The 111455-nt window shown below is 64.5% G+C and carries 113 protein-coding genes, 3 tRNA genes and 1 pseudogene (1 of these 117 cut by a window edge); 52 read left to right on the forward strand and 65 right to left on the reverse strand.

The genetic code is table 11. The annotated features are described in order from the left end of the window. Positions 1-119: 119 nt before the first annotated feature. The 5 genes from AO684_RS16360 to AO684_RS16380 form a co-directional block, all read right to left on the reverse strand. Positions 120-647: a methylamine dehydrogenase light chain gene (locus tag AO684_RS16360; protein ID WP_054303806.1), complete on the reverse strand. Its 528-nt coding sequence runs from the start codon at positions 645-647 to the stop codon at positions 120-122. A gap of 29 nt (positions 648-676) precedes the next feature. Continuing rightward, a complete protein-coding gene (locus AO684_RS16365; RefSeq protein WP_054303807.1) occupies positions 677-1267 on the reverse strand; it encodes a redoxin family protein in 591 nt (196 codons plus the stop codon). A 1-nt stretch (position 1268) separates the two neighbouring features. Then, entirely contained in the window at positions 1269-1799 is a 531-nt protein-coding gene (locus tag AO684_RS16370; RefSeq protein ID WP_054303808.1) for a MauE/DoxX family redox-associated membrane protein, read from the reverse strand. A 1-nt stretch (position 1800) separates the two neighbouring features. Beyond that, complete coding sequence (locus AO684_RS16375) at positions 1801-2937, reverse strand: amine dehydrogenase large subunit (RefSeq protein WP_054303809.1); 1137 nt, start codon at positions 2935-2937, stop codon at positions 1801-1803. A 265-nt stretch (positions 2938-3202) separates the two neighbouring features. After that, complete coding sequence (locus AO684_RS16380; RefSeq protein WP_054303810.1) at positions 3203-4117, reverse strand: helix-turn-helix domain-containing protein; 915 nt, start codon at positions 4115-4117, stop codon at positions 3203-3205. Between the two features lie 584 nt (positions 4118-4701). Between AO684_RS16380 and AO684_RS16385 the strand changes: the two genes are divergently transcribed. Next, a complete protein-coding gene (locus AO684_RS16385; RefSeq protein WP_199750772.1) occupies positions 4702-4893 on the forward strand; it encodes a hypothetical protein in 192 nt (63 codons plus the stop codon). A 2-nt stretch (positions 4894-4895) separates the two neighbouring features. On the opposite strand, the gene AO684_RS16390 is transcribed toward AO684_RS16385, so the two are convergent. Further along, positions 4896-7511 carry an ATP-binding protein gene (locus AO684_RS16390; protein WP_054303812.1) on the reverse strand — a complete coding sequence of 872 codons (2616 nt, stop codon included), beginning with the start codon at positions 7509-7511 and terminating at the stop codon, positions 4896-4898. A 43-nt stretch (positions 7512-7554) separates the two neighbouring features. Continuing rightward, the gene (locus AO684_RS16395; RefSeq protein ID WP_235451307.1) at positions 7555-8049 is read right to left on the reverse strand and encodes an oxidoreductase; all 495 of its coding nucleotides are present in this window, start codon (positions 8047-8049) and stop codon (positions 7555-7557) included. A gap of 544 nt (positions 8050-8593) precedes the next feature. Here AO684_RS16395 and AO684_RS16400 point away from each other — a divergent pair. From AO684_RS16400 to AO684_RS16460, 13 genes are all read left to right on the forward strand, one after another. After that, positions 8594-9208, forward strand: a complete 615-nt coding sequence (locus tag AO684_RS16400) for a response regulator (RefSeq protein WP_054303938.1) — start codon at positions 8594-8596, stop codon at positions 9206-9208. 120 nt (positions 9209-9328) lie between these two features. Then, the gene (gene ttcA, locus AO684_RS16405; RefSeq protein WP_054303813.1) at positions 9329-10222 is read left to right on the forward strand and encodes a tRNA 2-thiocytidine(32) synthetase TtcA; all 894 of its coding nucleotides are present in this window, start codon (positions 9329-9331) and stop codon (positions 10220-10222) included. A gap of 69 nt (positions 10223-10291) precedes the next feature. After that, positions 10292-11842, forward strand: a complete 1551-nt coding sequence (locus AO684_RS16410) for a bifunctional diguanylate cyclase/phosphodiesterase (protein WP_082401059.1) — start codon at positions 10292-10294, stop codon at positions 11840-11842. A 127-nt stretch (positions 11843-11969) separates the two neighbouring features. After that, complete coding sequence (gene yidC, locus AO684_RS16415; RefSeq protein ID WP_054303814.1) at positions 11970-13769, forward strand: membrane protein insertase YidC; 1800 nt, start codon at positions 11970-11972, stop codon at positions 13767-13769. Beyond that, positions 13766-14512: an MOSC domain-containing protein gene (locus tag AO684_RS16420; RefSeq protein WP_054303815.1), complete on the forward strand. Its 747-nt coding sequence runs from the start codon at positions 13766-13768 to the stop codon at positions 14510-14512. Before yidC ends, AO684_RS16420 begins: the two co-directional genes overlap by 4 nt. Beyond that, on the forward strand, positions 14509-15162 hold the full coding sequence (gene yihA, locus AO684_RS16425; RefSeq protein WP_054303816.1) for a ribosome biogenesis GTP-binding protein YihA/YsxC: 654 nt from the start codon (positions 14509-14511) through the stop codon (positions 15160-15162). The genes AO684_RS16420 and yihA overlap by 4 nt, the downstream gene beginning before the upstream one ends. Further along, entirely contained in the window at positions 15159-15533 is a 375-nt protein-coding gene (gene crcB / locus AO684_RS16430) for a fluoride efflux transporter CrcB (RefSeq protein ID WP_054303817.1), read from the forward strand. Before yihA ends, crcB begins: the two co-directional genes overlap by 4 nt. Beyond that, the gene (locus tag AO684_RS16435; RefSeq protein WP_054303818.1) at positions 15530-16576 is read left to right on the forward strand and encodes an RluA family pseudouridine synthase; all 1047 of its coding nucleotides are present in this window, start codon (positions 15530-15532) and stop codon (positions 16574-16576) included. The genes crcB and AO684_RS16435 overlap by 4 nt, the downstream gene beginning before the upstream one ends. Beyond that, entirely contained in the window at positions 16576-17283 is a 708-nt protein-coding gene (locus AO684_RS16440; RefSeq protein WP_054303819.1) for an ATP12 family chaperone protein, read from the forward strand. The genes AO684_RS16435 and AO684_RS16440 overlap by 1 nt, the downstream gene beginning before the upstream one ends. 222 nt (positions 17284-17505) lie before the next feature. Next, entirely contained in the window at positions 17506-18522 is a 1017-nt protein-coding gene (locus AO684_RS16445; protein ID WP_054303820.1) for an amino acid ABC transporter substrate-binding protein, read from the forward strand. A 117-nt stretch (positions 18523-18639) separates the two neighbouring features. Then, on the forward strand, positions 18640-19956 hold the full coding sequence (locus AO684_RS16450) for an amino acid ABC transporter permease (RefSeq protein WP_054303821.1): 1317 nt from the start codon (positions 18640-18642) through the stop codon (positions 19954-19956). A 1-nt stretch (position 19957) separates the two neighbouring features. Continuing rightward, positions 19958-21265 carry an amino acid ABC transporter permease gene (locus AO684_RS16455; protein WP_054303822.1) on the forward strand — a complete coding sequence of 436 codons (1308 nt, stop codon included), beginning with the start codon at positions 19958-19960 and terminating at the stop codon, positions 21263-21265. A gap of 11 nt (positions 21266-21276) precedes the next feature. Beyond that, on the forward strand, positions 21277-22056 hold the full coding sequence (locus AO684_RS16460; protein ID WP_054303823.1) for an amino acid ABC transporter ATP-binding protein: 780 nt from the start codon (positions 21277-21279) through the stop codon (positions 22054-22056). Positions 22057-22110: 54 nt separating this feature from the next. On the opposite strand, the gene AO684_RS16465 is transcribed toward AO684_RS16460, so the two are convergent. From AO684_RS16465 to argB, 3 genes are all read right to left on the reverse strand, one after another. After that, positions 22111-22617, reverse strand: a complete 507-nt coding sequence (locus AO684_RS16465; protein ID WP_054303824.1) for a histidine phosphatase family protein — start codon at positions 22615-22617, stop codon at positions 22111-22113. Then, on the reverse strand, positions 22614-23267 hold the full coding sequence (locus AO684_RS16470) for a hypothetical protein (RefSeq protein ID WP_054303825.1): 654 nt from the start codon (positions 23265-23267) through the stop codon (positions 22614-22616). The genes AO684_RS16465 and AO684_RS16470 overlap by 4 nt, the downstream gene beginning before the upstream one ends. Before the next feature lie 67 nt (positions 23268-23334). Continuing rightward, positions 23335-24234 (reverse strand): acetylglutamate kinase, encoded by a 900-nt coding sequence (gene argB, locus AO684_RS16475; RefSeq protein ID WP_054303826.1) that lies wholly within the window; start codon positions 24232-24234, stop codon positions 23335-23337. 106 nt (positions 24235-24340) lie between these two features. Here argB and AO684_RS16480 point away from each other — a divergent pair, with 106 nt between their 5' ends. Both AO684_RS16480 and AO684_RS16485 read left to right on the forward strand, forming a co-directional pair. Beyond that, positions 24341-25072 (forward strand): SDR family NAD(P)-dependent oxidoreductase, encoded by a 732-nt coding sequence (locus AO684_RS16480; RefSeq protein WP_054303827.1) that lies wholly within the window; start codon positions 24341-24343, stop codon positions 25070-25072. Positions 25073-25128: 56 nt separating this feature from the next. Next, positions 25129-25202 (forward strand) — tRNA-Cys (locus AO684_RS16485). A 507-nt stretch (positions 25203-25709) separates the two neighbouring features. On the opposite strand, the gene AO684_RS16490 is transcribed toward AO684_RS16485, so the two are convergent. The 6 genes from AO684_RS16490 to AO684_RS16515 form a co-directional block, all read right to left on the reverse strand. After that, positions 25710-26780, reverse strand: coding sequence for a tyrosine-type recombinase/integrase (locus AO684_RS16490; RefSeq protein WP_235451308.1), 1071 nt, complete (start codon positions 26778-26780; stop codon positions 25710-25712). After that, complete coding sequence (locus tag AO684_RS21870) at positions 26767-27015, reverse strand: hypothetical protein (RefSeq protein WP_054303828.1); 249 nt, start codon at positions 27013-27015, stop codon at positions 26767-26769. The genes AO684_RS16490 and AO684_RS21870 overlap by 14 nt, the downstream gene beginning before the upstream one ends. A 219-nt stretch (positions 27016-27234) precedes the next feature. Then, complete coding sequence (locus tag AO684_RS16500; protein WP_054303829.1) at positions 27235-27477, reverse strand: helix-turn-helix transcriptional regulator; 243 nt, start codon at positions 27475-27477, stop codon at positions 27235-27237. Between the two features lie 171 nt (positions 27478-27648). Beyond that, positions 27649-28035 (reverse strand): hypothetical protein, encoded by a 387-nt coding sequence (locus AO684_RS16505; RefSeq protein ID WP_054303830.1) that lies wholly within the window; start codon positions 28033-28035, stop codon positions 27649-27651. Then, entirely contained in the window at positions 28032-28277 is a 246-nt protein-coding gene (locus AO684_RS16510) for a hypothetical protein (protein ID WP_152968453.1), read from the reverse strand. Before AO684_RS16510 ends, AO684_RS16505 begins: the two co-directional genes overlap by 4 nt. Then, positions 28274-28468: a hypothetical protein gene (locus AO684_RS16515; protein ID WP_054303832.1), complete on the reverse strand. Its 195-nt coding sequence runs from the start codon at positions 28466-28468 to the stop codon at positions 28274-28276. Before AO684_RS16515 ends, AO684_RS16510 begins: the two co-directional genes overlap by 4 nt. Positions 28469-28547: 79 nt before the next feature. Here AO684_RS16515 and AO684_RS16520 point away from each other — a divergent pair, with 79 nt between their 5' ends. Both AO684_RS16520 and AO684_RS16525 read left to right on the forward strand, forming a co-directional pair. Continuing rightward, a complete protein-coding gene (locus AO684_RS16520) occupies positions 28548-28802 on the forward strand; it encodes a helix-turn-helix domain-containing protein (RefSeq protein ID WP_152968454.1) in 255 nt (84 codons plus the stop codon). Next, a complete protein-coding gene (locus AO684_RS16525) occupies positions 28799-29593 on the forward strand; it encodes a DUF3800 domain-containing protein (protein WP_054303834.1) in 795 nt (264 codons plus the stop codon). Before AO684_RS16520 ends, AO684_RS16525 begins: the two co-directional genes overlap by 4 nt. Positions 29594-29769: 176 nt before the next feature. Here the strand turns inward: AO684_RS16525 and AO684_RS16530 are convergent, their stop codons facing one another. From AO684_RS16530 to AO684_RS16540, 4 genes and pseudogenes are all read right to left on the reverse strand, one after another. Next, on the reverse strand, positions 29770-30756 hold the full coding sequence (locus AO684_RS16530; protein WP_369814611.1) for a terminase gpA endonuclease subunit: 987 nt from the start codon (positions 30754-30756) through the stop codon (positions 29770-29772). Beyond that, positions 30751-31260, reverse strand: a pseudogene (locus AO684_RS22625) (phage terminase large subunit family protein); the annotation flags it as partial. The pseudogene AO684_RS22625 and the gene AO684_RS16530, both read right to left, overlap by 6 nt. A gap of 1109 nt (positions 31261-32369) precedes the next feature. Continuing rightward, positions 32370-33197 carry a L,D-transpeptidase gene (locus tag AO684_RS16535; RefSeq protein ID WP_082401064.1) on the reverse strand — a complete coding sequence of 276 codons (828 nt, stop codon included), beginning with the start codon at positions 33195-33197 and terminating at the stop codon, positions 32370-32372. 154 nt (positions 33198-33351) lie between these two features. Continuing rightward, the gene (locus tag AO684_RS16540; RefSeq protein WP_054303836.1) at positions 33352-35508 is read right to left on the reverse strand and encodes an esterase-like activity of phytase family protein; all 2157 of its coding nucleotides are present in this window, start codon (positions 35506-35508) and stop codon (positions 33352-33354) included. Positions 35509-35664: 156 nt separating this feature from the next. Here AO684_RS16540 and AO684_RS16545 point away from each other — a divergent pair, with 156 nt between their 5' ends. Continuing rightward, on the forward strand, positions 35665-36018 hold the full coding sequence (locus AO684_RS16545) for a hypothetical protein (protein ID WP_054303837.1): 354 nt from the start codon (positions 35665-35667) through the stop codon (positions 36016-36018). 57 nt (positions 36019-36075) lie between these two features. Next, complete coding sequence (locus AO684_RS16550; protein WP_054303838.1) at positions 36076-36771, forward strand: L,D-transpeptidase; 696 nt, start codon at positions 36076-36078, stop codon at positions 36769-36771. A gap of 70 nt (positions 36772-36841) precedes the next feature. On the opposite strand, the gene AO684_RS16555 is transcribed toward AO684_RS16550, so the two are convergent. Then, entirely contained in the window at positions 36842-38047 is a 1206-nt protein-coding gene (locus AO684_RS16555; protein WP_054303839.1) for an aminopeptidase P family protein, read from the reverse strand. A gap of 248 nt (positions 38048-38295) precedes the next feature. Between AO684_RS16555 and AO684_RS16560 the strand changes: the two genes are divergently transcribed. After that, on the forward strand, positions 38296-39285 hold the full coding sequence (locus tag AO684_RS16560) for a P1 family peptidase (protein WP_054303840.1): 990 nt from the start codon (positions 38296-38298) through the stop codon (positions 39283-39285). Positions 39286-39352: 67 nt separating this feature from the next. Here AO684_RS16560 and AO684_RS16565 read toward each other — a convergent pair whose 3' ends face one another. The 3 genes from AO684_RS16565 to pgsA are packed head-to-tail and all read right to left on the reverse strand — an operon-like array spanning position 39353 to position 40711. Beyond that, complete coding sequence (locus AO684_RS16565) at positions 39353-39793, reverse strand: molybdenum cofactor biosynthesis protein MoaE (RefSeq protein ID WP_054303841.1); 441 nt, start codon at positions 39791-39793, stop codon at positions 39353-39355. Between the two features lies 1 nt (position 39794). Continuing rightward, complete coding sequence (gene moaD / locus AO684_RS16570; RefSeq protein ID WP_054303941.1) at positions 39795-40040, reverse strand: molybdopterin converting factor subunit 1; 246 nt, start codon at positions 40038-40040, stop codon at positions 39795-39797. An 8-nt stretch (positions 40041-40048) separates the two neighbouring features. Next, positions 40049-40711 (reverse strand): CDP-diacylglycerol--glycerol-3-phosphate 3-phosphatidyltransferase, encoded by a 663-nt coding sequence (gene pgsA, locus AO684_RS16575; RefSeq protein WP_054303842.1) that lies wholly within the window; start codon positions 40709-40711, stop codon positions 40049-40051. Between the two features lie 107 nt (positions 40712-40818). On the opposite strand from pgsA, the gene AO684_RS16580 reads away from it, so the two are divergent. Next, on the forward strand, positions 40819-42054 hold the full coding sequence (locus AO684_RS16580; protein ID WP_054303843.1) for an Hsp70 family protein: 1236 nt from the start codon (positions 40819-40821) through the stop codon (positions 42052-42054). Positions 42055-42158: 104 nt separating this feature from the next. Here the strand turns inward: AO684_RS16580 and AO684_RS16585 are convergent, their stop codons facing one another. From AO684_RS16585 to AO684_RS16610, 6 genes are all read right to left on the reverse strand, one after another. Continuing rightward, complete coding sequence (locus tag AO684_RS16585) at positions 42159-42380, reverse strand: formate dehydrogenase subunit delta (RefSeq protein WP_054303844.1); 222 nt, start codon at positions 42378-42380, stop codon at positions 42159-42161. Beyond that, positions 42370-43182, reverse strand: a complete 813-nt coding sequence (gene fdhD / locus AO684_RS16590) for a formate dehydrogenase accessory sulfurtransferase FdhD (protein ID WP_369814608.1) — start codon at positions 43180-43182, stop codon at positions 42370-42372. The genes AO684_RS16585 and fdhD overlap by 11 nt, the downstream gene beginning before the upstream one ends. Next, positions 43179-46058 carry a formate dehydrogenase subunit alpha gene (fdhF, locus tag AO684_RS16595; RefSeq protein WP_054303846.1) on the reverse strand — a complete coding sequence of 960 codons (2880 nt, stop codon included), beginning with the start codon at positions 46056-46058 and terminating at the stop codon, positions 43179-43181. Before fdhF ends, fdhD begins: the two co-directional genes overlap by 4 nt. Continuing rightward, entirely contained in the window at positions 46055-47584 is a 1530-nt protein-coding gene (locus AO684_RS16600; RefSeq protein WP_054303847.1) for an NADH-quinone oxidoreductase subunit NuoF, read from the reverse strand. The genes fdhF and AO684_RS16600 overlap by 4 nt, the downstream gene beginning before the upstream one ends. Next, entirely contained in the window at positions 47584-48054 is a 471-nt protein-coding gene (locus AO684_RS16605; RefSeq protein ID WP_054303848.1) for a formate dehydrogenase subunit gamma, read from the reverse strand. Before AO684_RS16605 ends, AO684_RS16600 begins: the two co-directional genes overlap by 1 nt. A gap of 82 nt (positions 48055-48136) precedes the next feature. Beyond that, a complete protein-coding gene (locus tag AO684_RS16610) occupies positions 48137-49033 on the reverse strand; it encodes a LysR family transcriptional regulator (protein ID WP_054303849.1) in 897 nt (298 codons plus the stop codon). A gap of 130 nt (positions 49034-49163) precedes the next feature. Here AO684_RS16610 and AO684_RS16615 point away from each other — a divergent pair, with 130 nt between their 5' ends. The 4 genes from AO684_RS16615 to uvrC all read left to right on the forward strand — a co-directional run bounded on the left by AO684_RS16615 (position 49164) and on the right by uvrC (position 54037). Then, positions 49164-49964: a S49 family peptidase gene (locus tag AO684_RS16615; protein ID WP_054303942.1), complete on the forward strand. Its 801-nt coding sequence runs from the start codon at positions 49164-49166 to the stop codon at positions 49962-49964. A 184-nt stretch (positions 49965-50148) separates the two neighbouring features. After that, the gene (locus AO684_RS16620; protein WP_054303850.1) at positions 50149-51078 is read left to right on the forward strand and encodes a calcium/sodium antiporter; all 930 of its coding nucleotides are present in this window, start codon (positions 50149-50151) and stop codon (positions 51076-51078) included. Further along, complete coding sequence (locus AO684_RS16625) at positions 51078-51854, forward strand: SDR family oxidoreductase (protein ID WP_054303851.1); 777 nt, start codon at positions 51078-51080, stop codon at positions 51852-51854. The genes AO684_RS16620 and AO684_RS16625 overlap by 1 nt, the downstream gene beginning before the upstream one ends. 299 nt (positions 51855-52153) lie before the next feature. Further along, on the forward strand, positions 52154-54037 hold the full coding sequence (uvrC, locus tag AO684_RS16630) for an excinuclease ABC subunit UvrC (protein WP_054303852.1): 1884 nt from the start codon (positions 52154-52156) through the stop codon (positions 54035-54037). A gap of 9 nt (positions 54038-54046) precedes the next feature. Here uvrC and AO684_RS16635 read toward each other — a convergent pair whose 3' ends face one another. Together AO684_RS16635 and mnmD are read right to left on the reverse strand one after the other, a co-directional pair. Beyond that, a complete protein-coding gene (locus tag AO684_RS16635; RefSeq protein ID WP_054303853.1) occupies positions 54047-54940 on the reverse strand; it encodes a DMT family transporter in 894 nt (297 codons plus the stop codon). Positions 54941-54976: 36 nt separating this feature from the next. Next, complete coding sequence (gene mnmD, locus AO684_RS16640) at positions 54977-55657, reverse strand: tRNA (5-methylaminomethyl-2-thiouridine)(34)-methyltransferase MnmD (protein WP_054303854.1); 681 nt, start codon at positions 55655-55657, stop codon at positions 54977-54979. A gap of 51 nt (positions 55658-55708) precedes the next feature. Between mnmD and AO684_RS16645 the strand changes: the two genes are divergently transcribed. Further along, positions 55709-56749: an FAD-binding oxidoreductase gene (locus AO684_RS16645; RefSeq protein WP_054303855.1), complete on the forward strand. Its 1041-nt coding sequence runs from the start codon at positions 55709-55711 to the stop codon at positions 56747-56749. 81 nt (positions 56750-56830) lie between these two features. Here AO684_RS16645 and AO684_RS16650 read toward each other — a convergent pair whose 3' ends face one another. After that, entirely contained in the window at positions 56831-57436 is a 606-nt protein-coding gene (locus tag AO684_RS16650; protein ID WP_054303856.1) for a phospholipid-binding protein MlaC, read from the reverse strand. A gap of 1 nt (position 57437) precedes the next feature. Further along, a complete protein-coding gene (locus tag AO684_RS16655) occupies positions 57438-58202 on the reverse strand; it encodes a VacJ family lipoprotein (protein ID WP_054303943.1) in 765 nt (254 codons plus the stop codon). A gap of 172 nt (positions 58203-58374) precedes the next feature. On the opposite strand from AO684_RS16655, the gene AO684_RS16660 reads away from it, so the two are divergent. The 7 genes from AO684_RS16660 to AO684_RS16690 all read left to right on the forward strand — a co-directional run bounded on the left by AO684_RS16660 (position 58375) and on the right by AO684_RS16690 (position 65069). Further along, positions 58375-60123 (forward strand): type I secretion system permease/ATPase, encoded by a 1749-nt coding sequence (locus tag AO684_RS16660; protein WP_054303857.1) that lies wholly within the window; start codon positions 58375-58377, stop codon positions 60121-60123. Beyond that, positions 60120-61538, forward strand: coding sequence for an HlyD family type I secretion periplasmic adaptor subunit (locus AO684_RS16665; RefSeq protein WP_082401066.1), 1419 nt, complete (start codon positions 60120-60122; stop codon positions 61536-61538). Before AO684_RS16660 ends, AO684_RS16665 begins: the two co-directional genes overlap by 4 nt. A 91-nt stretch (positions 61539-61629) precedes the next feature. After that, positions 61630-62088, forward strand: a complete 459-nt coding sequence (locus AO684_RS16670; RefSeq protein ID WP_054303858.1) for a RidA family protein — start codon at positions 61630-61632, stop codon at positions 62086-62088. Then, complete coding sequence (locus tag AO684_RS16675; protein ID WP_054303859.1) at positions 62085-62855, forward strand: glycerophosphodiester phosphodiesterase family protein; 771 nt, start codon at positions 62085-62087, stop codon at positions 62853-62855. Before AO684_RS16670 ends, AO684_RS16675 begins: the two co-directional genes overlap by 4 nt. 52 nt (positions 62856-62907) lie before the next feature. Further along, positions 62908-64077, forward strand: a complete 1170-nt coding sequence (locus AO684_RS16680) for a GNAT family N-acetyltransferase (protein ID WP_054303860.1) — start codon at positions 62908-62910, stop codon at positions 64075-64077. Positions 64078-64092: 15 nt separating this feature from the next. After that, the gene (locus AO684_RS16685; RefSeq protein WP_054303861.1) at positions 64093-64704 is read left to right on the forward strand and encodes a glutathione S-transferase family protein; all 612 of its coding nucleotides are present in this window, start codon (positions 64093-64095) and stop codon (positions 64702-64704) included. Then, complete coding sequence (locus AO684_RS16690; RefSeq protein WP_082401068.1) at positions 64701-65069, forward strand: 4a-hydroxytetrahydrobiopterin dehydratase; 369 nt, start codon at positions 64701-64703, stop codon at positions 65067-65069. The genes AO684_RS16685 and AO684_RS16690 overlap by 4 nt, the downstream gene beginning before the upstream one ends. Before the next feature lie 34 nt (positions 65070-65103). Here AO684_RS16690 and AO684_RS16695 read toward each other — a convergent pair whose 3' ends face one another. Continuing rightward, positions 65104-65592, reverse strand: coding sequence for a peroxiredoxin (locus AO684_RS16695; protein WP_054303862.1), 489 nt, complete (start codon positions 65590-65592; stop codon positions 65104-65106). 90 nt (positions 65593-65682) lie between these two features. Between AO684_RS16695 and AO684_RS16700 the strand changes: the two genes are divergently transcribed. The 3 genes from AO684_RS16700 to AO684_RS16710 are packed head-to-tail and all read left to right on the forward strand — an operon-like array spanning position 65683 to position 68101. Further along, on the forward strand, positions 65683-66888 hold the full coding sequence (locus AO684_RS16700) for an NAD(P)/FAD-dependent oxidoreductase (RefSeq protein ID WP_054303863.1): 1206 nt from the start codon (positions 65683-65685) through the stop codon (positions 66886-66888). Next, a complete protein-coding gene (gene rsmD, locus AO684_RS16705; RefSeq protein ID WP_054303864.1) occupies positions 66885-67454 on the forward strand; it encodes a 16S rRNA (guanine(966)-N(2))-methyltransferase RsmD in 570 nt (189 codons plus the stop codon). Before AO684_RS16700 ends, rsmD begins: the two co-directional genes overlap by 4 nt. Then, the gene (locus tag AO684_RS16710; RefSeq protein ID WP_152968456.1) at positions 67454-68101 is read left to right on the forward strand and encodes an HAD family phosphatase; all 648 of its coding nucleotides are present in this window, start codon (positions 67454-67456) and stop codon (positions 68099-68101) included. The genes rsmD and AO684_RS16710 overlap by 1 nt, the downstream gene beginning before the upstream one ends. Here the strand turns inward: AO684_RS16710 and ruvB are convergent. The 5 genes from ruvB to ruvC form a co-directional block, all read right to left on the reverse strand. Next, complete coding sequence (gene ruvB, locus AO684_RS16715) at positions 68098-69132, reverse strand: Holliday junction branch migration DNA helicase RuvB (protein WP_054303866.1); 1035 nt, start codon at positions 69130-69132, stop codon at positions 68098-68100. The genes AO684_RS16710 and ruvB overlap by 4 nt on opposite strands. Positions 69133-69184: 52 nt before the next feature. Continuing rightward, positions 69185-70105 carry a zinc metalloprotease HtpX gene (gene htpX / locus AO684_RS16720; protein WP_054303867.1) on the reverse strand — a complete coding sequence of 307 codons (921 nt, stop codon included), beginning with the start codon at positions 70103-70105 and terminating at the stop codon, positions 69185-69187. Between the two features lie 67 nt (positions 70106-70172). Continuing rightward, positions 70173-70751, reverse strand: coding sequence for a YceI family protein (locus tag AO684_RS16725; protein WP_054303868.1), 579 nt, complete (start codon positions 70749-70751; stop codon positions 70173-70175). A gap of 146 nt (positions 70752-70897) precedes the next feature. Further along, the gene (gene ruvA, locus AO684_RS16730) at positions 70898-71581 is read right to left on the reverse strand and encodes a Holliday junction branch migration protein RuvA (RefSeq protein WP_054303869.1); all 684 of its coding nucleotides are present in this window, start codon (positions 71579-71581) and stop codon (positions 70898-70900) included. Then, complete coding sequence (ruvC, locus tag AO684_RS16735) at positions 71578-72096, reverse strand: crossover junction endodeoxyribonuclease RuvC (RefSeq protein WP_054303870.1); 519 nt, start codon at positions 72094-72096, stop codon at positions 71578-71580. Before ruvC ends, ruvA begins: the two co-directional genes overlap by 4 nt. 322 nt (positions 72097-72418) lie before the next feature. Here ruvC and AO684_RS16740 point away from each other — a divergent pair, with 322 nt between their 5' ends. Further along, positions 72419-72634: a DUF1127 domain-containing protein gene (locus AO684_RS16740; protein ID WP_054303871.1), complete on the forward strand. Its 216-nt coding sequence runs from the start codon at positions 72419-72421 to the stop codon at positions 72632-72634. A 117-nt stretch (positions 72635-72751) separates the two neighbouring features. Here AO684_RS16740 and AO684_RS16745 read toward each other — a convergent pair whose 3' ends face one another. The 5 genes from AO684_RS16745 to AO684_RS16765 all read right to left on the reverse strand — a co-directional run bounded on the left by AO684_RS16745 (position 72752) and on the right by AO684_RS16765 (position 78610). Continuing rightward, the gene (locus AO684_RS16745) at positions 72752-73090 is read right to left on the reverse strand and encodes a hypothetical protein (protein WP_054303872.1); all 339 of its coding nucleotides are present in this window, start codon (positions 73088-73090) and stop codon (positions 72752-72754) included. A gap of 94 nt (positions 73091-73184) precedes the next feature. Continuing rightward, complete coding sequence (locus AO684_RS16750; RefSeq protein WP_054303873.1) at positions 73185-74057, reverse strand: 50S ribosomal protein L11 methyltransferase; 873 nt, start codon at positions 74055-74057, stop codon at positions 73185-73187. A 284-nt stretch (positions 74058-74341) separates the two neighbouring features. Then, positions 74342-75001: a peptide-methionine (S)-S-oxide reductase MsrA gene (msrA, locus tag AO684_RS16755; protein ID WP_161806025.1), complete on the reverse strand. Its 660-nt coding sequence runs from the start codon at positions 74999-75001 to the stop codon at positions 74342-74344. Positions 75002-75077: 76 nt separating this feature from the next. Next, the gene (locus tag AO684_RS16760; RefSeq protein WP_082401070.1) at positions 75078-76319 is read right to left on the reverse strand and encodes an MFS transporter; all 1242 of its coding nucleotides are present in this window, start codon (positions 76317-76319) and stop codon (positions 75078-75080) included. An 89-nt stretch (positions 76320-76408) separates the two neighbouring features. Further along, a complete protein-coding gene (locus tag AO684_RS16765) occupies positions 76409-78610 on the reverse strand; it encodes a primosomal protein N' (RefSeq protein ID WP_054303874.1) in 2202 nt (733 codons plus the stop codon). An 80-nt stretch (positions 78611-78690) separates the two neighbouring features. Between AO684_RS16765 and fsa the strand changes: the two genes are divergently transcribed. From fsa to AO684_RS16780, 3 genes are all read left to right on the forward strand, one after another. Then, on the forward strand, positions 78691-79344 hold the full coding sequence (fsa, locus tag AO684_RS16770) for a fructose-6-phosphate aldolase (RefSeq protein WP_054303875.1): 654 nt from the start codon (positions 78691-78693) through the stop codon (positions 79342-79344). Positions 79345-79496: 152 nt separating this feature from the next. Then, positions 79497-80189 carry a DUF484 family protein gene (locus AO684_RS16775; RefSeq protein WP_054303876.1) on the forward strand — a complete coding sequence of 231 codons (693 nt, stop codon included), beginning with the start codon at positions 79497-79499 and terminating at the stop codon, positions 80187-80189. Further along, positions 80177-81127 carry a tyrosine recombinase XerC gene (locus AO684_RS16780; protein WP_369814612.1) on the forward strand — a complete coding sequence of 317 codons (951 nt, stop codon included), beginning with the start codon at positions 80177-80179 and terminating at the stop codon, positions 81125-81127. The genes AO684_RS16775 and AO684_RS16780 overlap by 13 nt, the downstream gene beginning before the upstream one ends. Before the next feature lies 1 nt (position 81128). Here the strand turns inward: AO684_RS16780 and AO684_RS16785 are convergent, their stop codons facing one another. After that, a complete protein-coding gene (locus AO684_RS16785) occupies positions 81129-81389 on the reverse strand; it encodes an NfeD family protein (protein WP_054303878.1) in 261 nt (86 codons plus the stop codon). A 2-nt stretch (positions 81390-81391) separates the two neighbouring features. Further along, on the reverse strand, positions 81392-82273 hold the full coding sequence (locus tag AO684_RS16790) for an SPFH domain-containing protein (RefSeq protein ID WP_054303879.1): 882 nt from the start codon (positions 82271-82273) through the stop codon (positions 81392-81394). Between the two features lie 144 nt (positions 82274-82417). On the opposite strand from AO684_RS16790, the gene AO684_RS16795 reads away from it, so the two are divergent. Further along, entirely contained in the window at positions 82418-83830 is a 1413-nt protein-coding gene (locus AO684_RS16795; protein WP_369814609.1) for a D-amino acid dehydrogenase, read from the forward strand. Between the two features lie 90 nt (positions 83831-83920). Beyond that, complete coding sequence (locus tag AO684_RS16800; protein ID WP_054303881.1) at positions 83921-85174, forward strand: DNA polymerase IV; 1254 nt, start codon at positions 83921-83923, stop codon at positions 85172-85174. Positions 85175-85191: 17 nt separating this feature from the next. Here the strand turns inward: AO684_RS16800 and AO684_RS16805 are convergent, their stop codons facing one another. Further along, positions 85192-86016: a TIGR00730 family Rossman fold protein gene (locus tag AO684_RS16805; RefSeq protein ID WP_054303882.1), complete on the reverse strand. Its 825-nt coding sequence runs from the start codon at positions 86014-86016 to the stop codon at positions 85192-85194. 118 nt (positions 86017-86134) lie between these two features. Between AO684_RS16805 and dapD the strand changes: the two genes are divergently transcribed. Further along, positions 86135-86959: a 2,3,4,5-tetrahydropyridine-2,6-dicarboxylate N-succinyltransferase gene (gene dapD, locus AO684_RS16810; RefSeq protein WP_054303883.1), complete on the forward strand. Its 825-nt coding sequence runs from the start codon at positions 86135-86137 to the stop codon at positions 86957-86959. 60 nt (positions 86960-87019) lie between these two features. On the opposite strand, the gene mtgA is transcribed toward dapD, so the two are convergent. From mtgA to AO684_RS16855, 9 genes are all read right to left on the reverse strand, one after another. Beyond that, positions 87020-87763 (reverse strand): monofunctional biosynthetic peptidoglycan transglycosylase, encoded by a 744-nt coding sequence (gene mtgA, locus AO684_RS16815; RefSeq protein ID WP_054303884.1) that lies wholly within the window; start codon positions 87761-87763, stop codon positions 87020-87022. A 67-nt stretch (positions 87764-87830) separates the two neighbouring features. Continuing rightward, positions 87831-88340: a DUF1269 domain-containing protein gene (locus AO684_RS16820; protein ID WP_054303885.1), complete on the reverse strand. Its 510-nt coding sequence runs from the start codon at positions 88338-88340 to the stop codon at positions 87831-87833. Positions 88341-88474: 134 nt separating this feature from the next. Further along, a complete protein-coding gene (gltB, locus tag AO684_RS16825) occupies positions 88475-93013 on the reverse strand; it encodes a glutamate synthase large subunit (RefSeq protein ID WP_054303886.1) in 4539 nt (1512 codons plus the stop codon). 3 nt (positions 93014-93016) lie between these two features. Further along, positions 93017-93454: a GFA family protein gene (locus AO684_RS16830; protein WP_054303887.1), complete on the reverse strand. Its 438-nt coding sequence runs from the start codon at positions 93452-93454 to the stop codon at positions 93017-93019. Beyond that, positions 93444-94151: a hypothetical protein gene (locus tag AO684_RS16835; RefSeq protein ID WP_054303888.1), complete on the reverse strand. Its 708-nt coding sequence runs from the start codon at positions 94149-94151 to the stop codon at positions 93444-93446. The genes AO684_RS16830 and AO684_RS16835 overlap by 11 nt, the downstream gene beginning before the upstream one ends. After that, positions 94148-94948, reverse strand: coding sequence for a hypothetical protein (locus AO684_RS16840; protein ID WP_054303889.1), 801 nt, complete (start codon positions 94946-94948; stop codon positions 94148-94150). The genes AO684_RS16835 and AO684_RS16840 overlap by 4 nt, the downstream gene beginning before the upstream one ends. 74 nt (positions 94949-95022) lie before the next feature. Then, complete coding sequence (locus AO684_RS16845; RefSeq protein ID WP_054303890.1) at positions 95023-96459, reverse strand: NAD(P)-dependent oxidoreductase; 1437 nt, start codon at positions 96457-96459, stop codon at positions 95023-95025. A gap of 162 nt (positions 96460-96621) precedes the next feature. Beyond that, entirely contained in the window at positions 96622-97428 is an 807-nt protein-coding gene (locus AO684_RS16850; RefSeq protein WP_054303891.1) for an undecaprenyl-diphosphate phosphatase, read from the reverse strand. Between the two features lie 3 nt (positions 97429-97431). Further along, positions 97432-98418 carry a complex I NDUFA9 subunit family protein gene (locus tag AO684_RS16855; protein ID WP_054303892.1) on the reverse strand — a complete coding sequence of 329 codons (987 nt, stop codon included), beginning with the start codon at positions 98416-98418 and terminating at the stop codon, positions 97432-97434. Positions 98419-98565: 147 nt separating this feature from the next. On the opposite strand from AO684_RS16855, the gene AO684_RS16860 reads away from it, so the two are divergent. The 3 genes from AO684_RS16860 (at position 98566) to AO684_RS16870 (ending at position 99625) form a co-directional block, all read left to right on the forward strand. Beyond that, positions 98566-98650 (forward strand) — tRNA-Leu (locus AO684_RS16860). Between the two features lie 124 nt (positions 98651-98774). Next, positions 98775-98859 (forward strand) — tRNA-Leu (locus AO684_RS16865). Positions 98860-99088: 229 nt separating this feature from the next. Further along, on the forward strand, positions 99089-99625 hold the full coding sequence (locus AO684_RS16870; RefSeq protein ID WP_054303893.1) for a tetratricopeptide repeat protein: 537 nt from the start codon (positions 99089-99091) through the stop codon (positions 99623-99625). Here the strand turns inward: AO684_RS16870 and AO684_RS16875 are convergent. Further along, a complete protein-coding gene (locus tag AO684_RS16875) occupies positions 99622-100218 on the reverse strand; it encodes an ATP-binding cassette domain-containing protein (protein ID WP_353936493.1) in 597 nt (198 codons plus the stop codon). The genes AO684_RS16870 and AO684_RS16875 overlap by 4 nt on opposite strands. A gap of 7 nt (positions 100219-100225) precedes the next feature. Further along, positions 100226-101197 (reverse strand): ABC transporter substrate-binding protein, encoded by a 972-nt coding sequence (locus AO684_RS16880; protein ID WP_054303894.1) that lies wholly within the window; start codon positions 101195-101197, stop codon positions 100226-100228. Between the two features lie 193 nt (positions 101198-101390). Here AO684_RS16880 and AO684_RS16885 point away from each other — a divergent pair, with 193 nt between their 5' ends. The 4 genes from AO684_RS16885 (at position 101391) to AO684_RS16900 (ending at position 105009) form a co-directional block, all read left to right on the forward strand. Next, the gene (locus AO684_RS16885; RefSeq protein WP_054303895.1) at positions 101391-101780 is read left to right on the forward strand and encodes a cytochrome c family protein; all 390 of its coding nucleotides are present in this window, start codon (positions 101391-101393) and stop codon (positions 101778-101780) included. Positions 101781-101979: 199 nt separating this feature from the next. Next, positions 101980-103746 carry a PQQ-dependent methanol/ethanol family dehydrogenase gene (locus AO684_RS16890; protein WP_054303896.1) on the forward strand — a complete coding sequence of 589 codons (1767 nt, stop codon included), beginning with the start codon at positions 101980-101982 and terminating at the stop codon, positions 103744-103746. A 140-nt stretch (positions 103747-103886) separates the two neighbouring features. Next, positions 103887-104390 carry a DUF1772 domain-containing protein gene (locus AO684_RS16895; protein ID WP_054303897.1) on the forward strand — a complete coding sequence of 168 codons (504 nt, stop codon included), beginning with the start codon at positions 103887-103889 and terminating at the stop codon, positions 104388-104390. A 13-nt stretch (positions 104391-104403) separates the two neighbouring features. Beyond that, entirely contained in the window at positions 104404-105009 is a 606-nt protein-coding gene (locus AO684_RS16900; protein ID WP_054303898.1) for a TetR/AcrR family transcriptional regulator, read from the forward strand. 3 nt (positions 105010-105012) lie between these two features. Here AO684_RS16900 and AO684_RS16905 read toward each other — a convergent pair whose 3' ends face one another. The 5 genes from AO684_RS16905 to AO684_RS16925 all read right to left on the reverse strand — a co-directional run bounded on the left by AO684_RS16905 (position 105013) and on the right by AO684_RS16925 (position 110036). Continuing rightward, positions 105013-105795: a serine protease gene (locus tag AO684_RS16905; protein ID WP_369814610.1), complete on the reverse strand. Its 783-nt coding sequence runs from the start codon at positions 105793-105795 to the stop codon at positions 105013-105015. Between the two features lie 56 nt (positions 105796-105851). Then, positions 105852-107159: a glycolate oxidase subunit GlcF gene (gene glcF / locus AO684_RS16910; RefSeq protein ID WP_054303899.1), complete on the reverse strand. Its 1308-nt coding sequence runs from the start codon at positions 107157-107159 to the stop codon at positions 105852-105854. Position 107160: 1 nt separating this feature from the next. Then, positions 107161-107478, reverse strand: coding sequence for a hypothetical protein (locus AO684_RS16915; RefSeq protein ID WP_145693645.1), 318 nt, complete (start codon positions 107476-107478; stop codon positions 107161-107163). Further along, positions 107475-108527, reverse strand: coding sequence for an FAD-binding protein (locus tag AO684_RS16920; RefSeq protein WP_054303949.1), 1053 nt, complete (start codon positions 108525-108527; stop codon positions 107475-107477). Before AO684_RS16920 ends, AO684_RS16915 begins: the two co-directional genes overlap by 4 nt. A gap of 75 nt (positions 108528-108602) precedes the next feature. After that, positions 108603-110036 (reverse strand): FAD-linked oxidase C-terminal domain-containing protein, encoded by a 1434-nt coding sequence (locus AO684_RS16925; RefSeq protein WP_054303901.1) that lies wholly within the window; start codon positions 110034-110036, stop codon positions 108603-108605. Between the two features lie 79 nt (positions 110037-110115). Here AO684_RS16925 and AO684_RS16930 point away from each other — a divergent pair, with 79 nt between their 5' ends. Beyond that, the gene (locus tag AO684_RS16930) at positions 110116-110835 is read left to right on the forward strand and encodes a DUF599 domain-containing protein (RefSeq protein ID WP_054303950.1); all 720 of its coding nucleotides are present in this window, start codon (positions 110116-110118) and stop codon (positions 110833-110835) included. On the opposite strand, the gene AO684_RS16935 is transcribed toward AO684_RS16930, so the two are convergent. Continuing rightward, on the reverse strand, positions 110821-111455 hold the 3' portion of the coding sequence (locus AO684_RS16935; RefSeq protein WP_054303951.1) for an NAD(P)/FAD-dependent oxidoreductase. It continues 613 nt past the right edge of the window; the window shows 635 of its 1248 coding nt (coding positions 614-1248); its start codon lies off the right edge, out of view — the gene reads right to left on this strand; it ends in the stop codon at positions 110821-110823. The two genes, AO684_RS16930 and AO684_RS16935, sit on opposite strands and share 15 nt — an antisense overlap.

The following is a 111455-nucleotide window of genomic DNA, read 5'->3' on the forward strand; positions in this document are numbered from 1 at the left end:
CCCGCCGGTATTATGGCAGGCGGCGCAATGCGCGTCGAACAGGGCCGCCCCCGCATCCTCGGCGGATGCGGGACCGGACAGGAGACCGGCAAGAGCGGCCACAAGGAGAACCGCGCGCATCAATCGGCCAGACCCACGACGACCGACACCGTACAATGATAGCCCTTGTCGGTATTGGCGGTGCACCAGTTGATGTCGTTGTAAAGACCCATGCGATAGCCGGGACGTTCGCCCTTGTTGTTGTTGCAGAAGGTCGCGCTGGGGATGAAGGGTTTGCCGCAGCAGTCATTGTAGCTGATGAGGTAGTCCTTGCCGTCATCGGGATTCGAGCAGGTGCCGACCCAGGACACCGCCGAAACGCTGCTGCCCGGCGGGCAGGAGGTCAGCGAGCCGCCGGAATCCTCGCACAGGAAACCGTCGATGGCGCAATGCCGCCAGTAGCTGCACGGATCCGCCGCGCCGCCTTCGGTCGAGGCGAAGGCCCGGCGGTCGAAAGGCAGCACCGGCACCGAGACGGCGGCGCCCAGCAGCGCCATGCCGGTGCGGGCGAGGAAGGACCGGCGGCCATTGCGGCGCGCGGAAGAACGGATATTCGCCTCAGTCGCACCATCGAGGCGCTTGAGGAATCTGTCAATGAAACGGGTCATGTCGGTTTCCTTCTTGATGTCACGATATGTCAGGAGGTCATCCCGGCCACAGCGGCCTGATAGGAGGGGATGCCGGTTTCAGAAGCGGTGAACAGACTTTCAAGCTGTTCCCGGCTGTTCACGAGACCCTTGGCCGCCACCTTGCCATCCTTGTCGATGAGTACGGCGAAGGGCAGTTTCGAGACCTTGAAGCTCATCCCCAGCTCCGGGGACAGCACATAGGGGAAGGCTTCGAGGTTTTCGGCTTCAATCAGGCGGCGGTGCAGTTGCTCGCGCCCGTCCGAGGCCAGAACCACGTCGAGCCAGCCCTGTTCGTCGGCCTTGATGGATTTCAGCGCGGGCAGCAGGGCCTTGCAGATCGGGCAACTGGTCGACAGGAAAAACACCAGTTGCGAACGCCCCCCTGCCCGGCCGAGCGTCAGCCCAGGCCCGTTCAGGTTGGGCAAGGCCAGCGCCGGAACCTTGTCACCCAGCGCGGGCCCCGCATCCGAGATCATCGCGCCGACGGGCGAGACACGCTCGAACAGAATACCGATCTGGCGGGCCAGGGCGAAGATCACCGCAAGCTGGATCAGCACCACGACCCACAGCAGGATGTTCGAAAAGATCAGGAGGTTCATGCTAAAGGTCTCCCTGCCGGATATAGGGCAGATGCGAGGCAAGGCGCTCGATGATGGTATAGATGGCGACAAGGACCAGCGCGCCGGCAATGGCGACGGCAACATCGAACTTCGGCACCGGGGCCGCAGGCAGCATCGCCACCGACAGCGCCAGCAGGGTCAGCACGGCATTGCGGCCCAGCGTGAAGACCGACACGATTTGCGGCAGACCGCCGCAACCGCAGTCGATCCGGCTGCGGCCCTGCACCAGGGCCACTGCCATGATGGCCGCGTAACCCGAGAACAGACCCGCCGCCAGAAACCCGCCGAAAGGACGCGCAACCGGCAGGATCAGCGCAAGGATCGTTGCCACCTCGACGCCGGTCAGCAGCCGAACCGCCGGGGCAGCCCAGGCTTCGGGCACCAGGCCGTAACCCTGCGCGAACCCCACGGTTTCCAGAAACCGTTCCACCTTGTGCCAGACCGCCCGCGCCAGCACGATGACCAGGAAGCTGGTCACCGTCACCGAAGCAAGAGAGGCAAGCGCCGCCATCTCAGTAATCCGTCGCGATCATCGTCGGGAAGAAGGCAGCCCCTTCCTTGGCGGCGCTTTCCGTCAGGCTGACGGTATCGCCCAGCGTCACATCGTAACGATGCAGCCCGCCCAGATGATCCACGCCGATCAGTTGCGGCACCTCGCCCGTGCTGACTGCGATATTGGTTTCGCCATGCGCAGCGCTGCGGCCCACAACCTCGCCGCTGGTCATATTGATCGCCCAGATCTCTTCCGCCGGGTTCTTGTGCGTGCCGTCGCCCGCATTGGAATGCATCATCACGAACAGGGTTTTCGACGCGGCGTGATAGGCCATCAGCGTATAGCCCGAAGGCGCCCAGCCATCTTTTGCGAAGGCGATGGTGCGGCCCAGCACCGGCTTGTCGCCGCTGTCATCAACCTCCAGCAGCTTGCCGTCGAACGAGATGTAGACCAGCTTGCCGTCGATCCGCAGCGCGACACCGAAGATCGGCGCCGTATCGGCATCGAAGATCTTGTCCGATTTCGCCGGTTCGCTGACCGTGCCATCGGCGCCAATCGTGTATTTCACCAGAGAGCCATCACCGCAGATGGTGGTGAAGGCCAGCCCTTCAGTGGAGGGATAGGCGGTCCAGCAGCCGGGGGTCGGCACCTCGACCAGATCCTTCCCCGCCGCCAGATCGACCACGTTGATCGAGGTCGCGGGCGTGGCATTCTGGACCAGCATGTATTTGCCATCCGCCGAAAGGTTCAGTGCGCCCTTCTGGCTAAGCGTCTGAGCCATCTTGTCGGACACCGTGAACTCGCGCCGCAGGTTCAGGGTTTGCGGGTCGTATTCCTCGATCACCGCCTCGATGGGGCCGCGGGTATAGCGCTTCATGTAGACCGAGCCGGTATAGATCGACTTGCCATCCCCACTCATCAGCATCTGGCTGAAGGTGCCCGCGCCGATATTGCCTTCCAGCGACAGGTCATCGGCGTTCAGCACGAAGACCGAACTGGACCCCGAGATGCCCATATCCATCAGATAGATATGATTTCCCTCGGAAATCCGCGCCTCGACGGCAAGGGTTTCGGGCTGGATGTCTTTTTCCTGTGCAAGAACCTGACCGCCGGTGGCGGCCAGAACCGAAAGTGAAAGCAGAAGATGGTGTTTCATTTGGCGACCTGCTGAAGTGACTAGGGGTTTCATGCGGCGGCGCGGTCCCGCCCGAATCCGGGGGGTGGGGCGGAGGAAGGGCTTTGCCGAAGCCATCCCGCCACGCGCGGCGGGTTCGGTCCGGTCAGACTCTGCACGTCCATTCTGTTCATCCTCGACCGCCTCCCCTCGGTTCTGGATGAAAACCAGATCACGGCAGCGCGGGCCGGGTCTTGGCCGGGTGCGCCAGAATTGCGGCCCCACGCGCCAAAAAAAACATTTCAGATCAATGTTCGATCAGGGTTTGAAGATGGTCTTCATAGTAGCCGCCCGGCGAAAGCTGATAAAGCTGCCGGAAACTGCGGTTGAAGTGCGACAGATCGCTGAACCCCGCGCGATAGGCCAGATCGGAAATCGCGGGCCGCTGTTTCTGCCGCGCCGCACGGCGCAGATGGCTGGCGACCAGCTTCATCCGGGCCTCGCAAAGCACGCGGGTAAAGGTGGTGCCATTGTCGCGGAAATCGCGTTGCAACTGACGGCGCGACATATGCACCAGCCCGGCGAGCCGCTCGATGGTGAAGTCGCTGTCCGGGACATGCCGCTCGATCGTGTCGCAGATGTAGCGGAACCGCCCGTGCCGGTCGCGGAACGACGCCGCGTCGCCCGGGCGTTCATCAGGGCGGAACATCATGGCAATGAAATCGAACAGATAATCGGCATGGGAATCGCCATGCCCCTCGCCGTTCATCAGCGCATCAAGACTGGGCCGCAGCGGATGCGCCCGGTCCATGCGCCGCCCGGTGACAGGACTGGCCCCCCGCCCTTCCAGGCAGAGGCTGCGTGGCAGATGCACCGACAGGAACGACGATGCCTTGCCGTCGAAACGCAGTTCGGCCGTGCGCGTCGAATCCATCAGCAGACTGTCGCCCGCCATCAACACCTCTTCCCGGCCATTATGGGCCACGCGCATCTCGCCGGATTTCTGCATCAGCAGGAAAAGATATTCGTGGTCGTCCCGGCGAATGCCCGCGCGCAGACGTTCGATCTGGTCGATCTCGCATTGCATGTCTGCGATATCGACCCCGTGACGGCGGCGCAGACTGAAGATTCCGACCGGCTTGCGGGTGTTCTTCACCGGCTTGCTATAGTAGTGGCCACAATTGTTGAGGATACAACTGTTCCACTCGTCGAAACACATCATGGCCTTTCCTCCCCAAAAAGGCTGCATGGTCATCGTGCCGGGTATAGTGCGCTGGCCCGGGTCGGTGATCAATAGTGGAATGTAACCGCTGTCTGACAAGGCCAAAGCGGCAACGGTCCGATTGGGAACCGTTCACGCCGCGCCTCGGGCGATATCTTGCTGCGCGGTCAGGGCGCAGCACAAAGGCCCTGCGCAAGAGCGTGTCGAACCACAGCCACCTCAGGATGTTTCCGGCAACAAGCCTTCACAATCTCCGTAGTCGACACGAACCACCGGCAGGTTTTGATGCAAATGCGAGGCATACGGCCGGTCAGAGGAGCCGCATCAAAATATCACTATCAAGCCACGCCACACCCGAGTTGCGATCCACTCCGCACACACGGTGGACGCCTGCATTCTGGAGTTAATCGAGTAACTGGCATTCAGATCACAGCACCGCCACCTGCTGCCAGTCAGGTACAAAGCGTCATAGTAGCGCTTATCGGATCATTCATGCGGTAGCGGCGGGTGAAGAACCGCATATCAGATTCAATGTGGGGCGCCGTAAGGAAAGGCAGTCCCGAAAATCTTCAGCGACAAAGATGATGTCGCGCAACCCTGTCACCGGCGTTTCGGTCGTGATCGAACGCCGGATAGAGGATATGATGACCCGCGCCGACCGGGACGAATTCGACCCTTATCTGCTGCCCGGCGATGCCATCGCCTGCTATGACAGCGCGGTGACCAACATTGCCGATGTGGCCCGCGTCGTGGGCACGGTACTGGGAAGCCCTTGACCTCAGGCGCCGGGCGGCATCCGTTCCAGCCAGGCAAGGATCTGCCCGCGCGTCTCTTGCCAAAGCGGCGGGATGTTGCGGGCCGCATCGGCAAGTGGCTGGCTGTCACCCGACTTCCAGGCGGTCTCAATGGCATGAAGCCGGGCATGAAGCGCCACGGCTCCAAATGTGCCCGCCGCCCCCGCGCAGCGGTGCAAGAGCTGCATCCGCGCGGCGGGGTCGCTGGCCTGCGGTTCATCGGCCAGATCCCGCGCCATTGCGTCTATCTGGTCGATGAACCGCCCCGTCAGGGCGCGGAGTGCGGCAGAAACAGGTGCGGTGTCATCCGGCACCAGACGGGAGGCATCGAACAGGGGCCCTGTTGGTCTGGCCACGGCCCCCATCCCTTCCGCCTGCGGCGCGGCGCCGGAAACCTCTGCCAGGGCCGCAAGCAGTTCCTTGCGGTTAATGGGTTTCTTCAGCACATCCGTCATGCCTGCGGCCCGGAAGGCGGCCACTTCTTCCGGCAGGGCATGGGCGGTAATCGCAACGATGGGAGCCGCCGCCGAGGCGCCCGTTCCCGTGCGGATCGCGCGGGTCGCAGCCCGCCCGTCCATGACGGGCATCGAAATATCCATCAGGATCACATCGAACCGGGTTTCTGCGGCGCGTGCCACGCCCTCGCGGCCATCACAGGCCTCGGTCACCGCATGACCTGCGAGCGTGACCATGTCATGCAGGATGATCCGGTTGATTTCGTTGTCCTCGACAATCAGCACGGAAAGGGCGTGGCCGGGAGCCGCCGCATCCGGCGGCACGGCGGCAGTGCCCTCCGGCAGCGGCAAGGCGGCCGCGCTGCGTTCCAGCGGCAGCCGCATCCAGAACACGCTGCCTTCGCCCTGTGTGCTTTCCACCCCCACCTCGCCGCCCATCAGCCCGGCCAGCCGCCGCGAAATGCCCAGCCCAAGCCCGGTGCCCGAGCGCCGCCCGTAAGAGCTGTCGATCATCTCGAAATCGCGGAAAATCCGTTCCAGATCGCCTTCGGCAATCCCGAGGCCGGTGTCGATCACCCGCAACTCGACCTCTGAGACCGGTGCCGCCGGGTCCAGCGCCTCGATCTCGATCCGCACCCCGCCGCGGGGCGTGAATTTGATCGCGTTGTTCACGAAGTTCAGCAAGACCTGCCGGATCTTGTCGGGATCGCCGACCGCCGGTTCGAAGGGCGGGCTTTGCCAGCCCCAGTACAGCGTGATGCCATTGACTCTGGCCAGACCATGCTGATTGGCGATCACATCTTCCACGATGTCGGACAGGCGGAACGGCCTTGATTGCAGGCGCATCATCCCGGCCTCCAGTTGCGAAATGTCCAGAACATCGTTCACCAGCGCGCTGAGCAGCCGGCCCGAAACCTCCATCGAGCCGAGATAGGCTTTCTGCTGCGGGTCAAGCCGGGTATCGGCCAGCAGCGACATGGTGCCCAGCAACCCGTTCAGCGGTGTGCGCATCTCGTGCGACATGACTGCCACGAATTCCGCCTTGGCCTTTTCGCCCGCGACGGCACGGTCATGCGCCTCGATCAGATCGGCCTCGGCCTGCCTGATCTGCGAGATGTCGCGGATGAACAGCACGAAGATCTGCCCCTGATCGCCCTCTGCCACACGCAGCGAGATTTCGGCCGGAAAGACGCGCCCGTCGCGCCCGATGCCATCGACATAAAGCCGCCCCAGCGTTTCCGGCGCGGGATTGCGCAGAGCAGCGGCAAGGCTGCGGTCCCTGTCCTCCTCGGGCTTGACGAGCGTCAGAAGATCCCGCCCGGTGACCTCTTCCACCGTACAGCCAAAGATCGCCTCTGCCGCCGGGCTGAAATCCAGAATGCGCGCCGCGCGGTCACAGACCACGATCCCGTCAAGCGAGGTCTGGATCACCGTGCGCATCCGCGCCGTGGTCAGCATCTGGTCCACGGCGCGGCGCTCGCTCAGCCGGTACATCCGCAGCAGCAGCACCGCCAGCAGCGAGATCGCCACGAACATCCCCCCCGCAATCAGGGCAAGCCTGGCCAGTGTCGTGGTCACGGCGATGCGCGTGGCATCCGAATGTGTGGCGAACTCCGCCAGTCCCATGACCGAAAGCGCGCGTACCACGGGTGCAACCGTCTCGGCCTCGCGGTCCATCTGGTCCAGGGCCGCCACCAGCCCGGCATCGGGCAGATCAGCCAGAGCGCTCATCCGGTCGCGCGCCTGGCGGATCACCTCGAAATTCTGTTTGAACTCGGCATTGCGGCGCAGGGTGGAATAGGTGCCCGTGGCGCGAAACGTGTCGATCCGGCTGTAGAAGATGTCGAACCGCTTGCGCAGATCGGCAAGCTGGGCCGCGGTGGTTTGCCCCAGATGCACCTCGACACGGGCGGTATCCAGCGCGTGGCGGAAGCGCAGGAATTCCGCATCAACCTGCGACAGCGTCCATTGCAGATTGTCCGAAGCGGCAGAGCGCAGCGTGTTCAGCTGCGCGACCACGTTCTGCGTCATGGCGCCCATGATGCCGAACAGGATGGCAAGGATGGCCGAAACCACCAGCAGGCGCAGGCGCCGTAACCGGCGGCGCTTCCGGTCAGCAGCCGGATTCAGCCCGGAGCCTGGCATCGCGTCATCCGTCACCTGTCGTTCTTCCGATCCGCTGCCGATCCTAGGGTCGAACCTCGATCCGTTCCAGTTGCCAGATGCTGCGGGTGTAGATCACCTCGCTGCGGTAGGCCGGGTCGGAATCGTAGGGATAGACAATCCACAGCGGCCCCTTGTCACGCAGGGACATGGCGGTGCCGTTGCGGCTGTGGGCAATGATGGGGGCATTCTCCGGCCAATCCTCCACCGGGATCTCGACCGAATAGTCATTGGCGGCATAGGCCTCCAGCAGCGCGCCGGTCATGCCGGCAGCCCGCAGCACCGCGCCCAGCGAGACGCCGGTGAATTCCTGCGGGCCTTCTGTCCAGACCGTGCTTGTGGTGAAGGTGATCTGTGGCAAGGCGGCAAGGGCGGCTGCATCGAAGGTGACGCTGGTGCCGGGCTTGCCGTCGACAGTACCCGTCAGGGTCAGCAACGGGGTATCGGCCTGCGCCGCGGTCATGGCGGCAAGGCTGGTCAGCACGGCCAGGACGATTCTGCGGGTAAGACGTGGGGCCAAGGCGGTGATATCCTCTGGAAGGGCTGGCTGCGGAACCGGCGCGCGGATTTTTGAGCCGGAGACTAGCATGTTGGGCATCGGCCGGGCATTCGCATCGGAACTGTCGGACTATCCTTGCGGATAGGGGCTCAATAGGCGCCCCGCCCGGTCCAGAGCGCACGGAAGGTCAGCCCGATCAGCACCAGATCCAGCAAGAGCGAGGTCGAGCGCGCATAGGCGATATCCATTTGCATCACTCGGCGCGCCCGGACACCTGCCGGGGTTCTGCCCCAAGGCGCCGGAACAAGACCTTAGGGCCTGTTTGGCGGGCTGGCCGGGCAAGGCCGCCCTCCAGCGGCGGCGGGGTGGCGACTTGACCTCTCCGTCAGGATGCGCCCCGATATCCTTTCGCAAGGCCTCACACTTGCCATCTTTCAACCTATAATCGTCAAGCGCTGGCGTTGTTTCATCCCAACGCGAATCGCCCCAAAGGAGAGTGAAGCTGTATCTGGCCCAATCGCGCCCGACCGATGCCACGTCCAAGGCAAAAAATGGAGCAAATGGCATGCGTATCCTGATCGCGGACGACCACGACCTCGTGCGCGATACGATCATGCTGTTCCTGCAAGTCGAAGCTGGCGCCGAGGTCGCGGCCGTGGGCAACCTGCCGGAAGCGGTAAAGGCCATCAAATCCGCGCCGCGCTTCGATCTTGTCATTCTGGATGTGGCGATGCCTGGCATGAACGGGCTGGAAAGCCTGCGGCAGGTCATGGCCATGGCGGGCGGGCAGCGGGTCGCGCTGATTTCGGGCACGGCGACTGCCGACATTGCCGAACAGGCACTGGCCATGGGGGCTGCGGGGTATCTGCCCAAGACGCTCAGCGCGAAGTCGCTGGCCAATGCGGTGCGCTTCATGGCGATGGGCGAGCAATATGCCCCGCTGGAGTTTCTGCGCGCCGCGCAGGAAGAAGCACCGCATCCGCTGGTGCAGCGCCTGTCAGGACGCGAGATGGATGTGCTGCGCGGGCTGGTTTCGGGGAAGGCCAACAAGGAAATCGCCCGCGACCTCGGGATCACCGAGCCGACCGTGAAGCTGCATATGAAGACGCTCTATCGCAAGATCGGCGCGCATAACCGCACCCAGGCAGCGCTGATCGCGCGGGATCAGGGTCTGTTCTGACCTATCCACCCGGATAGGCGACGGCTCCGCTCACGTGGTGGGTCATCCCCCGGCAACGCCCGGTTTGCAAGCGCGCGCCGCTTCTGGCATATGCAGGCCGTTCCAGCGCGCGAGGGGCCAATGGCCGACGATCTGCATCTTTCCGACGACGATCTGGCGGAGGACATCCATCCGCTGTTTCATGGCGCCCCCGCGACCACAGAATTCCGCAAGCTCCGCAAGCGGCTGGTGCGCGAGGTGCGGGATGCCATCGACAAATACGGGATGATCGAACGCGGCACGCGCTGGCTGGTCTGTCTTTCCGGCGGAAAGGACAGCTATACCCTGCTTGCTGTCCTGCACGAACTGAAATGGCGCGGCCTCCTGCCGGTCGATCTGCTGGCCTGCAATCTGGATCAGGGTCAGCCGAATTTCCCGGCAACCGTCCTGCCGGACTTCCTGCAACGCATGGGCGTGCCGCATCGCATCGAATACCAGGACACCTATTCGGTGGTGATGGACAAGATCGGGCCGGGCAAGACCATGTGCTCGCTCTGCTCCCGGCTGCGGCGCGGCAATCTTTATCGCATTGCGCGGGAAGAGGGTTGCTCGGCCGTGGTGCTTGGCCATCACCGCGACGACATTCTGGAAACCTTCTTCATGAACCTGTTCCACGGCGGACGGCTGGCAACCATGCCACCCAAGCTGCTGAATGAGGAAGGCGATCTGTTCGTCTGTCGCCCGCTGGCTTTCGTGGCCGAGGCCGATTGCGAGAAATTCGCCCGCGCCATGAATTACCCGATCATTCCCTGCGATCTGTGCGGCAGCCAGGAAGGCTTGCAACGCCAGCAGGTCAAACAGTTGCTTGACGGATGGGAGACCCGAAGCCCCGGCCGGCGGCAGGTGATGTTCCGCGCGCTGATGAATGCGCGACCGTCGCATCTGCTCGACCCTTCCATTTTCGATTTCACCGGGCTGGCTGCGAAACCCGGAACATTTAGCGAAAATCCTCCGCATCTCGGACAGGAATTTTAACGAACCGTCGAGGATGCGCGCCTAGGGTGCATCGGCGGCCGAGGGGTCGCGGATGTGGCGAGGGGCGCGATGTCGGGTCAAATCCGGAAACGGCTGTCAGAAAACATGGGCCGGATGCTGCGGCGCTTGCGGCGGCCTGAAACTCTGCTCCTGCTGCCTGCGGCGACGCTGGCGGCCTACTGGCTGGGTGGAGAGCGGGCCCTGCTGGGACTCGCGCTCGGTGCGCCGCTGGCAGCCGTGGCGCTGGATCTGCTGCGCCCGGCTGAAACCGCCATGCCCCCGATGCCGGATGGCTTGCAGGGTCTGGCGCTCCGGCCTCAACTGGTGACACTGCTCGATACGGCCTTGCGCGCGGCACCGGCCAGCGGTTTGCAGACCGGCTGTCTTGTCGTGCAGTTCGACGATGCCGCCTTGTTGCTGGACCGACATGGACGCGCTGCGCAGACCGAGGTGCTGGCCCGCTGTGCCGAACGCATTTGCAGCGCCCTGCGCAGCGGGGATGTGGTTGCGCGGCTGGAAGGTGGCGGTTTTGCGGTGGCGCTGAGCCCCCAGCGGCGGCTGGATCTGGAAAGCATGATCCAGCTTGCCGCGCGGCTTCAGGCCGCGATTGCGCCGCCCATCAGCCTCAATGCAATGCGCCTCTATGTCAGCTGCTCGGTCGGTTTCTGCCTCGGCGTCGCGGCACCTGCCGCCGAAGGCCGTGCGTTGCTGGATGCGGCGCAGATCGCGGCGGATGAGGCGCTGCGCAACGGCCCAGCCGCCATCCGCGCCTTCGCCCCCGACATGGCGCGCAAACGGGCCGACCGCGATGCCCTGCGCGGCCTGTTGGAAAACGCGCTGGATCAGGGCGAGATCCGCGCCCATTTTCAGCCGCAGGTTTCCACCGATACCGGCGACATCACCGGATTCGAGGCGCTCGCGCGATGGCATCACCCCGAACGCGGCGTGGTGCCCCCTGTCGAGTTTCTGGGGGCGATTGAAGAGGCCGGGCTGGCGGAGCGTCTGGGCGAGGTCATGCTGTTTCAGGCGCTGACGGCCCTGTCGCGTTGGGATCGCGCGGGGCTGAATGTGCCGAAAGTCGGCATCAACCTCTCAGCGGCAGAGTTGCGCAATCCCCGCTTCGTCGAGAAGCTGGAATGGGAAATCGACCGTTTCGGTCTGGAGCCAGGTCGTCTTTGCATCGAGATTCTGGAAACCGTGATCGCCAGCACCGGACATGACGTGATCGTGCGCAACATCGCGGCAATGGCGCAGTTGGGCTGCACCATCGACCTTGACGATTTCGGAACCGGCCATGCCTCGATCACCAATATCCGACGCTTCGCCGTGCACCGGCTGAAAATCGACCGCAGCTTTGTGACACGGATCGACGCCGACCCCGGCCAGCAGAAGATGGTCGCGGCCATTCTGTCTCTGGCGAAACAGCTTGACCTCGACACCCTGGCCGAAGGGGTGGAAACGGCGGGCGAGCATGCGATGCTGGCGCAACTGGGCTGTCGCCATGTGCAGGGCTTCGGCATCGCCCGCCCCATGCCCTTCGATCAGGTGCAGGACTGGATCGCCCGGCATCAGGCAAATCACCGGCCGCTGCCGCGAATCGGCACACGGGCCACGAAATGACGCCGCGAGGCTGTCATTGGCCACCCCGCGCCGGGAAAACCGCTTGACCTTTTCTCCCCCCTTCTGTTGAACCACGCCTGACCCACGCCCGGGTCAGCCTTTTCAAGCGACACGGTGGGGATCGCAGATGGACGATCAGAACAAGAACCTTATTCTGGCGACGGCGCTGAGTTTCCTTGTGATCCTCGTGTGGTTCGTGCTGTTCCCGCCGGAAGAAACGGCGCCGACGGCCGATCCCGTTGCCGCGACCCAGCCTGCGACGGCGCCCGCCGCGACAGCAACGGCGACGCAGGCACAGCCCGAGGTCGCCCCCGTCCCCGAGGCGCCCCGGCTGAAGATCGACACGCCGAAGCTGTCGGGCTCGGTGTCGCTGCTGGGCGGTCGCATTGATGATCTGTCGCTGAAAGCCTACCACGCGACCATCGACCCGAAATCGGATATCGTGCGCCTGCTGACCCCGGTCGGCGAGCCGCATGCCTATTACGCCCTTTACGGCTGGACGCCGGGCGGGACGCTGGATTTCGCGGATGTGCCTGGCGCCACGACGGAATGGCAACAGGTCGGCGGCGATACGCTGGCGCCGGGCAAGCCCGTCACGCTGGAGTGGGCGAATGGCAAGGGCCTGACCTTCACGCGCCAACTGGCCGTTGATGACAATTACATGTTCACCGTTACGGATTCCGTTGCCAACACGGGCACCGAAACGGCGACGCTGCAACCCTATGGCGTGGTAGCGCGCCACGGCAAACCGGCCGATCTGCAAAGTTTCTATGTACTGCACGAGGGCGTTGTCGGCCGGACTGACGGCAAGCTGGCCGAGATCAAGTACAAGGATGTCGCCGATCTGCCGCAGGTCGCCCGCGAAGGCGCACAGGCCGAAGTGACCGAGGGCACCGCCGACGGCTGGCTGGGCTTTACCGACAAATACTGGATGACCGTTCTGGTCCCTGAGCAGGGCAAACCCTACACCGCCGTGGTGAAATACAACGCCCAGTCCGACATCTATCAGACCGAGACGCGGATGCCGGTTGTCACCGTGGCACCGGGGGCCAGCACCGAAGTTTCGTCGCGCCTGTTCGCCGGTGCAAAGGAATGGGAAACCATCCGGAACTACCAGAACAACGACGGAATCGCGGGCTTCATCGATTCGATTGACTGGGGCTGGTTCTTCTTCTTCACCAAGCCGATCTTCTGGCTGCTGCACCACCTGCACGGCTGGATCGGCAACATGGGTCTGGCCATCATCGCACTGACCTTCGTGCTGAAGATCCTCGTGCTGCCGCTCGCCTACAAATCCTATGTCTCAATGGCGCGGATGAAAGAGCTTCAGCCCGAGATGGAGGCGCTGAAGGAACGCGCGGGCGAGGATAAGCAGAAGCTGCAAAAGGAAATGATGCAGCTTTACAAGGAAAAGAAGGTCAATCCGGCAGCAGGCTGCCTGCCGATTTTCCTGCAAATTCCGATCTTCTTCAGCCTTTACAAGGTGATCTTCGTCACGCTCGAACTGCGTCAGGCGCCGTTCTTCGGCTGGCTGAACGACCTGTCGGCGCCCGATCCGTCGTCGCTGTTCAACCTGTTCGGGCTGCTGCCCTGGGCGGCCCCGGCGCATGGCACCTTCCTTGCCATGATCTTCATTGGTGTGCTGCCGATCCTGCTCGGCATCTCGATGTGGCTGCAACAGAAGCTGAACCCGGCACCCGCCGATCCGGCGCAGGCGATGATTTTCGCCTGGATGCCCTGGGTGTTCATGTTCATGCTGGGCAGCTTTGCTTCGGGTCTTGTTCTGTACTGGATCACCAACAACACGATCACTTTCATCCAGCAGTACCTGATCATGCGCAGCCATGGCCACAAGCCGGATATCTTCGGCAACATCAAGGCGGGCTTTTCGAAGAAACAGCCCGAGCCAGCGAAGGGCAAGAAATGAAGGCACGGCTGAACACCATCTGCCGACATCCGATCAAGAGCCACGGACGCGAGAGCCTCGCGTCCGTTCGGCTTTCGGCGGGTGCCGGTCTGCCGTGGGACCGGCACTGGGCCGTGGCGCATGATGCGGCCCGGCTGGTCGAGGGCTGGAATCCTTGCGTGAACTTCGCGCGGGGGTCCAAGGCGCCTGCATTGATGGCGATCAATGCCGCGCTGGACGAATCGACTGCAGCCGTGACGCTGACCCACCCGGAACGTGAACCACTGACCTTCCGACCCGATGATGCAGCCGACCTGCCGCGGTTTCTGGATTGGGTGCGCGAACTGAACCCCGCAGGTCGGGCGATGCCCGAACGCATTGTCAGCGCCGGGCGGATCATGTCGGACACCGATTATCCGTCGGTCTCGATCCTGAATCTGGCCTCCAACACCGATCTGGGCGCGCGGATGGGGATGGACCTGTCGCCGCTGCGCTGGCGCGGCAATCTCTGGGTCGAGGGCTGGCAGCCCTGGGCGGAATGGGATCTGGTCGGGCGCAGGCTGCGGATCGGCGACGCGCTGCTGGAAGTGCGCGAGCGGATCGAGCGGTGCAATGCCACCAAGGCCAACCCGGCGACCGGACGCATTGAAGGTGATACGCTGGGCGCGCTACGCGGTGCCTTCGGGCATCAGGATTTCGGCGTTTACGCCGTCGTTGTCGAAGGGGGCGAGATTGCCCCCGGCATGGAGGTAACCATCCAATGACCGCCCTGCCCTTCCCGCTTGCCGAAGAGCCTGATGATTTCGCGCGCGAACGTGGCCGGCTGATGTTCGCCGGTCCGGTCGATTTCGTGAAAGGCGTGGTTGCCATGCCCGGCCTGCCGCCGGCAGACCGGCTGGAGGTCTGTTTTGCCGGTCGCTCGAACGTCGGGAAATCCAGCCTGATCAATGCGCTGACCGGCCGCAAGAACCTCGCGCGCGCCTCGAACACGCCGGGGCGGACGCAGGAGATCAACTATTTCGCCCTTGGCGAAAGCCGCTATCTGGTTGACCTTCCGGGCTATGGTTTCGCCGAAGCGCCGGTTTCGACGGTGCAGAAGTGGCAGACGCTGTTGAAGGCCTATCTGCAAGGCCGCCAGACCCTGCGCCGCGCCTTCGTGCTGATCGACAGCCGCCATGGCGTCAAATCGGTCGATGACGAGATCATGACGCTTCTCGACAAATCTGCCGTCACCTTCCAGGTCGTGATGACCAAGATGGACAAGCTGTCGCGCCCGGAACGCGAGAAGAACCTCGATCAGGTGCGCGCCGCGCTGGCAAAGCACCCGGCGGCCTACCCCGAGATCGTGATGACCTCCTCGGAAAAGGGTGACGGCATCGCCACCCTGCGCGCCATCGTCGCGGGGCTGGAATGAACGCGCTGGTGCAGGTCGCGCTTGGCGGCGCCATGGGGGCGAGCCTGCGCTATGGCGTCAATCTGGGCATGCAGCGCCTGCTGGGCAGCGGCTTCCCCTGGCATACGCTGACGGCGAATGTGCTGGGTTCGGCGGTGATGGGCGTGCTGATGGTGGCGCTGGCGCATCGCGGGCATCAGCATCTGGCGCCCCTGCTGATGACCGGGCTTCTGGGCGGCTTCACCACCTTTTCTGCCTTTTCCATGGATACGGTCGCGCTGGCCGAGCGCGGCCAGATGACCGCGGCGGCGCTCTATGTCGCGGCCTCGGTCCTGATCGCACTGGCGGCCTTTGTGCTGGCCGTCCACCTGACGCGGAGCATTCTGACATGAGCGGTGTGAAACTGCTGACCGTTTCCGAGGATGAGGGCGAACAGCGGCTCGACCGCTGGTTCAAGCGCCGCTTTCCGCATGTGACTCAGGGCGCGGTCGAAAAGATGTGCCGCACCGGGCAGGTACGGGTGGATGGCAAGCGCGCAAAAGCGGCGGATCGCGTCGCACCGGGTACGGTGATCCGCGTGCCGCCGCTGCCGGAAAATGACGCCCCCTCGCGGCCGCGCCCCGATGGCGTCAGCGCAGCAGATACGCGGATGATCCAGGATGCGGTAATCTTCAGGGACGAGCATATCATCGTGCTGAACAAGCCGCCGGGGCTGCCCTCGCAGGGCGGCTCGGGTCAGGGCGACCGGCATGTCGACGGGCTGACCGAGGCGCTGAAATTCGGCTACAAGGACCGGCCGAAGCTGGTACACCGGCTGGACAAGGATACTTCGGGTGTCCTGGTTCTGGCCCGCACCGACCGGGTGGCTCGCGCCCTGTCCGAGGCGTTTCGCCACCGCAATACCCGCAAGATTTACTGGGCCGTCGTTGCGGGCGTTCCACAGCCCAAGCAGGGCTCGATCAAATATGCGCTGATGAAGGCACCGGGCCGTGGCCGGGGTGGCGAGGGCGAGAAGATGGTCTGCATCCATCCTGCCAAGGTTGGTGATTACCCCGATGCCAAGCGGGCGCAGACCGATTACTTCACGCTCTGGTTCCTTGGCACCCGGCTGAGCTGGATGGCGCTGGAGCCGATCACCGGCCGTACCCACCAGCTGCGCGCCCATATGGCCGAGTTCGGTCATCCGATTCTTGGCGATGGCAAATATGGTGGCTCGGACGCTGAAAATCTGGGCGATGGCTGGGGCGCGGGCACCGGCGGTGATCTGTCGCGCAAGCTGCACCTGCATGCCCGGCGGCTGAGCATCGAGCATCCGATCACCAGGGAACCGATCACCTTCACCGCCCCCCTGCCCGAGCATATGGCCCGCACCTGGAAGCTGCTCGACTGGAAAGAGGGCGACGTGCCGGAAGACCCGTTCGAAAAGCTGCACTGATGAGCGACTGGACCCCCAAACGTTTCTGGAAATCGGCGAGCGCCGAACCTGTGGACGGCGGCTTTGCCGTTCATCTGGATGGCCGCGCCGTGAAGACCCCGGCCAAGGCGGCTCTGGTGCTGCCCACCCGCACACTGGCTGCCGCCATCGCCGCGGAATGGGACGCCCAGCAGGGGCAGGTGCGCCCCGAGACAATGCCCGCCACGCGCGCCGCCAATTCCGCCATTGACAAGGTGCGCCCGCAATTCGCGCAAGTGGCCGATATGCTTGCAGATTATGCAGGAACTGATCTGCTGTGCTACCGTGCCGAAGGGCCGGATGCGCTGATCGCTCGGCAGGCTGCGGGCTGGGACCCATTGCTGGATTGGGCGAAGCAACGCCATGGCGCACCCCTGATCGCCACCTCAGGCGTCATGCATATCGCGCAAGACCCTGCCAGCCTTGCTGCCCTGCGCGCCGCGATTTTCGCGCAGAACGAATTCCAGCTGGCGGCCCTGCACGACCTGATTGCCATTACCGGCTCTGCCGTTCTGGGCCTTGCCGTGACCGACGGGCATCTGAGCCCGGCGGAAGCCTTCGATCTCAGCCGAATCGATGAACACTGGCAGATCGAACAATGGGGCGAAGATGCCGAGGCCGCTGAGGCCGAGGCCGTCAAACGCCAGGCGGTCGAGGACGCCGCCCGTTTCTACGCATTGTGTGGGTAACAATCTTGCCCAATTTCCGGGCAGATGTGACGCATCTTTCGTGATCCCTGCGCAAACTGCCCGCGCAGGGACAGTTTGCGCTATCAACTCGGTTTCACTTGACGGCCCAAAGCGCTTTACACGAAACTGCCCGTCACTGAGAGGGAAGCCTCCCTCAGTCTTCTGCTCCGTACGGGGCCATAACACCGCCCGCAAAGGGTGGACACTCAGGAAGAGGTACGCATGAAAAAATCGCTATTCCTTGGCACGCTTTCGGCCACCGCGCTGATCGCTGGCATCGCCGGCGCCGCGACGCTGGATGACGTGAAGGCCCGGGGCGAACTGATCTGCGGCGTGAACGTCGGCCTGACCGGCTTCGGCGCGCCCGACGCCAACGGCAATTATCAGGGCTTCGACGTGGCGCTTTGCAAGGCGGTCGCGGCGGCAGTGCTCGGCGACGCTTCCAAGGTGAAATACATCCCCACCACCGGCGAAACCCGTTTCACCGCGCTGGCCTCGGGCGAGGTTGACCTGCTGGTCCGCAACTCGACCTGGACCTTCATGCGTGACGTCGACCTGAAGTTCGATTTCGTCGCCGTGAACTACTATGACGGTCAGGGCTTCATGGTGAAGAAAGACCTGGGCGTGTCCTCGGCGAAGGAACTGGATGGCGCCACGGTCTGTATCCAGACCGGCACCACGACCGAGCTGAACCTGGCCGACTTCTTCAAGGCCAATAACATGACCTACACGCCGGTCACCGTGGCTGACGATTCGGAAGGCCAGCGTCAGTATCTGGCAGGCGCCTGCGACGCCTACACCACCGACGCTTCGGGCCTTGCCGCCTCGCGCGCCTCGATGCCGGATGCCGAAAACCATATCATCCTGCCGGAAATCATCTCGAAAGAGCCGCTGGGTCCGCTGGTTCGCCATGGCGACAACCAGTGGGGCGATGTGGTCCGCTGGACCTATTACGCGCTGGTCGCTGCCGAAGAATACGGCGTGAACAAGGCCAACATCGAGGAAGTCGCCTCGACCACCCAGAACCCGGAAGTGAAGCGCCTGCTGGGCGTCGAGGGTGAACTGGGCGAGAAGCTGGGCCTCGACAAGGAATGGGCCAAGCGCGCCATTGCCGCGGTCGGCAACTATGGCGAGATCTTCGAGGCGAACATCGGTTCGGGCACCCCGATCGGTCTGGCCCGCGGCCTGAACGCGCTGTGGACCCAGGGCGGCCTGCAATACGCCCCGCCGTTCCGCTGATCTGAAAACGATACGGGCGCGGCTTCGGTCGCGCCCGCGTCCAACACGACCGAACTGCCTGCACAGACAAAGCACCGGCCAACCCGGGCAAGGCAGGCTTCAGGGGGTATAAAATATATGGCTTTCGTTCAGGATGCGCCGAAAGATTCCTTTCGGCTGAGCATGCTTATCTACGACACGCGTTACAGGTCGCTGACCATTCAGGTGGTTGTGCTGATCCTGTTCATGCTGTTTCTGTCCTGGCTTCTGAACAACACGATCCAGAACCTCGCCGCGAAGGACCGGACCTTTGATTTCGGGTTCCTGCTGTCCCGTGCGGGGTATGACATCAACCAAAGGCTTGTCGATTACACTAACGACAGTACCCATGCCCGCGCCGCCTTCATCGGCCTGCTGAACACGCTGCTTTCCGCCGTGGTCGGCTGTGTGCTGGCCACCATCATCGGCGTGGTGGTCGGTGTGTTGCGACTGTCGAACAACTGGATCATCTCGCGCCTGATGACCGTCTACGTCGAGATGTTCCGCAACGTGCCGGTTCTGCTGTGGATTCTGCTGGCAGCCACCATCCTGTCGGAAACCACGCCCAGCCCGCGCGATTTCCGCGTGACACCGGAAATGCAGGCGGCGGAGGAGGCGCCGAAGGCCTCCATGCTGTTCGGCATCATCGCCGTCACCAACCGCGGCACCGACATTCCCGAGCCGAAGTTCTGCATCGGCAAGCCGCGTGAGGAATGCGACACCGACCCGAACGAGGGAGGCCTCGGCACCATTGACCTCGGCATCTTCAAGGTTTCGCTGAATCTGCTGGCGTTGCTGCTGGTGTTTGGCGGCTCGATCTTCGCCGCCCGGCGGCTGAAGCAGCAGGCCGATGCCACGCAGGATGCAACGGGCGTCCGCCCGGTGACATGGTGGAAAAACCTGCTGATCCTCGTGCTGCCCTCGGCCATCCTGCTTTGGGCGCTCGGCCTGCACTTCGTGGTGCCCGAGCTCAAGGGCTTCAATTTCACCGGCGGCATCACGGTGTTGCACAGCTTCACCGCCCTGACACTGGCACTGGCGCTTTATACCGCTGCCTTTATCGCAGAAATCGTGCGCGCCGGGATCATGGCCATCTCGCGCGGGCAATCCGAGGCCGCGTCGGCCCTTGGCCTCCGCCCCGCCCGCACCATGCGGCTGGTCATTCTGCCGCAGGCGCTGCGGGTGATCATCCCGCCGTTGATCAGCCAATACCTGAACCTGACCAAGAACACCTCGCTGGCGATTGCCGTCTCCTACATGGATCTGCGCGGCACGCTGGGCGGCATCACGCTGAACCAGACCGGGAAAGAGCTGGAGTGCATGCTGCTGATGATGGGCATTTATCTCACGATCAGCCTCATCATCTCGGCCTGCATGAACATCTTCAACCGGGCCGTCAGGCTGAAGGAGCGCTGAGATGCAGGAACAACTCTTCTTCGTGCGCAACCAGATGCTGCCGCCCGAGGCTCCGCCACCGGGGCAGAAGGGCATCACCCGCTGGATGCGCGAGAACCTTTTCTCGGGACCGATGAACTCGGTCCTCACGGTGCTGGGCATCCTGGCCGTGGTCTGGCTGCTGATGCATATTCTGCCCTGGCTGATGCATTCGGTCTGGAACGCCAATTCACTCAACGAATGCCGCCAGATCATTCAGGAGCGCTGGGGTGAAGGCGCGACCGGGGCCTGCTGGGCCATGGTGCGAGAACGCTGGCCGCAATATCTGTATGGCTTCTACCCGCGTGACCTCTACTGGCGGCCGAATCTTTCGCTGCTGCTGCTGTTCGGAGCGCTGGCGCCGGTGTTGTATTCCAGCCTGCCCCGCAAAATGCTGTGGATCACAGCACTTTACCCGGCAACCGCCTTCTGGCTGCTGTGGGGCGGCTCGATCTGGGCGCCCGTCGTGGCAATGCTGGGTTTCGTGGTGCTGTGGCTGGTGTTCTCGGTGCTGCAACCGCGCCTGGGCGTGCCCGTCTCTGCCGGGATCGGCGTGGTCGTGGCGTCGCTGTGGTGGCTGTTCCTGCAAGCTCCGGCCACCGACCTTCTGCAAGGCATCCTGCCGCTGAGCCTTCGCCCCGTCGGCAGCCGGGACTTCGGCGGCTTCCTCCTCTCCTTCGTGATCGGTGTCACCGCCATTTCGGCCTCGCTGCCCATGGGCATCCTGCTGGCACTGGGGCGGAAATCCGACATGCTGCTGGTGCGTACCCTTTCGGTGGGCTTTATCGAGTTCATCCGGGGCGTGCCGCTGATCACGCTGCTGTTCACCGCCTCGCTGCTGCTGCAATACTTCCTGCCGCCCGGCAGCGATTTCGACATCATCCTGCGTGTCATCATCCTCGTGACCCTGTTCGCTGCGGCCTATATCGCCGAGGTGATCCGGGGCGGCCTCGCGGCGCTGCCGCGCGGCCAGTATGAGGCAGCGGATGCGCTGGGGCTGGATTACTGGCAGGCGCAGCGGCTGATCATCATGCCGCAGGCGCTGAAAATCTCGATCCCAGGCATCGTCTCGTCCTTCATTGGCCTGTTCAAGGATACCACGCTGGTGGCCTTCGTCGGCCTGAACGATCCGCTGAAGGGCATCACCACGATCGTGCGCGCCGACATCAACTGGAAGGGCATCTACTGGGAGCCCTATATCTTTGCCGGCGCCATCTTCTTCCTCATCTGCTTCGGCATGTCGCGCTACTCCATGTGGCTCGAACGCAAGCTGAAGACCGATCACCGTTAAGGAGCCTGACCATGGCTGAACACGCAATCGACCGCTCGAAACTGAAGGTCTCCGACGAGGTCGCCATCCAGATCACCCAGATGAACAAATGGTATGGTCAGTTCCACGTCCTGCGCGATGTGAACATGACGGTTTACAAGGGTGAACGCATCGTGATCTGCGGCCCTTCGGGGTCGGGGAAATCGACGCTGATCCGCTGTATCAACCGGCTTGAGGAACATCAGGCCGGGCAGATCATCGTGGATGGCACCGAATTGACCAACGACCTCAAGAACATCGACAAGGTGCGCTCGGAGGTCGGGATGGTGTTCCAGCACTTCAACCTGTTCCCGCATCTGACGATTCTGGAAAACTGCACGCTCGCCCCGATCTGGGTCCGCAAGGTTCCAAAGAAAGAGGCGGAAGAAACCGCCATGCATTTCCTGCGCAAGGTGAAGATCCCTGAACAGGCCAACAAATATCCCGGCCAGCTTTCCGGCGGTCAGCAACAGCGCGTGGCAATTGCCCGCTCGCTCTGCATGAAGCCCCGGATCATGCTGTTCGACGAACCGACCTCGGCGCTTGATCCCGAGATGATCAAGGAGGTTCTGGATACCATGATCGAGCTGGCGGAAGAGGGCATGACCATGCTCTGCGTCACGCATGAAATGGGCTTTGCCCAGGCTGTCGCCAACCGCGTGGTGTTCATGGATCAGGGCCAGATCGTCGAGCAGAACGAACCGCGCGAGTTCTTCAACAATCCGCAAAGCGAACGGACCAAGCTGTTCCTCAGCCAGATCCTCGGCCACTGAAGTCTGTCGGAATCAGAAAGGGGCGCCCCGTCGTGGCGCCCCTTTTCCTTTGCGTCAGGCCGCGATCTCGCGCGGGATGATGAAATCATCCACGCTGCCCTGCCCCCAGTCCACATCCGCCCAGCTTTCCACCGCAAAATCGCAAACCAGCGTGGCGCCGGTGGGATAGCGCTGGAACTCCGCATTCAGCGGTGCGCGGGCGACGATGCGATGGGCGAACTCGCCAATGCCGGGATTGTGGCCGATCATCATCACCACATCCGCCGTCGCATGGCGCAGCACCGCCAGCATGACATCCGGCCCGGCATGGTACAGCGCCGGTTTCAGATCCAGAATCGGTGTGCCGGGCAGCGCGGGCGCGATCCCGGACCAGGTTTTCCGCGTGCGCAGCGCGTCCGAGCACAGCACCTGCCCCGGCACATAGCCGCGCGAGGCCAGCCATTCGCCGAGATCGGCGGCGGCAGCTTTGCCCCGCTCATTCAGCGGGCGGTCATGGTCGCTCATCAGCGGGTCGTCCCAGCTTGATTTCGCGTGGCGCGTCAGGATCAGGCGCTTGGTCATGTGTGGAACTGCCCCATGTGATAGGCTGATTGTTCCGGCAGTCTTGCATAGCTTTGCGACACCGGGCAAGCGCGCCGCACAAGGCAGCCTCCCGTCAGACAGTCGCGCCCCTCTGGCGTATCCAGAAAGCTGTGACAGGCAGGCACATCATACCCCGCCCCGGTCAGCGCCCCGGCGGGACAGGCGGTCAGACAGGGCTGCGTGCAGCTCTCGCAGAGCGCCCTCCCCGCCTCCGGCATCTCCACAGACTCTTTCAGCGCCAGCGCCCCGCGTGCGGAAAAGAACAACCCCTGCCGCGCATGCACCAGCAGCCGCACCGGGCTTTCCCATGCCGTGCCGCAGCGCAGGGCCCATTGATAGAAGGGATGCCAGGGCGGTCCGCCAAAGGGAAACAGGGCCTTGGCGCCCAGATCGCAAGCCAGCCGCCCGATCACCCGCCGCGACCAGCGATCCACCGGATCGGGCGCACCATCATTCCATTCCGGCCCAGCAGTGAAATGCGCCCAGAACCCCGGCTCCGCTGGCCCGATCAGCAGCAGGGTCCGCGTGCCCGCAGGCAGCCCCTCCCCCGCCGTGACCGCAAACCCGCCCAGAACCTCCAGTCGCTCCGCTGCCAGCCGTGCGGCGATGCCGTCCAGCGTCACGCTCATGGCTTGCTCCTTGCCAAATACTCCCGCCGGAGGCATCCACCGCTTCCGGCAGTGCCGCGTCAGGAAATCAGCGCCGCACGCGCGGCGTCACCCGCGGCACCGTCGAACGGATCTGGCTGCCCGCCCCGTGATCGGTAAACAGTTCCAGCAAACATGCGTTGGGCAGTCGCCCGTCCAGAATTGTCACCGCCCGCACGCCCTGATCCAGCGCCATCAACGCGGTCTCGGTCTTGGGGATCATGCCGCCCGCGATCACCCCGTCGGCGGTCATCTGGCGCACTTCCTCGGGGCTGATCTGCGTCATCACCTCACCCGCCGCATTCTTCACGCCCGAGACGTCGGTCAACAGAAGCAGGCGATCCGCCTGCAACGCCCCCGCAATCGCCCCGGCAGCCGTGTCACCATTGACGTTGAAGGTCTCGTTATCCTCCATTCCGGTCGCCACCGGCGCCACAACCGGGATGATCCCGGCATTATAGAGATCGCGCAGAACCTGCACGTTCATCTCCACCGGCTTGCCGACGAACCCCAGCTCCGGGTCATCGGCGATGCAGACCATCAGGTCGTCGTCCTTGCCGGAAATCCCGACCGCGCGGCCGCCCTGATCGTTGATCGCCTGCACGATCCGCTTGTTCACGAGACCCGAGAGGATCATTTCGACCACCTCAACCGTGGCCTTGTCGGTGACCCGCTTGCCCCGCACGAATTCCGACTTGATCCCCAGCTTGTTCAGCATGTCATTGATCATCGGACCGCCGCCATGCACCACGACCGGATTCACGCCGACCTGCCGCATCAGCACGATGTCACGGGCAAATTCGGCCATGGCATCATCGTCACCCATCGCATTGCCGCCGAATTTCACGACGACCACCGCGCCGGAATAGCGTTGCAGATAGGGCAGAGCCTCGGACAGCGTTTTCGCGGTGGCGATGGAATCTTGCATGGTGCGCAACTGCTTTTTCATGGGGGCCTCGCGGGGTTCAGGCCGTTGGTACCCCCTTTGCCGCCCCCTGCCAAGCTTGCAAATCCCCCGCTGCGGCGTAGGGTGGCGGCAAAGCGCGGAGGCGGCGATGAGCGAACAGAAAGTCATGGTTCTGACAGGGGCAAGCCGGGGCATCGGCCATGCCACCGTCAAGCGGTTCAGCGCCGAGGGCTGGCGGGTGCTCACCTGCTCGCGTCAGGCATTCGATCCGCGCTGCCCCTGGCCGGGGGGAGAGGAAAACCACATCCAGATCGACCTTGCTTCGCCCGACGCCACCATCGCCGCGATTGCCACGATCAAGGAGAAGCTGGGCGGGCGCCTCAATGCGCTGGTGAACAACGCCGGCATCTCGCCCAAAGGGCCCGGCGGCGCGCGGCTGAACACGCTGGAAACCGACCTGCGCACATGGGGCCATGTGTTCCATGTGAACTTCTTCGCCTCCATCGTTCTGGCCCGCGGCCTGAAAGACGAGCTTTCCGCCGCGCGCGGCTCGGTCGTCAACGTGACCTCCATCGCAGGTGCCCGCGTCCACCCCTTCGCTGGCGCGGCCTATGCCACCTCCAAGGCCGCGCTTGCGGCCCTGACACGCGAGATGGCGCATGATTTCGGCCCGATGGGCGTGCGCGTGAACGCCATCGCGCCGGGTGAGATCGAAACATCAATCCTCTCCCCCGGCACAGAGAAGATCGTCGAGAAACTGCCGCTGCAACGCCTTGGTCAGCCCAAAGAGGTGGCAGATGTCATCTGGTTCCTGTGCTCCGACCAGGCCAGTTACATCTCCGGCTCAGAAATCGAGGTCAACGGCGCCCAGCACGTCTGACCCCACATACCTGCTTGACCCCGCCGGGGATTGTATCTAATCAGCCAGAAGGCTCCGGCGGGTTGGCGGAGAGGTTACGCAGCGGATTGCAAATCCGTGAAGACCGGTTCGATTCCGGTACCCGCCTCCAAATCTTTTCAATGACTTAGCCGAAAAATTCTACGCCTTCGGGCGGGCATTTTGCAGGACGTTTTGCAAATCTGTTCACGCTATGCCCCGCTGCGGCTCATTTTCGGGGCCTCAGTGGTCTGCCTACGAGCAGATTGTGGACAGACCGTTGCTATCGTCTGGCAGCTAGATCAAGCGATCAGCGGTCGCTGTCAGGGGTGCGATGAATGGGCTTCCATTCATTGCCGGGTTTGGTCGTCGGGGGGAGACGGGTGTTATCAGGCACCGTAGTGTAATTGGGCTTCTCGCCACCGCGCGGCCCAACTTCCTGAAAGATTCCCCCATTCCGACCGGTGTTTTCACTGGGTTTCTTGGTCATTTAGACTTCACCTCCTTTCCGGCGCAGCAGCGCACGAATCGGAAATGGTAAAGCCATTATGAAAATCAAGTGATTGGGGGTTGAAAATTATGGCGCGCTATATCTGCCCCATACAGACATCTTTAAGCGGCCAAAGTTACAACGCCTGTCTTACGCGGTTTGGGATTTTGCCGCTGTCAGGGCCTCAAGGATGCGGTCAGATTCGCCCGGCGCAAGGCGCGCGTAATGCTCAATCACGTTCTGGGCGTGGCGCAGGCCCCAGCCCATGAAGGACGCAATCTGTGCAAGGCTCAGGCCCGCGTTCAAAAGGCGCGTGGCGGCCGTGCCTCGGGCATCCTGAAGGCGCAGCGTGTCCGACAGTTTGGCCTTGTCGCGCCACTGGCGAACGCCCTCTGAAGCCCGGTGTTCGGTCAAGGGCTGGCCGTTCGCATTGGTCAGGATCAGAAGCCGGTCCTTCGGCGTGGCGTCCAGAATGGCCGCCATACGGGGCAGCACCGGGATATGTGCCACCCGGCCGCGCTTGTTCGTCTTGATGCGAAGACGCCGCCCGCCGGGCGTGTCTTCGATATGGGCGCGGGACAGCTTGATAAGATCGCCCGGCCGCAACCCGGTTTCGCAGGCGGCCAGAAGGATGCGCGACACCCATTCCGGCGCAAGAGCGGTGAAGGTGGCAAGGTCGGCTTCGGTCCAGACCACCTCGGCCCGGTCGGCCTTGTATGCCTTGGGCAAGCGGTCGCAATGGTGTTCCGCGATCTTCCCGGCGTCCCGCGCCCAATTCAGAATCAGCGTGACCACGGTTCCGGCATAGTCGAATTGCTTGGCCGAATGCGCCCACTGTTGCCGCCATTCGTTCACCTCGCCCCGCGAGGCCGGTTCTTCAAAGATCGCCACCGGGTCGTCCTTGAACTCGGCCGCGAAGCGCAGCGCCCATTTGCGATAGTCGTCTTGGGTGCGGGGGCTTTTCGCCTTGAATTCGGCCGAAGACAGATAGGCGTCCACCATGCCGGGAACGAGGTGCCCGACCTTCGGCCGCCCCTTTTCCATTTCCGCGACATAGGCGGCGAAGAAGGCCGGATCGGTCGGGTTGGGGTGTGTATCGGTCCAGAACCGTGCCGCCTTCCGGCCGCGCAGGTAGAAGTAATAGCGCACCGTCCCGTCCGCCAGCTTGGCGCGGACCCGATTAATCTCGGCCGGAAGGCGCTGGCGCTTACGCTGCACCACGGCGCGCCCTTCTCTGGGCCACCAGACCCGCACCCACGCCCGAGGCCGCGCCCTCGCCCTGCAATAGCCCTTGCGCTTCATCCAGCCTACGCCGCACAAGCGCCGGGTCATAGACCCCGCGCCGCCCCGGCACCGGATGAATGCGCATCAGGGCGCACCAGTCGCGGAAAGCCCCGTTGACGCCAGAAAACAGCATCTGGCGCGCAAGGTCTCCGGCTGAAATCAATTCAGGCATGTGCTTTCACCTCCGACGCAGGGTGGCCGCCGGTAGTGCAGCATCGTGCAAAAGAAATGTCGATTGCCGTTGTGCCGCCTTCCGCATGTCACCTACCTGCCTGCAAACGTCTTGATGTGCCTAAAATGCAAGGCAAGGCGGCAAGGTGCGGTTAAGGAAATCGGGGCAGATTTGCAGCGCGCGGCGGGTTTTCGTTAGAGTGATGTTAGGGAAAGCCTGCTAAGCGCCCGCGCCGCCGGGCTTCGCCATGCGCACCCCGGCACCCCCGCCATTCTCTGGGATAAACTCCACCCCTGCGGCTTCCAGCGCCGCACGGATCGCGGCAACCGCTTGATCTGAAACAGTTCGCCGCTCTTTCTCGAAGTCGATTACCGTTGACTGCCCCAGCCCGGCGGCCTTCGCCAGCCCGGTTTGTGTCATCGAAAGAAGGCCACGCGCGGCTCGGGATTGTGCTGGGGTCATGATCAACGTTTTTCATTGACGGCAAGGGGCCGCGAGTCCATCAACGAAAAACATTGATATCCCAAATCGGGAACCACAACAACACCGAAAGCCCCTGCTTTTCGGCCTCGGCGAAGCTATGCGCAACGCAGAAAGGTGACACATGGAAACGCTTCAGTTTGACCGCAGCGCCTATACGGCGATGCAGGCGCGCCTAGCCGGTTCGGACGGCAGGCAGATCAGCTTGAACGAATACACGGCCGCCGGGCTTTTCGCCCTGTCGGTGGACTTCTCGGACGCCATGGATAAGCAATCGCGCCAGCCGGTCCCGTCATTGCAACGATCTTGCTCTGCAAAGATCGTGCGACCATCGGACAGCATATAGCAGTAAGCGTGGGTGATCCTGCCTGCCGGGACGCAGACCGCTGCGATATCTGGCTCATCGGCCAACCTTACGATGAACGGCATGTTGTCGGCGGCCAAGTGATCTTGTGGGCAGATGGCGGCGGCCACCGGCGTTGTCATCGCGACGGTGGCTGTGCTGGCGCGGAAGAACTCGCGACGGGACAGGCCGCTCATGCTTCGCCCCCTTTTCCGGTCGCGATGTCAAATTGAAACCGGGTGCTGTCCAGCCCATTGTTCAGATCTTTTGCCACGAGCCGGGCGTGATGCAGCAGCGTGTCGCACAGGCCCCGATATTGAGGGGCGTCCAAACAGGTTGTGATCGTGTGCAACATGCTTTCGACGCGCAGCGCGTTGTCCTGCATCTTTTGCCGATGACGATCCAACACCGCAGTCGGAGTGGCAGTTTCTGGCATCATCTCACTGCCCTCCCGGTCAGACGCTCGACCTGGCGCAATGCAGTGCGCAGATAGCTGCGGGCTTCGCGTTCGGGCTGGGTGTAGCCCGTGGGGCGCTCGGTCGCGTCGAGGGCAAGGGTCAGGCAGTCATGGATTTCCGCAAGGCGGGCGGAAGGCAAGCCGGGGACGGCTGCCGGAACAGAGTTCGGCATCAGATGCTCCGTTGATCTCAAGTGTCAATGTGATACCATTGGCTCACGATAGGCCCAAAGTCAACACCTTCGGATAACAATGATCCTTATGGATGAATTTCACCCAACTGGCAGGCAGCTTGCAGCGGCGCGGGCGCTGGCCGGGTTGACCCAAGGCGACGTTGCGGAAGCTGCAAGAATCTCCATTCCGACACTCAAACGGATGGAAGCCAGCGAAGGCCCGGCAGCCGGGATGGCCAACAACGTCGAAGCCGTCCGCCGCGCCCTCGAAGCCGCAGGCGTCGAGTTCATCCCCGAAAACGGCGGCGGTGCTGGGGTAAGGTTGAGAAAATGACCCACACGTACGTTGCCTACATCGACGAATCGGGTGATGACGGGCTTGGCAAATACAGGGAGCCGGGAGGGCGAGGCGGGGCCTCGCCTTGGCTGGTTATTTCGGCATGCATCTTCCGCGCGACTCATCAGCTAGATGCGGTCACTTGGCGCGACGAGATTTCATCGCGCATGCCAGAAAAGAAGTCGAGGACGCTCCACTTCAAAGACCTAAGCCACGGACAAAAGGTGGTCGCGGCTCAAGTCATCGGAAACAAGCCCCTCAGGACTGTGAGCATTCTCGCTGCCAAACGGCCTATTCCTGACGGGATCTACACTCAGAAGAACCAGCTGTACTTCTATCTGACACGCTACTTGATCGAGAGAATTTCATGGCTTTGCAGGGATATGAGGCCCCGTGCACCTGAAGGAGATGGGCGGGTGAAGATCACCTTTTCTAGGCGTGGCGGTATGTCGTATGAAGACTTTCGAGCATATCTGACCCGGCTTCAGGGGGCATCTTCTGATGACGTACGGATACACTGGCCGGTCATCGACATCAGTGCAGTCGATGCCCAAGATCACTCGAAGCTGGCCAGCTTGCAAATCGCGGATGCCGTTGCGTCCTCGTTTGCGGCCGCTGTCGAACCTGACATTTATGGTAACTGCGAAACTCGATACTCCGAGCTCTTGAGAGGCGTAACCTATAACCATAAAGGGAAATTTCTCAGCTACGGGCTTAAGTCAGTCCCCACGCTTGATCGCTGCCTGCTCTCAGCAGAGCAACAGAAGATCTTCGACATGTTCGGATAGGGTGTGGACAGCCCCCCGGCCCATAATTGCGGTTCACCGCCTGCAATCTTGCGAATGCTCTGGGTTGATCCGGCGCATGGCTGCCCGCTGTCAAGATAGGCCGTTTGAAGCCAATTTCCAAGTGCAAAGTGGCTACTCGCCATTCCTACAAGCGATGAAAGGATGACTGGACAAGCTCATCCGCCCAAGAATTTGGACCTGACCACGGTGGCGGAGCGGGATAGCCCCGGCGCCATTGCCAAGCCCACAATCCGCTCCCCCTCCTGATCCACACTGAACCCGCCGATCTTTAGGGCTTCCAGCGCGGCGGCGGCATAGATTCTGCAATCAAAGGCTTCGTTCCGTTCGCTGGACTTCTTTCTCCACTCTCGGATCGCCCGGCCCTTGGAATAGGTGGTGAAGGGCTTCTCGGCCACCATTTCGGCAAACCATGCAGGTTCGCGGCCTGCGGGAACATGGCAGAACCCCGGCCCGGCCTCGGACTTGGCAAGCCGCGCGAAAACCACTTCCTTGATCGCATCGACGCCGATCACATAGACCGGCAGCTTGCCGGTTTTGGAGAAGGTCGGCCGATGCGGCCATGCGGCGCGAGCGGCCTGCGATCCGCCCTTGGTGGCATAGATGCGGCGGCCATGGCGGGCGGCGGTCCATTCCAGAACCCGTTGCGTGTGATGCCCTCCGCTGTCCATGCAGGCGGCGGCAACTGGCAGCGGCCCGGCCAGAGGATGGGCGAAGGTCTGCGCCAGCAGCTTGTCGAGGTCGGCCCAGATTGCCGGGCCGGTCAGATCGCCATAAAGCCGGTGCCAGCCAAGCGACCAGCTTTCCTCACCCGCACCCCAGCCCACCAGCTCGACGGCAAGCCATTCGTCCTGGGTGTCGATCCCGGCCGTGATGACGGCCACGCCGGGCGGCAGGCCCCCGCCCCAATGCTCAACGCGGCGGGAAAGTGCGCCGGAATCGACCGTCTGGGCGGCTTCCTCTTCCCAAGTCTCGCCCAGCTTGGTGTTGACCCAAGATTTCAGGCGGGCAGGATCGGCGGCCACGCGGCCATGCTCGGCAGCAATCTCGGCCCATGTCTCGAAAGGCGACAGCAGCGCTGGCAGATGATAGCCACGAGTGCGGCCGTCACCGGGCGCGGTGGCCTGCCAATTTCCGCCGCGCAACAGGGTGGGCTTGTCCCGCTCTTCGTGTACCCCACCGCATTCCGGGCAAACACATGCGGCATCCTCGGGTTTGCCCTTCGGCCAGCGAATATCCTTCCAAGCGACGGTAAAAGCATGGGCGCAGTGCAGGCAGGAGACGAAAAACCGCCGCTGATCCGATTCCAGATAGGCGGCCTCGATCCGGCTGAAGCCTTTGATCGTCGGGGTGCTGATCATCAGGATTTTGCGGCGGCCGCGATAAGTGACGGTGCGCTGGACCGCCAGTGCGATTGGGTCGCCTTCGCCCTCCACGTCCAGCGGGAAGGCGTCGATTTCGTCCATGACAAGGAACCGCGCCGGGGTCGAGCGGAGCGAGGATGCGGCATTGGCCCCGGTCATCACCAGCTCACCCCCAGTGAACCGCTTGTGGGTGGCGGTGTTCCCGGCCTCACGGCTCTTGGCGGGCACCACGCGGGCGGCGATCTCGGGCACGATCTCGAAGAACGGATCAATCCGGGTGCCTGACGTTGAAGAAGCTGCGCAGGTGCTTGTTCATTTCGACCTCGCCTGACACCAGTTCCTGACGCAATCCAAAGCGCCGCCCTGTGTCATACACGGCGGCGCTTTTTACGTTCGAGCGAAAAATTTTCCTGCCAAAGCTGGTACGCCGCTACACATATTGGCCGGATCGGCTTGCCAAGATGCGCGACACCAGCCAAATGCTGCCGTTCATCAGTTTTGTCGCCGATGATGGATGCTGCAATGGAGCATCCGCCATGCGTGGTCGGTGGGTATCGCATGACGAACTGAAACCTTTACCCCTTGACGGCTGCAGCAGCGATCACTGCGGCTGCGACTATCGATGCATGTCTCGAAGGATGGCGATAAGCAGGCATCCAGACTGGGCAATTTCCTCATGATTTGGCTGGTGGTAGAAGAAAGAGGCGGAATGCGTCAGGATTGCCGCGATGAGCGCCGATCCTGACGTTTAGCTCGGTCAGACCTTGCTGCGGTGGCGGAGGCCTGTCACGCAACCAAAGAATCCAGCATTTATTGGCTTTTTTTCAGGTCTGACCACAGGAGCTAAGGTTTGGCGTTTCGGTCAGACCTTGATCCTCTGTTTTGGACCTCTCACTAGACCTGACGTTCAAGTTTGACACAGCGGCCGCGGCGTGGACCTGCAATTTTTGTGTGTGTTATCTGCCTGTTGCCCAATGCTGGCCGGATGATCGGTGGATGTTATCCATGTGATGGCTCGATGTTATGCAAAACGGTCAAATTTCGCGGGCACTATCACGTCACTACCAAAGCACTTTTCGGCACAATGGGCAGTTTCTTCTGTGGTTTCATGCCCTTAGAGGAGATGCACCCCAACACCTTTCACTGACAAAGGTAAGACACCCCTACAGGCGCAACGTCAATTTCTGGATGGAAATTTTCCGCAGCGCCATTTCCCGTCCGTGCCAGATGGAAATGAGATGGTCAGCCTTAACAACCGGACAACGTAGCTTCGCATCTGCCAGGCGTGGCCGGAACGCAGGACGCGGGGCGAACCCGCGCCAACCATGAAGCGGTCATCCGCAAAGCAAAAGGGCGGCCTTCGCAGGCCGCCCTTTCCCAACTCGGCGCCGCGCTTACTGGCCCAGCGTGCCAGCCTGATGTTCGGCGGCGGCTTCGGCGGCTTCGCGGGCGATCTGTTCCTCCAGCTTCTTCTCGTTGATCGCGCGTTTGGCGGCGATTTCCTCAAGACGGCTGGCGTCATAGGGGATCAGAAGGCCCCATTCATCTTCCATGAACTTGCCTTCCAGCCGCTCCGATTCCTCGCGCGAGCGCGATTTGACGGTGGTCCCCAGCGGAATGCGGTCATAGAGGTCGATGATGTCCTGATTGAACAGCCGGATGCAGCCCGCCGAAGTGGCCCGCCCGATGGAGCGGTTGTCGATGGTGCCGTGGATACGGAAATAGGTGTCCCGGCCGCCGCGATAGAGATAGAGAGCGCGCGAACCCAGCGGATTTTCTAGGCCGCCCGGCAAACCGCCCGCATATTCGGCATAGAATTCCGGCATCGTGCGGATCATGTTCGCAGTCGGCGTCCAGGACGGCCATTTCTGCTTGCGGTTCACCGTCGCATTGCCCCGGAACCCCAGACCGGCGCGGCCAACGGCGATGGAATAGCGCCGCGCCATCCCACCCTGCTCGACCAGATACAGCTTCCGGGCAAAAGCATCGACCACGATGGTGCCCGGCGCCTCGGGGCCGTTATAGGCCACATCCTCGCGCGGGGGCGAGCCGATGAACTGGTTCGGTTTCACCGCCGGAATGGTGATCCCCTCGTCCACCATGGCGCCATAGCCGGGCGGGGCTTCCTGCGGCGCGGGCTGCTGGGCGGCGGGAGCGGCACAAGCCGCCAGAAGCGGCAGCACGATCAGGGCAAGAAAGCGGGAGCGCAAGCTGGAAACCATTCGCATGTTATCTTTCGGCAGAGATTCTTATTTGGGTGCGACCCTCTGGATCAGCACCGAGCACGCGGCTCAGGTCAAGCCCTCAAAACGGTTCGGCTTCAAAAGAATACCCCCGGCCAAAGGACCGGGGGCAGATTGCGCAACAGTCAGGCGATCAGCGCAGCGCGCCGACGGACCACAGGAAGGTTTCGCCCGAACTGTCGTCCACGCCGTCATTGTCGGTCACCAGCCAGCCGGTGCCGGTAGCGTCGATGGCAAAGCCCTCGACCTTTTCGGCGGTATAGCCATGCCACTGCGCCAGATCGGGTTTGAGATCCCGCACCAGCTCTTTCGTCACCACCGGCAGGTCACTCCCCAGCGGGGCGGGTTGCAGTTGCGCCAGCGGCACGCGGGTCAGGTGTTTCACCTGTGCGGCGTCACCCGTGCCGTTGTCACGCTCGATGAAATAGGCCCAGTCACCGTCGATCTGGATTTCCGAAAGACCCATCCAGCGGCCCTCGGCCGGAGCTTCCAGCGGATAGTGCACGGCCCCCCAGGTCTTTTCCTTCAGATCATAGCCCAGCAGCTTGACCATGCCTTTTGGATCGTCCCCCCACTCGCGCTGCATGGCCAGCCACAGCCGGTCGCCCTGCACGGCAATGCCTTCGGCGCCGAAGCGGGTCTGATGCGCCAGCAACTCGTCCGGCAGCGCGATTTCCTTGTCGATCGCGCCTTCGGCATCGACGTGGTAGATCGCATGCGGCACCAGCTTGTCGGCACGGCCTTCCGAGGCCAGCCAGAAGCCACCTTCGCCATCCGTGGCAATGCCTTCCAGATCCAGCTTCTGCGCCGGATCGCCGTCGCGCGTCACCACCACGGCGCCGGTGATGCGGGCCGGGGTTTGTGTCGCGTCGATGGTGTAGATGGTGGGGGCGGCGCGATAGACGCTGTCCGACACCGCATAAAGCTTGCCGGGGGTCGCCGGATCGGCGGCCAGCGCCGACAACGCACCCCAGCCGATGCCGGTGCCTTCGGCGGTCAGTGTCGGATAGGCGGGGGTACCCTCCGCGCGTTCATAGATCATGACATGGGCGCGCACGCCGCCATCCTCGACCAGATCGACTTCGTTCGCGGTAACGAACAGATTGCGTGAGGGGATTGCAACAGCGCCTTCCGGGCTGATGCCCGAGGGGAGAAGCTGCTTCAGCACCGGCGCGGCCGGATCGGTCAGATCATAGACCCCAACGATGGACGCACGCTCCGACACGACGAAAGCCATGGTCGTGCCGTCAAAGCTCGCGATCTCGATGGATTCGGTTTCGACGCCCTTCTTGTTGCGGTGCTCGGGGTAATGGCCGATGGCAGCAATCGCCTGTTCGAACCGCGCACCATCCTCGTAAACGACCGAGCCATCGCGGTTCCAGATCGTCCAGCCACGCGAACCGCCCTTCCAGTCGCCTTCATTGGCGGTGATCAGGTGGTCATTGTCCAGCCATTTCACCCCGTCGGGTTCGCGCAGAACACCATCCTTCTTGCCCGAGAAATCCAGCTTGCCGTCTTTCTTGGTGTCGATACCCGCCAGATCGACCGCGCCGGCGCTGAAATGGCTGGCCACCTTGCCATCGGCACCAATGATCACGATGTGGTTGTTCTCTTGCAGCGTCACCACGATGTCACCGGCGGCATTCACGTCGATGAATTCAGGTTCCGGGTCTTCCGGAGCGATCCCGGCAAGGCCCGTAACGTCGATCTTCTGCGCATTGGCACAGTCCACCGCGCCATCCTTCAGCGGCAGCTTCACCACATAGCCCGCAGGCATCTGCGGCAGGTCACCGTCATTCAGATCCTCGTCGCGCTCGTTCTCGATGGCCACGGCGACAAAGCTGCCATCCTTGGCGCGCGCCACCGAATCCGGCTGGCCGCCCAGATCGCATTCGGCCACGACCGCTTTCGACGCCAGATCGACCGAGACCAGCTTGCCCGACGGCGCGGTATAGCTTTCCGACGTATTCACGCCGACGAAGGCCATGCCGCCGATCACCTGCGCCGTTGTCGGCTCGCCCCCCATCTCGATATTGCCCATGGGCTTCGGCGCTTTCGGGTCCGCGATGTCAACCAGACCGATCACGCCCAGCGGGCTGTCGGAATAGATCAGGGTCATCCCGTCCTCGGTCGCAGTGATGATTTCCGCGCTGGTCGGACGCGCGTGATCCTCGCCTTCCGCCATATTCTGCGGCGTGGCGAAGCTGGCGATGCGGTTGAACACGGGTTCGGACAGGGCCGGGGTCGCGGCCACCAGCGCAAGGGCCGAGGTGAAGGTCAGAAAACGCATGGGCAATCCTCGATGAGTGATGGCCGACCCATGCGGGCGCCGCGTAACGTGCCCATGACGGCGATATGACGCTTTCACGAAATCCCTGCGCCTGCTCGCGCCGATGTGTTCGGAAGCGGTGTCGACAGGCCCGCGCGGCGTTGCTACCTGTCAGCCATGTCCGCGTTGCGCCCCCTGTTCCTGACGCTGATGGTCCTCATGGTCTTGCCTTGGGGGGCCTATGCTGGTGTGGGCGGGTCCTGGGCGCATCTGCACGGCCATGGCACGGCGGTAACCACCGCGCCCGTGACGCCTGTGATCGAGCGCGCGCGCCACAACTGCCGCACCGCCACTCTGCCCGGCGCCCCCTGCGGCACCGATCTGGCACCGCCTCCGGCCGAGACCGGGCTGGTGGCGCCCGACTGGCGCGGGGCCGTCGCCGCCAGAAGTGCCGCTTGGCACAACAGCCATCCATCACGCCCGCCGGTCCGCCCACCCAGGCTCCTGCTGAAACACCTGCCCCGCGCCTGAGGCGCTTTCGTTTCAGCCTGCATAGGCCCGTTCCAGCCTGCCAAGGATCATTTCGTCATGCTTACCCGTCGTCTGTTCGCCGCCGCCGGTGCTGCGGCCACCCTTTCCGCCTGTGTCAAACCCGCCGTCGCGCCGCCACCGCCCGAGCCGGAGAAACCGGACTGGCCACCGCTGCCCGCCTTTTACGGCGCCATTACGGACGAGCCCTTCCCGGTGCCCGCCGTGCCGGAGGGGATCGTCCCGCCCGAACTCTGGCGTCAGACCGTCGCCAATCCCTTCCCCGGCGACAAGCCCGGCACCATCGTCATCAACCCCTCCGCAGGATTGCTTTATCTGGTCGAATCGTCGGAAAGCGCTCTGCGCTATGGCGCGGGCACCGGCGCCGCCGCTTTCGCCTGGTCGGGCAATGCCCGCTTGCAGTTCGGTCGCAAATGGCCGGTCTGGAAGCCGCCCGCCGCGATGATCGCCCGCAGGCCGGAGCTGGAGCCCTATTCGGTGGCCAATGGCGGCATGCAGCCGGGACCGGACAATCCGCTGGGCGCACGCGCGCTGTATCTGTTCCAGAATGGAGTTGACACGCTTTACCGCATCCATGGCGCCTGCGAACCGAAATACCTTGGCAAGGCCGTATCCTCAGGCTGCATCCGGTTACTGGATCAGGATGTGATCGACCTGTACGAGCGCGCGCCCCATGGCGCGACGGTCCGTGTTCTGCATGCCGAGATGCCTGCCGAGCTTCTGGGCGTGTACTGACGCCTTGCCCGGCCACAGAAAAAGGGCAGCGCCAAAGCGCTGCCCCTGCCCTTCGGTGCGGACGGGTGTTTTACCCCACGACGTTGAAGGCCGGCCCGAACGGGTATTTGGTGATATCCTCGTTGCCATCTTCGGTGATGAAAAGGATGTCATGTTCGCGGTAGCCCCCGGCGCCGGGCTGGCCTTCGGGAATGGTCAGCATCGGCTCCATGCTGATGACCATGCCCGGTTCCAGCACGGTGTCGATATCCTCGCGCAGTTCCAGCCCCGCCTCGCGCCCGTAGTAATGCGACAGCACGCCGAAGCTGTGACCATAGCCGAAGGTCCGGTATTGCAGCAGCTGGCGCTCCTCGAAGAAGGCATTGATCTTCGCCGTCACCTCTGAGCAGGAGGCACCAGGTTTCAGCAGGCTCATGCCATATTCATGGGCGGCCACATTCGCCTCCCAGATCTTCAGGCTGGCGGCATCCACTTCGCCCATGAACATCGTCCGTTCCAGCGCGGTGTAATAGCCCGAGATCATCGGGAAGGTGTTGAGGCTCAGAATATCGCCCCGCCGCAACTGCCTTGCCGTCACCGGGTTATGCGCCCCGTCGGTATTGATGCCCGACTGGAACCAGACCCAGGTGTCACGGTATTCGGCATCGGGAAAGCGGCGCGCGATTTCCAGCTCCATCGCGTCGCGGCCCGCCATGGCCACGTCGATCTCGCGCGCGCCTTCCTTCACTGCCTCGCGGATGGCAAAGCCACCCACATCTGCCACCGCCGCGCCATTGCGGATGATCTCCAGCTCTGCCGCCGATTTCATCAGGCGCTGGCGCATGGTGGCAGGGGCGATGTCGACCAGCTTCGACGGCGACAGGAAGGACCGGAGCTTTTCGGATTGCACCAGCGTCAGGTGATCGCCCTCATAGCCGATTACACGGCCCGGCCCGGAAACCGACAGGATCGCGCGCCAGTAATTGTCACGCTGCCAGTCGGTATAGGTGATGTTGTCGCCATGGCTTCGCCGCCAGGGCTGGCTCGCGTCGATGCCCGCGCTGATCGTCACGCTTTCGCTGGCGGTGACAACCAGACCGTAGGGCCGCCCGAACGAACAATACAGGAAACCCGAGTAATAGGCGATATTGTGCATCGAGGTGAAGACGCAGGCGTCCACCCCCTCGGCTTGCATGATCCGGCGCAGCCCCGCCAGCCGCGCGTCATATTCCGACGCGGCGAAGGGAAGCACGCGGTCCCCCTGGTGGAAGCGATACATTTGCGGACGTTCCGTCATGTCAGACCTCGTTCATGGGGTCCGGCATATGTGCGGCGAGACCCCGAAAGGTCCCGGCGTACAGGACTGAGGCAGGTTGCCCTGCAAGCGACGGGGCTAGTGGCCCCTGTGGCGACGCCATCGCCACGGCTCGGATCGAACCTTGCCCCAAACCGGATCATCCCGCAAGCCCGACCGCAAGCCCCGGCTTTCGGCTTGCCCACCGCGACAAAGCGGGCAAGTCTGCGCTGACAGGCAGGGAGAAGGCGATGCGACAGGGGCCACGCAATGCGATCACCGATGTGGCAGGGCTGCACGTCGGCCACGCACAGGATGCACGCCTGCGCTCAGGGGTCACCGTACTGCTGGGCACTGCGCCCTTCACAGCCGCCGTCAGCGTGATGGGCGGCGCGCCCGGCACGCGCGAGACCGACCTTCTCGCCCCCGACCGGCTGGTGCAGCAGGTGGATGCGATCACGCTTTCGGGCGGTTCGGCCTTCGGTCTGGATGCGGCCTCGGGCGTGGCCGAGGGCCTGCGCGCGATGGGCCGCGGCTTTGCCGTCGGCGATCAGCGGGTGCCCATCGTACCCGGCGCTATCCTGTTCGACCTGCTGAACGGTGGCGACAAGACCTGGGTCCGGAACCCCTATGGCGCGCTTGGCCAAGCGGCTCTGGCCGCAGCGGGGCCGGAGGTCGCACTTGGCACCGTCGGGGCGGGTTATGGCGCGGCGACCGGCAGCCTGAAAGGCGGGCTTGGCACCGCCAGCGCTGTGCTGGACAGCGGCATCACCGTCGGCGCGCTGGTCGCGGTCAATGCGCTGGGGGCGGCCACCATCGGCGACGGCCCGCAGTTCTGGGCCTCCCCGTGGGAAATAGACGCCGAATTCGGGGGCCTTGGCCTGCCCTCCAGCTTTCCGCCTCCAGACGATCCGCTGCCGATGAAACGGCAGGGCGAGGCCACGACAATCGCCATCGTCGCCACCGACGCGCGGCTGACCCAGGCCGAAGCACAGCGCATGGCCGTCGCCGCCCATGACGGTATGGCCCGCGCGCTGGTGCCCTCGCATACGCTTCTGGACGGCGATCTGGTCTTTGCCGCTGCCACCGGCACGCGCGATATGGCGGCCCCCCTGCGTGACCTCTATCAGATCGGCCACGCCGCCGCCTGCTGCCTCGCCCGTGCCATCGCGCGCGGCATCTACAGCGCCCGCCCCGAACCTAGTGATCTGCAACCCTGCTGGCAAACGCTTTACGGCTGAGCCTTCCGCGGCAGCCGCCTCCAAGGGGGTTCGATGCCCCCGAGGAGGCGCCCCCATTGTCGAAGACCTACCAGCGCCGCAGCGCCGCCTCATCCTCGTCCTTCGCCGCGACCCACGCCGCGCCGTCAGCGCCAATTTCCTTCTTCCAGAACGGCGCGCGGGATTTCAGATAGTCCATCAGGAACTCCGCTGCCGCGAAAGCATCCGCCCGATGGGCAGAGGCGGTCGCTACCATCATGATCGGCGCATTGGCCTCCAGCCGCCCATGGCGATGAATCACCAGCGCATCGGCCAAGACCCAGCGACGCGACGCCTCCTCGACCATGGCGGCGATGGCGCGCTCGGTCATGCCAGGATAATGCTCGATCTCCATCGCCGCCAGTCTGCCGCCATTGTCACGCACAATGCCGGTGAAGGTGACCACCGCCCCCGCCCCCGTCAGGCCAGCGGTAAAGGCGTTGGCTTCCGCTCCGGCATCGAATGCGGTCTCCTGCACAGAAACCCGCATCTCAGCCCCCCGTCATCGGCGGGAAAAAGGCAACCTCGCGCACCCCTTCCAGCGAGGCACCGAAATCGGCAAGCTCCTGATCCAGCGCCACCCGCAGGCTCGTCAGATCGGCGAAGGCCAGCGCGTAACGCTCTTCCCGCGCCGCAAGCTCGGCCACCAGCCCCGCCACCGTTGCCGCATCGGTTTCAACCCGCTCGCGCGGCAGGCCGATCCGTTCACGCACCCAGGCGAAATACAGCACGTCGATCCGTTGCATCACTTGTCCCGCAGATAGGGCAGGGATTTGCGGAAGTAATCCCAGCCGGTCACAAGGGTCAGCATGGCTGCCACCCAGATCAGCACCAGCCCCACATTGGTGGCATAGGCCGCGCAATCGCGCCCGCCGCAGGTGCGGATCGCGTCAGCCGTGCCCGCCTCAACCGCCAGCGCATATTGCTCGGGTGTCATGCCGCGCAGCGCGATACCCTCAAGATACTCCAGCCCGGTGCCAAGGAACAGCACCGCAATCGCCACCATCTGCGCCGTGGTCTTCCACTTCGCCAGCTTCGTCACCCGCAGCAACCCGGCCTTGTGCCCCAGATATTCCCGCAGGCCAGAGACAAAGACCTCGCGGAACAGGATCGCCGTCGCGGGCAGGATCAGCCAGGGGTTCATGCCGGAATAGCCGGTGATCACCATGATCGCGATGACCACCATCGCCTTGTCGGCGATCGGGTCCAGCATGGCACCGAATTTCGATTCCTGTTTCCACAGCCGCGCCAGATAACCATCGAACCAGTCGGTGATGGCCGCGCCGATGAACAGGGTGAGCGCGAACCAGTCGGCCCATGGCCGCTGGAAATACAGGAACATCACCGCAACACCGGGTGCGGCCAGCAGGCGCAGAAGCGTGAGGACATTCGGGATGTTCCAGGTCATGGCGCAAGTCGTAGCCGAAGCCCCGCGCGCATGGAAGGGGGTGCGGCCTTTACAGCCCGCCGCGCGACGTATAGGCAAGCCGCTTTCCGAAAGAACAGGAGGCGCGGATGCGGCATTGCGGGATCGACTTCGGCACTTCGAACTCCACCCTCGGCCTCGCTGACGGGTCCGGCGCAAGGCTCCTGCCGCTGGAGGGGGCCAGCCCCACCCTTCCCTCTGCCGTCTTCTGGGCCGAAGACGGCCCGCCGCAATTCGGCCAGGCCGCCATCGCCGCCTATCTGGAGCATGAGGAAGGCCGCCTGATGCGGGCGCTGAAATCCACGCTCGGTTCCGGGCTGATCCACGAACGCACCCGCGTCGGCAACCGCACCGTCGCCTTCCGCGAGGTGCTGGGCCGCTTCCTCGCCCATCTGGCCTCCCGCCTGCCCGACGGGCCCGAGGCCGTGGTCATGGGCCGTCCCGTGCATTTCGTCGACGACGATCCGGCGCTGGACGCCCAGGCTGAGGCCACATTGGGCGAGATCGCCCGCGATCTGGGCTTCCGCGAGGTCTCGTTCCAGTTCGAACCCATCGCCGCCGCCCGCGAACACGAAAGCCGCTGCACGACCGAGGAACTGGTGCTGATCTTCGACATCGGCGGCGGCACCTCGGACGTCTCGCTGGTCCGCGTCGGCCCGGACCGCGCCCGCCGCGCCGACCGCGCGGATGACATTCTTGGCAATGACGGTATCCGCCTCGGCGGCACTGATTTTGACCGCATGCTGAGCCTCGCCGAGGCCCTGCCCCATCTGGGCTTCGGGGCCGCGACCAAGGGCGGCGCCGGCACCATGCCCCGGCATTATTTCCTCGACCTCGCCACCTGGCACCGGATCAACCAGCTTTATTCCCGCAGCACCATGACCGACCTCAAGGCCCTGCGGCACGAGATCGACAACCCCGAGCTTATCGACCGGCTGATCCGCCTGATTGAGGGCCGTCAGGGCCACGCGCTTGCGATGGAAGTCGAGCGGGTCAAAATCGCACTCAGCGACACCGAGGCGGAGCGCCTGCTGCTCCGCCCGCTGTGCGGTGCGCCCAATCCGGTGGTGCGGCGCGAGGCTTTCGAACAGACGCTCGCCCCTGCTCTCACCCGTTTGCGTGACCTGATCACCCGCGTACTGGCGCAAGGCGGCGTCACCCCGGCAGATGTCGGCACGGTCTTCGTGACCGGCGGCTCCAGCCGCCTGCCGCTCCTGCGCCGCCTCGTGCAGGATATGCTGCCGCAAGCGCAACTCCACAGCGGTGACGACTTCGGCGCCGTCGGGCTTGGCCTCGCACTGGAAGCGCGGCACCGCTACACCTGATCCGCATTTACCCTGGCAAGAATATCCCCGCCGGAGGCAGGCCGTCCGCGCACCGCGCGGACGGGACAAGAAGGCTTGCGCCACAGGCGCTCCGCCTGAAAGGCTCAGGCGGCGGCGGGGCGCCGGATCTGCGTGGCGGCTTCCAGCACCAAAGGGCGGAAACCGTCACCACCGTTGTCCAGCAGTTCGAACAGCTGCCGCCGCATCCGGGGTTCCCAGAAATCGTTGATGTGATTGGCAAGGCCCGTCACCCCCTCGGCATGGGGCTTGCTTTCCATGAAGCGGGCGATCTGGTTGGCCATGGTGATCAGTTTGTCATGCGACATGGGCGGCCTCTTGCAGCGTGATGCGTTGCGGGTGGGTGAAACATTCAAAACCGTCGGGCCGGGCCAGCGCGACGAGGGTCAGGCCCGCTGCCTCGGCCATGGCCACGGCAGCAGCAGTCGGAGCCGAAACGGCGATCAGCAGTGGAAAGCCTGCGGCACAGGCTTTCTGCACCATATCGACCGAGGTGCGGCAGGTCAGGATCAGGGCACCCTGCCCCGCCGGCCGCCGGCCGGCCAGCGCGCCGATCAGCTTGTCCAGCGCATTGTGCCGTCCGACATCCTCGCGCGCAAGGACGATGCCGCCTTCCGCCCAGAAGGCCGCGCCATGGGCGGCGCGGGTGATGTCATGCAGCGGCTGATGCGCCTCGAGCGCGGCAATCGCTTCCATCACCTGTTCCGGCGTCATGGCGAAATCGCTGGCAGGCACCGGGCGAGGCACGCGAACCGCCTCTTCAAGGCTGTCGATGCCGCACAACCCGCAGCCCACCGGCCCGGCCATGGTCCGGCGCCGCTTTGCCTGCCGGTCCGCTGCCGCCTGCGTCAGCCAGATCTGCAAATCAATCCCGCGCGGGGTTTCCACCGGCTCGATGCTTTCGAGCTCGTCGAGGCTGGCGATCCCTTCGGTCAGGGTGAAGCCACGGGCGAAATCTTCCAGATCGGCGGGTGTCGCCATCATGACGGCATGGGTCGATCCGTTATAGCTCAGCGCAACCGCCACCTCCGACGGCAGCTCACGGCTGCCGTCGCGCACCGCGCCCGCCCGGAAGGCAAGGCGCGGAAGGGGGCGGTGGCTGTGCATCACTCGGCCGCCGCGATCCGGCGGGCAAGCGTGGCCTGCGCCTGATACTCCTCCTGCCACTCGGACGGGCCGTTGGAGGGCATGATCTGCACCGCCGTCACCTTGTATTCCGGGCAATTGGTCGCCCAGTCCGAGAAATCGGTGGTAACGACGTTCGCCTGCGTTTCCGGGTGGTGGAAGGTGGTATAGACCACGCCGGGCGACACGCGATCAGTGATCTCGGCCTTCAGCGTCGTCTCGCCCGAGCGGCTGGCCAGCCGCACCCAGTCACCGTCGCGGATGCCACGGGTCTCGGCGTCATGCGGGTGGATCTCCAGAATATCCTGATCGTGCCAGACGGTATTATGCGTGCGCCGGGTCTGGGCGCCCACGTTGTACTGGCTGAGGATACGGCCGGTGGTCAGCAGCAGCGGGAAGCGCGGGCCGGTCTTTTCATCCGTCGCCACATATTCGGTGCGGATGAACTTACCCTTGCCGCGCACGAAGCCGTCGATATGCATCAGCGGCGTACCTTCCGGCGCCTTCTCGTTGCACGGCCACTGAACCGAGCCCATCTCCTCCAGCTTGTCATAGGTCACACCCGCGAAGCTGGGCGTGGTCATGGCGATTTCTTCCATGATCTGCGACGGATGGGTGTAGGTCCAGCCAGCCCCCATGGCATTGGCGAACATCTGGGTCACTTCCCAGTCGGCATAGCCCTGTTTCGGCGCCATCACCTTGCGCACCATGTTGATGCGACGTTCGGCATTGGTGAAGGTGCCGTCTTTTTCGAGGAAGGACGAACCGGGGAAGAACACATGGGCGTAGTTCGCGGTTTCGTTCAGGAACAGGTCATGGACGATCACGCATTCCATCGCCGCAAGACCCGCCGCCACATGCTTGGTGTCGGGGTCGGATTGCAGGATATCCTCGCCCTGGCAGTAGAGGCCCTTGAAGCTGCCATCCACCGCCGCATCCAGCATGTTCGGGATGCGCAGGCCCGGCTCCGGGTCGATTTCCACGCCCCAGGCCTTTTCGAAGATCGCGCGCACTTCGGGCAGCTTCACATGGCGGTAGCCCGGCAGTTCATGCGGGAACGACCCCATGTCGCAGGAACCCTGCACGTTGTTCTGGCCGCGCAGCGGGTTCACGCCCACACCGCGCCGACCGATATTGCCGGTCAGCATGGCGAGGTTGGCGATACCGATGACGGTGGTCGAACCCTGGCTGTGTTCAGTCACGCCGAGGCCATAGTAGATCGCCGCATTGCCGCCGGTGGCATACAGCCGCGCGGCACCGCGCACTTCGGCCGCCGGAACCCCGGTCAGCAGTTCCACCGCCTCGGGCGAATGTTTCGGATCCGCGACGAACTCCATGTAATCCTGGAACTCATCCCAGTCGCAGCGGGTGCGGATGAACTCTTCGTTGTAAAGCTTCTCGGTCACGATCACATGCGCCAGAGCGGTGACGATGGCGACGTTGGTGCCAGGCTTCAGCGCAAGGTGATGCGCCGCGCGGTAATGTGCGCCTTCCGCCATCTCGGTGCGGCGCGGATCGACGAGGATCAGCTTCGCCCCCTGCCGCAGCCGCTTTTTCAGGCGGCTGGCAAAGACCGGGTGGGCCGAGGCCGGGTTGGCGCCGATGACCAGCGCCACATCGCATTCCTCGACCGAGTCGAAGTCCTGCGTGCCAGCCGAGGTGCCATAGGTCTGGCCAAGGCCATAGCCGGTGGGCGAATGGCAGACGCGGGCGCAGGTGTCGGTGTTGTTGTTGCGGAACACCGCGCGGGTCAGTTTCTGCACGAGGAAGGTTTCCTCGTTGGTGCAGCGGCTGGAGGTGATCACGCCGACCGACTGGCGGCCGTATTTTTCCTGAATGGCCTTCATCCGGGTGGCTGCGAATTCCATCGCCTCCGCCCAGGACACTTCACGCCACGGATCGTTGATCGTGTCGCGGATCATCGGGTTCAGGATGCGGTCCTGGTGGGTGGCATAGCCATAGGCGAAGCGGCCCTTGACGCAGCTATGGCCGCGATTGGCCTTGCCGTGCTTGTAAGGCACCATGCGCACCAGCTCGTCGCCGCGCATTTCCGCCTTAAAGGAACAGCCGACACCGCAATAGGCGCAGGTCGTGATGATGCTGCGATCCGGGGTGCCGATGTCGATGACCGATTTCTCGGTCAGCGTCGCGGTCGGGCAGGCCTGCACGCAGGCGCCGCAGCTCACGCAATCCGAGGACAGGAAGGTGTCGTCCTTCAGACCGGCATGCACGCGGCTGTCCCAGCCCCGGCCCGAGATCGTCAGCGCGAAAGTGCCCTGCACTTCCTCACAGGCGCGGACACAGCGGTTGCACACGATGCATTTGCTGGGGTCGTAGCTGAAATAGGGGTTGCTGTCGTCCTTCGGCAGCCATTGCGGATTGGCCTCGCCGCTGGTGTTCTTGGTGCGGAAATGGGTGTCCACCGCATCATAGCGCACATCGCGCAGGCCGACGGCGCCCGCCATGTCCTGCAATTCGCAATCGCCATTGGCGGCGCAGGTCAGGCAGTCCAGCGGGTGATCCGAGATGTAAAGTTCCATCACGCCACGGCGAAGCTGTTTCAGCTTGCCGGTCTGGGTATGAACCTTGATGCCCGCCGCCACCGGCGTGGTGCAGGACGCCGGGGTGCCGTTGCGGCCCTCGATCTCCACCAGACACAGGCGGCACGACCCGAAAGCGTCGATGCTGTCGGTCGCGCAGAGCTTGGGCACCGAAATGCCGATCTCGGCTGCGGCGCGCATGATCGACGTGCCTTCCGGCACCGTCACCTCGAACCCGTCGATCGACAGGGTCACCATGGTTTTCGATTTCGAGGCAGGCGTGCCGAAATCGCGGTCATCGGGGATGATGAAGTCTTTCATTCGGCGGCCTCCTTGTGGGTCGCGGTGAAATCATCGGGGAAATGGGTGAGAGCGGACATGACCGGATAGGGCGTGAAGCCGCCCAACGCGCACAGCGAGCCGGATTTCATCGTCTCGCACAGGTCGGTCAGCAGCGGGATGCCCGAGGCATCGCCCCGGCCGATCCGGTCCAGCGTTTCTACGCCACGCACGGCGCCGATACGACAGGGAGTGCATTTGCCGCAGCTTTCGATGGCGCAGAACTCCATCGCGAAACGCGCCATTTTCAGCATGTCCACCGTATCGTCGGCGATGGTCAGACCGGCATGGCCGATCAGGCCGCCCTTCGCCGCGAAATCCTCGTAGGTGAAGGGGGTGTCGAACAGTTCACGCGGGAACCATGCGCCCAGTGGGCCGCCGACCTGCACCGCCTTGACCGGGCGACCGCTGGCGGTGCCGCCACCGATGTCATCGACGATCTCGCTCAGCGACAGGCCGAAGGCGGTTTCGAACAGGCCGCCGAACCTGACATTCCCGGCGATTTGCAGCGCCATGGTGCCATGCGAACGGCCCATGCCGAAATTCTTGTAGAAGGCCGCGCCGCGATCCATGATCACCGGCACCGAGGCCAGCGAGATCACGTTGTTCACCACCGTCGGACGGGCCATGAAGCCCTCAAGCGCCGGTAGCGGCGGCTTGGCCCGCACCACGCCGCGCTTGCCTTCAAGGCTGTTCAGCAGGCTGGTTTCCTCGCCACAGACATAGGCGCCCGCGCCGACACGCACTTCCATGTCAAAGGCCCGGCCGGAGCCAAGGACCGAGGTGCCCAGCACACCCGCCGCCCGCGCGACCTCAATCGCCTTCTGCATCTGTGATACGGCATCGGGATATTCGGACCGGGTGTAGACATACCCTTTGGTCGCGCCGACCGCGAGACCGGCAATCGCCATGCCCTCGATCAGGGTGAAGGGGTCGCCTTCCATCAGCATGCGGTCGGCAAACGTGGCGCTGTCACCCTCGTCGGCATTGCAGACGATGTATTTCTGCGGCGCTTGCGCGTCATGCACCGTCTTCCACTTGATGCCGGTCGGGAAACCGGCGCCGCCCCGGCCGCGCAGACCCGAGTCGGTCACTTCCTGCACGATGGCCGCAGGCTCCATCGTGATGGCACGCCGCAGGCCCTTCAGGCCGTGGTGCAGTTCATAATCCTTCAGGCTCAGCGGATCGACGACGCCAACGCGGGCAAAGGTCAGCCGGGTCTGCCGCTTCATCCACGGCAGTTCATCGGTCAGGCCCAGCGCCTTGGGATGCGCCTCGATGTCACCGAACAGTGCAGCCACATCCGCCACCGACATCGGGCCAAAACCCATGCGGCCATATTCGGTGACCACCTCGACCAACGGCTCCAGCCAGATCATGCCGCGCGAGCCGTTGCGAACAACCGTCACCTCGACGCCGCGCGCGGCGGCTTCGGTCACGACGGCGCGCGCCACATCATCGGCACCCAGCGCCTTGGCGGCCGCATCTCCGGGAACGTAAATCTTCATCAGCGCAGCTCCTCTGCCAGGGCATCGAGGCGCGCCTCGTCCAGACGACCCACCAGACGGCCATCGACCATCGCCGCCGGGGCGCAGGCACAGAGACCCAGACAGAATACAGGTTCCAGCGTCACGGCGCCATCCTTTGTCGTCTCATGCCATTCGATCCCGAAGCGGCGTTGCGCATGCTCGGCCATCCGGTCGGCGCCCATCGACTGACAGGCCTCGGCCCGGCAGAGCTTCAGCACATGGCGCCCGGCAGGCTTTTCGCGGAAGTCGTGATAGAAGCTCATCACACCATGCACCTCGGCCCGGCTGAGCGTCAGGTGCTGTGCGATCACCGGCAGCGCAGCCTGCGGCACATGGCCGAAGCTTTCCTGAATGGCATGAAGGATCGGCAGCAGCGGCCCTTCCATTCCGTTATGTTCTGCGAGGATCTCGTTGACCCGCGACAGGACGGCGGATTCGTCAAGGGGCATAGCTGACCTCCGGTTGGCTTGACGCCAAAATCCGGCAAAACGATAGACGGATCAATCGTGAAATACCGTTGTTCGATAGATATTATCTATCAATCCTGCCGGTACCCATCCGCCGCGCACTGTCGATCAGCGCGGCGATCAGGGGCGTGGGCGGATCACGATGCGCCGCGATGAGGCCCACCAGATGCTCAGCCTCCGGCGCGACGATGGGAATGGCCTGCAACTGCCCCGACCGCGCAAACAGATCGGCCAGCTTCTTGGGCAGGACCGAGGCCCAGTTGCCGCTCATCACATGGGTCAGCAGCGTGATGGTCGAGTTCGATTCGATGGTCGGCGCCGCCGTCACCCCGGCCTCGGCCAGATGCAGGTTGACGATGCGCCGGTTCTGCATGTCCGAGGTCAGCAGGCACAGCGGCAGACCGGCAAGCTCGGCCCAGGTCACGCGGTCGCGGCCCGCCAGTTCGGTGCCGGGCGCGCAGAGCAGACGGTAGAACTCGGAATACAGCGGCACCTGGGTCACACGGCCCAGCGGCTCATTATCCAGATAGGTGATACCCGCATCCAGATCGAGCCGCTCGATCCCGGTCAGGATCTCGACACTGGTGCGGGAAAGGATGGTAACGCGCACATTCGGATGCCGTTTGGTGAAAGGCGTCGTCAGATCGGCGACCATCGACAGCGCGGTCGGGATGACCCCGATACGCAGATTGCCCGCCAGACCGGACCGGACCGACCGCATCTCCTCGCGCAGCGCCCGTGCGTCACCCACGATCCGCCGCGCGCGGTCCAGCACCCGCTGGCCCTCGGGCGTCAACCCCTGAAAGCGCGAGCCGCGATAGACAAGCTGCACCCCCAGATGATCCTCAAGCTGCTTGATGGCCGAGGAAAGCGTCGGCTGCGTCACACCGCAGACCTCGGCCGCGCGACCAAAATGGCCCTCGTTGGCCAGAGCGATGAACATTTCCAGCTTGTCGATCATGCCGACTTGTTGCCGAACCGACGGGCCGGGCGCAAATCTTTTCCAAAAGATTTGCAAATTTCTTGCAGAAGAAATTTGCCCGCGCCGCGGAAGCCTTGCCGCATCGGACCGGGCCGCCTACATGCGGGACATGATGTTGCGCTTGCCCTTTACCCAGAAACCGCCGGTCGTTCCGGTAATCCGCCTGCAAGGCGCCATTGGCGCGGGCAGCCGGTTCTCGCCCGGCCTCTCCGATGCCACGCTGGCGCCGCTGATCGAGCGCGCCTTTCGCCTGAAGCCCGCTGCCGTGGCGCTGGCCATCAATTCGCCCGGCGGATCGGCGGTACAATCGAGCCTGATCGCCGCCCGCATCCGGCGGCTGGCTGCCGAAAAGGGTGTGCATGTCCACGCCTTCGTCGAGGATGTGGCGGCTTCGGGCGGCTACTGGCTGGCCTGCGCGGCGGATGAGATCTGGGTGGATGACAGCTCCATCCTCGGTTCCATCGGCGTGATCTTCGCGGGTTTCGGCTTTCCCGACTTCCTGTCCCGCCACGGGATCGAGCGGCGCGTTGTCACCGCCGGCACTTCGAAATCGCTGGCCGATCCGTTCCAGCCCTCGAAGCCCGAGGATGTGGCGCGGCTCCGCGCCCTGCAAGAGCCGATCCATCAGGCTTTCATCACCCATGTGAAGGCGCGGCGCGGTCCCCGGCTCGCCGGGGGCGCCGATCTGTTCAACGCCGATGTCTGGGTCGGGCAGCAGGCGGTCGATCTGGGGCTGGCCGATGGCGTGGCGCATCTGGTGCCGAAGATGAAGGCGCTTTACGGCGACAAGGTGCGGCTTGTGCCGCTGGGCCAGAAACGCGGGTTGATTTCGCGGCTGACCGGCCGCGCCGCCGCCGCCGCGCTGGCCGAGGTGGAGGACCGTGCCGCTTTCGCCCGGTTCGGGCTCTGACATGCTGGTAAAGGTCGTCACCCTCTTCCTGCTCGGCATGGCCGCCATGGCCATGGTGTTCAAGCATCTCAACAGCCGCAAACGACAGACAAAAACCGGAACCTGCCCGCGCTGCGGCAGGCACAGGATTGGCAATGGCCCCTGCCCCTGCGGCGCGGCGCAGAAAAAGGTGTAAACTTTGGGAATGGATCTGCTTTATGTGGCCGGCGGGCTGGTGCTTCTGGTGCTGGGCGGCGACGGGCTGGTGAAAGGCGCGGTGGCGCTGGCCTTGCGGCTGGGGATTCCGGCGCTGATCGTCGGCCTGACCGTGGTCGCCTTCGGCACCTCCGCCCCCGAACTGCTGGTGTCCGTTCAGGCGGCCCTGAAAGGCCAGGCGGGGATCGCGCTTGGCAATGTGGTCGGGTCGAACATCGCCAATATCCTGCTGATCCTCGGCCTTCCCGCCCTGATCGCCACCATCCACACCAGCAAGATCGACACGCGGCGCGGCTATCTGGTGATGCTCGGCACGGCGGTGCTGTTCGTCATCCTCAGCCAGTTCGGCCCGATCACCTGGTGGCACGGGCTGATCCTGCTGACCGCTCTGGCCCTGTCGATCTGGGATAACATCCGTCAGGCCCGCGCACATCGCGATGCTCAGCCCGATGACCTGCCGGCCGGGGATCACATGCCGGTCTGGAAAATCGCCGCCTTCATCCTTGGCGGGCTGATCGGGCTGGGCTTCGGCGCTTCCTTCCTTGTGGAGGGCGCCACCAATATCGCCCGCGCGCTGGGAGTTTCCGAAACCGTCATCGGGCTGACCCTTGTCGCCATCGGCACGTCACTGCCCGAGCTGGTGACAAGTGTGATGGCCGCGTTCCGGGGGCAGGCAGATGTGGCCATCGGCAATGTGATCGGGTCCAACACTTTCAACATTCTGGCCATTCTGGGCATCACCGCCGTGATCGCACCGATGGAGGTGCCCGCCCAGCTTCTGAGCTTCGACAACTGGGTGATGCTGGGCGTTTCGCTGCTGCTGGTGCCTTTCGTATTCTTCAGGCTGGATATCGGTAAGCTGGCCGGGGTCGGGCTGGCGGGCGGCTATATCGCCTACACCCTTGCGCTGGTGTCCTGATGCGGGCGCTGGTCACGGGGGCAGGCAAGCGGCTGGGTCAGGCCATGGCGCTGTATCTGGCCGGGCGCGGCTATGATGTTGCGGTGCATTACGCGGGCAGCGCCGATGGCGCGGCCGAGACTGTGCAGCGGATCGAGGCCATGGGCCGCCGCGCCGTGGCCCTGCAAGCCGATCTGCTGGATGAAGCCCAGACCGAAACGCTGGTAGGCCGCGCGGTAGAAGGCTTGGGCGGGCCTTTGACCATATTGGTCAACAATGCCTCGATCTTCGAATATGACACGTTGGCCAGCGCCAGCCGCACAAGCTGGGACCGGCATCTGGAAAGCAACCTGCGCGCGCCGTTCGTTCTGACGCAGCAGTTTGCCGCGCAGGCGCCCGACGCCGCGCTGGACCCCGCCGGGGAGCCGCTGGCCACCGGCCTCATCGTCAACATGATCGACCAGCGCGTCCGCAAGCTGACCCCGGAGTTCATGAGCTATACGCTGGCGAAATCCGCGCTCTGGACGCTGACCCAGACTGCCGCACAGGCGCTTGCCCCACGCATCCGGGTCAATGCCATCGGCCCCGGCCCGACCATGCAGGGCGCGCGGCAGAGCCTTGACCACTTCACCCGGCAACGGGCCAACACGGTGCTGGGGCGCGGCTCCAACCCCGCTGACATCACCGCAGCGCTGGGTTTTCTGCTGGATGCGCCTGCGGTCACGGGGCAGTTGATCTGCGTCGACGGGGGTCAGCATCTGGGCTGGAAAACCCCCGATATTCTGGGGGTTGAGTGACCTAACGGCAGGTCGCTGCGGCGACTTGTCCACTTTTCACAATCCGTTTACACGCGCGTCAAGAAAACCCTGATTTATCAGTTATTTGCCAAGCGTTTAATTTTAAATCCAGCAATATCAAATGGTTAAAATATCGCCTATTTTTTAAGCAACTCAAGGAACCCGCCTGAATACAAGGGAAAATCGCGGGTCGGGGGATTTTCTCCGCAAAGTTATCCACAGAAACTGGGGACAGCTTTCCCCTTGCCCTCAGGTCGCTATCATTGCAGCGAGGGACCGGGAATCGGCATATCCGAAAGATGGGGTTTTCCGTGCAGGACGACAGGCAAACCGCGCCGGTGAAAACCGGGCATGAGGTCATTCAGGACCAACTGAAAACGCTCGACGGCTCGCCCGGCGTCTACCGGATGCTGAACGCCCAGAACGAGGTTCTGTATGTCGGCAAGGCCCGCAACCTGCGGGCGCGGGTGTCGAACTATGCGCGGCCCTCCGGGCATTCGGGACGGATCGCGCGGATGATTTCGGAAACCGCCTCGATGATGTTCCTGACAACGCGGACCGAGGTCGAGGCGCTGCTGCTGGAACAGAACCTCATCAAGCAGCTGAAGCCGCGCTACAATGTGCTGATGCGGGATGACAAGTCATTTCCGAACATTCTGATCCCGACCGACCACCCGTTCCCGATGATCCGCAAGCATCGCGGCAAACGCAGCGACAAGGGCCGCTATTTCGGCCCGTTCGCCAGCGCGGGCGCGGTGAACCGCACGCTGAACCAGTTGCAGCGCGTGTTCCTGCTGCGCACCTGCTCGGATGTAATGTTCTCGGGCCGGACCCGACCCTGCCTGCTTTACCAGATCAAACGCTGTGCAGGCCCCTGTGTGGGGCGGATCAGCGAGGCGGATTATGCCGCGCTGATCGACGATGCGACGCGGTTTCTGGATGGCAAATCCACCACGGTTCAGGCCGATCTGGCCAAGGCCATGGCCGAGGCATCGGAAGCGATGGAATTCGAGCGCGCCGCGGCGCTGCGCGACCGCATCAAGGCACTGACCGCCGTGCAGTCGACACAAGGCATCAACCCGCGCGGCGTGGCCGAGGCGGATGTGGTCGCCCTGCACCTTGAGGGCGGGCAGGCCTGCGTTCAGGTGTTCTTCATCCGGGGGAACCAAAGCTGGGGCAACAAGGATTTCTATCCGAAAACCGGCGCGGGCGCCGAAGAGCCGGAAATTCTGGAGGCCTTCCTCAGCCAGTTCTACGACGACAAGGAGCCGCCGCGGCTGATCCTGCTCAGCCATGGGGTCGAAAACCCCGATCTGGTAACGCAGCTTCTGTCAGACCGTGCGGGCCGCAAGGTGGAGCTTGCAGTGCCGCTCAGGGGGGAAAAGGCGGAGCTGGTCGAAAACGCCCATCGCAACGCCCGCGAAAGCCTGGCCCGGCGCATGGCGGAAAGCACGACGCAGAACCGGCTCTTGCAAGGGCTGGCCGAGGCGTTTGACCTTGAGGCCCCGCCGAAGCGGATCGAGGTCTACGACAACTCGCATATCCAGGGCGCCCATGCGGTCGGCGGCATGATCGTGGCCGGGCCCGAGGGTTTCCTGAAGAGCCAGTATCGCAAGTTCAACATCAAGGGCGAAGCAGGCGCGCAGGGCGACGATTTCGGCATGATGAAAGAGGTGCTGACCCGCCGCTTCGAACGCCTTCTGAAGGAAGACCCCGAGCGCAAGACCGACGCCTGGCCCGACCTTCTGCTGATCGACGGCGGCGCGGGGCAGGTTTCGGCGGTGGCAGAGATCATGGCCGAACTGGGCATCGACGACCTGCCCTTCATCGGCGTCGCCAAGGGCATCGACCGTGACCACGGCAAGGAGGAGTTCCACCGCCCCGGCGAGCAACCCTTTGCCCTGCGAATGAATGACCCGGTGCTGTATTTCATCCAGCGCCTGCGCGACGAGGCGCACCGCTGGGCCATCGGTGCCCACCGGGCCAAACGCGCCAAGGCCACCACCTCGACCCCGCTGGACGAGGTGCCGGGCGTCGGCGCCACCCGCAAACGCGCGCTTCTGGCGCATTTTGGCAGCGCCAAAGCCGTGACCCGCGCGGCGGTAGAGGATCTGACCGCCGTGCCCGGCATTTCGGAGGCCCTCGCACAGCAGATCCACGACTTCTTTCACGAAAAGGGCTGAGCGGCGTGCTCAGCCCGCCTGTTTTGACACCGCCCGCGCGCGCAACAGGGTGAACAGCGCCGCCGCGATCACCAGCGCCGCACCGACCACCACATTACGCCGCAACTCCTCGTCAAACACGGTCAGGCCCAGAATCGCGATGAACACCAGTTGCAGCAGGGCAAAGGGCTGGATATCGCTGGCCTCGGCCACCTCATAGGCCTTGATCATCATGAAATGCGCCCCTGCCCCGGTCAGGCACAGAAGGCCCATCCATCCCCAGTCCGCCGGAGCCATCGGCTGCCAGAACCAGAGGCCCAGCGGCGTGATCAGCACGGCTGCCACGATGCCTGTCCACAGGAAGCTGGTGCCCGCGCTGTCGCCCCGCGCCACATAGCGTGTCAGAAGCCCGTAAAGCGCGAACATGAAGGCAGAGAGCAGCGGCACCAGCGCCCAGGGGCTAAACACCGCCACGCCGGGCTCCAGAATGATCAGCACGCCGATGAACCCCACCCCGATCGCCGTCCAGCGGCGCCAGCCGACGCTTTCACCCAGAATCGGACCTGACAATGCTGCCACCAGCAGTGGATAGCAGACAAAAACCGCATGGGTGGCGATCAGCCCCAGCTTGATGAAGGCGACGACCATGATGCAGACCTCGGCCACCAGCAGCGTGCCCCGCAGCGCCTGAAGCCACGGGTGGCGCGACCGCAACTGCCCGCCGATACCGCCGGGCCACCGCGAGGACAGCGCCAGCGCGAAGGCCGCGAAGAACCAGAAGCGGATCATCACCACCATCCAGACGTTGTATTGCCCGGCCAGATGGGTGGAAATCCCGTCCTGAAGCGCAAAGACAAACGAGGTGGCCGACATGAGCAGGATGCCAAGCCGGGTATTTTGATGCGCGCGATAGGCGGCGGCCATCGGATGATCCTTTTCCCAGGGGAAGGTGACGTGGCCTCAGACCCGCCAGCCTGCGGTCATATGCCGCTTACGGCCATGCCCCGGCTGCCGCTCTACCTGAAACCCCGCCGCCTGCAAGGCCCTGCGGACATGTCCCGCGGCCGTATAGGTGGCAAAGCTGCCATGCGGTTTTGTATGGTCCGCTACTGCCTGCATCAGATCGTCAGACCACAGCTCAGGATTCTTCGCAGGGGAGAAGCCGTCAAGAAACCACGCATCCGCCGCGCCGGTCCATGCGGGCAGGGTCTGCCGCGCATCGCCGGTCACGATCTCGGCCCGGAGCCCCGGCAGGTCCAGCACCCTTTGCCCCGCAGCCCATTGATCCAGAAACGGCCCCGCCACCGCCCGCGCCTCGGGGAAATGCGCCAGCGCGCGGGCGATGTCGGCGGCCTCCATCGGAAAGGCCTCGAAACTGGTGAAGTGCAGGACGCCAGGCCTGCCCATCGCGGCCCAGAGGATCTGCACCGCCAGCAGGTTCAGCCCGGTGCCGAAGCCCAGTTCCGCAATGTGGAACCCGTCACACAACCGCGCTTCCAGCCGGTTGCCGTGCAGGAACACATGCCGCGTCTCGGCCAGCCCGTCGTTCAGGCTGAAATACGGGTCATCGAACCGGGTCGAAACGGGGATCACCCCGTCGCGCCAGTCAAGGGTCGGGGCCTCGGGGCTCTGGTCCGGCATGGCGGTTTGTCCTATGGCAGATCGGCGCGACACTGCGGAAAGGAGCGGCGAATGACAAGCTGCGATGTTACGGTGCGGGGCGGCGGCATATTCGGCCTCGCCTGTGCCTGGGAAATGGCCCGGCGCGGCGCGAAGGTCCGGCTTATCGAGGGGACGCGCATCGGCGCGGGCGCTTCAGGCGGGCTGGTCGGCGCGCTCAGCCCGCATATGCCCGACCAGTGGAACGCCAAGAAACAGTTCCAACTGGAAAGCCTGCTGATGGCGGAAAGCTTCTGGTCCGGGGTTGCGGAAGCCTCCGGCCTGCCGACCGGCTATGGCCGTGCCGGGCGGCTGCAAGCCCTGCCCGATGCCCGCGCGGTCGAGACGGCGCGGGCGCGCGAAGCAACCGCGGCAGACCTCTGGCAAGGCCGCGCCACATGGCAGGTGATCCGCGCCACCGGCGCGGCCTGGGAACCCGCCAGCCCCACGGGCCTTCTGATCCACGACACACTCTCGGCCCGCCTGCACCCGCGTATGGCCGCCGCCGCACTCGCCGCCGCGGTCACAGCAAAAGGCGGCGAGATCCACATCGGCGAAGCCCCGGAACAGGGCATCGTCCTGCACGCGACCGGGGTGGCAGGCCTGACAGAGCTCGGCGCGGCCCTTGGCAAGCCCGTCGGCGGCGCAGTGAAGGGGCAGGCGCTGAGCCTCCGCCACCCCGCCCCCGATGCGCCACAGATCTATGCCAGCGGTCTGCATATCATCCCGCATGCGGACGGCACGGTTGCCATCGGCTCCACTTCGGAAAACAGCTTCGACGATCCTGCAACCACCGACACGCAGCTTGACGCGCTCCATGCCCGCGCCCTCGCCGCCCTGCCCTGCCTCACGGAGGCCCCGGTGCTGGAACGCTGGGCTGGTCTGCGCCCCCGCGCCCGCTCCCGCGCGCCCATGCTTGGCCGCTGGCCCGGCCGTCCCGGCCATTTCATCGCCAATGGCGGCTTCAAGATCGGTTTCGGCATGGCCCCAAAGGTCGCCACCACCATGGCCGACCTGCTGCTCGACAGCCGCGACCACATCCCCGAGGGCTTCCGCGTCGAAGACAGCCTCTGACATACGAAAAGAGGAGCCACCGGCCCCCCTTTGCTTCTTGCAAAATACTCAACTTCCGGGGCCATCCACCCCGCGCAGGCGTCAGGCCGCTTGCAGATCGCCGATCAGCCCGTCGATATCGCCCTTGCGCTTTTTCAGCATGGCGCCGATTTCCTCACGCTCGGAGGCAAGCATGTTCACACCCTCGATGATGATGTTGAAGAACAGATCCTTGCCGGATTTGTTCGACACATGCCAGCGCAGGTCAAACGGCGCCTCACCGCGCAGACGCGCAACCGAAATGACCTCGAAATAGCTTTTCAGCGGTTTCGCATCGACCACTTCAATGGTGCCCCCGATGAACTCGCGGAAGCGGCGGCCATATTTGCGGCCGATATAGCCCTGATAGGCGCGGGTGAAGGCCTTCATCTGGGCCGGGCTGGCCGACCGCGCGGCCGGGCCAAGTGCCGAACGGGCAATGGCATTCACATCGGCGTAACGGGCGAAGATCGCCTCGAAATCCTTGAACATCGCGGCTTCGGGCTTGCCCGAGTTGATCACCTTGTTCACATCGGCAATCGCCCGGTCGATCAGCGCCCGCGCCGAGTTGAGATCCAGCGCCAGCGCGGCTCCGGGCACGGCGACCAGTGCGGCACCTGCCAGTGCGGTGGCGGCAAAGGCGCGGCGGTTCAGAACGGGATGAGCCATGTCACTCCTCGTAAGGGTCGATGAAACTGTCACCACCATCTTCGGCCTTCTGACCAAGCTCGAACCGGCGGTTCTGAAGATAGAGCAGCCGTGCCTGCGCATAGCTGTCGGCGCTATCATATAGGACCGAGTCGATGGTTTCGGAATAGCGGTCGCGATCACCAAGTTTTGAACCGACCTTGGCCACCGTGGCGTAATAGCTTTCGGGCGTCGGCAGGACCAGACGCACCGGATTGGCCACCACATCGACCGCCGTTCCGACGGTATCGCGCACCGTGCTCGGCCCAATGCCCGGCAGTTCGACATAGGCGCCTTCGCCCACGCCCCAGACATGCAGGGTTTCACCGAAATCGGTCTTGCTCTGATGCACCCCCATCGCGCCCGCCGGATCGAACAGCCCGCCGATCCCGATGGTGGAGTTGACCGCGAAGCGCAACACATTGGTGACAAAGCGTTCCGGGTTGCCCTGAAGCGCGCCGTTCACCGCATCCCCGGGCAGATCGAGGTTAGAGGCGAAGTTCGACACCCCTGTCTTGACCGGCGCCGGAATGATCGCGCCATAGGCTTTGGACGATGGCCGGACCAGCGCCTTGTCGAGCCCGAGATTGACCGAATGAAAGGCCCGGTTGGTCTTTTCATAGGGGTCGTAGGGTTCGGCAGGCGGCGGCGGCGCGGCGCAGGCAGACAGAATCGCCGCCGTGAGTCCGGTCAGGCCAAGGCGGATCGCCGAATTGCGCCGGATACGAGAATTCAATGGAAAAACCATCACCATAAGCCTAGTGTCGCGTCCATTCAGCGCCCCGAAGGACAGTCTTCCGGGCCAGAAGGCAAGGGATAAGCCGCACGCCATGCATTGACAACCGCAAAGCGTGGCGCACAGGTGACGCAAAATGATTTGGCAGCGGCTCCGACGGCCGATGCGAAAGGAGTAGGCAATAATGAGCCGACCAGAGCTTTCGGTGAATGTCGCACCGGGTCTAGCCGAACTCAGGGCCGCAAGACGCGAATCCTACGGCGTCATCCTCGCGGTGTTCCTGTTCAGCGTCGTGGTCAACCTGCTGATGCTGACCGGACCGCTTTACATGCTTCAGGTCTATGACCGTGTGCTGGGCAGCCGGTCCGAGCCGACGCTGGTCGCGCTTTCGGCGCTGGTTATCTTTCTTTTCATCATGATGGGTGTGCTGGATCACGCGCGCGGCCGCATCATGGCACGGGTCGGCGCGGCCTTTCAGGCCCGGCTGGACCGCCGTGTGTTCGAAGCTGCGCTGCGCCGCTCGCAGGTGGCGCCGAACGACCCCGCCGCCACTGCCGCCCAGCGTGACCTGGAGGCGGTGCAGCGGCTCTGGACCTCGCCGGTCCTGCTCGCGGTGTTCGACATTCCGTGGACGCCCCTGTTCATCGCCGCGATCTTCGTCTTCCATTCCTATATGGGCTGGCTGGCCATCATCGGCGGTATCCTGCTGATCTTCGTGACCATCCTGAACCAGCGGATGACCAAGACGCCGCTGAACCGCGCCAACAGCGCCACCATCGTGGCCGAACGCATGGCCGACAACCTCAAGGCCGAGGCCGAGGTGGTGCAGGCGCTGGGGATGCAGAAGGCTGGCTTTGACCGCTGGCAGAAGGCACGCGCCACCGCTCTGGCGCAAACCATATCCGCCGCCGATCTGGGCGGCACCTTCTCGGTCCTGACCAAGACATTCCGCCTGTTCCTTCAATCGGCCATGCTCGGCCTCGGTGCCTGGCTGGTGCTGAAGGGCGAATTGTCCGCCGGGGCAATGATTGCCGGGTCCATCCTGATGGGCCGTGCGCTGTCGCCCATCGAGGTGGCCATTGGTCAATGGGCCGTCGTCCAGCGGGCGCAGGAGGGCTGGAACCGCCTGGCCGAACTGTTCACCCGCGTGCCGGTCGAGCCGCCGCGCACCCAGCTTCCGCGGCCCCGGGCCAATCTGGAGGCGCAGAACCTGACCGTCGTACCGCCGGGCGAAAGCTTCGCCACGCTGCGCATGGTGAATTTCCAGCTTCAGCCCGGCCAGGCGCTGGGGGTGATCGGGCCGTCCGGCTCGGGCAAATCCACGCTGGCCCGCGCACTGATCGGCGCGTGGAAACCGGCGGGCGGCAAGGTGCGGCTGGATGGCGCAGCGCTGGATCAATACGATCCCGACACGCTGGGCAGCTACATCGGCTATCTGCCGCAGCGCGTAACCCTGTTCGACGGCACGATTGCGGAAAACATCGCCCGCCTTCAGGGTAACCCCGACGGGCTGAAGGTGGTCGAAGCGGCACGCAAGGCCGCCGCCCATGACATGATCGTCAAGCTGCCCGAAGGCTATGACACCCGCGTGTCGGCCCTTGGCGGGCGGTTGTCGGGCGGTCAGATCCAGCGGATCGGTCTGGCCCGCGCCATGTATGGCGACCCGGTCATCGTGGTGCTGGACGAGCCGAATTCCAACCTCGACAACGAGGGGTCGGTGGCGCTCAATGCCGCGATCCGCTCGATGAAGGATGCCGGTTGCGCCATTCTCATCATGGCCCACCGCCCCGCCGCCATTCAGGAATGCGAACTCCTGCTGGTGATGGAGGATGGCACCCGCCGCGCCTTCGGGCCGCGCGATCAGGTGCTGCGCGACATGGTCAAGAACCACACTGAAATCGTCAAGAATGCCGGCCCCGGAGGCGTGACATGAGCGAACCCAAAACCCCCGCCGGTAACGAGGGCAAGCCGGAGAACCCGCTTCCCGCCGCGCCGCGCGCCACGGCGGTGGCAGAGCCACGCCCGGCCCGGCCCCCTGCCCTGCCGAAAGACGCGGCAAATGCCTGGTCGCCGCGCCGCTATGTCGTGCTGGGCCTCGCGGCCTTTGCCGTCCTGTTCGGCGGCTTCGGCGTCTGGAGCGTGACGACCAACATCGCCGGTGCCGTGGTGGCGCATGGCCAGATCGAGGTCGAGAACCATCGCCAGGTGGTGCAGCACCCGGATGGCGGGGTGGTTGAAACCATCGCCGTCACTGATGGCGACAGCGTGCAGGCGGGCGACCTGCTGCTGAAGCTTGATGGCACGGTGCTGCGTTCGGAACTGACTATCGTCGAGAACCAGCTTTACGAAATCATGGCCCGCCGCGCCCGGCTGACCGCCGAACGCGACGACCAGACCACCATCACCTTCGCGCCCGAACTGATCGCGGCAGCCGAGACCAAGGACGAGGTGAAAGAGCAGATGGACGGTCAGGTCCACCTGTTCGACGCCCGCGCCGATACGCTGTCCAAGCAGATCGGCCAGCTGGCCGAACGCCGCGCGCAGGTGCAAAGCCAGATCACCGGCATCGCTGCACAATCCGATGCGCTGGGAACCCAGCTGGAACTGATCCAGAAGGAACTGGCCGACCAGCAGTCGCTGCTGGAAAAGGGACTGGCGCAATCCAGCCGCGTGCTGGCGCTGCAACGCGAGGAGGCACGTCTGCGCGGTCAGGTGGGAGAGCTTGAGGCCTCAAAGGCGCAGGCGGGCGAAAGCGTGTCTGAGATCGAGCTGGAGATGCTGCGTCTCAGCGCCTCACGGCGGGAAGAGGCGAACAGCCAGCTGCGCGACATCGGCTATCAGGAACTGGAACTGGCCGAACGCCGCCGCGCCCTGACTGAACGCATCGCCCGGCTGGAGATTCGTGCGCCGGTGTCGGGGGTCGTGCTGGGCCTACAGGTCACCACGCCGCGCTCGGTCATCCGTCCGGCCGATCCGGTGCTTTACCTGATCCCGCAGGACCGCCCGCTGGTCATCGCCGCACAGGTTTCACCCATCCACATCGACCAGGTCTATGCCGGGCAGGAAGCCCGGCTGCATTTCTCGGCCTTCAACTCGCGTACCACGCCGGAACTGACGGGCCGCATCGCGCTGGTTTCGGCAGATGCCCTGACCGACCAGCGCAGTCAGGCCAGCTATTACCGGGCCGAAATCGTGCTGGAACCGGGCGAGATTGAAAAACTGAAGGGGCTGACGCTGCTGCCCGGCATGCCGGTCGAGGCGTTCATCCGCACCCATGACCAGACGCCGCTGGCCTATCTGCTGAAACCCTTTACCGACTACTTCAACCGCGCCTTCCGCGAGACCTGAGGTCGCGGAAACACCGGAACAGGACGGGGGCGGCACTTGCCGCCCCTTTCGCTTGGCGCTAGCCTCCGCCGCGACAGAACAGGAGGTTCCCATGACCATCGAAGCCCGTCTTGCCGAACTCGGCGTCACCCTGCCCGACGCGCCCGCGCCGGTTGCCAATTACGTCGGCTTCGTGCTGACGGGGAACCTGCTGCATGTCTCAGGTCAGGTCAGCGCCGATGCCAATGGCCCGATCAGGGGCAAGCTGGGTGCCGATTTCACCGTGGAACAGGGCGCCGCCGCCGCGCGCGCCTGTGCCATCTCGCTGCTCGCCCAGGCCAGGAAAGCCTGTGACGGTGATCTGTCGCGCATCAAGCGGCTGGTGAAACTGGGGGGCTTTGTCAACTCCACCCCTGACTTCACCGACCAGCCCAAGGTCATCAACGGCGCTTCCGACTTCATGGTTGCGGTGCTGGGGGATGCCGGGCGTCACGCCCGCGCTGCCGTTTCGGCCCCGGCGCTGCCGCTGGGTGTCGCCGTCGAGATCGACGCGATCTTCGAACTGAAATGACCCGCATTCCGCTGCCCACCGCCTTTTTGCACCAGCCCGTCGCGCATCGCGCCCTGCACGACCGCGCGGCTGGCCGGCCGGAAAACAGCCTTGCGGCCATTCGGGCCGCGATGGATGCGGGCTATGCCATCGAGATCGACCTGCAACTGTCGTCCGATTGTGTGGCCATGGTATTCCATGACGAGGATCTGCCCCGCCTGACCGGGCGGCCGGGCTGGGCGGCGGATCATACGGCGGCGGAACTGGGTGCGATGACCCTGCTCGGCACCGATGAAACGGTGCCGACACTGGCCGGGGTTCTGGCTCTGGTTGCCGGCAAGGTGCCGCTGCTGATCGAGATCAAGGACCAGATGCTGTCCCCCATAGGCCGCATCGGACCGTTGGAACAGGCGACGGCTGCTGCACTGGCGGGCTATGACGGGCCGGTGGCGCTGATGTCTTTCAACCCTGACAGCGTGGCCGAAATGGCCCGGCTCTGTCCCGATCTGCCGCGCGGTTTGACGACAGGCAGCTATGACCCGGTGTCCTATGCCCCCCTGTCCCCCGTACTGTGCGACCGGCTGCGCGAGATCCCCGATTATGATCGCACCGGCGCCAGTTTCATCAGCCACGAGGCCGCTGATCTGCCCCGCCCGCGCGTCGCAGAGCTGAAGGCACAGGGCGCCGCGATCCTGTGCTGGACCATCCGGTCGCCCGAGGCCGAGGCGACAGCCCGCAAAATCGCCGACAACATCACCTTCGAGGGATATCTGGCCGCGAAGGCTTGACCGGCGCGCGCCGCGCCGCATCTGCTGTGCGTAACCATGATCGAGGGGCCGCGTGTCCGACCTGACCGTCACTCTGGCCGAAAGCATCGCCGCCGTCCCGGCTGCTGACTGGGACGCGCTGGCCGCGCCCGGCACGGGGCGCCCGGACGATCCGTTCACCACACATCGCTTCCTGCTGGCGCTGGAGGCATCGGGGTCCACCGGCCCCGGCACCGGCTGGCTGGCCCGGCCGCTGCTGGTGCATCGTGGAGCGCAGATGATCGCCGCCGCCCCGCTATACGTCAAATCCCACAGCCAGGGCGAATATATCTTCGATCATGGCTGGGCCGAGGCATACGAACGCGCGGGCGGGCGGTATTACCCCAAGCTCCAGATCGCGGTGCCCTTCACCCCTGCCACGGGGCGGCGCTTTCTGACCCTGCCGGGTGAGGAGGTCGCAGGCATGGCGGCGCTGATCGAGGGCGCGACCCGGGTGGCGCAACAGAACGGGCTCTCCTCGCTGCACGCCACTTTTTGCACCGAAGCCGAGGCGGAAACCGGCGCCGCCATGGGGCTGATGCCGCGCCTGACCCAGCAATTCCACTGGCAGAATGACGGTTATTCCAGCTACGAGGATTTTCTGGCCACCCTGGCCTCGCGCAAGCGCAAGGCGCTGCGCAAGGAACGCGCCATGGCCAATTCCCACGGGTTGCGCATTGAAAACCTGACCGGCGATGCGCTGCGCGCCGAACACTGGGACGCTTTCTGGGCCTTCTATCAGGACACCGGCAGCCGCAAATGGGGCCGCCCTTACCTGACCCGCAATTTCTTTGATCGCATCCAGCAGACCATGCGTGATGATGTACTGCTGGTGCTGGCTTTCGACGGCAGCCGCCCGGTGGCCGGGGCGCTGAACTTCATTGGACGCAGCGCGCTTTATGGCCGTTACTGGGGCTGCGTGGAGGATTACCCCTGTCTGCATTTCGAACTGTGCTACCATCGGGCGATCGACTGGGCGATTGCACAGGGGCTGGACCGGGTGGAGGCCGGGGCACAGGGCGAACACAAGCTGGCGCGCGGATATCTGCCGGCAGAGACGCATTCGCTGCACTGGATCGCCGATCCCGCTTTCGCCCGCGCTGTGGCGGACTACCTTGATCGGGAACGCGCCGCCGTGGATGAAGAGATCGAGGTGCTGACCGCCTATGGCCCCTTCCGCCGCGGACCCGCGCAGGATGACTGACCGAAGGACACCGCCATGACCGCTCTGACGCTTTACACCAATCCGATGTCGCGTGGCAGAATTGCCCGCTGGATGCTGGAAGAGACCGGCCAGCCCTATACGGTAACGGTGCTGAACTATGGCACCACGATGAAGGCACGCGACTATCTGGCAATCAACCCGATGGGCAAGGTGCCGACGGTGGTCCATGACGGCCGGGTGATTACCGAATGCGCGGCGATCTGCACCTATCTGGCCGATGCCTTCCCCGAAGCCGGGCTGATGCCCGCTGACCGTGCCGCCTTCTACCGCTGGATGTTCTTTGGCGCGGGTCCGGTGGAACAGGCCGTCACCAATACGGCGCTTGGCTTCGTCGTGCCGCCCGAACGCCAGCGCACCGCCGGATATGGCTCGCTGCAGGATGTGGTCACCGCGCTGGAACACCGGCTGGCCGAGGCGCCCTATTTCGCGGGCGACAGCTTTTCGGCGGTGGATGTCTATCTGGGGTCGCAGATCGGCTGGGGCCTGCGCTTTGGCACCCTGCCAGACCGCCCGGCGTTCCGCGCCTATTGGGATCGTATCGCGGACCGCCCTGCCGCGAAACGCGCACAGGCCGCAGATGATGCGTTGATGGAGCAAAAAGCATGAGCACGCCACCGCTGTCCGAAGACGCCCGCGCTACCGCACTGCCGCCACTGATGGAAACCGGCTGGCAGCCGGTGCCGGGGCGCGATGCGATCCGCAAGATCTGGCGGTTCAAGGGGTTTTCCGAAGCCTGGGGCTTCATGTCCCGCGCGGCACTGGCGGCGGAACGTCTGAACCATCACCCGGAATGGTTCAACGCCTTCAACATCGTGGATGTGACGCTGACCACGCATGATTGCGGCGGCCTGTCCGATCTGGATGTGAAGCTTGCCAACCGGATAGACAAGCTGGCGGGTGCGGCGGCAGTGGAACATGACCACACCAGCCGCACCGCCTGCCTGTGCGAAACCCGGCCCGGACAGGGCTGACCCCGTCCGAACCGAAAGGGCCGGACCGAGAGGCTCAGATCGCCGCCAGCAGCGACTCGCCGCCCGAGGCTTCGCAGACGCCGGGGCTTTCTTCCAGATGCAGCACCTTGACCACGCCATCCTCGGCGTAAAGCGCATAGCGCTTCGAACGGTCGATCAGACCCGCGGGCGGCGCAGTGAAGTTCAGACCGATGGCCTTGGTGAAGCTGGAATCCGCATCGCCCAGAAAGGTCAGCCCGGCTTCGGCCGCGCCGGTCGCATCTGCCCAGGCCTTCATCACGAAGGGATCATTGACCGAAACACAGATGATCTCGTCCACGCCCTTGGCGGCGAACTTGCCCTTGGTGCGGATGAAGCTCGGCACATGCGCGGTGGTGCAGACGCCGGTATAGGCTCCCGGCAGGCCGAAAATCACGACCTTGCGACCCTTGAGCTTCGACCCAAGCTCTACCTGCTCGGGCCCGTTGGCACCCATGGCCAGCAAAGTGGCATCCGGCAGGCGGCTTCCTTCAGAAATCGTCATTTCACGTCCCTCGCGCGTTGCGTTACCGATAGCGCCAGATATAGGGTCCGCCGTAAGACAGGGCCAGAGGCGGCAGTGGAGGAAGACGGGATGGCGCATTTCGTGGTGGTGGGGGCCGGTCAGGCCGGGGCCGCTCTGGTGGCAAAGCTGCGTGCGCTGGGGTTTCAGGGCGACATCACGCTGATCGGCGAGGAAACCGCCCCGCCCTACCAGCGCCCGCCACTGTCCAAGGCCTATCTGCTGGGCGAGATGGAGGAGGAACGGCTCTGGCTGCGCAGCGCCGATTTCTATGCCGACAACCGCATCACCCTGCGGCTGGGCGAAGCTGTAACCGCCATCGACGCAAGCGCCCGCACCCTGACCGTCGGCGGTGAGCACCTCTCCTACGATGAGCTCGCGCTGACGACCGGATCGGTGCCGCGTCGCCTGCCCGCCGCGTTCGGCGGTGATCTGGCGGGGGTCTATACCGTGCGCACGCTCGCCGATGTCGATGCGATGCGGGCCGAGTTTCAGCCCGGCCGCCGGGTCGTCATCGTCGGTGGGGGCTATATCGGGCTGGAGGCCGCGGCGGTGGCCGCGAAGCTGGGCCTGAATGTCACGGTGATCGAGGCCGCGCCGCGCATCCTGCAACGCGTCGCCGCGCCCGAAACCGCAGATTATTTCCGCGCCCTGCACGGCACGCATGGCGTCACGATCCGCGAGGGCGTGGGTCTTGCGCGGCTGGCAGGCGAAACCCGCGTGACCGCCGCACATCTGGCCGATGGCAGCGAACTGCCCTGTGATTTCGTCATCGCCGGCGTCGGCATCCTGCCGGTCACTACGCTGGCCGAGGCGGCAGGCTGCGCCATCGAAAATGGCATCCGCACCGATGCGCTGGGTCTGACAAGCCAGCCGCACATCTGGTCGGCGGGCGATTGCGCCTCTTTCCCGCATGGGACGGGGCGGCTGCGTCTGGAATCGGTGGGCAATGCCATTGATCAGGCAGAGGCCGTGGCCGCCAACATGCTGGGTGCCGGGCAGCCCTATGTGGCGAAGCCCTGGTTCTGGTCGGATCAATATGACTGCAAATTGCAGATTGCCGGGCTCAATACCGGCTATGACCACATCGTCACCCGCAAGGGCGAAGGTGCTGCGGTCAGCTTCTGGTATTATGCGGGCGACACGCTGCTGGCGGTGGATGCGATGAACGACGCGCGGGCCTATATGGTCGGCAAGCGGCTGATCGAGATGGGTCGCAGCCCCGCGCCGGAGGCTGTGTTGGATACGCCCGACCTGAAGGTGCTTCTGAAGGCATGAGGATCATCGGCGGCACGTTCCGGGGGCTGAAGCTGGCCGAGGTGGGCGCGGGCGACGCGGCGGCGCATCTGCGTCCCACCACCGACCGCGTGCGGGAATCCATCTTCAACCTGCTGGTCAACGGCCGCATCGCACAAACGGGCGATCCTGTGACACGCGCACGGGTGCTGGACCTGTTCGCGGGAACCGGCGCTCTGGGGCTTGAGGCGCTCAGCCGTGGGGCGGCCCGCGTTGCCTTCGTCGATGACGGCACCGCCGCGCGCGCGTTGCTGCGTCGGAATATCGAGCTGATGCGCGCCATGGGCCAGACCGATGTCTGGCGCCGCGATGCAACGCGCATGGGGCCGAACCGGGGCGCAGGCTATACTCTGGTCTTTCTTGACCCGCCCTATGGCAAAGGTCTGGGCGAACAGGCGCTGGCTTCCTGCGTGGCGGGTGGCTGGCTGGCCCCCGGCGCTGTTGTCGTCTGGGAAGAAAGCGCCGCACCGCTTGCCCCCGCCGGATTCGAACAGATCGACCAGCGCGCCTATGGCGATACGGTCATCACGCTTCTGAGGGCGGCATGATCCCGGCGGCGGTTCTGTTCGATTGCGATGGCGTGGTGGTGGACAGCGAAGGCCCCACTTTCGACATGCTGGCCGAAGATCTGGCCGCGCGTGGCCTGCCGCTGACCCATGCCGAGATGGAGCGGCTGTTTCTGGGCGGCACCGTTGAAAAAGTGGGCCTGCGCGCCGCCGGGATGGGCGCCGATATCCCGCCGGGCTGGGCGGCAGATTTCTATGAACGGCTTTACGCCCGGCTGGCCGAAGGCACGCCGCTCATCCCCGGTATTCTGGACGTGCTGGACCGGCTGGATACGGCAGGGGTGCCCTATGCCATCGGCTCGAACGGAACCGGGCGCAAGATGGGCATTACCATCGGTCAGCATCCGGCGCTGGCCGCACGGCTGGAAGGGCGGATGTTTTCCGGCATCGACCTGAAGATGATCAAGCCCGCACCCGATCTTTACCTGCACGCCGCTCAGGCGGTTGGCGCTGATCCCGTCGCCTGCGTGGTGGTAGAGGACAGCCCGACCGGCGCGCGGGCGGCCCGCGCCGCCGGGATGCGCTGCATGGGATTTACCCCGCAGGGGGATGGTGCCGCGCTGGCAGCCGAAGGCGCGGTGATCTTCCGAGCCATGGCCGAACTGCCCGCATTGCTGGGGCTGGATTAAAGGTCGAACAGCCCGCCTTGCGCTGCCTGCTGCGGTTGCGGCGGGGCGAGACCGATGTGGCGCCATGCCTTTGCCGCCAGCATTCGCCCGCGCGGCGTGCGCTGGATCAGCCCCTGTTGCAGCAGGTAAGGCTCGATGACCTCCTCGATGGCATCACGGCTTTCCGACAGGGCGGCGGCAATAGTCTCCACTCCCACGGGGCCACCGCCGTAGTTCTCGGCCAAAAGCAGCATGTAACGGCGGTCTGCGCCGTCGAGGCCAAGGTTATCGACCCCCATCCGGGTCAGCGCCCGGTCGGCAATGGCGCGGGTCAGCCGCCCGTCGCCTTCGACCGTCACGAAATCCACCACCCGACGCAACAGACGCCCGGCGATCCGGGGCGTGCCGCGCGCACGACGTGCAATCTCGCGCGTGCCCTCGGCCAGCGGTTCGACCCCCAGCAGACGGGCGCCGCGGGTGACGATATGGTCAAGCTCATCCTCGGTGTAGAATTGCAGCCGGGTCGGGATACCGAAACGGTCGCGCAAAGGCGTGGTCAAAAGGCCCAGCCGCGTCGTTGCGCCCACCAGCGTGAAGGGTTGCAGGTCAATCCGCACCGTCCGCGCCGCCGGCCCCTCGCCGATCACCAGATCCAGCGCGAAATCCTCCATCGCCGGATACAACACCTCTTCCACCACGGGGGAAAGGCGGTGAATCTCGTCGATGAACAGCACGTCGCGCGGTTCCAGATTGGTCAGGATCGCCGCCAGATCGCCGGGTTTCGCCAGCACGGGGCCAGAGGTCATGCGGAACCCCACCCCCAACTCGCGCGCCATGATCTGCGCCAGCGTGGTCTTGCCCAGACCGGGCGGGCCATGGAACAGCGTATGATCCATCGCCTCGCCCCGCATCCGCGCGCTTTCGATGAAGATGCGCAGGTTCGCCCGCGCCTCGGCTTGCCCCACGAAATCATCCAGCACCTGCGGGCGCAGGGCGCGGTCGGCGTCCTCGGGCAGGCGGTCGGGGCGAAGGGCGGGATCGGGCTGGGTCATGCCCGGAACAATCCCCGAACGGCGGTGATTTGGCAAGCGGATTGGCCGCGCCTCAGGCCCAGGGGCCGCGTCGCCCGCTGCGCGGGATCGACGAGGCGCGGGTCGCCTGCACCGGCGCCGCCGTCCCCCTCTGTCCCGCCAGTGCCATCAAGGCCGCCACCCGGTTTTCCGTGTTCGGATGGGTGGAAAACAGCGCGTCGCGCGCATGGGCGTGCAGCGGGTTGATGATGAACATATGCGCCAGCGCCGGATTCGCCTCGGCCCGGGGATTGTCGATCCCCTTGGCGAAAGCCTCGATCTTGCGCAGGGCCGAGGCCAGCCACATGGGATGGCCGCAGATTTCTGCGCCAATCCGGTCGGCCTCGTATTCGCGCGAGCGTGAAATCGCCATCTGCACCAGACCGGCCATCAACGGCGCGAGGATCATCACCAGAATCCCGCCAATCAGCCCACCACCGCCCTCGCGATCACGACTGCCGCCAAAGAAGAAGGCGAAATTGGCCAGCATCGAAATCGCCCCGGCCATGGTGGCGGTCACGGTCATGATCAGCGTGTCACGGTTGCGGATGTGCGCAAGTTCATGCGCCATGACCGCCGCGATTTCCTGCCGGTCGAGCCGCCGCAACAGCCCCGTGGTCGCGGCCACGGCAGCATTTTCCGGGTTGCGGCCGGTGGCGAAGGCATTGGGCTGGTCTGTGTCGATGATGAACACCCTAGGGCGCGGCATCCCCGCGCCATCGGCCAGATCATGCACCAGCGCCACGAAATCCGGCGCGCTCCGGGCATCGACTTCGCGTGCGCCTGTCATCGACAGTACCGCTTTGTCGCTGTTCCACCAGGTAAACAGGTTCATGCCACCGGCAAAGACCAACGCGATCAGCGCGCCGGACGATCCGCCGATGAGGCCGCCAAGACCCATGAACAGGGCGGTCATCGCCGCCATCAACAGGGCCGTCTTGAAATAACCGTTCATCGAACACCTCCGCGCCCAGCGATATGGGGCGAAGGAAAGGGGCGGACAAGGCCCACCCCCTCAGGCGTCATTCCGCCTTCATCGCCTCGATCGAGATTTCCACGGTCACATCGTCCCCGACATAGGGCGCGAACATGCCGAGGTTGAAATCGGTGCGCTTCAGCGTAGTGGTGCCGGTGAAGCCCATCCACGGTTTCTTAGCCATCGGATGCTCGCCCGCCTGGGTCAGCGCCGCATCCAGAACCACCGATTTGGTCACGCCGTTCAGCGTCAGGTCGCCGGTGATCTTGGCGGTTTTCTCGCCCGTCACCTCGATGCCGGTGGATTTGAAGGTGACCAGCGCGCTGTCGTCAGCCGCGTTGAAGAAATCGGGCGACATGAAATGGTCAAAGCGTTCCTGCCAGCCGGTCAGCATGGTGCGGACGGGGAAGGACACTTCGACGCTGGAGGCTGCCGGATCTTCGGCATCAAAGCTGATATTCCCGTCGAAGCCCGAGAACATGCCCGTCGTGGTCGAGAAACCAAGGTGGTTGTAGCTGAACACGATCTGGCTGTGCGAGGGGTCAAGCACATAGGCCTCGGGCGCGGCCATGGCGGGGGCAGCGGTCAGCGCGGCCAGAAGCGACAGGGTGGAAAGGCGGATCATCGGGAACTCCGTCTGTTTGCAAGGTCGGGCAGCACATGCTGCATGCGCAGAAACTGCCCGGCCCGCCTTCTGTGCACAATTCAGTGCCTGCGAACATGGTCTGTTCGCTGCCGAACATCAAAAGCAGGTCAGAGCCCTTGAATGGCTCAGTTTTTTGGCATGAGGAGCTTCAGCGCCCGGCGGATCAGCTCGGCAGTATCAGCCTCGGGCGCCTCTCCCGAGACCGTGGCCACGGCCTGCGCCGCATCGGCCTGGCCATAGCCGAGGTTCAGCAAGGCCGACAGGGCATCCGCACTATGAGCCGCGCGGGTGACGGCAGGCCGGACCGGGGCACTGCGGGCGGGCTTCGCCTTGACAGCGGGCGCGGGTAGCGCCTCGTCTTCCGTCACGACGGCCTCTGCCATCAGGCTGCTGCCCTGGGCCATGATCGCCGGGGCCTTGGATTTCAGCTCCAGCACCACGCGCTGCGCGATTTTCGGGCCGATGCCGGGTGCCGCCTGAATGGCACGGGCATCACCCAGGGTGATCGCCCGCGCTGTCCCCTCGGCCCCCAGTGTGCCCAGAATCGCCATGGCAGCCTTGGCGCCGACCCCCTGCACGGTGGTCAGCAGGCGATGCCATTCTTTTTCCAGCATGGTCGGAAAGCCGAAGAGTTGCAGCAGATCCTCGCGCACCAGAAGTTCGGTATAAAGGGCGCAGGCCTCCCCCACGCCGGGCAGCGCCGCCAGAGTACGGTCGCTGACATGGACGATATACCCCACGCCGCGCACGTCGATCAGCACATGATCGGCACCGCGCCACTCGATCCGGCCCGCAATCCTGCCGATCATCCCGCCGCCCTCCGCAATGCAGCCTCCAGCCGGCCGCTCGACTGACAGTGATGCGCATGGCAAATGGCAATCGCAAGTGCATCCGCCGCATCAGGACCGGCGATCTTCACCCCCGGCAGATGCAGCCGCACCATGTGATCCACCTGAACCTTCGCAGCATGCCCCACACCCACCACGGTCTTCTTTACGGCATTGGGCGCATACTCACCCACCGTCAGGCCGAATTGCGCCGGCACCAGCAGGGCGATCCCCCGTGCCTGCCCCAGCTTCAGCGTGGCCACCGCATCCTTGTTGACGAAGGTATGTTCCACAGCCGCCGTATCAGGCGCATGCGTATGCAGCACCTCGGTCAACTGAGCATGCAGGCTGCAAAGCCGCTGTGCCAGATCCCCGTCACCCGTTCCAGGTGTGGAATGGCAAATCCCGTTTGCGATATGGGCGATTCGCGTGCCGGAAACCTCGATCACGCCCCACCCGAGGTTCCGCAACCCCGGATCAATGCCCAATACCCGCATGCCCGCGCCTTTTTGTTCTGCATTTTCCCCAAACTAGCACGAAAGAAGAACATCCGCCAAGATCAATTCGGGCTTGCATCCGGCGCAGGCCGGGGTATGAATTTCGCATATTTGCGACTATCCGGCCGATGAAGGCGACGATCGCCAGCGGCCCTCGCAAAGCACTGCCAGAACCCTGTCCACCGCAGCGGCCGAGCCATGCGGTTTCTGCATGTGGGCCATGCCTTTGCTTCGCTTGCTTTGCACCTGCAGCAAGATTATTTGACGCCTCGAAGGCACGGATGCCTTCGATCTAGGCAGTTTTGAAACGAGGAACACCGCCATGGCCGCTTATGAGACGACCCGTACGGCGCCCTTTGGCGCCATCTCCACCTACCGCTTCGTGCAGTTCCTGAGCAACATTTTCGCCGCCGTCGCCGACTGGAACGACGCCCGCGTGACGCGCAATGAACTGGCCAAGCTGTCGGACCGCGAGCTTGACGATATCGGGCTGTGCCGCGGCGACATCTATCAGATCGGCTCCAAACTGGGCCACTGATATCCGTCGCCGGATCGGGCGCGACGCGCCCGCTGCTATGCCGAAGGCCGCTCCTTACGGACGCGGCCTTTTTGGTATTTGACCGCCGGAAACCGGGTGCCCCGGCCCCCGTCGCTTTCAAAGATATTTGTCGAGTTGGGCCGAGATCCACAGTGTCACGGGATCAGCCTGCATCAGGAAACCGCCCAGACGCTCAAACCCCTGCGAGGCCTGCATCGCCACAACCCGGTCCTGAAAGGAAGCGTCGCCGATCTGATGATGCATCGCACCCTTCAGGCCAAGGACGCAAAGCCCAACGATAAGCAGAGGGCCAAGCACACGCCGACGCCGTGATCTCGGACGCTGATAATGGGACCGGCCGAGCGTTCCATCCGCCTCAAAGCCATAACCTTTGGCGCGCGCTTTTTCGACACGCGCGACACGGGCATAAAAATCGCCCAAATCCTGTTCGGCCATACCACACATACTCCACGATACGGCCCCCACCGAGCGTCCTACTTAGGGCCAAAATGTGGCAATATTGCGGCAGATACCCGCGCCCCGCCCCGTTTCAGCCTTTTTTTAACACCAGAGTCGACCATTCCCCGATGTCCTCACGCTGCTCCAGGGTGAATCCGGCCGCCAGATAGGCCGCCGTCACCGCCTCCGCCTGTACCACCAGCAGACCAGACAGAATCGCGATTCCTCCGCTGGCGGCATGGGCCGCCATATCCGGCGCCAGTTCGATCAGCGGACCTTTCAGGATATTGGCAAAAATCAGGTCGAAAGGCGCGGCCTCTGCGAGCCGTGGCTGGGCAAACCCTGCCGCTTCCAGACATTCTACCCGGCCTTCCAGCCCGTTGATCGCCACGTTCGCCTCAGCCACATCCACCGCCACCCGGTCGATGTCGGAGGCCAGAATCAGCGCCTCGGGCAAAACAGACGCCGCGGCCAGCGCCAGGACAGCCGTGCCGCAGCCGATGTCGGCAACCTTTGCAGGCCGGAACCCGGCGTCGAACAACCGGTCGAAAGCCCGCAGACAACCAAGCGTTGTGCCGTGATGGCCGGTGCCGAAGGCCACTGTCGCCTCGATCTGCAGCGCGACCCGATCCGCGGGCACCTTGTCGGCATCATGGCTGCCATAAACAAAGAAGCGCCCCGCCTCGACCGGCGCCAGTTCGCGCCGCACATGAGCGACCCAGTCGATTTCCGGCAACTCCGACAGCGCGAAGGGCCGCGCCTCGAAAGCCAGCGCCAGAACTTCCAGCATCACCTCGTTGGGCTTCTCGGTGAAATAGGCCCCGACTTCCCAAAGCCCCGAGTCATCCTCGATCTCAAAGACACCGATGCCGACCGGCGCCGGGTCAAGCTTCTCGACCGCCTCGGCCAGGGCCTCGGCAGCATCTTCTCCCATCAACGTCGTGAGGGCGGAATAGGTCGGCATCGCGCGGCTCCTCTCAAGGCAGGCTCGCGCCGCGATAGACCCCGGCGGCTCAAGGGTCAAGCGGCGCTGGCACCTGGCCCGACCTGCCGGGGGCCAGCCCCCGGCCCCCCGGAGTATTTCGGGCAAGAAGCAGGACCATATTGCTCTTTGTCCAAATACTCATTGCCGCTTTCCGGCCTGAACCCCGATCCGGCGGGGGCGCGGCTGCCAAAGGCGGCAGGCCGGGCGGCGGCGCGGGCGCGGTCTCGACACAAGCAAACCCTCGGGGCGCCGCCAAACTGCGGTCAGGCCCGGATGCCAAGGCCAATGGGGCAACTCACGCCCGTGCCGCCGAGTCCGCAATAGCCATCCGGGTTCTTCGCCAGATATTGCTGGTGGTAATCCTCGGCGAAGTAGAAGGTTGGCGCGGGCAGGATTTCGGTGGTGATCCGGCCGCGCCCGGACTCGGTCAGCGCCTGTTGATAGGCTGCCATCGACGCCCGTGCCGCCTCGGCCTGCGCTTCGGTATAAGGATAGATCCCCGAGCGGTAGGTGGACCCGATGTCATTGCCCTGCCGCATCCCCTGCGTCGGGTCGTGGTTTTCCCAGAAAACCTTCAGCAGATCATCGTACGACACCTTAGCCAGATCGAAGATCACCCGCACCACCTCGTTATGGCCGGTCAGCTGGGTGCAGGTTTCCTTGTAGGTCGGATTTGGTGTGTAGCCGCCCGCATAGCCCACCATGGTCAGCCAGACGCCTGGCACCTGCCAGAACTTGCGCTCGACGCCCCAGAAGCACCCCATGCCGAACATCGCTTCGGCAAAGCCTTCGGGCACATCGGCATTCAGCGGCAGACCGCTGAGGAAATGCGTCTCAGCAGTCGGGATCGGCTCTGCCCGGCCCGGCAGGGCATCGGCAGGGCTCACCATCTTCATCTTGTCGGCCTTGAACATGTTCAGCATCGGCGCCTCCTGTCTGAAGGTCAGAATATAGGTAAGCAAAGGCCTGACGCCAGCACCGTCGCGCGAGAGTGATGGCTCAGGCCGCCGCCTGCGCCCAGTCCGTGCCGCCCCCAAGCCGCGTTTCATTCCCCGGCGAGGGATGGCGCGGCACCAGCAGCGAGAGGATGAACGAGGTCGCGGCCATGCCGGCGGCCAGACCGAACACCGCGCCCGGCGAGGTCACCCACAGATAGCCCAGAAGCGCCGGCAGGAAGACCGCCGCGATGTGGTTGATGGTAAAGGCCACAGCCGCCGTCGGCGCCATATCCGCCGGATCGCCGATCTTCTGGAAATAGGTCTTCTGCGCGAAGGACATGGCGAAGAACAGGTGATCAACAACGTAAAGCACAGCGGCCAGCCAAAGCCCCCAGTCGAACCAGTAGAGCCCGCCGTACAGGATGAACACGCAGAACAGGCCCGCATATTCCACCAGCATGGATTTCTGTTCGCCGAAGCGGGCGATGAAGCGCCCGATCAGCGGCGCCAGCGCCATATTGGCAATGAAGTTGATCAGCATGAGCGCGGTGATTTTCTCGACCCCGAAGCCGAATTTCTCGACCATCATGAAGGCCGCGAACACCACGAAAATCTGCCGCCGCGCGCCCGCCATGAATTGCAGCGCGTAATAAAGCCAGTAGCGGCGGCGCAGCACGATTGATTTGCGCTGCGGATGCGGCGCCTCAAAACGCGGATAGGCGATCAGGCAGAACACCGCAATCAGCGCGCACAGCCCGCCCGAGGCGAGGTAGACGCTGTTATAGGACAGGCCCAAGGCTTTCCACGTCAGCATGATGGCCGCATAGGCGACCAGCGAGGCGGCAGAGCCGGTCGCCACGATCCAGCCCAGCACCTTGGGTGCGCGGGCCTTGTCGATCCATTGCAGTTGCAGCGACTGGTTGACCGTCTCGAAATAGTGGAAGCCCACCGACGACAGGAAGGTGATCATCATGATACCACCGAGGGTGGGGAACCATGCAGTGACGGCGGTCGATACGCCGAGCAGCATCAGCATCCAGCCCGCGACCGACTGTTCCCGGAACAGCAGCAGAATGGCCAGCACGGCCACGGCCAGCAGGCCGGGAATTTCGCGCACCGTATGCAGCCAGCCGATCTCGACGCCGGTGAAGCCTGCGCGTTCGATGACAAAGTTATTCAGCAGCGCCGACCAGGTGGAAAAGGCCAGCGGCATGGCGACGGCCATCAGGAACAGCAGAGAAACAGGTTGCCGCCACAGCGGCAGGTGGCCGGCTTCGGCGAGGGGCAGGATGCGCATTTTCATGGCATCCTTTCTACGCCTGTGCCGGGCACCGCGCGAGTGCGGAATTGTGGCCCGCACAATTCTGCGCCGCAGCCCGGAAAGCCTGCGGATCAGTAAAAGCTTTGCGGGTCTATATCGACCGCGATGCGCAGGTTGTTCGGCGGCTTAAGCTGCGCCAGCCATTCCGCAACGGCAGCCTGAATCGGCGCCTGTTTGTCGGCCTTGATCAGCAGCCGGACGCGGTGGCGGCCGCGGACGCGGGCGATGGGGGCCGGGGCGGGGCCGAACAGCTGCGCCCCGATCCGTCGCAGCGGGCCGTCGCGGCGGGCAAGTTCCGCCCCGAAATCAAAGACCTGCGCCACTTCCGGCCCTGAAAGGATGATCCCGGCCATCCGTCCCCAGGGCGGAACACCCGAGGCGCGGCGCTCAGCGCTTTCGGCCCGCCAGAACGCCTCTTCATCGCCGCCCAGGATTGACCGGATCACCGGATGTTCAGGCTGGTGGGTCTGGAGCAGAGCCAGCCCCTGCCGGTCGCCTGACCGCCCTGCCCGCCCGGCGACCTGCCGCATCAGCTGGAACGTCCGCTCCGCCGCGCGCAGGTCCGATCCCTGCAAGCCCAGATCGGCGTCAATGACCCCGACCAGCGTCAGCAGCGGGAAGTTGTGGCCCTTGGCCACGATCTGCGTGCCGATGACGATTTCGGCCTCGCCCCTTGCGATTTCCTCGATCCGCTGTTTCAGCGCGCGCGCCGAACCGAACAGGTCTGACGACAGGATCGCAAGCTTCGCCTCGGGGAAGCGTTCGGCGACCTCCTCGGCCAGCCGCTCCACCCCCGGCCCTACCGGCGCCATCCGACCCTCTACCCCGCAGGAGGGGCAGGCTTCGGGCACAGGCTTCGTCGCGCCGCATTGATGGCAGACAAGCCGCTTGAGGAAGCGATGCTCCACCATCCGCGCGTCGCAATGATCGCAACCCACCTGATGCCCGCAGGCGCGGCAGATGGTAACTGGCGCATAGCCACGCCGGTTGAGGAACAGAAGCGACTGTTCCCCCGCCGCGCGCCGCGCCTCCACCGCCCGCGCCAGCGGGTCGGAAATCCAGCGGTTCGAGGCCAGCCGTTCGCCCCGCATGTCGATCGCCCGCATCTCGGGCAGTTCGGCCGTGCCGTATCGCGCGCCAAGATCAAGCCGCGTATACTTGCCCTGTTCGGCATTCACCCAGCTTTCAAGGCTGGGCGTGGCCGAGGCCAGAACCACCTGCGCCCCACAGATCGAGGCCCGCAGCACCGCCATGTCGCGCGCATTGTAAAGCACGCCATCCTCTTGCTTATACGAGGTGTCGTGCTCCTCATCGACCACGATCAGACCAAGCTGCTGGAACGGCAGGAACAGGGCGGAACGTGCGCCGACCACCATCTGCGCCCGACCTTCGGATACCATCTTCCACACCCGGCGGCGTTCGGTCTGGGTCACGCCGGAGTGCCATTCGGCGGGTCGCGCGCCAAACCGCGCCTCGACCCGCGTCAGAAATTCCGCCGTCAGCGCGATTTCCGGCAGAAGAACCAGCGCCTGCCGCCCCTGCCGCAGACATTCGGCCACAGCCTCAAGATAGACCTCGGTCTTACCCGATCCGGTGACGCCCTTCAGCAGCGTCGTGCCATAGCCGCCCTGCGCCAGCGCCGCGACCAGCGCATCGGCGGCGGCGACCTGATCCCCTTGAAGCGTCACACCATCGGCGGGGTTCAGGTCGGGAAAGGGCAGATCGCGCGGCGCCTCGTCCTCGGACACCACACCCGCCTTCACCAGCCCCTTGACGACCGACGAGGAACAGGCCGCTGCCTCGCACAATTCGCCCAGAGTCACCGACGCGCCGCCGAAATCGCGCAAGGCCTCGATCACCCGCAGCCGCGCGTCGGTCAGCTTGTTGGGCGCGGGGCCGGACAGACGATAGACCCGGCGCAGGCCCGGCGGCTCGCCCAGCCCCGGTGCGCGGGTGGCAAGGCGCAGCATCGCAGGCAACGGGGTCAGCGTGTAATCGGCGGCACGGCTCAGGAAGTTGCGCAGCTCCGCCCGCATCGGCCGCGCATCCAGCACGCGGGAAACGGCGCGCAGCTTCGCCGCGTCGAAATCGCCGGTCCCCGGTCCCCAGACCACACCCAGCATCCGGCGCGGGCCCAGCGGCACCTCGACGAAATCGCCGGTGCCACAGCCGCCTTCGGGGGCGCGATAGTCCAGAACGCCGGTCAGGGCCCGGCCCAAAGGCTCGGTCAGCGCCACGCCGACCCGTTCCCCTGCCGCAAAGACCCGATCCACCTGTCGCCTCTCTTTCCCCGTCCGTCCCTTTGGGCTAATACGGCGGCGAGAGCGCCCGCAACCCCGAGAGGACATCCCGGATGAAATTCTTCGTAGATTCCGCCGACGTGGCCGCCATTGCCGAGCTGAACGACCTTGGCATGGTCGATGGCGTGACCACCAACCCCTCGATCATCCTGAAGTCCGGCCGCGACATCATGGAAGTGACGAAGGAAATCTGCTCCATCGTTTCCGGCCCGGTTTCGGCCGAAGTCGTGTCGCTGACCGCTGACGAGATGATCGCCGAAGGCCGCAAGCTGGCCGAGATCGCGCCCAATATCACCGTCAAGGTGCCGCTGACCTGGGACGGGCTGAAAGCCTGCAAGGTGCTGTCGGGCGAAGGCAAGATGGTGAACGTGACCCTGTGCTTCAGCGTCAATCAGGCGCTGATCGCCGCCAAGGCGGGTGCCACCTTCATCAGCCCTTTCATCGGCCGTCTGGACGATATCAACCTCGACGGGCTGGAGCTGATTTCGGACATCCGTGACGTCTACGACAATTACGGGTTCGAGACCCAGATCCTCGCCGCCTCGATCCGCACCGCCAATCATGTCGCACAATGCGCTCTGATCGGCGCCGATGTGATGACCGCGCCGCCCGCGGTCATCAAGGGGCTGGCCAGCCATGTGCTGACCGACAAGGGGCTGGACCAGTTCGTGAAAGACTGGGCCAAGACCGGACAGAAGATCCTCTGATCCGCACCGTCTGAGCCGAAAAGGATGCCGCCGTCCCGGCCCGGACGGCGGCATCTTTGTTTCCCGGCTTTCCCTTTCGCCACATTTTCGCGCGACAAGGCCCCCGCGCATTTGCTAAAGTCGCGTAAAACCAACAAACGGGCAGTCAAAGCATGATCGAACCGGACCTCCGCGACCGGATTCTGGAAAAGCCGGAAGTCATTCTGGAAGACCGCGACCTGATGCGCGCCCTGATCGCGGCGACGGATCGGGCGATGGGGTCGAATGTGGTCGATCTGCGTGGCATCGCCATGGAACGGCTGGAAAACCGGCTGGAGCGGCTGGAAGATACCCACCGCACCGTTATCGCCGCCGCCTATGAAAACCTTGCCGGCACCAATCAGGTGCATCGCGCCATCCTGCAAATGCTCGACCCGCTGTCTTTCGAGGATTTCCTCAAAAGCCTCGCGGGTGAGGTGGCGCAGACCCTTCGCGTCGACTGTATCCGCCTCGTGCTGGAATCGGTGCAGGAGGCCGACGATCCGGCTCTGCGCCGTCTGGGCGACGTGTTGTTCGTGGCCGAGCCCGGCTTCGTGGCGGAATATGTCTCGGGTGGTCGCAATGTCAGCCTGCGCCCGGTGACCCTGCGCCAGACCATACCCAGTTCCAACATGATCTACGGCGAAACCGCGGGCTGGATCCGGTCCGAAGCGCTGATGAAGCTCGACTTCGGCAAGGGGCGCCTGCCCGGCCTTCTGGTCATGGGCTGCGAAGACCCGCACCATTTCAAACCCACCCACGGCACTGACCTGCTGGCCTTTTTCGCCGGGGTGTTCGAGCGGACGATGCGCCGCTGGCTGTCGTGACGACACTGGCCATCTCTCCGGCCGCGCGCGCGGCGCTGGAGGACTGGCTGACCCATCTGCGCGCGCTGGACGGGCGGGCAGACAAGACCGTGACGGCCTATGCGGCGGATGTGCGCGGCTGGTTGTCCTTTCTGGCCCATCATCGCGGCGGAACCGAAGGGCTGACGGCGCTGGTCACGGCGCCGGTGGGTGATCTGCGCGCCTGGATGGCGCATGAACGCGGGCGCGGGGTTTCGGCCCGGTCACTGGCGCGCAGCCTGTCAGCCGTGAAAGGATTCACCGCCTGGCTGGCCGACCGGCAGGGCGCGGATGCGACCGCAATCCTGCAAGCCCGCGCGCCGCGTTTCCAGAAGAAGCTTCCCCGCCCGCTGTCGGTCGACGGCGCCGCCGAGGTGCTGGACAGCGTGGGCGACGACGCACGCGAGCCCTGGGTTGCCGCGCGCGATACGGCGGTGGTGACGCTGCTTTACGGCTGCGGCCTGCGGATTTCCGAGGCGCTGGGGCTGACCGGCGCCGACCATCCGCTGCCCGAGGTGCTGCGCATCACTGGTAAGGGCAACAAGCAGCGGCTGGTGCCGGTGCTGCCTGCTGCGCGCGCGGCCGTGGCGCGCTATGCGGACCTTTGCCCCTACGACCTGACCGCAGATCAGCCGCTGTTTCGCGGCACGCGCGGCGGCGCACTGAACCCGCGCCTGATTGCGACGGCGATGGAACGCACGCGCAACCGCCTCGGCCTGCCCGCCAGCGCCACACCGCATGCGTTGCGTCACAGCTTTGCCACACATCTGCTCGCCTCGGGCGGCGATCTGCGGGCTATTCAGGAATTGCTGGGCCATGCTTCGCTGTCCACGACACAGGCCTATACCGGCGTCGATGCCGCGCGGCTGATGGAGGTTTACGCAACCGCCCATCCCCATGCGCGCCGGGCCCGAAGCTGATCTAGTCGTTGATATCGCGGGTCCAGCGCTTCACCTCGCCGCGTTGCTGCGGGAAGACCTTACGCAGCACGGCCCAGGCCACCACTGAAACCAGCGCGAAAACTGCGATCTGGGCGGGCAGCCCCAGCGCCAGAAGCCCGGTCCAGAGGCCGAGGCCGACCGCCAGCGCGCCCAAAGCAAAGCCAAGGAACACATAGCCCGGCGCCAGCACCTCGACGATGCCCAGAACGAAGCCCCCGGCGACCCAGACCCACCAGGCCATGATCAGCCCCGCCCTTTCAGCATCTGGAACGCATTGCCGAACGCCTCCAGCGCCTGCGCGGGCAGCAGGATCGTCTGCTTGCCGCCGCCCTTGGCGACATCCGACAGCGCCTCAACCTGTTTCAGCGCCACCTGGTATTGCGCCGCCTCCAGCCCGTTTTCCCGGATCGCCTGCGCGATGACCCCTGTCGAATAAGCCTCGGCATCGGCGAGGATGCGGCGGGCCTTGGCCTGCTGCTCCGCTGCATAAAGCTCCGCCTCGGCGTTCAGCTCCACCGCGCGCTTCTTGCCCTCCGCCTCGGTCACCTGCGCGCGGCGGGCACGTTCGGCGTTGAGCTGCTGAAGCATGGCGGCGCGGGTCGCCTCGTCCAGATTAACGTCGAGGATTTCGGCGCGCGTCACCTCGATCCCCCAGTCATCCACCATCACCGCCACCTGCTCGCGCACCTTGGTGATAAGGTCGGCCCGGTTCGACTGCACCTGATCCAGTTCCAGCTTGCCGATTTCCGACCGCACGATCCCGGCGACCGTGGTGGCAATCGCGCCATCCACATCGCGGATACGGTAGACGGTCTTTTCCGGCTCGGTGATGCGATAGAACACGCTGGTTTCCACCTTCACCAGCACGTTGTCAGCGGTGATCGCGTCTTGGCTCGCATTCGGCAACTGCCGCTCAAGGATCGAAACCTTGTGCGCGATGCTGTCAAGGAAAGGCACGACAAAGTTCAACCCCGGCCCCAGGACCGCGCGTAACCTGCCAAAGCGCTCGACCACATGCTTCTGGCTTTGCGGCACGATCCGCACGCCAAGGAAGATGCAGAGGATGACAAAAGAGGCAAGCGCAAGGAAGATGGCGTTGCCGCCGATGAGGGTTTCGAAATCCATGACAGGTAACTCCGGTATTCAATCCCCGCCAAGATGGACTTCACAAACCGCCTGATCAATAGGCAAGTGATTCCGCCGCACAGGCCCGCAATGGCCGGACAGATCGGCGGCATTTGACAAAGACCCGATGAATTGTTCGGTCACTTGCCATTCTGGCGCAAAAATTTCCCGGCAGCATTCCTTTCGCGCCCGCAGAACGCCAGAAAATCCCATGGCAAAAAGGTATCATTTGTTCATGGCTTTCAACCAGCGGAGCGGCCCATGAAAATCGTCATCCTCGGCGCAGGTGTCATCGGTGTGACCTCGGCCTGGTATCTGAGCCGTCAGGGCCATCAGGTGACGGTGATCGATCGTCAGGCCGCCCCCGCGCTGGAAACCTCTTTCGCCAATGCGGGCGAGGTCAGCCCCGGCTATTCCGCCCCCTGGGCCGCGCCGGGTATCCCGCTGAAGGCGATGAAATGGATGTTCCAGAAGCATGCGCCGCTGGTCATCCAGCCGCGCCCCGATTTCGCCAAGCTGAGCTGGATGGCGAAAATGCTGATGAACTGCACCGCCGACGCCTATCATGTGAACAAGTCGCGCATGGTGCGGCTGGCGGAATATTCGCGCGATTGTCTGGGTGAGCTGCGCGCCGAAACCGGCATCAGCTATGATGAACGCACGCAGGGCACGCTGCAACTGTTCCGCACGCAGAAGCAGGTGGAAGGCGCCGCGAAAGACATTGAGGTTCTGCGTGAGGATGGCGTCGCCTTCGAGGTCCTGGACCGTGCGGGCTGCGTCGCGGCCGAGCCGGGCCTGGCCGCCAGCGCTGACAAGATCGCGGGCGGGCTGCGCCTGCCGGGCGATGAAACCGGCGATTGCTTCAAGTTCACCAACCGTCTGGCCGATATGGCCGCGGCGGCAGGCGTCGAATTCCGCTGGGGCGTCTCGATCCGGCGCATCCATACCGAAATGGGCCGTGTGGCTTTCGTGGAGACCTCGGAAGGCCGGGTGCACGCCGATGCCTTCGTGCTGGCCATGGGGTCTTATTCGCCCATGCTGGCCGCACCGCTGGGCATTGCGCTGCCGGTCTATCCGCTGAAGGGCTATTCGATCACCGTGCCGGTGGTGGATGAAAGCCGCGCGCCGGTTTCGACCGTGATGGATGAAACCTACAAGATCGCCATCACCCGGCTGGGCGACCGCATCCGCGTCGGCGGCATGGCCGAAATCGCAGGCTTCGACCTGAGCCTGAACCCCAAACGGCAAGCCACGCTGACCCATTCGGTCGAAGACCTGTTCGGTGGCGCGGGCGACCAGTCGCAGGCCCAGTTCTGGACCGGCCTGCGCCCGATGACGCCGGATGGCACGCCGATCGTCGGTCGCTCGCCGATCTCGAACCTTTTCCTCAACACCGGCCACGGCACGCTGGGCTGGACGATGTCCTGCGGCTCGGGCCGACTGCTGGCCGACATCATCTCGGGCCGCGCGCCGGAGATTGAACACACCGATCTGGGCTATGCCCGGTATGAGCGCAAGCGCAGCGCGCGCCCGGCGTTCCGCCCGGTTCCCGCGTGACGCAAAAGTTTTCCTGAAAACTTTTGCAAATTCCCTGAACAGGGAATTTGCCCCCACTGTCAGCCTCGCGCGGGTATGGTAAAAGGTGCCATGCCCGCGCTTTGCCGTTCCTGCCTGACCGCCTTCGATACCGGCAGCCGCTGCCCGGCCTGTCGCAGTCCGCGCGTGCTGTCGCACCCCGAGCTCTGGGATCTTTCCATTGCCCACATGGATTGCGATGCCTTCTATGCCTCTGTCGAAAAGCGCGACAATCCCGATCTGGCCGACAAGCCTGTCATCGTGGGCGGCGGCACGCGGGGCGTCGTTTCCACCTGCTGCTATATCGCGCGGATTTCGGGCGTGCGTTCGGCCATGCCGATGTTTCAGGCGCTGAAGCTCTGTCCTTCTGCCGTCGTCATCAAGCCGCGCATGCAGGTCTATGCCGAAGTGTCGCGCAAGATCCGCGCCATGATGGAGGATCTGACCCCGGCCATCGAACCCCTGAGCCTGGACGAAGCGTTCCTCGATCTCACCGGCACCGCGCGTCTGCATGGCGCGCCGCCAGCGGTGATGCTGGCCCGCCTTGTGCGGCGGATGGAGACGGAACTGGGCATCTCCGGCTCCGTCGGCCTGTCGCACAACAAGTTTCTGGCCAAGATCGCCTCTGACCTCGACAAGCCGCGCGGATTTTCGGTGATCGGCCGGGCCGAGACCGAAGCCTTTCTGACCCCGAAACCTGTCCGCATCATCTGGGGCGTCGGCACCGCCACACAGACCGCGCTGGAGACGGCGGGCATCCGAACCATCGCCGACCTGCTGCGCTGGGATCAGGCAGATCTGGTCGCGCGCTTTGGCCATATGGGCGGGCGGCTCTGGCATCTGGCGCGCGGGCAGGACAGCCGCCGCGTCAGCCGGGATGAAAAGCTCAAGACCATCTCTAAAGAGACCACCTTCAATGAGGATACCGCCGATGCCGATCTGCTGGACGGGCATCTTTGGCGGCTGGCGGTGCAGGTGGCCGACCGGGCCAAGGCGAAGGGGTTGGCGGGCCGGACCGTGACGCTGAAGCTGAAACGTGCGGATTTCGTGCAGGTCAGCCGCCGCCACGCCCTGCCCGCGCCGACCCAGATGGCTGACCGCATCTACCGCGAGGCACGGGCGTTGTTCGATCAGGTGCCGAAGGGGGCCGCCTACCGGCTGATCGGCTGCGGCATCGCCGATCTGGTGCCGGGGCTGGAGGCAGACACCACTGCCGATCTCTTGGACCCGCAGGCCGCCACCCGCGCGAAGGCAGAGGCCGCAACCGATCAAATCCGCGCCCGCTTCGGCCGCGACGCGATTATCAAGGGCCGTGCCCTGCGCTAGGTATCAGGGGACAGTGATCAGGGGCAGGGTTCCTTCCAGCCGTCGATGATGGCCACCGCCTCTTCCGCCGTATCGACATAACGGAACAGGTCCAGATCCTCTGGGCTGATGGTCCCTGCCTCGGCCAGTGCCTGCCAGTTGATGATCTTCTCCCAGAACTCGCGCCCGAACAGCAGGAAGGGCACGGGCTTCATCCGCCGTGTCTGGATCAGGGTCAGGCTTTCGAACATCTCATCCAGAGTCCCAAAGCCGCCGGGGAAGATGCAGATGGCCTTGGCCCGCATCAGGAAGTGCATCTTGCGGATGGCGAAGTAGTGGAAGTTGAACGACAGATCGGGCGTCACATAGGCATTGGGTGCCTGTTCATGCGGCAGCACGATGTTCAGGCCGATGGACTGACCGCCCGCATCATCGGCGCCACGGTTGCCTGCCTCCATCACCCCCGGCCCGCCGCCGGTCACGATGACATTCTCGCGGCCATAGCTTTGCAGGCTGCGTTCAGTCATCATCCGGGCGAAGCGCCGCGCCTCGTCATAATATTTCGACAGCTCCGCCAGAACCGGGGTTTTCGCAGTCTCCTTTTGCGCGGGTTCCGGGATGCGGGCGCCGCCAAACAGCACGATGGTCGATTTGATGCCACGCTCATCCAGCACCATCTGCGCCTTCAGCAGCTCCAGTTGCAGGCGCACCGGCCGCAACTCCTCGCGCATCAGGAAATCGGTATCGGTGAAGGCCAGCCGATAGGCGGGGGCACGGGTCTGCGGCGTGTCGGGGATGCGATGGGTCGCCGCCACGTCCTGATGGCTGTCACGGAACGGGTGCTGGCGGGCGTCGTCGGTCATGCGGTCTTCCTTGGTTTTGGTCGCGGTACAGGCCGCACGGGTCGGGAACGGCGATTGCGCGGGCCGGGGCCTGCGTCTATAGGCTATGGCGCAATCGCCGGATAGGGAAGGGAGCGCCATGAGCAACGCCGCACTGGAAGCCGCCATCGAAACCGCATGGGAGGCGCGCGACGCCATCACCCCGGCGACCAAGGGCGAGGCCCGCGATGCCGTCGAGGCGACGCTGGAGGCTTTGGGCGCGGGCACCCTGCGCGTGGCGGAAAAGCGCGGCGCCGACTGGCATGTCAACCAGTGGGCCAAGAAGGCAGTACTGCTGGGCTTCCGCCTGAAGGATATGGAACTGCAATCCGGCGGCCCGCAGGGCAGCAGCTGGTGGGATAAGGTGGACAGCAAGTTCCACGGCTGGGGCGAGGCGGAATTCAGGGCTGCGGGTTTCCGCGCCGTGCCGAACTGCATCGTCCGCAAATCCGCACATATCGCCAGGGGCGTGGTGCTGATGCCCAGCTTCGTAAACCTCGGCGCCTTCGTGGATGAGGGCACCATGGTCGATACATGGGCCACCGTCGGCTCCTGCGCGCAGATCGGCAAGAACGTTCACCTGTCCGGCGGCGTCGGCATCGGCGGCGTGCTGGAACCGATGCAGGCCGGCCCGACCATCATCGAGGACAATTGCTTCATCGGTGCCCGCTCCGAGGTGGTCGAGGGCTGCATCGTGCGTGAGGGTTCGGTCCTCGGCATGGGCGTGTTCATCGGCAAATCGACCAAGATCGTCGACCGGGAAACCGGCGAGGTGATGTATGGCGAGGTTCCTGCCGGTTCGGTCGTCGTCGCAGGCTCCATGCCGTCGAAGAACGGCATCAACCTTTACTGCGCAGTGATCGTGAAGAAGGTGGATGCGCAGACCCGCTCCAAAACCTCGATCAACGAGCTGCTGCGCGACTGATCTCTGCCCGAGGCATTCCTGAAACGCGCGCGCCCTGGGCGCGCGTTTTGCATTCCGGTGTCAGCCCTCGAAACAGGCGGCGCGCCCGTCGGCCCGGATGGTCTGCGCCCCGTCGAGGATCTGCGAGGCACGGCGCCGCAGGCTTGCCGTGGGCTTTGCCGGATTGCGCGCCTTGGGATCGGGCAGGATCGCCGCCAGACGCGCGGCCTGCACCGGGGTCAGATCCCTGGCAGACACCCCGAACCAGTGCTGTGCCGCGGCCTCGACCCCAAAGACACCTTCGCCAAATTCCGCAATGTTCAAATAGACATGCAGAATACGTCGCTTGGTCCAGATCAGTTCGACCGGCGGTGTCAGCAGCGCCTCGGCTGCCTTGCGCGCCCAGTTCCGGCCCTGCCACAGAAAGACATTCTTGACGACCTGCTGGCTGATGGTCGAAGCGCCCCGCCCGCTGCCTTCGGCCAGCGCGGCACGGATCGCCTTCATGTCGAACCCCCAGTGCAGGCAGAAATTGGCATCCTCGGCCGCCACGACCGAGCGGGCCATGACCGGCGCAATATCATCCCAGCCCACCCAGTCGCGCTCGATGCCGCCCAGCCGCCAGCTTTCCTGCATTTGATACAGATTCGTCGGCACCGGCACGACGGCGAAAACAAGGATCAGCGCGGCGAAAAGGCCGATCACCCCGGCAATGCCGCGCAAAATCCAAAGCCGCAGGCGCCCCCACAGGGGTGGCCGCAACGGCGCGACGATTTCGGGCGCCGGTTCGGCGGCGGGTTTCTTCTTGCGGGTGGTCTTGGCCATGCCCCCCACAGATCACGAAGCCCGCCTGCCGGTCAAGGCAGGCGGGGCCATCCCGCCGCGTCGCGGATCAAAGCGACGACGACGTTCCGTGACGGGCCAGCGCCTCGGCCAGCTTTGCTTCCTGATCTGTGCTGAGCGAGGTGCGCAGCACCCTGCCCTTGCCCGCAAAGCTGTCGAGCCCGGCCAGCACCTTGTCGGCGGTCATCTTGCGGATCAGGATACCCAGCGCGGCGCCGCCCGGCGGCAGGCTTTGCCCGGTCTGTTTCAGGAAATCGTCATTGATGCCGACATCGGTCATCCAGCCTGACAGCGCCCCTGCCCCTGCCCCAACCGCCGCACCCAGCAGCGGATTGAGGAACAGAAGGCCGATCAGGCCGCCCCAGACGCCACCACCAGCGGCGCCCATCGCGGTCATGTTGACCGCCTGATGCAGTTGCACCGTGCCGTCATCCTTGCGGGTGACAACCACGGCATCCTCCATTTCGATCAGATATTCCTGCTGCATCTTCACCAGTGCCGCGCGCGCCTCAAAGGCGGTGGCCTCGGTATCGAATGCAATGATGACAAGATCGGACATGGCAGACTCCGGTTACAGGATACGCGTTCCCCTTGAACGTGCGCCTTTCCCGCAGGTTCCACCAGCCCTGTCACGAAAAGATGACGCCCGCGGGGTGACCGCGGGCGTCTGGAACGGCAAGGGCCGTGCCCCGCTTATTCCGCCGGGACCTTCGCCGCCTCGTCCGACAGCGGACAGGGCAGATGGACCAGCATCTCTTTCGGGCAGACCTGAAGGAAATTGGCCCGCTCGGCTTCCCAGTCCGCAAGGATCTGCGCGGCTTTCAGGCTGCCGGTCTCCGCGGCATGACGCTCGACCAGACCTTTCACCTGCGCCTCCCAATGCGGGTGGCTGACCGCGCAGGTCACGAGGCTTTCAAGGTTCATGAAATCCTCTGCCACCCCCTCGGGGTCGTAGAGATAGGCCATGCCCCCGGTCATGCCCGCGCCGAAGTTGGCCCCGATCCTGCCAAGGATCACCGCGACACCGCCGGTCATGTATTCACAGCCGTTGGTGCCGCAGCCCTCGATCACCACAGTCGCGCCCGAGTTCCGCACGGCGAACCGCTCGCCCGCCTTGCCCGCCGCGAACAGGTAACCATCGGTCGCACCATAAAGCACGGTATTGCCGATGATGGTGTTCTGATCCGCAACCAGCGGGCTGGACATCTGCGGGCGCACCACGATCAGACCGCCGCTGAGGCCCTTTCCGACGTAATCGTTGGCATCGCCCTGCACCTCGATCTTCAGCCCGTTGACTGCGAACGCGCCCAGCGACTGCCCGGCGTTGCCGGTCAGCTTCACCGTCAGATGGTCCGGTTGCAGGTTGTTGCGCATCCCGAACTTCTTGACGATGTGGCTGGACGACCGCGTGCCGATGGTCCGCAGCGTGTTGCGCACAGCATAGGAGAGCTGCATCTTCTCGCCATCCTCGAAGAAGCGCGCGCCGTCCTTGACGATTTCAGCATCCAGCGTATCCGGCACCGCATTGCGCGGTTTCGAGCGGTCGTATGTCACCTTCTGCGAGCCGTCGACCGTGATCAGCAGCGGGTTCAGGTCCAGATCGTCCAGCGCCTCGGACCCGCGGCTGACCTGGCTCAGCAGATCGGGGCGGCCGATGATCTCGTCCAGCGAACGTGCGCCGATGGAGGCGAGGATTTCGCGCACTTCCTGCGCATAGAAGGTGATCAGGTTCACCACCTTGTCGGCGGAGCCCGTGAACTTCTTGCGCAGATCGACGTTCTGGGTGCAGACGCCCACCGGACAGGTGTTCGACTGGCACTGCCGCACCATGATACAGCCCATGGCGATCAGGGCGGCGGTGCCGATGCCGTATTCCTCGGCCCCCAGCATCGCGGCAATCACCACGTCGCGGCCCGTGCGCAGACCACCGTCGGTGCGCAGCGTCACCCGCTCGCGCAGGTTGTTCATGGTCAGCACCTGATGCGCCTCGGTCAGGCCCATTTCCCACGGCAGGCCCGCGTATTTGATCGAGGTGCCGGGGCTGGCGCCCGTGCCGCCGTTATGACCGGAAATCAGAATGATATCCGCCTTGGCCTTGGCCACACCCGCCGCGATGGTGCCGACGCCGCTGGCCGAAACCAGCTTCACCGTCACCTTGCAGCGCGGGTTGATCTGCTTCAGGTCGTAGATGAGCTGTGCCAGATCCTCGATCGAATAGATGTCGTGGTGCGGCGGGGGCGAGATCAGCGTCACGCCCTTGGTGCTGTGGCGCAGCCGCGCGATCAGTTCGGTCACCTTCATGCCAGGAAGCTGGCCGCCCTCGCCGGGCTTGGCGCCTTGGGCAACCTTGATTTCCAATTCCTCGCAGGCGTTCAGATATTCCGCCGTCACACCGAAACGACCGCTCGCCACCTGCTTGATCTTGGCGCAGGGGTTATCGCCGTTCGGGAACGGATGCTGGTGCGCCGGATCTTCGCCTCCCTCGCCCGAGTCGGATTTGGCGCCGATCCGGTTCATGGCGATGTTCAGCGTCATATGCGCCTCGGGCGACAGCGCCCCCAGCGACATGCCCGGCGTCACGAACCGCTTGCGGATCGAGGTGATCGACTCGACCTCTTCAATCGGCACCGGCTTGCCCAGCGGCTTGATGTCCAGCAGATCACGGATGTGGATCGGCGGATTGGCCCGCATCGAGGCGCTGTACTGCTTCCAGATGTCATAGGATGCCCGGTCGCAGGCCGCTTGCAGCATATGCATGGTCTGGGCTTCCCAGGCGTGTTTCTCGCCCGAGCGCCGCGCCTTGTAGAAACCGCCGATGGGCAGAACGTCGCTGCCGCCGCGCCAGCCCTTCGCATGGGCCTCTTGCAGCTTCTGCTGGATGCCGTGCAGCCCGATCCCCGAGATGCGGCTGTGCATGCCGGGGAAGTATTCGGCCACCATGGCACGCGACAGGCCCACCGCCTCGAAATTCAGACCGCCACGATAGGACGAGATGACGGAAATCCCCATCTTCGCCATGATCTTCAGCAGGCCCGCGTCGATGGCGTCGCGATAGCGGCGCATCGCCTCGGTCAGGCTGCCTTCCAGCAGGCCGCGCGCGATGCGGTCGGCGATGCTGTCCTGCGCCAGATAAGGGTTCACCGTGGTTGCGCCGCAGCCGATCAGCACCGCAAAGTAATGCGGGTCGATGCATTCTGCCGACCGGACGTTCAATGAGGTGAAGGTCCGCAGGCCCTTCCGCGTCAGCCAGCTGTGCACCGCGCTGGTGGCAAGGATCATCGGCATCGCCACCTTGCCCTCGCCCTGATGCTCGTCCGTCAGCACCAGATGCGCGGCACCCGACCGCACGGCATCCTCAGCCTCGGCGCGGATACGCTCCAGCCCCAGACGCAGCGCCTCCTGATCGCTGTCCGCCGGGAAGGTGCAGTCGATGACCGCAACCTGCGCGCCGAACTGCTTCAGCATCACCTGATATTCGATATTGGCAATGAACGGGCTTTCCAGAACCAGAATTTCGGTCTGGGCGCTCGATTCATCCAAGACGTTCTTCAGGTTGCCGAAGCGGGTCTTGAGGCTCATCACCCGCGTTTCGCGCAATGAGTCGATCGGCGGGTTGGTGACCTGGCTGAAGTTCTGGCGGAAGAAATGGCTCAGCGGCCGATATTGCTTCGACAGCACCGCGACCGGCGTATCATCACCCATCGAGGCGATCATTTCCTTGCCGTCCTCGGCCATCGGAGCCAGAACCTGCTCCAGCTCCTCGACCGTATAGCCCGCCGCGATCTGGCGCTTGCGCAGCGCCGCGCCCGTGAAGGTCTGTTCTTCCGGGATGTCGCGCAGCATCGAGTTCAGGTCGACGACCTTCTCGATCCATTCGCTGTAGGGCTGGCTGCGGGCCAGACGGTCCTTCATCTCGGCGTCGTGGTAAAGCTTGCCCTCCTTGGTATCGACGGCAATCATCTGCCCCGGACCGAGCGCGCCTTTTTCACGGATCGTGCCTTCGTCCACCGGCACCATACCCGCTTCGGACCCCGCGATCAGCAGGCCATCGCCGGTGACGACATAGCGCATCGGGCGCAGGCCGTTGCGGTCCAGCCCGCCGCAGACCCAGCGGCCATCGGTCATCGCCAGCGCGGCCGGGCCGTCCCACGGCTCCATCACCGCGTTGCAATATGCATACATATCCGCCCAGGCCTGCGGCATGTCGGCGGTCGTCTTGCTCCAGGCCTCGGGGACCAGCATGGTCTTTGCCATCGGCGCCGACCGGCCCGAGCGCACAAGAACCTCGAACACCGCATCCAGCGCGCCCGAATCCGACGTGCCCGAGGGGATGATCGGCTTGATGTCCTCGGCCATTTCACCGAAGGCCGACGAGGCCATGCGGATCTCGTGGCTGCGCATCCAGTTCACGTTGCCCTTCAGCGTGTTGATCTCGCCGTTATGGGCGAGCATGCGGAAGGGCTGCGCCAGCCACCATTGCGGGAAGGTGTTGGTGGAATAGCGCTGGTGATAGATGGCGAAGGTGGATTCGAACCGCTCGTCCTGAAGATCCGGGTAGAAGACCGAAACCTGCTCGGCCAGCATCATGCCCTTGTAGATGATGCTGCGGCAGGACAGGCTGCACAGGTAGCAGCCCGCGATCCCGGCAGCCGTCACCGCCTTCTCGATCCGGCGACGGATGATGTAAAGCTCACGCTCGAACTGTTCGTGGTCGATGTCCTTTTCACAACGGATCAGGATCTGTTCGATCTCGGGCCGCGTCGCATTGGCCTTTTCGCCCAGCACCGACGTATCCACCGGAACGTGACGCCAGCCATAGATATAATGGCCCATGCGCAGCACTTCGGTTTCGACGATCGTGCGGCAGCGTTCCTGCGCGGCGAAATCGGTGCGCGGCAGGAAGACCTGTCCCACCGCAATCAGCTTCTTCGGGTCGGCCTCATGGCCCGTGCGGCGGACCTGATCGTAGAAGAATTTCACCGGGATCTGCACATGGATGCCCGCGCCGTCGCCCGTCTTGCCATCGGCATCGACCGCGCCGCGGTGCCAGATCGCGCGCAGTGCATCCAGACCCGCATCCACCACCTTGCGCGAAGGTTTGCCACTGATCGAGGCGACCAGACCCACGCCGCAGGAGGAATGTTCGTCATCCTCGCGCCACAGGCCATGTTCGCCCATGAAGCGGCGCTTTTCCTCTTCGGCCTTCACCCAGGCTTCATCATAGATCGTCATGGCTTACTCCTCGGGATTGGCTTGCAACGTGGCCAGAAACTCGGCCTCGGTCATCTGCTGGGTCGGACCGGCGAAGGCAAAGGCTCCGGGTTTCCGGTCGATATAGATTTCGCGTTCCAGCCGCTGCCCGGACAGATCGTCCAGAAGGCCCGCAGCCATGTAATAATCGGTCGGCCCCACACCCGGCTTCAGCCGATACCACAGCGCGGACCCGCAGGTGCCGCAGAAGCTGCGCTCAGCCCAGTCCGAGGAGGCGTAGGAGCGGATGTGTTCACTGCCCGTCACGGTCAGATCGGCCTCGGGTACATCCAGTGTGACAAAGGCAACCCCGGTCCAACGGCGGCACATGGCGCAATGGCAGGCCCCAAGCTCGTGCGCGGGGTTGCGCACGGTCACCTGCACCGCTCCGCACAGGCAATGTCCGGTCAGATCATGGCTCATGGCGCACCTTTTGCAGCAACGGGTTCCCCGGCGCCTGAGACATCAGCGCACCGCATTCAAAAATCGGCTGGGTGGCGGCAAAGCCCGGCTCGCCCGGCTGGATGAACTGCACCGGGCTGCCATCCGAAGGAAACCACTCGCCGTTTTCATCCCATTCCGACGGACCGGCAAAAAACATCCGCCATTCGGGATGGATGTATTCGTTGCCGCGCGCGTGGCGCATGACATTGCCGTCGAGATCGGTTTCAGTGAACTCGAATTCGGTCTGTTGCAGCGTCACCCCGTCAATCACAAAGCTTTTGCCGGTCAGCGCGTCATAGCCGGTGACATGGCTGCGCGAGCCATCGTCCTTGGACAGCCGGAAATCGAAATCGTCACGTCCGCCCAGCAGCGCATCGAAACTGGCAGGGTCGGCGGGGTTGGCATCGAGCGTCTGCCGCACACGCGGGTTCATCTCGAAGCTTTCAACCCATTGGGTTTCCCGGTCGATCCGGCTGAGGAAGAAGATCCCCTCCTGATCGAAGTCGGCACGCCATTTGTCGCCGGGCTGATCGGCCGTGCAGGTATAGTGGTTCGAGACGCGGCAGCCGCGCGATTGCACCGTCAGATAGGTTTCGCAGCCCGCCGGGGGCGTGAAACTTCCTGCCAGCGCCGGAGACGCCGTCAGTGCCAGAAACAAGACGATCCCGTATTTCATGCCGCGTCCTCCTCGACAGGAACTGCAAGCTGCACGCCATCCAGCGCGTCAGACAGCATTTTCCGCAACCGGCGGGTGCGCCGCCCGAAGGCCAGTTGCACCGCATCATCCAGAATACCCGCGTGAAACATGCGCATGACGGTATCGTGCCGCACACCGGGCAGCGTGAAGCAATGCGTATTCGTTGCCGGGCGCAGCAGCCGCAGTTGCGCGCGCTCCGAACGATGGGTGCCATAGATGATGTAATGCTGGGTGGCCCGCGCCATCACGCTGCGCACATCGGAAATGCGATAAGTCTCGATCCGGTCGCGAAAGGATTTCCAGCGTGTTTCGTCCGGCACCACCGCCGGATCGACCGAAAGCTGTGGCGACAGCGCCAGCGCGCTGTCCACACGCGTGAAGCCGCCCAGGGCCAGAGCCGAAAAGCCGCCCAGTGAATGCCCCATGCTGACCACCTGGGTCGCGCCAACCTCGACCGCCTCGGCCTCGACCAGGGCGACGACCTCCTCGATCAACCCCGGGGCGTTCAGCCAGCTGCGGCGGACATCGGCGATGTAAAGCACATGATCGCGCCCCGAGGCACTGGCCGTTTTTGCAAATTCAAGCCGTGGCGGGCGGCGCTGATAGCGACCCACCCCCGAAAAGCAGACGACAAGACGGCGCCCGCGCCCGCGATGACGCCAGACGCGCAGCGCACGGTCATCCCGCAGCGTCGAAATTTCCACATCCGGGCGGGCAGCACGCGACGAAGGCGCCGCTGCGCTGCCTTCCGCCGATGCTGGTGCCGTCTCGCCCATGATCGGGCCCTCTCTTTTCAGGTCAGAAAGACTGCCGCATCACACGGCAGACAAGGGATTCCCGGCGCCAGCCCTTATTCGGCGGCGACGCTGGCGGGTTGCGCCAGATAGGCCTCGATCGCATCGGCCGCCTCGCGTCCGTCGCGGATCGCCCAGACCACGAGGCTGGCGCCGCGCACGATATCTCCCGCCGCGAACACACCCGGAAGCGCGGTCTGATGGGTCTGGAAATCTGCCTTGACGGTGCCCCAGCGGGTCACGGCCAGTTCCGGCACGCCCCAGAGCACCGGCAGATCCTCCGGCTCGAACCCAAGTGCCGTGATCACCAGATCGGCGGGTTCGACGTAATCCGCGCCCTCGATCACCTCGGGGGTCTGGCGGCCGGTCGCATCAGGAGCGCCAAGGCGCATCTTCTGCACCATCACGCCTTCAACCGCCCCATTCCCGGCAAAGCCCTTGGGCGCCGCCAGCCAGACGAATTCGACGCCCTCTTCCTCGGCATTCTGCGTTTCACGGCGCGAGCCCGGCATATTGGCCTTGTCGCGGCGATAGAGGCACTTGACCGAGGTCGCGCCCTGACGGATCGCGGTGCGCACGCAGTCCATCGCCGTATCGCCGCCGCCGATCACCACCACGCGCTTACCGCTGGCATCCAGATCGCCGTTGTCAAAGGCCTCGACCTCATCGCCGAAGCTCTTGCGGTTCGAGGCGGTCAGGTAATCCAGTGCCTGTACAATGCCCTTCTGGCCGACACCCGGCCCGCCGACGTCGCGCATCTTGTAGACGCCGGTCGCAATCAGCACCGCGTCATGCTGGCCCCGGATGGCATCGAAGCTCAGATCCTCGCCGACCTTGCAGTTCATCACGAAGTTCACGCCCGAGGCTTCCAGCTGGTCAATGCGCTGCATGACCACCGGCTTTTCCAGCTTGAAGCCGGGGATGCCATAGGTCAGCAGGCCACCCGCGCGGTCATAGCGATCATAGACCGTGACCTGAAAGCCCTTGCGGCGCAGCATGTCGGCCGCAGCAAGCCCGCCCGGACCCGCGCCGATGATACCCACGCTTTCAGCGCGTTCCACGGCCGGTTTCACCGGCTTCACCCAGCCGTTTTCCCAGGCCGTATCGGTGATGTACTTCTCGACCGAGCCGATGGTCACGGTGCCATGGCCCGATTGCTCGATCACGCAATTGCCTTCGCACAGCCGGTCCTGCGGGCAGATGCGGCCGCAAATCTCGGGGAAGGTATTGGTCGCCTGGCTCAGCGCATAGGCTTCTTCCAGACGGCCCGAGGCCGTCATGCGCAGCCAGTCGGGGATATTGTTGTGCAGCGGGCAATGCGACTGGCAATAGGGCACGCCGCACTGGCTGCACCGGCTGGCCTGTTCCGCCGCCTTCTGTGCGGCAAATTCCCGATAGATTTCATGGAAATCCTGCGCACGCAGATCGGCCGGACGCTTCTCGGGCATTTCCCGTTCGACGGTCACAAACTGAAGCATCCGTTCCTTGGCCATGAGCCACGCCTCCCTCGGCAAATCGGTGGGTGCGCATTGATACTCCGGGCCGGATTCGAATAAAAGTCAGCAAAACTGACCTAAATACAGCTTTTTGCTGAAAAACATCTGATGTGCTGACTTAAATTCCAGAATTTAGGTCAGCACAATTTCCCTATCAAATCAAAACCCCAATGAAAGCGCCGTCAAAGCCACTGCACCGACGATGATTCGCCACCAGCCGAACAGCGCATAGCCATGGCGCGAGACGTAGCCGAGCAGCCATTTCACCACCAGAATCGCCGAGATCAGCGCCAGCACGAAACCCACCGCGATTTCGGTCATGGCACTGCTGTCCAGCATGTGCCGGCTTTTCCACAGGTCATAGGCGAAGGCCGCCCCCATGGTCGGCATCGACAGGAAGAACGAAAACTCCGCCGCACCGCGCTTGCCCACGCCCATCAGCAGCCCACCGACGATGGTCGACCCGGACCGCGAGACGCCGGGGATCATCGCAAGGCACTGGAACAGGCCGATTTTCAGCGCCACGCCCAGCGGCACATCCATCGCATTCTCATAGCGGGGCTCCAGCTTCATGCGGTCGACCCACAGCAGCACCGCCCCGCCCCAGATCAGGTTGATCGCCACCAGCATCGGGGTTTCGAACAGCACGCGTTTGATGAAATCATGCGCCAGCACGCCCACCACAACGGCGGGCAGAAAGGCAAGCGCCACCGCGATGATAAAGCGGAATGCTTTGGGGTCGGTGCGGGCGGTGGAAAAGACCTGCCACAGCTTCGCCGAATAGACCGACAGTACAGCCAGCACCGCGCCCAGCTGGATCACCACCTCGAAGGTCTTGCCCGCGCTTTCGAAGCCGATGAAATGCCCCAGAAGCAGCAGATGCCCGGTCGAGGAGACCGGAATGAACTCGGTCAGGCCCTCGACAATGCCGAGGACCGCAGCGCTCAGCAGCGACTGGTCAGCCATGGATCAGGCCTTGCGCAGGTTCTTCGCCGAAGCCTTGATCGCGTCGTACTGGCCGGACGGACGATAGGGCCACAGGTAATCGGGCAGCACCGCCCCCATGGCGGCGGGCTGGATGCCCAGATCGGCGAAGCCCCTGGCGCCCGGCGCCACCACATTGTCGCGGTAAAGGTTCTTCAGCTGGTCGCCGGTCAGAACCTTGTTCTCGATCAGGCCCAGCGTGACCGCCTGCACCACATCGAAACCGAAGGCAATCAGCCGGCCGACGAAACGCGGCAGCGGCAGCAACAGGCGACGGCGATTGATGACATGCAGCATGCCCTTCATCAGGTCATGGAAGCTTTCGGCATCCGGCCCGCCCAGTTCATAGATGCCCGGCGCGGCCTGACCCAGGGCGCCTTTCACGGCGGCCGCGGCCACATCCTCGACATGCACGGGCTGGAACCGGGTCGCGGCGCCGAACATCGGAATCACCGGGGTCATCCGCGCCATGGCGGCGAAGCGGTTGAAGAAGCCATCCTCGTTCCCGAAGATGATCGAGGGCCGCAGGATCACCGCAGACGGGAAGGCAGCCAGAACGGCGTCCTCGCCCTCGGCCTTGGTGCGCGTGTAATCGCTGTCGCTGTCCCTGTCGGCACCCAGCGCCGAGATATGCACCAGACGGGTCACACCCGCCTCGGCCGCCAGCCGGGCCACCCGGCCCGCACCCTCGGCCTGCACGGCATCAAAGCTGTTCTTGCCGACGGCATTCAGGATGCCCACGCAGTTCACCACGGCATCGGCACCGGCCAGCGCCGCACGCACGCTTGCATCGTCACGGATGTTGCACAGCACAGGCTCCACCTGGCCCACAACGCCATAGGGGCGCACGAACAGCGCCTCATTCGGGCGACGGACGGCGACGCGCACGCGCCAGCCTTCTTTCGCCATGCGCCGCGCCACATAGCGCCCAACGAAGCCCGAACCCCCGAAGATCGTGACCAGCTTGCTCATGCTACGAGCCCTTCCCGGATGCTGCATTTTCGCCTGTCTCCATAACTTTAAGGGGATTTCCAAACAAGTCGCAAATCCTGTGAAGATTTTGCGATTCCCCCTGTTGACACCCCCGCGCGGCATCCGTAGATACCGGCTCACGACATCGCCCAGATGGCGGAATTGGTAGACGCGCTGGTTTCAGGTACCAGTGCCGCAAGGCGTGGAGGTTCGAGTCCTCTTCTGGGCACCAATACCAAAAGGTCCGGCTCCTGCAAAGGCGCCGGGCCTTTTGGTTTTCCGGCGCCGCATTTCATCTGTTGATTTCGTCTGTTGACAGCCCTCCGGCGCCCGCATAGAAGCCGCGTCACGACATCGCCCAGATGGCGGAATTGGTAGACGCGCTGGTTTCAGGTACCAGTGCCGCAAGGCGTGGAGGTTCGAGTCCTCTTCTGGGCACCAAGACTTGCGAAAAGCCGTGCAACCCGATCAGGTTGCGCGGCTTTCGTCTTTTCGGGCCTCTTTGTTACCGGACTGCGGCATGGCTTCGCGCCCTGCCCTGCGACATTCCGCCACTTACCGCGCTCCCCCCCCGCCAAACGCGAATTTGGCGTCCCGGCGGGCGACCATGGTCGCATGGGGCAAGGGCCGATTCGGCGTTATGCTATCCTACCGGGATGAGGAAACTGCCATGATCAATCGCGCCGTGCTTTGCCTGGCCCTGTCCACGCTGCCCGCCTTTGCCGAGGCACCGGAGCAGGGCACGCTGAACCCCGAGGAGTTGTCGCTGAATCGCGCACTGACCGACGCGATGGAAGGCGAAACCTCGATGACCACCTGCGCCTCCGGCTATCTGATGACCAAATCGGGCCAGCACGAAATGGCGCGGCGGCTGTTCGAAGCCTGCGTTGCCGACGGCTACACCGGCGCGATGACATGGATGTCCTATCTTGAGGACAATGGCTTTGGCGCGCCGGAGAACCCCGATGCGGCAGCGGATTATGACCGCATGGCCGCCGAGGCGGGCGATCCGGTCGGCATGTTCAACTACGGGCTGGACCAGATGCGCGGCCGGGGCACGCGGCGGGACGAGGAAGCGGGGCGCGCACTGGTGGATCGGGCGGCGGATATGGGCCTTTCCGTGGCCCAGCGTCTGCGCGCGGCGGATTACGACCTTGATGAGGTCACGCCGGATGCCGACAACTGGAAATACGCGCCAATGTTCTAGACTAGGCGCGCGGGGCTGCCCTCCAGGCGCAGCAGGCGGTCGGCCAGCCGCGCCGCCTCTGCCGGGGCATGGGTCACGAGGATTGTGGCCATGGGGCGCCGTGCACGTTCCGCTTCCAGCAGGGCCATCATCTCGTCGGTCAGCGCCGGGTCCAGCGACACGAAAGGTTCATCCATCAGCAGCACATCGGGCTGCGCGGCAAAGGCACGCGCCAGCGCCAGTCGCCGTTGCTGGCCCAGCGACAGCGCGCCGGGCAGTGCCCTGGCCTTGTCAGCCAGACCCACACGCACCAGCGCTGCCCGCGCCACCCCGACATCGCAGCCGGTGGCAAGGGTGAGATTGTCCTGCGCATTGCGCCAGGGCAGCAGAACGGGTTCCTGAAACACCATCGCCAGCCGACCGGGAAGCGTCAGCCTACCCTGCCAGTCACGATGCAGCCCCGCGAGGATGCGCAAAAGCGTGGTCTTTCCCACCCCTGATGGTCCACAGATCGCCACGGTTTCCCCAGCGGCCAGCCGAAGATCCAGCGGCCCCAGCACCTGCACCATCCCGTGCCCGGCACGGGCAAGCCGCAGTGCCAGCGCTTCGGCCACCGGAGCCTCAGCCGCCGGGAGCAAGGAACACACCGCCTGGCAGGCTGTCCATCTTGCCGACCAGATCAGCGCCGCCGAGGTCCGCCATGATCGCCAGCATCCGCGCTGCCGCCGCCTCGTCCACCGGGCCGGGCGCGGGAATGCCTGCGCGGAAGCCCGCCTTCAGCGCCTCGAACTGAGCATCGGTTTTCGCATTCATCAGCGGCCGCAGCGCCTGCCATGCCGCATCGTCAGTTGCCAGAACCTCCTTGGTGGCGCGGCTGGCCGCGGCAAATCCCTGCACCAGAGCGGGCTTGTCCCGCAGAAGATCGCCGCGCACCACATAGCCCAGCAGCGGCGTATCCGGGTCCAGCCCCAGCGCCGCTCCCGCCTCGGCCACGGTGATCAGCGGCCGCATTCCCGCCGCCCCCATCTTGGCGCCGAAATGCCAGAAGTTGACCGCGCCATCCAACTCGCCCGCAAGCGCGGTTTCAAAGATCAGCGGCGGCGCACCGAACACCTGTTCTGTCGCCTCCTGAAGATCGAAACCCAGCTCCTTGCGGCTGTAAGCGCGCAGGATCAGCCAGCTTTTGTCGACCGGCCCACCCGCTATGCCGATCTTGCCACCCTTCAGATCGGCAAGCCCCTGCGCCTTGCTGTCCTTCGGCACATGCAGCGCCCCCACCGCGCGACTGTAGGGGATGAAGACATAATCCTCGCCCTCCGCCCGCTTGCGCGCGACCCAGAGCCAGTCCGACACGATGGCATCCACCTCGCCTGCCTGAAACGCCACCTGCGCGGCGGGGCCGGCGGCGACATCCTGCACCTCCAGCCGGAAGCCGTTGGCGGTGTCGAAGCCGCGTTCGTGCAGCGTGGTCAGTTCCCAGTTCACCGTGCCCGAAAGTTGTGTCGCGATGCGCAACACCATGTCTCCGGCCCATGCGGTCGTGGAGGACAGCGCCAGAACGGTGGCGGCGATCATGTGGCGCGTGAAACTCATCGGCTCCTCCCAAAGCTTGCCTTACAGGATAGCAGGCAATGACCGGATGCCTATTCGACCAAAGCGTCGGGGCGGGTCCGCGCGAACTACGACCAAAGCACGAGGCGGGGCTTGACCTGCATCAACGCCCCCACCCTGACGCGGCGCGATACCGGGACCAGGAAACGCGCTTCCCTAAAGACAGGAGACGGGCATGACCCTCCGCATCTCTCTCATCACGCTGTTGCTGGCCGCGGCACCGGCACTGGCCGAAAGCCCCAATGTCGGCGCCATCAAGACCGAGGCCGGGCAAAAGTTCTTTGACGCCGAATGCCGCCGCTGCCATGCCATTGACAGTAAAGACAAAAGCTATGGCCCGCCGCTGGAGGGTATCATTGGCCGCAAGGCCGGATCGGTGGAAGGATACCCCTATTCCGCGGCACTGAAAGCGGCGGGCATCACCTGGACCGAAGGCGCGATCCGGGCCTGGATGGAGGATAATCAGGGCCTGATCCCCGGCACCCGGATGCGTCATGTCGGGATCACCGACCCGGTGGAGCAGGAATTCATCCTGACCTGGCTGCGCCAGAGCGCGGCGCATTAAACGCCCCCGGCGCAAGCCCGGAACGGCCCGGCGCAGGAGGGTGCGCCGGGCCGTTTTGCTGCCTGCCCTGCCCCCTTACGACCATGGTGCAATTTTCACGCCCCCGTGACCGGGACGATGATACCCCCCGAGAACCGTGTCTCCGCAGGAGGGAGCGAGGCGCTGAGGTCTCCGACGGATCATCCAAGGGAGGAAACAGATGAACCGCTTTATCGTGGCCGTGACGGCCGCAGTGCTGGCCGCCGCCCCGGCGTTTTCGGGCGTGACGGAGGAAGATCTCGCCAAGGACGCCGAATCGACGGGTGACGTGCTGACCAACGGCATGGGCCGCGACCTCCAGCGCTTCAGCCCGCTGACGACGCTGAACAAGGACAATGTGAAGAACCTTGTGCCAGCCTGGGCCTTCTCGTTCGGGGGGGAAAAACAGCGCGGGCAGGAAACGCAGCCGCTCGTCTATGACGGGATGATGTATGTGACCGCCTCCTATTCGCGGATTTATGCCGTGGATCTGGCGACCGGAAAGGAAGTCTGGCAATACGACGCCCGCCTGCCCGAGGGCATCCTGCCCTGCTGCGACGTCATCAACCGTGGCGCCGCCATCTATGGCGACAATATCTATTTCGGCACGCTGGATGCACGGATCGTCGCACTGAACGCCAAGACCGGCGACGTGGTCTGGAACAAGAAGATCGCCGACTACAAGGAAGGCTACAGCTACACCGCCGCGCCGCTGGTGGTGAACGGGCTGGTCATCACCGGCAACTCGGGTGGCGAATTCGGGATCATTGGCGAGGTGCAGGCCCGGGATGCCAATACCGGCGAGCTGGTCTGGACCCGTCCGACCATCGAAGGCAACATGGGCACCTACATGGGCAAGGAAAGCACCATGACCGGGACGCTCAACGCGACCTGGCCGGGCGACATGTGGAAAACCGGCGGCGGTGCGACCTGGCTTGGCGGCTCGTATGATATCGAAACCGACACGCTGATCTTCGGGGCAGGCAACCCCGCCCCCTGGAACAGCCACCTGCGCAACGCGGGCGCCCCGGTCGAGGGTAACAAGGGCGACAATCTCTATGCCGCCTCGCGCATCGGGATGGATCCGAAGACCGGCGAGATCAAATGGCACTTCCAGACCACCCCGCGCGAAGGCTGGGATTATGACGGCGTGAACGAGGTCGTGGCCTTCACCGACAAGGATGGCGCGAAGAAATTCGCCACCGCCGACCGGAACGGCTTCTTCTACGTCCTGAACCGCGAGGACGGGAAGTTCCTGAACGCCTGGCCTTTCGTGAAGGACATCACCTGGGCCAAGGGCATCGACGAGACCGGCCGCCCGATCTTCAACGAAGAGAACCGCCCCGGCGATCCGTCCAAGGCCGCCGATGGCGCCAAAGGTGAAATGGTCTTTGCCTCGCCTTCGTTCCTTGGCGGCAAGAACTGGATGCCGATGGCCTACAGTCAGCATACCGGCCTGTTCTACGTTCCCTCGAACGAATGGGGCATGGATATCTGGAACGAGCCGGTCAGCTACAAGAAGGGCGCCGCCTATCTGGGATCGGGCTTCACCATCAAGCCGAACTACGAAGATCATATCGGCAGCCTGAAGGCCATCGACCCGGCCACCGGCGAATGGAAGTGGGAATACAAGAACGAGGCCCCGCTCTGGGGTGGCGTGATGACCACGGCCGGCGGTCTGGTGTTCTTCGGGACACCTGAAGGCGAGTTCATCGCGCTGGATGACACCACCGGCGAAAAGCTGTGGTCGTTCCAGACCGGCTCGGGCATCGTCGGCCAGCCGGTCACGTGGGAAGCCGATGGCGAGCAATATGTCTCGGTCGTGTCGGGCTGGGGTGGCGCCGTTCCGCTGTGGGGTGGTGAGGTCGCCAAGAAGGTGAACTACCTCAATCAGGGTGGCACGGTCTGGACCTTCCGCCTGCCGAAACAGCTTGCCATGGCGAACTGACCCCCTCCGGTCGGTCGCTGAAAGGCAAGGCGCGCCGCCCCCGTGGGCGGCGCGTTTTGCATTACTGCGACGCTTGACCGAATCCGTAACTTAAATTACGGATTATCCGAAATATCAATTACGGTTATTTCGGAGCCGCCATGCGCAACCTTCCCCTTCTCTGCCTCACCCTCCTTAGCCTTCTGGGCTGCGGCGCGATCTTCGGCTTCTTCTATGCCTGGAGCGTATCGACCCTGCGCGGGCTGGACCGGATCGAGCCGGAAACCGCCATCGCCGCAATGCAGGCCATGAATGCCTCGGTACGCAATATGGCCTTCGGCCTTGGCTATTTCGGCACGCCTGTGGCGCTGCTGATCACCCTCGCCACAGCCATGCTGACGCAGGTAAGGGGCGCGGCCATGGCACTGGCCATCGCGCTGGCCTGCTATGGTCTGGGCGTGACGCTGTTCACCGCACAGGTGAATATCCCGATGAATCAGGCTCTGGCGCAGGTCAGCCTGCCACTCACCCCGGACCAGGCCGCGCGGATCTGGGCTGATTATTCCGGCCCCTGGCAACAGGCCAACCTGCTGCGCTGCATCGCCTCAGGACTTGCGCTTTTCGCCACGGCGGTATCGCTTGTGCTGGTTACCCGCCGAAGCTGAACCGGAGACACCCATGCGCGAAGAGGCCCGCCTGCGCCGCCAGACCCAGATCGAGGATGCCGCCTATGCCTTGCTGGAGGAGAAGGGCTACGCCGGGGCCACGATGCAGGCGCTGGCCCGGCGCGCGGGCGCGTCGATGGAAACGCTCTACAGCTGGTACGGCGACAAGCCCGGCCTGTTCCGGGCACTGATCGCCCGGAATGCGGAAACGGTGCAGCAGGTGCTGGACGGACAGGCAGGCACCGCCGGAGCCGCGACGCTGATTGCCGTAGGCGAAAGCCTGCTGGCGCTGCTGACCGGGCCGCGGGCGGTCGCGCTCAATCGCGCAGCGGCAGCCGATGCCACTGGCGCGCTGGGGGCCGAACTTGCCGCAGGCGGCCGCGCCACGGTCATGCCGCGCATCGCCGATCTGATCGCCCGCATGGCGGCTGCGTGCCAGATCGCCCCCGGCGACGAAACACCCGAGGCGCTCGCCGACCTCTGGCTGGCCCTGCTGGCAGGGGACCTTCAACTGCGCCGCGTTATCGGCGCCATTCCGGCGCTGAACGATACCGAGTGCAAGGCCCGCGCGGAACGGGCCACCCGGCAGCTGCTGCGGCTGTTTCCCCCCGCCCCGTAAAGCTCAGGGCTTGAAGAAGTTTCCGGCACCGCCGCCCGACAGCACCCGCACCTTCCCCGGTCGCCCTTCGGCAGAGATCGCCTGCCGCAGATCCTCCAGCGGCTTGGCCAGCGATGTGCCCAGCGCAACCTTGCGCCCCTCAACTTCAGCCTTGGCCGAAACGACCGAAACAACACGCGCGATACCGCCCAGCATCGAAAACACCGGCGCGCCGGACGAGCCGAAATCGACATCGCAGCTCAGCACCAGCATTTCAGGCTTCTGGCCCAGCACCTCGCAGGCATCCTGCATCGACGGCGCTTCAGCCCGGTCCTTCGCATAGGATACGACACCGACAGTATCCCCCCGCAGCGGTTGATCCCCGATCCCAAACGGCTCGATCGAAGGCATGCGGATCGGGCGGTCCAGCTGGATCAACGCAAGATCGTGACTGACGCGGTCCAGCCGCTCGTCCCCGCCATAGACGAAATCGGGATGCGCAATCGCACGGCGCACACCACGATAGGCTTCGGCCCGGCCATTGCGCCAGCCCGCGAGAAATTCAATGGTGGTCGGGTCGATGCGGGCGCCGGTCTCCTTGTCGAACAGGCAATGCCCGGCAGTCAGCACCAGATCCGGCGCGATCAGCGTCCCGGTGCAGAAGCCCCGCCGGCCAAGGTTCAGACGTCCCACCGCATTCCAGCCCCGGCTGTCATCGCCCGTCTGCAAGCTGCGCAAATGGCTGTCCTGCGCCCCGGCAGGCAGGGCGCACAGCAGCAATAACAGAAGGGCGCGTCGGATCATCATTCCCCCGGCCTAGCGGCCCCGCAGGGCAATCCTGTGGCCGTATCGCGGCACACCCCTCAGGATTGTGACAAAAGCCCGCCGCTGGCAAGGGCGCGCGGCACCGGGCCGCCGGTCGCCCAATCCAGCAATTCGACCGTATGAACCACCGGCACCCCGGTTCCCGACCCGATCTGCATCATGCAGCCGATATTGCCCGCCGCGATGATCTGCGGCGCCTTCGCCTCCAGCGTTGCCACCTTGCGGCGCTTCAACTCAGCTGAAAGTTCGGGCTGCAACAGGTTGTAGGTGCCGGCCGAACCGCAGCACAGATGACTGTCGGCAGGTTCCACCACCTCGAACCCCACGCGTTTCAGCAGGTCTTTTGGCGCGGTCTTCACCTGTTGCCCGTGTTGCAGCGAACAGGCAGCATGATAGGCCACACGCAGCCCCTTCGGCGCGCCCTCGGGCAGTCCAAGCCTTGCGAGAAGTTCGCTGATGTCCAGCGCCATGGCAGACACCGTCGCCGCATCCCCCGCCAAGGGATCGTTGCGGAACATATGGCCGTAATCCTTGACCGTGGTGCCGCAGCCCGAGGTATTGATGACAACCGCATCCAGCCCCGCACCACGCTTTTCCACCATCCAGGCCGCGATATTGGCTCCGGCCTGCGCATGGCTTTCGCCGCTGCGCCCCATGTGATGCGTCAGCGCCCCGCAGCAACCCATGCCTTTGGCCACAACCACCTCGCACCCCAGCCGGCGCAACAGCCGGATGGTGGCATCGTTGATGTCGGTGTTCAGCGCCTTTTGCGCACAGCCCGTCAGCAGCGCCACCCGCATCCGCGCCGCGCCATGCGCCGCAAACACCTGCGGATCGTCATTGCGACTGACCGGAGGCACCTGCTTCGGTGCCATGGCGATCATGGCCCGCAACCGCCGGTCCGGCAGCAGCCGCGCGAAGGGCCGCGCCATCTTGGCGCCCAGCAGCGCCAGCCGGAACCGCCCCGGATAGGGGATGATCCGGGACAGGAGCCAGCGCAGCGCCCGGTCGTGCCAGGGACGGCGATAGGTCTGCTCGATATACTCCCGCGCGTGATCCACCAGATGCATGTAATGCACCCCGCTCGGGCAGGTGGTCATGCAGGCCAGGCAGCTCAGGCAACGGTCGATATGCTTCACCGTCTGCGCATCGGCAGGCCGCCCGCTTTCCAGCATATCCTTGATCAGGTAGATGCGCCCGCGCGGGCTGTCCAGCTCGTCCCCCAACACCTGATAGGTCGGGCAGGTCGCGGTGCAGAAGCCGCAATGCACACAGGTCCGCAGGATCTGGTTCGCCCGTGCAATTCCGGGATCTTTCAGTTGCTCGGGGGTAAAGCTCGTCTGCATTTCAGATCAGTCCCGTCAGATAAAGCCCGGCGCCGGGGATGGCCAGCAGCCCGATCACCACCAGCGGATAAAACCGGGCAGGCAGAACCTGCCGCAGCGTCTGTGCCAGCCCGGCCAGCGCGATGGCCACACCAAGCGCCATGGCCTGAACCTGCCCCGGCAGGTTTTCCGCCCCAAGAGCCCGCAGATACAGCACGCCCATTGCCAGCAACGCCAGAAAGCAGCCACCCCAGAAGGGCCAGCCGCGCGGCAGAAGGCACAACAACAGATACACCACGACCGGCGGCCCAGCCTGCATTGCCCAGAATGGCAGCGTCATGCGAAAACCCCGCGCGGATCGAACTGCAGACGCAGGCCATTGGTCAATGTGGCAATCGTCGGCGGCTCCTCCGGGCCTGCCACTCCCCCCCGCAGACAGGTTGCATGGCCGGAAAAGGCGCCGAGCCGCCCGACAACATCGCTGCCCGGCGCCATCAGCGCCCAGACCAGCCCGCCGCCCCAGTCGTAGACGACCGCCTCGGCCCCCAGACGCGCCACCACGCCCGGCGCCTCGGAGGGGCGCAGAGACAGCCGCCAAAGATCTCCGCGGCGCCCTGCAAGCGCCGTGACATCGCGGATCGCCGCCCAGGGCGAGGCCACCTCCGCCCCCGCACCGTAAGATGCCAGCACCGCGCGCAGCCGCTCCAGCCTGTAGCGCACCGATCCCTCGAACCCTTCGATCCGCAGGTAAGTCCCCTGCCCCGGCAGATGCGCCGTCCCCGTGACCTCATAGGGCGATCCCAGCGCGGCAGACAGCGCCTCCACAGCCTGCGCATCCGACAGCCCGGACAGGCACAGCGTCGCCTCCGTCTCGGGGCGGGGCAGCACCTTCAGGGCCACTTCGGTCAAGACCCCCAGCCGCCCCCGGCTGCCCGCCAGCAGCTTCACCAGATCATATCCGGTTACGTTCTTCATCACCCGGCCGCCATTGCGGATCACCTCGCCGCGCCCGTCGACAAAACGCACGCCGAGGCAGAAGTCGCGACAGGCCCCCACCGAAACCCGGCGCGGACCCGAGGCATTTTCGGCCACGACACCCCCCAGGGTCGAAGTCCCCTCGCGCCCCAGCAGTCCGCGCAGATCCGGCACCTCGAAGGCCAGCCGCTGCCCCTCGGCGGCCAGCAGCGCCTCCAGTTCCGCGACCGGCGTCCCCGCCCCGGCCACCAGCGTGAGCGCGCCCGGCTCGTACAGCGTGACCCCGTTCAACCCGCCGGTTTCCAGGACCGCTCCCGCAGGCAAAGCCCCACGCGTGCCGCCGCCACGCACGACCAGCGGCCCCGAGGCCGCCCGGATGATCTCGCAAAGTTCCGCTTCGCTTGCTGGACGCATCTCGTTCATCTGTTCAAAAATATCCTCGGGGGGGAGGCCGAAGGCCGTGGGGGGCAGACAGCCCCCGCCAAGCTTTCAACCCGCGCGACGACTGGCCGTCACCTGCAACGGAAACACCTTGGCGGGATTGAGCAGCCATTTCGGGTCAAACACGTCTTTCACCCGCAACTGCGCCTCCAGATCGGCGGGGCCATACTGCACCGCCATCAGGTCGCGCTTCTCGATCCCCACGCCATGTTCGCCGGTCAGGCAGCCGCCCACCTCAACACAGAGCTTCAGAATCTCAGCGCCAAGCGCCTCGCATTTCTCCTGATCGCCCGGCAGATTGGCATTATAGAGGATCAGCGGATGCATGTTGCCGTCCCCGGCATGGAAGACATTGGCCACATCCAGCCCGAAATCCCGGCTCAGCTCGCCAATGCGTTTCAGCACGAAAGGCAGGCTCGACACCGGGATCGTGCCATCGAGGCACATGTAATCATTGATCTGCCCCATGGCACCGAAGGCCGATTTGCGGCCAAGCCAGATGCGTTTCGCCTGATCGGCGTCCGCCGCTTCGCGCAGTTCCACCGGGCTGTGCCGCCGGGCGATCTGCATGATCAGGTCAAGCTGGTGCCGGATCTCGGCCTCCGATCCCTCCACCTCGACGATCAGCAGTGCCTCGCACATCGGATAGCCCGCCCTGGCGAAAGCCTCGCAGGCCTCGATGCAGGGCCGGTCCATGAATTCGATGGCGACAGGCAGCACGCCCGCCTTGATGATGTCCGACACGCAGGCACCCGCCACTTCGGACGAATCGAATCCCATCAGCACCGGCAGCGCGCCCTCGGGTTTCGGCAGGATGCGCAGCGTGGCCTCTGTCACCACACCCAGCTGCCCTTCCGAGCCACAGACAACGCCCAGCAGATCCGGCCCCGGCGCATCCATCCACGGCCCGCCGATCTCGACCACCGTGCCATCCATCAGCACCATGGTCACACCCAGCAGATTATTGGTCGTCACGCCGTATTTCAGGCAATGCGCCCCGCCCGAGTTCATGGCGATATTGCCCGCAATGGCACAGGCGAGCTGGCTGGAGGGATCGGGGGCGTAGAAGAACCCCGCTTCCTCCACTGCGCCCGAAACGCTCAGATTGGTGCGGCCCGACTGCACGCGGATGAAACGGTCCGTGTAGCTGACCTCCAGCACCGCATTCATCCGCGCGACGCCCAGAATCACGCTGTCCGCAGTGGGCAGCGCCCCGCCCGCCAGCGAGGTGCCCGCACCACGCGGCACCACCGGCACACCTTCGTCATGGCAGACTTTCAGCGCGGCGGCGACTTCAGTGGTACTGCGCGGCAGGATGGCCGCCAGCGGCGGGCAGCGATAGGCCGACAGCGCATCGCACTCATAGGCGCGCAGTTCATGCAGGTCATCCACCACCGCATCGGCGGGCAGAACCTCGCGCAGACGCGCGACAATCCGCGCCTTGCGCGACAGGATCGCGGCATCGGGCCTTGGCATATCCATGGCAGACCTCCCTGATTGGTAAAAAAGTATAACCAATTTTTGCTTTTGGCAAGCCAAGGCTTTGGTCTATCAACGCCTGATGGACCTGCCGACACTTCTTCTTCAGTTCTCGACCGCCGACATGCTTGCCGTGGCCTATACGCTGGCCGGGGTGATTGTGCTGCAACTGGCCATAGAACGCCCGAACGGGCGGCACCTTTCGGTCTCGGTCATCATGGCATATTACCGGCGCGACTGGATGCGGGAATTCGTGACCCGGCAGCCGCGCATGTATGATGCCTCGGTGCTGGATGGCTTGCGACAGGGCATCACCTTTTACGCCTCGACCTGCATGCTGGCGCTCGGCGGTGGCCTGGCATTGCTGGGCGATACCGCCCCGCTGGAGGGGCTGGCCGTTGCGTTTTCCCTGCATGATGATCCGGCGCTGGTGATGAAGGTGAAGATCGTCTTCATCCTGTCCTTCGTGGTGAACGGTTTCCTGAAATTCGTCTGGTCGCACCGCCTGTTCGGCTATTGCTCGCTTCTGATGGCGTCGGTTCCGAATGATCCGGAGCATCCCGCCGCCTATGACCGCGCCGCCCGCGCCGCCGAGGTGAACATCACCGCTGCCAAGAACTACAACCGGGGCCTGCGCTCGGTCTATTTCGCGATCGGCGCTCTGGGCTGGCTGGTCGGGCCCTGGGGGCTGTTCCTGACCATGACGGCAACATTCGCCACGCTGATCCGGCGCGAATTCGCCTCGCAGTCGCGTGCAGCCATGCTGCCGCGCCTGTCGGAAGACCCCTCAGACCACCACTGACAAACGGGCCGCGACCGCCTGCGCGACGGCCTCCCCCGACAGACGGGCACCGCCAGCGGTCTGCACGAGGCCAGCCCCTGCCAGCGCCTCGCCCGCGAACCAGATGCGGTCGCCCACAGGCTTTCGCAACACATCCCGTGCCCCCGCCTTGCCGGGCCGCGCCGCCGCATAGGCCCCGCGCACCCAGCGCTCGCCGCCCCAGCGTGTCATTGCGCCCCGCCCGATATGGCGCCGCACATCCGAGCCGAACATGTCGGCCAGCCGGTCGCAGACGAAGTCCACCCCGGCCTCGGCCCCTGCCGCCTCGATCTCCCATGCGAAATCGCCGCCGACGAATCCGACCATCTGGTCGAGGTCGAAAGGAAAGCACAGAAAGTACAGATCATGCCGCGCATGGCGCTCCATCAGCAGATCGTCGAAGGGCGCAAGGCCCAGCCGCGTGCCACTGACCGCGACGGGGATCTTGGTCAGCAGCCCCATCGGCAGATCGAAAATCGCCTCCTGCTGTGCTTCGGGCAGCGCAGGGGCAAAGGTGATGCCATCGAATTGCAGCACCCCGGTCGAGACGGTCACGATCACAGCCCGTGCGCGCTGCGTACCCCGATCGGTTTCCACCTCGA

This window comes from Gemmobacter sp. LW-1, from assembly GCF_001303875.1.
GTDB classification, from domain to species: Bacteria; Pseudomonadota; Alphaproteobacteria; order Rhodobacterales; family Rhodobacteraceae; genus Gemmobacter; species Gemmobacter caeni.

Bases quoted from the DNA above. Each gene is read 5' to 3' on its own strand.
- gltB (WP_054303886.1), bottom strand. From the start codon at position 93,013: ATGACGATCTATGATGAAGCCTGGGTGAAGGCCGAAGAGGAAAAGCGC.
- AO684_RS16845 (WP_054303890.1), bottom strand. From the start codon at position 96,459: ATGGCCAAGGAACGGATGCTTCAGTTTGTGACCGTCGAACGGGAAATG.
- AO684_RS16820 (WP_054303885.1), bottom strand. From the start codon at position 88,340: ATGTCCGATCTTGTCATCATTGCATTCGATACCGAGGCCACCGCCTTT.
- AO684_RS16665 (WP_082401066.1), top strand. From the start codon at position 60,120: ATGAGCGAACCCAAAACCCCCGCCGGTAACGAGGGCAAGCCGGAGAAC.
- AO684_RS16660 (WP_054303857.1), top strand. From the start codon at position 58,375: ATGAGCCGACCAGAGCTTTCGGTGAATGTCGCACCGGGTCTAGCCGAA.
- AO684_RS16510 (WP_152968453.1), bottom strand. From the start codon at position 28,277: ATGATGCCAGAAACTGCCACTCCGACTGCGGTGTTGGATCGTCATCGG.
- AO684_RS16515 (WP_054303832.1), bottom strand. From the start codon at position 28,468: ATGCCGAACTCTGTTCCGGCAGCCGTCCCCGGCTTGCCTTCCGCCCGC.
- AO684_RS16635 (WP_054303853.1), bottom strand. From the start codon at position 54,940: ATGGCCGCCGCCTATCGCGCGCATCAAAATACCCGGCTTGGCATCCTG.
- AO684_RS16745 (WP_054303872.1), bottom strand. From the start codon at position 73,090: ATGGCCGAACAGGATTTGGGCGATTTTTATGCCCGTGTCGCGCGTGTC.
- AO684_RS16890 (WP_054303896.1), top strand. From the start codon at position 101,980: ATGAACCGCTTTATCGTGGCCGTGACGGCCGCAGTGCTGGCCGCCGCC.
- AO684_RS16440 (WP_054303819.1), top strand. From the start codon at position 16,576: ATGAGCGACTGGACCCCCAAACGTTTCTGGAAATCGGCGAGCGCCGAA.
- AO684_RS16750 (WP_054303873.1), bottom strand. From the start codon at position 74,057: ATGCCGACCTATTCCGCCCTCACGACGTTGATGGGAGAAGATGCTGCC.
- AO684_RS16565 (WP_054303841.1), bottom strand. From the start codon at position 39,793: ATGCGGGTTTCTGTGCAGGAGACCGCATTCGATGCCGGAGCGGAAGCC.
- fdhF (WP_054303846.1), bottom strand. From the start codon at position 46,058: ATGAAAGACTTCATCATCCCCGATGACCGCGATTTCGGCACGCCTGCC.
- AO684_RS16790 (WP_054303879.1), bottom strand. From the start codon at position 82,273: ATGGATTTCGAAACCCTCATCGGCGGCAACGCCATCTTCCTTGCGCTT.
- uvrC (WP_054303852.1), top strand. From the start codon at position 52,154: ATGGGGTTTTCCGTGCAGGACGACAGGCAAACCGCGCCGGTGAAAACC.
- htpX (WP_054303867.1), bottom strand. From the start codon at position 70,105: ATGAACGGTTATTTCAAGACGGCCCTGTTGATGGCGGCGATGACCGCC.
- ruvC (WP_054303870.1), bottom strand. From the start codon at position 72,096: ATGCGGGTATTGGGCATTGATCCGGGGTTGCGGAACCTCGGGTGGGGC.
- AO684_RS16850 (WP_054303891.1), bottom strand. From the start codon at position 97,428: ATGGCTGACCAGTCGCTGCTGAGCGCTGCGGTCCTCGGCATTGTCGAG.
- AO684_RS16650 (WP_054303856.1), bottom strand. From the start codon at position 57,436: ATGGCTCATCCCGTTCTGAACCGCCGCGCCTTTGCCGCCACCGCACTG.
- AO684_RS16545 (WP_054303837.1), top strand. From the start codon at position 35,665: ATGTCCGCGTTGCGCCCCCTGTTCCTGACGCTGATGGTCCTCATGGTC.
- AO684_RS16870 (WP_054303893.1), top strand. From the start codon at position 99,089: ATGATCAATCGCGCCGTGCTTTGCCTGGCCCTGTCCACGCTGCCCGCC.
- AO684_RS16925 (WP_054303901.1), bottom strand. From the start codon at position 110,036: ATGGATATGCCAAGGCCCGATGCCGCGATCCTGTCGCGCAAGGCGCGG.
- AO684_RS16920 (WP_054303949.1), bottom strand. From the start codon at position 108,527: ATGCGTCCAGCAAGCGAAGCGGAACTTTGCGAGATCATCCGGGCGGCC.
- yihA (WP_054303816.1), top strand. From the start codon at position 14,509: ATGACCGCCCTGCCCTTCCCGCTTGCCGAAGAGCCTGATGATTTCGCG.
- rsmD (WP_054303864.1), top strand. From the start codon at position 66,885: ATGAGGATCATCGGCGGCACGTTCCGGGGGCTGAAGCTGGCCGAGGTG.
- AO684_RS16760 (WP_082401070.1), bottom strand. From the start codon at position 76,319: ATGAAAATGCGCATCCTGCCCCTCGCCGAAGCCGGCCACCTGCCGCTG.
- AO684_RS16535 (WP_082401064.1), bottom strand. From the start codon at position 33,197: ATGGTTTCCAGCTTGCGCTCCCGCTTTCTTGCCCTGATCGTGCTGCCG.
- AO684_RS16500 (WP_054303829.1), bottom strand. From the start codon at position 27,477: ATGACCCCAGCACAATCCCGAGCCGCGCGTGGCCTTCTTTCGATGACA.
- AO684_RS16480 (WP_054303827.1), top strand. From the start codon at position 24,341: ATGAGCGAACAGAAAGTCATGGTTCTGACAGGGGCAAGCCGGGGCATC.
- AO684_RS16855 (WP_054303892.1), bottom strand. From the start codon at position 98,418: ATGAGCAAGCTGGTCACGATCTTCGGGGGTTCGGGCTTCGTTGGGCGC.
- AO684_RS16830 (WP_054303887.1), bottom strand. From the start codon at position 93,454: ATGAGCCATGATCTGACCGGACATTGCCTGTGCGGAGCGGTGCAGGTG.
- AO684_RS16605 (WP_054303848.1), bottom strand. From the start codon at position 48,054: ATGCCCCTTGACGAATCCGCCGTCCTGTCGCGGGTCAACGAGATCCTC.
- AO684_RS16370 (WP_054303808.1), bottom strand. From the start codon at position 1,799: ATGGCGGCGCTTGCCTCTCTTGCTTCGGTGACGGTGACCAGCTTCCTG.
- AO684_RS16620 (WP_054303850.1), top strand. From the start codon at position 50,149: ATGGATCTGCTTTATGTGGCCGGCGGGCTGGTGCTTCTGGTGCTGGGC.
- AO684_RS16385 (WP_199750772.1), top strand. From the start codon at position 4,702: ATGTCGCGCAACCCTGTCACCGGCGTTTCGGTCGTGATCGAACGCCGG.
- AO684_RS16460 (WP_054303823.1), top strand. From the start codon at position 21,277: ATGGCTGAACACGCAATCGACCGCTCGAAACTGAAGGTCTCCGACGAG.
- AO684_RS16360 (WP_054303806.1), bottom strand. From the start codon at position 647: ATGACCCGTTTCATTGACAGATTCCTCAAGCGCCTCGATGGTGCGACT.
- AO684_RS16615 (WP_054303942.1), top strand. From the start codon at position 49,164: ATGATGTTGCGCTTGCCCTTTACCCAGAAACCGCCGGTCGTTCCGGTA.
- AO684_RS16540 (WP_054303836.1), bottom strand. From the start codon at position 35,508: ATGCGTTTTCTGACCTTCACCTCGGCCCTTGCGCTGGTGGCCGCGACC.
- AO684_RS16725 (WP_054303868.1), bottom strand. From the start codon at position 70,751: ATGATCCGCCTTTCCACCCTGTCGCTTCTGGCCGCGCTGACCGCTGCC.
- AO684_RS16525 (WP_054303834.1), top strand. From the start codon at position 28,799: ATGACCCACACGTACGTTGCCTACATCGACGAATCGGGTGATGACGGG.
- AO684_RS16390 (WP_054303812.1), bottom strand. From the start codon at position 7,511: ATGCCAGGCTCCGGGCTGAATCCGGCTGCTGACCGGAAGCGCCGCCGG.
- AO684_RS16465 (WP_054303824.1), bottom strand. From the start codon at position 22,617: ATGACCAAGCGCCTGATCCTGACGCGCCACGCGAAATCAAGCTGGGAC.
- AO684_RS16505 (WP_054303830.1), bottom strand. From the start codon at position 28,035: ATGAGCGGCCTGTCCCGTCGCGAGTTCTTCCGCGCCAGCACAGCCACC.
- AO684_RS16805 (WP_054303882.1), bottom strand. From the start codon at position 86,016: ATGACCGACGACGCCCGCCAGCACCCGTTCCGTGACAGCCATCAGGAC.
- ruvA (WP_054303869.1), bottom strand. From the start codon at position 71,581: ATGATCGGCAGGATTGCGGGCCGGATCGAGTGGCGCGGTGCCGATCAT.
- AO684_RS16905 (WP_369814610.1), bottom strand. From the start codon at position 105,795: ATGATGATCCGACGCGCCCTTCTGTTATTGCTGCTGTGCGCCCTGCCT.
- AO684_RS16550 (WP_054303838.1), top strand. From the start codon at position 36,076: ATGCTTACCCGTCGTCTGTTCGCCGCCGCCGGTGCTGCGGCCACCCTT.
- AO684_RS16840 (WP_054303889.1), bottom strand. From the start codon at position 94,948: ATGGGCGAGACGGCACCAGCATCGGCGGAAGGCAGCGCAGCGGCGCCT.
- mtgA (WP_054303884.1), bottom strand. From the start codon at position 87,763: ATGGCCAAGACCACCCGCAAGAAGAAACCCGCCGCCGAACCGGCGCCC.
- AO684_RS16365 (WP_054303807.1), bottom strand. From the start codon at position 1,267: ATGAACCTCCTGATCTTTTCGAACATCCTGCTGTGGGTCGTGGTGCTG.
- AO684_RS16410 (WP_082401059.1), top strand. From the start codon at position 10,292: ATGTCGGGTCAAATCCGGAAACGGCTGTCAGAAAACATGGGCCGGATG.
- AO684_RS16900 (WP_054303898.1), top strand. From the start codon at position 104,404: ATGCGCGAAGAGGCCCGCCTGCGCCGCCAGACCCAGATCGAGGATGCC.
- AO684_RS16670 (WP_054303858.1), top strand. From the start codon at position 61,630: ATGACCATCGAAGCCCGTCTTGCCGAACTCGGCGTCACCCTGCCCGAC.
- glcF (WP_054303899.1), bottom strand. From the start codon at position 107,159: ATGCAGACGAGCTTTACCCCCGAGCAACTGAAAGATCCCGGAATTGCA.
- fsa (WP_054303875.1), top strand. From the start codon at position 78,691: ATGAAATTCTTCGTAGATTCCGCCGACGTGGCCGCCATTGCCGAGCTG.
- AO684_RS16555 (WP_054303839.1), bottom strand. From the start codon at position 38,047: ATGACGGAACGTCCGCAAATGTATCGCTTCCACCAGGGGGACCGCGTG.
- ruvB (WP_054303866.1), bottom strand. From the start codon at position 69,132: ATGACCCAGCCCGATCCCGCCCTTCGCCCCGACCGCCTGCCCGAGGAC.
- AO684_RS16930 (WP_054303950.1), top strand. From the start codon at position 110,116: ATGGACCTGCCGACACTTCTTCTTCAGTTCTCGACCGCCGACATGCTT.
- AO684_RS16675 (WP_054303859.1), top strand. From the start codon at position 62,085: ATGACCCGCATTCCGCTGCCCACCGCCTTTTTGCACCAGCCCGTCGCG.
- AO684_RS16435 (WP_054303818.1), top strand. From the start codon at position 15,530: ATGAGCGGTGTGAAACTGCTGACCGTTTCCGAGGATGAGGGCGAACAG.
- ttcA (WP_054303813.1), top strand. From the start codon at position 9,329: ATGGCCGACGATCTGCATCTTTCCGACGACGATCTGGCGGAGGACATC.
- AO684_RS16585 (WP_054303844.1), bottom strand. From the start codon at position 42,380: ATGTCGCATGACAAACTGATCACCATGGCCAACCAGATCGCCCGCTTC.
- AO684_RS16895 (WP_054303897.1), top strand. From the start codon at position 103,887: ATGCGCAACCTTCCCCTTCTCTGCCTCACCCTCCTTAGCCTTCTGGGC.
- AO684_RS16800 (WP_054303881.1), top strand. From the start codon at position 83,921: ATGCCCGCGCTTTGCCGTTCCTGCCTGACCGCCTTCGATACCGGCAGC.
- AO684_RS16520 (WP_152968454.1), top strand. From the start codon at position 28,548: ATGATCCTTATGGATGAATTTCACCCAACTGGCAGGCAGCTTGCAGCG.
- AO684_RS16690 (WP_082401068.1), top strand. From the start codon at position 64,701: ATGAGCACGCCACCGCTGTCCGAAGACGCCCGCGCTACCGCACTGCCG.
- AO684_RS16445 (WP_054303820.1), top strand. From the start codon at position 17,506: ATGAAAAAATCGCTATTCCTTGGCACGCTTTCGGCCACCGCGCTGATC.
- mnmD (WP_054303854.1), bottom strand. From the start codon at position 55,657: ATGCCGGACCAGAGCCCCGAGGCCCCGACCCTTGACTGGCGCGACGGG.
- AO684_RS21870 (WP_054303828.1), bottom strand. From the start codon at position 27,015: ATGCCTGAATTGATTTCAGCCGGAGACCTTGCGCGCCAGATGCTGTTT.
- AO684_RS16700 (WP_054303863.1), top strand. From the start codon at position 65,683: ATGGCGCATTTCGTGGTGGTGGGGGCCGGTCAGGCCGGGGCCGCTCTG.
- AO684_RS16885 (WP_054303895.1), top strand. From the start codon at position 101,391: ATGACCCTCCGCATCTCTCTCATCACGCTGTTGCTGGCCGCGGCACCG.
- AO684_RS16625 (WP_054303851.1), top strand. From the start codon at position 51,078: ATGCGGGCGCTGGTCACGGGGGCAGGCAAGCGGCTGGGTCAGGCCATG.
- yidC (WP_054303814.1), top strand. From the start codon at position 11,970: ATGGACGATCAGAACAAGAACCTTATTCTGGCGACGGCGCTGAGTTTC.
- AO684_RS16420 (WP_054303815.1), top strand. From the start codon at position 13,766: ATGAAGGCACGGCTGAACACCATCTGCCGACATCCGATCAAGAGCCAC.
- AO684_RS16450 (WP_054303821.1), top strand. From the start codon at position 18,640: ATGGCTTTCGTTCAGGATGCGCCGAAAGATTCCTTTCGGCTGAGCATG.
- dapD (WP_054303883.1), top strand. From the start codon at position 86,135: ATGAGCAACGCCGCACTGGAAGCCGCCATCGAAACCGCATGGGAGGCG.
- AO684_RS16375 (WP_054303809.1), bottom strand. From the start codon at position 2,937: ATGAAACACCATCTTCTGCTTTCACTTTCGGTTCTGGCCGCCACCGGC.
- AO684_RS16835 (WP_054303888.1), bottom strand. From the start codon at position 94,151: ATGAAATACGGGATCGTCTTGTTTCTGGCACTGACGGCGTCTCCGGCG.
- AO684_RS16600 (WP_054303847.1), bottom strand. From the start codon at position 47,584: ATGAAGATTTACGTTCCCGGAGATGCGGCCGCCAAGGCGCTGGGTGCC.
- AO684_RS16880 (WP_054303894.1), bottom strand. From the start codon at position 101,197: ATGAGTTTCACGCGCCACATGATCGCCGCCACCGTTCTGGCGCTGTCC.
- AO684_RS16380 (WP_054303810.1), bottom strand. From the start codon at position 4,117: ATGATGTGTTTCGACGAGTGGAACAGTTGTATCCTCAACAATTGTGGC.
- AO684_RS16785 (WP_054303878.1), bottom strand. From the start codon at position 81,389: ATGGCCTGGTGGGTCTGGGTCGCCGGGGGCTTCGTTCTGGGCATCGTC.
- AO684_RS16455 (WP_054303822.1), top strand. From the start codon at position 19,958: ATGCAGGAACAACTCTTCTTCGTGCGCAACCAGATGCTGCCGCCCGAG.
- AO684_RS16685 (WP_054303861.1), top strand. From the start codon at position 64,093: ATGACCGCTCTGACGCTTTACACCAATCCGATGTCGCGTGGCAGAATT.
- argB (WP_054303826.1), bottom strand. From the start codon at position 24,234: ATGAAAAAGCAGTTGCGCACCATGCAAGATTCCATCGCCACCGCGAAA.
- AO684_RS16695 (WP_054303862.1), bottom strand. From the start codon at position 65,592: ATGACGATTTCTGAAGGAAGCCGCCTGCCGGATGCCACTTTGCTGGCC.
- AO684_RS16740 (WP_054303871.1), top strand. From the start codon at position 72,419: ATGGCCGCTTATGAGACGACCCGTACGGCGCCCTTTGGCGCCATCTCC.
- AO684_RS16655 (WP_054303943.1), bottom strand. From the start codon at position 58,202: ATGGTTTTTCCATTGAATTCTCGTATCCGGCGCAATTCGGCGATCCGC.
- crcB (WP_054303817.1), top strand. From the start codon at position 15,159: ATGAACGCGCTGGTGCAGGTCGCGCTTGGCGGCGCCATGGGGGCGAGC.
- AO684_RS16775 (WP_054303876.1), top strand. From the start codon at position 79,497: ATGATCGAACCGGACCTCCGCGACCGGATTCTGGAAAAGCCGGAAGTC.
- AO684_RS16470 (WP_054303825.1), bottom strand. From the start codon at position 23,267: ATGAGCGTGACGCTGGACGGCATCGCCGCACGGCTGGCAGCGGAGCGA.
- AO684_RS16915 (WP_145693645.1), bottom strand. From the start codon at position 107,478: ATGACGCTGCCATTCTGGGCAATGCAGGCTGGGCCGCCGGTCGTGGTG.
- AO684_RS16645 (WP_054303855.1), top strand. From the start codon at position 55,709: ATGACAAGCTGCGATGTTACGGTGCGGGGCGGCGGCATATTCGGCCTC.
- AO684_RS16560 (WP_054303840.1), top strand. From the start codon at position 38,296: ATGCGACAGGGGCCACGCAATGCGATCACCGATGTGGCAGGGCTGCAC.
- AO684_RS16580 (WP_054303843.1), top strand. From the start codon at position 40,819: ATGCGGCATTGCGGGATCGACTTCGGCACTTCGAACTCCACCCTCGGC.
- pgsA (WP_054303842.1), bottom strand. From the start codon at position 40,711: ATGACCTGGAACATCCCGAATGTCCTCACGCTTCTGCGCCTGCTGGCC.
- AO684_RS16610 (WP_054303849.1), bottom strand. From the start codon at position 49,033: ATGATCGACAAGCTGGAAATGTTCATCGCTCTGGCCAACGAGGGCCAT.
- AO684_RS16400 (WP_054303938.1), top strand. From the start codon at position 8,594: ATGCGTATCCTGATCGCGGACGACCACGACCTCGTGCGCGATACGATC.
- msrA (WP_161806025.1), bottom strand. From the start codon at position 75,001: ATGCTGAACATGTTCAAGGCCGACAAGATGAAGATGGTGAGCCCTGCC.